This is a genomic window from Mesorhizobium sp. B2-3-10 (assembly GCF_006442275.1).
GTDB lineage: Bacteria > Pseudomonadota > Alphaproteobacteria > Rhizobiales > Rhizobiaceae > Mesorhizobium > Mesorhizobium australicum.
The window spans coordinates 57672-173014 of the sequence record NZ_VFVT01000010.1 but is presented as its reverse complement, the minus strand read 5'-3'; the positions used below and the strand labels follow the sequence as shown (position 1 = coordinate 173014).

At 63.7% G+C, this 115343-nt stretch carries 101 protein-coding genes, 1 other RNA gene and 2 pseudogenes (2 of these 104 cut by a window edge); 32 read left to right on the top strand and 72 right to left on the bottom strand.

What is annotated here, in order from left to right; all coding sequences use genetic code 11:
- Together FJ943_RS25915 and FJ943_RS25910 are read right to left on the bottom strand one after the other, a co-directional pair.
- Window positions 1-1236 carry the 5' portion of a trimethylamine methyltransferase family protein gene (locus FJ943_RS25915; RefSeq protein WP_140726151.1) on the bottom strand. The gene continues 318 nt to the left of window position 1, outside the view, so the window shows 1236 of its 1554 coding nt (coding positions 1-1236); its start codon is at window positions 1234-1236; its stop codon lies off the left edge, out of view.
- A gap of 13 nt (window positions 1237-1249) precedes the next feature.
- Window positions 1250-1421 (bottom strand): annotated as a pseudogene (locus FJ943_RS25910) (glycine cleavage T C-terminal barrel domain-containing protein); the annotation flags it as partial.
- Window positions 1422-1755: 334 nt separating this feature from the next.
- On the opposite strand from FJ943_RS25910, the gene FJ943_RS25905 reads away from it, so the two are divergent.
- Window positions 1756-3225: an esterase-like activity of phytase family protein gene (locus tag FJ943_RS25905; RefSeq protein ID WP_140726148.1), complete on the top strand. Its 1470-nt coding sequence runs from the start codon at window positions 1756-1758 to the stop codon at window positions 3223-3225.
- Window positions 3226-3590: 365 nt separating this feature from the next.
- Window positions 3591-5051 carry an MATE family efflux transporter gene (locus FJ943_RS25895; protein WP_246671939.1) on the top strand — a complete coding sequence of 487 codons (1461 nt, stop codon included), beginning with the start codon at window positions 3591-3593 and terminating at the stop codon, window positions 5049-5051.
- Window positions 5052-5111: 60 nt separating this feature from the next.
- Here FJ943_RS25895 and FJ943_RS25890 read toward each other — a convergent pair whose 3' ends face one another.
- A complete protein-coding gene (locus FJ943_RS25890; protein ID WP_140615665.1) occupies window positions 5112-6320 on the bottom strand; it encodes an MFS transporter in 1209 nt (402 codons plus the stop codon).
- 214 nt (window positions 6321-6534) lie between these two features.
- A complete protein-coding gene (locus FJ943_RS25885; RefSeq protein ID WP_140615663.1) occupies window positions 6535-6942 on the bottom strand; it encodes an SH3 domain-containing protein in 408 nt (135 codons plus the stop codon).
- 238 nt (window positions 6943-7180) lie between these two features.
- Between FJ943_RS25885 and FJ943_RS25880 the strand changes: the two genes are divergently transcribed.
- Window positions 7181-7756, top strand: coding sequence for a TMEM175 family protein (locus tag FJ943_RS25880; protein WP_140615661.1), 576 nt, complete (start codon window positions 7181-7183; stop codon window positions 7754-7756).
- A gap of 57 nt (window positions 7757-7813) precedes the next feature.
- Here the strand turns inward: FJ943_RS25880 and FJ943_RS25875 are convergent, their stop codons facing one another.
- Window positions 7814-8095 (bottom strand): hypothetical protein, encoded by a 282-nt coding sequence (locus FJ943_RS25875; protein WP_140660926.1) that lies wholly within the window; start codon window positions 8093-8095, stop codon window positions 7814-7816.
- A 134-nt stretch (window positions 8096-8229) separates the two neighbouring features.
- Here FJ943_RS25875 and FJ943_RS25870 point away from each other — a divergent pair, with 134 nt between their 5' ends.
- A complete protein-coding gene (locus tag FJ943_RS25870) occupies window positions 8230-9096 on the top strand; it encodes an SDR family NAD(P)-dependent oxidoreductase (protein ID WP_140726142.1) in 867 nt (288 codons plus the stop codon).
- Between the two features lie 76 nt (window positions 9097-9172).
- Here the strand turns inward: FJ943_RS25870 and FJ943_RS25865 are convergent, their stop codons facing one another.
- The 3 genes from FJ943_RS25865 to FJ943_RS25855 form a co-directional block, all read right to left on the bottom strand.
- Window positions 9173-9616: a low affinity iron permease family protein gene (locus tag FJ943_RS25865; RefSeq protein WP_181166289.1), complete on the bottom strand. Its 444-nt coding sequence runs from the start codon at window positions 9614-9616 to the stop codon at window positions 9173-9175.
- 258 nt (window positions 9617-9874) lie between these two features.
- Window positions 9875-10516, bottom strand: coding sequence for a DapH/DapD/GlmU-related protein (locus FJ943_RS25860; protein WP_140726139.1), 642 nt, complete (start codon window positions 10514-10516; stop codon window positions 9875-9877).
- A gap of 83 nt (window positions 10517-10599) precedes the next feature.
- Window positions 10600-11091, bottom strand: a complete 492-nt coding sequence (locus FJ943_RS25855) for a CreA family protein (RefSeq protein ID WP_181174639.1) — start codon at window positions 11089-11091, stop codon at window positions 10600-10602.
- 258 nt (window positions 11092-11349) lie between these two features.
- Here FJ943_RS25855 and FJ943_RS25850 point away from each other — a divergent pair, with 258 nt between their 5' ends.
- The 3 genes from FJ943_RS25850 (at window position 11350) to FJ943_RS25840 (ending at window position 14873) form a co-directional block, all read left to right on the top strand.
- A complete protein-coding gene (locus FJ943_RS25850) occupies window positions 11350-11928 on the top strand; it encodes an SCO family protein (protein WP_015317227.1) in 579 nt (192 codons plus the stop codon).
- An 11-nt stretch (window positions 11929-11939) separates the two neighbouring features.
- Window positions 11940-12812: a 50S ribosomal protein L11 methyltransferase gene (locus FJ943_RS25845; RefSeq protein WP_140726137.1), complete on the top strand. Its 873-nt coding sequence runs from the start codon at window positions 11940-11942 to the stop codon at window positions 12810-12812.
- Window positions 12813-13028: 216 nt separating this feature from the next.
- The gene (locus FJ943_RS25840; protein WP_140726135.1) at window positions 13029-14873 is read left to right on the top strand and encodes an aminopeptidase P family protein; all 1845 of its coding nucleotides are present in this window, start codon (window positions 13029-13031) and stop codon (window positions 14871-14873) included.
- 138 nt (window positions 14874-15011) lie between these two features.
- On the opposite strand, the gene FJ943_RS25835 is transcribed toward FJ943_RS25840, so the two are convergent.
- Window positions 15012-15308 carry an AzlD family protein gene (locus FJ943_RS25835; protein ID WP_023769676.1) on the bottom strand — a complete coding sequence of 99 codons (297 nt, stop codon included), beginning with the start codon at window positions 15306-15308 and terminating at the stop codon, window positions 15012-15014.
- Window positions 15305-16033 carry an AzlC family ABC transporter permease gene (locus FJ943_RS25830; RefSeq protein ID WP_140726132.1) on the bottom strand — a complete coding sequence of 243 codons (729 nt, stop codon included), beginning with the start codon at window positions 16031-16033 and terminating at the stop codon, window positions 15305-15307. Before FJ943_RS25830 ends, FJ943_RS25835 begins: the two co-directional genes overlap by 4 nt.
- 161 nt (window positions 16034-16194) lie before the next feature.
- Between FJ943_RS25830 and FJ943_RS25825 the strand changes: the two genes are divergently transcribed.
- On the top strand, window positions 16195-16953 hold the full coding sequence (locus FJ943_RS25825) for an SDR family oxidoreductase (RefSeq protein ID WP_140615645.1): 759 nt from the start codon (window positions 16195-16197) through the stop codon (window positions 16951-16953).
- 26 nt (window positions 16954-16979) lie between these two features.
- Here the strand turns inward: FJ943_RS25825 and FJ943_RS25820 are convergent, their stop codons facing one another.
- The 21 genes from FJ943_RS25820 to mraZ all read right to left on the bottom strand — a co-directional run bounded on the left by FJ943_RS25820 (window position 16980) and on the right by mraZ (window position 43177).
- Window positions 16980-17672 (bottom strand): TIGR02453 family protein, encoded by a 693-nt coding sequence (locus tag FJ943_RS25820; RefSeq protein WP_140726129.1) that lies wholly within the window; start codon window positions 17670-17672, stop codon window positions 16980-16982.
- Window positions 17669-19873, bottom strand: a complete 2205-nt coding sequence (gene ligA / locus FJ943_RS25815) for an NAD-dependent DNA ligase LigA (protein WP_140726127.1) — start codon at window positions 19871-19873, stop codon at window positions 17669-17671. Before ligA ends, FJ943_RS25820 begins: the two co-directional genes overlap by 4 nt.
- Before the next feature lie 152 nt (window positions 19874-20025).
- Window positions 20026-21699, bottom strand: a complete 1674-nt coding sequence (gene recN, locus FJ943_RS25810) for a DNA repair protein RecN (protein ID WP_140714589.1) — start codon at window positions 21697-21699, stop codon at window positions 20026-20028.
- Between the two features lie 184 nt (window positions 21700-21883).
- Window positions 21884-22753, bottom strand: a complete 870-nt coding sequence (locus tag FJ943_RS25805) for an outer membrane protein assembly factor BamD (protein WP_015317218.1) — start codon at window positions 22751-22753, stop codon at window positions 21884-21886.
- Window positions 22754-23015: 262 nt separating this feature from the next.
- Window positions 23016-23966, bottom strand: a complete 951-nt coding sequence (gene lpxC / locus FJ943_RS25800; RefSeq protein ID WP_140615639.1) for a UDP-3-O-acyl-N-acetylglucosamine deacetylase — start codon at window positions 23964-23966, stop codon at window positions 23016-23018.
- 280 nt (window positions 23967-24246) lie between these two features.
- On the bottom strand, window positions 24247-25932 hold the full coding sequence (gene ftsZ / locus FJ943_RS25795; RefSeq protein ID WP_140726124.1) for a cell division protein FtsZ: 1686 nt from the start codon (window positions 25930-25932) through the stop codon (window positions 24247-24249).
- A gap of 66 nt (window positions 25933-25998) precedes the next feature.
- Window positions 25999-27306, bottom strand: coding sequence for a cell division protein FtsA (ftsA, locus tag FJ943_RS25790; RefSeq protein ID WP_015317215.1), 1308 nt, complete (start codon window positions 27304-27306; stop codon window positions 25999-26001).
- Window positions 27303-28244: a cell division protein FtsQ/DivIB gene (locus FJ943_RS25785; RefSeq protein WP_140726121.1), complete on the bottom strand. Its 942-nt coding sequence runs from the start codon at window positions 28242-28244 to the stop codon at window positions 27303-27305. Before FJ943_RS25785 ends, ftsA begins: the two co-directional genes overlap by 4 nt.
- A complete protein-coding gene (locus FJ943_RS25780; RefSeq protein WP_140726119.1) occupies window positions 28232-29158 on the bottom strand; it encodes a D-alanine--D-alanine ligase in 927 nt (308 codons plus the stop codon). The genes FJ943_RS25785 and FJ943_RS25780 overlap by 13 nt, the downstream gene beginning before the upstream one ends.
- 300 nt (window positions 29159-29458) lie before the next feature.
- A complete protein-coding gene (murB, locus tag FJ943_RS25775) occupies window positions 29459-30424 on the bottom strand; it encodes a UDP-N-acetylmuramate dehydrogenase (RefSeq protein WP_140726116.1) in 966 nt (321 codons plus the stop codon).
- Window positions 30421-31821 (bottom strand): UDP-N-acetylmuramate--L-alanine ligase, encoded by a 1401-nt coding sequence (gene murC / locus FJ943_RS25770; RefSeq protein WP_140726112.1) that lies wholly within the window; start codon window positions 31819-31821, stop codon window positions 30421-30423. Before murC ends, murB begins: the two co-directional genes overlap by 4 nt.
- A complete protein-coding gene (gene murG, locus FJ943_RS25765) occupies window positions 31818-32945 on the bottom strand; it encodes an undecaprenyldiphospho-muramoylpentapeptide beta-N-acetylglucosaminyltransferase (RefSeq protein WP_140660918.1) in 1128 nt (375 codons plus the stop codon). The genes murC and murG overlap by 4 nt, the downstream gene beginning before the upstream one ends.
- A gap of 1 nt (window position 32946) precedes the next feature.
- Window positions 32947-34098 carry a putative lipid II flippase FtsW gene (ftsW, locus tag FJ943_RS25760; protein WP_015317209.1) on the bottom strand — a complete coding sequence of 384 codons (1152 nt, stop codon included), beginning with the start codon at window positions 34096-34098 and terminating at the stop codon, window positions 32947-32949.
- Window positions 34098-35498, bottom strand: coding sequence for a UDP-N-acetylmuramoyl-L-alanine--D-glutamate ligase (gene murD, locus FJ943_RS25755; RefSeq protein WP_140660917.1), 1401 nt, complete (start codon window positions 35496-35498; stop codon window positions 34098-34100). Before murD ends, ftsW begins: the two co-directional genes overlap by 1 nt.
- An 8-nt stretch (window positions 35499-35506) precedes the next feature.
- On the bottom strand, window positions 35507-36589 hold the full coding sequence (gene mraY, locus FJ943_RS25750; protein ID WP_015317207.1) for a phospho-N-acetylmuramoyl-pentapeptide-transferase: 1083 nt from the start codon (window positions 36587-36589) through the stop codon (window positions 35507-35509).
- A gap of 17 nt (window positions 36590-36606) precedes the next feature.
- Window positions 36607-38064, bottom strand: coding sequence for a UDP-N-acetylmuramoylalanyl-D-glutamyl-2,6-diaminopimelate--D-alanyl-D-alanine ligase (locus FJ943_RS25745; protein ID WP_140726110.1), 1458 nt, complete (start codon window positions 38062-38064; stop codon window positions 36607-36609).
- Complete coding sequence (locus FJ943_RS25740; protein ID WP_140726107.1) at window positions 38061-39515, bottom strand: UDP-N-acetylmuramoyl-L-alanyl-D-glutamate--2,6-diaminopimelate ligase; 1455 nt, start codon at window positions 39513-39515, stop codon at window positions 38061-38063. The genes FJ943_RS25745 and FJ943_RS25740 overlap by 4 nt, the downstream gene beginning before the upstream one ends.
- Window positions 39516-39569: 54 nt before the next feature.
- Window positions 39570-41294, bottom strand: coding sequence for a penicillin-binding protein 2 (locus FJ943_RS25735; RefSeq protein ID WP_140726104.1), 1725 nt, complete (start codon window positions 41292-41294; stop codon window positions 39570-39572).
- Window positions 41291-41686: a hypothetical protein gene (locus tag FJ943_RS25730; RefSeq protein ID WP_140726101.1), complete on the bottom strand. Its 396-nt coding sequence runs from the start codon at window positions 41684-41686 to the stop codon at window positions 41291-41293. The genes FJ943_RS25735 and FJ943_RS25730 overlap by 4 nt, the downstream gene beginning before the upstream one ends.
- 4 nt (window positions 41687-41690) lie before the next feature.
- On the bottom strand, window positions 41691-42707 hold the full coding sequence (gene rsmH / locus FJ943_RS25725) for a 16S rRNA (cytosine(1402)-N(4))-methyltransferase RsmH (protein ID WP_140726098.1): 1017 nt from the start codon (window positions 42705-42707) through the stop codon (window positions 41691-41693).
- Window positions 42704-43177 carry a division/cell wall cluster transcriptional repressor MraZ gene (gene mraZ, locus FJ943_RS25720; RefSeq protein ID WP_140615622.1) on the bottom strand — a complete coding sequence of 158 codons (474 nt, stop codon included), beginning with the start codon at window positions 43175-43177 and terminating at the stop codon, window positions 42704-42706. The genes rsmH and mraZ overlap by 4 nt, the downstream gene beginning before the upstream one ends.
- A gap of 406 nt (window positions 43178-43583) precedes the next feature.
- On the opposite strand from mraZ, the gene FJ943_RS25715 reads away from it, so the two are divergent.
- Window positions 43584-44699, top strand: coding sequence for a cystathionine gamma-lyase (locus tag FJ943_RS25715; protein WP_140615620.1), 1116 nt, complete (start codon window positions 43584-43586; stop codon window positions 44697-44699).
- Between the two features lie 110 nt (window positions 44700-44809).
- Here the strand turns inward: FJ943_RS25715 and FJ943_RS25710 are convergent, their stop codons facing one another.
- From FJ943_RS25710 to FJ943_RS25680, 7 genes are all read right to left on the bottom strand, one after another.
- A complete protein-coding gene (locus FJ943_RS25710) occupies window positions 44810-45112 on the bottom strand; it encodes a type II toxin-antitoxin system RelE/ParE family toxin (protein ID WP_140726094.1) in 303 nt (100 codons plus the stop codon).
- Window positions 45109-45384, bottom strand: coding sequence for a type II toxin-antitoxin system ParD family antitoxin (locus FJ943_RS25705; RefSeq protein WP_140615618.1), 276 nt, complete (start codon window positions 45382-45384; stop codon window positions 45109-45111). The genes FJ943_RS25710 and FJ943_RS25705 overlap by 4 nt, the downstream gene beginning before the upstream one ends.
- Window positions 45385-45563: 179 nt before the next feature.
- An RNA gene (gene rnpB / locus FJ943_RS25700) (RNase P RNA component class A) lies at window positions 45564-45963 on the bottom strand.
- 64 nt (window positions 45964-46027) lie between these two features.
- Complete coding sequence (locus FJ943_RS25695) at window positions 46028-46765, bottom strand: transglycosylase SLT domain-containing protein (protein ID WP_140615616.1); 738 nt, start codon at window positions 46763-46765, stop codon at window positions 46028-46030.
- 212 nt (window positions 46766-46977) lie between these two features.
- Entirely contained in the window at window positions 46978-47733 is a 756-nt protein-coding gene (locus tag FJ943_RS25690; RefSeq protein ID WP_140726091.1) for an N-acetylmuramoyl-L-alanine amidase, read from the bottom strand.
- Window positions 47730-48449 carry a DnaJ family molecular chaperone gene (locus FJ943_RS25685; RefSeq protein ID WP_041163805.1) on the bottom strand — a complete coding sequence of 240 codons (720 nt, stop codon included), beginning with the start codon at window positions 48447-48449 and terminating at the stop codon, window positions 47730-47732. Before FJ943_RS25685 ends, FJ943_RS25690 begins: the two co-directional genes overlap by 4 nt.
- Before the next feature lie 160 nt (window positions 48450-48609).
- Entirely contained in the window at window positions 48610-48822 is a 213-nt protein-coding gene (locus FJ943_RS25680; protein WP_015317194.1) for a hypothetical protein, read from the bottom strand.
- 183 nt (window positions 48823-49005) lie between these two features.
- Between FJ943_RS25680 and FJ943_RS25675 the strand changes: the two genes are divergently transcribed.
- From FJ943_RS25675 to FJ943_RS25655, 5 genes are all read left to right on the top strand, one after another.
- Window positions 49006-52656: a hydantoinase B/oxoprolinase family protein gene (locus tag FJ943_RS25675; RefSeq protein WP_140726088.1), complete on the top strand. Its 3651-nt coding sequence runs from the start codon at window positions 49006-49008 to the stop codon at window positions 52654-52656.
- A gap of 32 nt (window positions 52657-52688) precedes the next feature.
- The gene (locus FJ943_RS25670; RefSeq protein ID WP_140726085.1) at window positions 52689-53987 is read left to right on the top strand and encodes a DUF3419 family protein; all 1299 of its coding nucleotides are present in this window, start codon (window positions 52689-52691) and stop codon (window positions 53985-53987) included.
- Window positions 53984-54649 carry a class I SAM-dependent methyltransferase gene (locus tag FJ943_RS25665; RefSeq protein WP_140726082.1) on the top strand — a complete coding sequence of 222 codons (666 nt, stop codon included), beginning with the start codon at window positions 53984-53986 and terminating at the stop codon, window positions 54647-54649. Before FJ943_RS25670 ends, FJ943_RS25665 begins: the two co-directional genes overlap by 4 nt.
- A 163-nt stretch (window positions 54650-54812) precedes the next feature.
- Entirely contained in the window at window positions 54813-55109 is a 297-nt protein-coding gene (locus FJ943_RS25660; protein ID WP_140615608.1) for a type II toxin-antitoxin system RelE/ParE family toxin, read from the top strand.
- A gap of 8 nt (window positions 55110-55117) precedes the next feature.
- Window positions 55118-55426, top strand: coding sequence for a HigA family addiction module antitoxin (locus FJ943_RS25655; protein ID WP_015317189.1), 309 nt, complete (start codon window positions 55118-55120; stop codon window positions 55424-55426).
- A 28-nt stretch (window positions 55427-55454) separates the two neighbouring features.
- On the opposite strand, the gene FJ943_RS25650 is transcribed toward FJ943_RS25655, so the two are convergent.
- Window positions 55455-56834 (bottom strand): serine hydrolase, encoded by a 1380-nt coding sequence (locus FJ943_RS25650; RefSeq protein WP_140726079.1) that lies wholly within the window; start codon window positions 56832-56834, stop codon window positions 55455-55457.
- A 287-nt stretch (window positions 56835-57121) separates the two neighbouring features.
- On the opposite strand from FJ943_RS25650, the gene FJ943_RS25645 reads away from it, so the two are divergent.
- Entirely contained in the window at window positions 57122-57922 is an 801-nt protein-coding gene (locus FJ943_RS25645) for a GH25 family lysozyme (RefSeq protein ID WP_140726076.1), read from the top strand.
- Between the two features lie 345 nt (window positions 57923-58267).
- Window positions 58268-59446, top strand: a complete 1179-nt coding sequence (locus FJ943_RS25640; RefSeq protein WP_140726072.1) for a lytic murein transglycosylase — start codon at window positions 58268-58270, stop codon at window positions 59444-59446.
- 100 nt (window positions 59447-59546) lie between these two features.
- Here the strand turns inward: FJ943_RS25640 and FJ943_RS25635 are convergent, their stop codons facing one another.
- Complete coding sequence (locus tag FJ943_RS25635) at window positions 59547-60767, bottom strand: alanine racemase (protein WP_140615602.1); 1221 nt, start codon at window positions 60765-60767, stop codon at window positions 59547-59549.
- 306 nt (window positions 60768-61073) lie between these two features.
- Here FJ943_RS25635 and FJ943_RS25630 point away from each other — a divergent pair, with 306 nt between their 5' ends.
- The gene (locus FJ943_RS25630; RefSeq protein WP_140726069.1) at window positions 61074-61991 is read left to right on the top strand and encodes a DMT family transporter; all 918 of its coding nucleotides are present in this window, start codon (window positions 61074-61076) and stop codon (window positions 61989-61991) included.
- 433 nt (window positions 61992-62424) lie between these two features.
- Here the strand turns inward: FJ943_RS25630 and metF are convergent, their stop codons facing one another.
- Window positions 62425-63336, bottom strand: coding sequence for a methylenetetrahydrofolate reductase [NAD(P)H] (gene metF / locus FJ943_RS25625; RefSeq protein ID WP_023769638.1), 912 nt, complete (start codon window positions 63334-63336; stop codon window positions 62425-62427).
- Entirely contained in the window at window positions 63336-64358 is a 1023-nt protein-coding gene (locus FJ943_RS25620; protein ID WP_140726066.1) for a metalloregulator ArsR/SmtB family transcription factor, read from the bottom strand. Before FJ943_RS25620 ends, metF begins: the two co-directional genes overlap by 1 nt.
- Before the next feature lie 175 nt (window positions 64359-64533).
- Here FJ943_RS25620 and tsaA point away from each other — a divergent pair, with 175 nt between their 5' ends.
- From tsaA to FJ943_RS25605, 3 genes are all read left to right on the top strand, one after another.
- The gene (gene tsaA, locus FJ943_RS25615) at window positions 64534-65058 is read left to right on the top strand and encodes a tRNA (N6-threonylcarbamoyladenosine(37)-N6)-methyltransferase TrmO (RefSeq protein ID WP_140726063.1); all 525 of its coding nucleotides are present in this window, start codon (window positions 64534-64536) and stop codon (window positions 65056-65058) included.
- A complete protein-coding gene (locus FJ943_RS25610; protein ID WP_140615592.1) occupies window positions 65055-65369 on the top strand; it encodes a DUF2293 domain-containing protein in 315 nt (104 codons plus the stop codon). Before tsaA ends, FJ943_RS25610 begins: the two co-directional genes overlap by 4 nt.
- Before the next feature lie 152 nt (window positions 65370-65521).
- Window positions 65522-66361, top strand: a complete 840-nt coding sequence (locus FJ943_RS25605) for an SDR family oxidoreductase (protein ID WP_015317179.1) — start codon at window positions 65522-65524, stop codon at window positions 66359-66361.
- A 39-nt stretch (window positions 66362-66400) separates the two neighbouring features.
- Here FJ943_RS25605 and FJ943_RS25600 read toward each other — a convergent pair whose 3' ends face one another.
- Window positions 66401-67030: an MOSC domain-containing protein gene (locus tag FJ943_RS25600; RefSeq protein ID WP_140726060.1), complete on the bottom strand. Its 630-nt coding sequence runs from the start codon at window positions 67028-67030 to the stop codon at window positions 66401-66403.
- Between the two features lie 181 nt (window positions 67031-67211).
- Here FJ943_RS25600 and FJ943_RS25595 point away from each other — a divergent pair, with 181 nt between their 5' ends.
- On the top strand, window positions 67212-67778 hold the full coding sequence (locus tag FJ943_RS25595; protein WP_140726058.1) for an isoprenylcysteine carboxylmethyltransferase family protein: 567 nt from the start codon (window positions 67212-67214) through the stop codon (window positions 67776-67778).
- A 12-nt stretch (window positions 67779-67790) separates the two neighbouring features.
- Here the strand turns inward: FJ943_RS25595 and FJ943_RS25590 are convergent, their stop codons facing one another.
- The 3 genes from FJ943_RS25590 to ettA form a co-directional block, all read right to left on the bottom strand.
- Window positions 67791-68912: a beta-ketoacyl-ACP synthase III gene (locus tag FJ943_RS25590; protein ID WP_140726055.1), complete on the bottom strand. Its 1122-nt coding sequence runs from the start codon at window positions 68910-68912 to the stop codon at window positions 67791-67793.
- Window positions 68913-69051: 139 nt separating this feature from the next.
- Window positions 69052-69822: a trans-aconitate 2-methyltransferase gene (gene tam / locus FJ943_RS25585; RefSeq protein WP_140615582.1), complete on the bottom strand. Its 771-nt coding sequence runs from the start codon at window positions 69820-69822 to the stop codon at window positions 69052-69054.
- A 44-nt stretch (window positions 69823-69866) separates the two neighbouring features.
- Window positions 69867-71516, bottom strand: a complete 1650-nt coding sequence (ettA, locus tag FJ943_RS25580) for an energy-dependent translational throttle protein EttA (protein WP_015317172.1) — start codon at window positions 71514-71516, stop codon at window positions 69867-69869.
- A 252-nt stretch (window positions 71517-71768) separates the two neighbouring features.
- On the opposite strand from ettA, the gene FJ943_RS25575 reads away from it, so the two are divergent.
- On the top strand, window positions 71769-73055 hold the full coding sequence (locus FJ943_RS25575) for a GGDEF domain-containing protein (RefSeq protein ID WP_140615580.1): 1287 nt from the start codon (window positions 71769-71771) through the stop codon (window positions 73053-73055).
- 169 nt (window positions 73056-73224) lie between these two features.
- Here the strand turns inward: FJ943_RS25575 and FJ943_RS25570 are convergent, their stop codons facing one another.
- The gene (locus FJ943_RS25570) at window positions 73225-74232 is read right to left on the bottom strand and encodes a ribonuclease (RefSeq protein WP_140726052.1); all 1008 of its coding nucleotides are present in this window, start codon (window positions 74230-74232) and stop codon (window positions 73225-73227) included.
- Window positions 74233-74417: 185 nt separating this feature from the next.
- Between FJ943_RS25570 and FJ943_RS25565 the strand changes: the two genes are divergently transcribed.
- The 3 genes from FJ943_RS25565 (at window position 74418) to FJ943_RS25555 (ending at window position 78271) form a co-directional block, all read left to right on the top strand.
- Complete coding sequence (locus FJ943_RS25565; protein ID WP_140726049.1) at window positions 74418-75350, top strand: alpha/beta hydrolase; 933 nt, start codon at window positions 74418-74420, stop codon at window positions 75348-75350.
- A gap of 99 nt (window positions 75351-75449) precedes the next feature.
- Complete coding sequence (locus tag FJ943_RS25560) at window positions 75450-76625, top strand: CaiB/BaiF CoA-transferase family protein (protein WP_140615574.1); 1176 nt, start codon at window positions 75450-75452, stop codon at window positions 76623-76625.
- Window positions 76622-78271 carry a thiamine pyrophosphate-binding protein gene (locus tag FJ943_RS25555; protein WP_140726046.1) on the top strand — a complete coding sequence of 550 codons (1650 nt, stop codon included), beginning with the start codon at window positions 76622-76624 and terminating at the stop codon, window positions 78269-78271. Before FJ943_RS25560 ends, FJ943_RS25555 begins: the two co-directional genes overlap by 4 nt.
- 63 nt (window positions 78272-78334) lie before the next feature.
- Here FJ943_RS25555 and FJ943_RS25550 read toward each other — a convergent pair whose 3' ends face one another.
- From FJ943_RS25550 to FJ943_RS25530, 5 genes are all read right to left on the bottom strand, one after another.
- The gene (locus tag FJ943_RS25550; RefSeq protein ID WP_015317166.1) at window positions 78335-78778 is read right to left on the bottom strand and encodes a CHRD domain-containing protein; all 444 of its coding nucleotides are present in this window, start codon (window positions 78776-78778) and stop codon (window positions 78335-78337) included.
- Between the two features lie 188 nt (window positions 78779-78966).
- Window positions 78967-79938 (bottom strand): ABC transporter substrate-binding protein, encoded by a 972-nt coding sequence (locus FJ943_RS25545; RefSeq protein ID WP_015317165.1) that lies wholly within the window; start codon window positions 79936-79938, stop codon window positions 78967-78969.
- 39 nt (window positions 79939-79977) lie between these two features.
- Complete coding sequence (locus FJ943_RS25540) at window positions 79978-81132, bottom strand: ABC transporter permease (RefSeq protein WP_140726043.1); 1155 nt, start codon at window positions 81130-81132, stop codon at window positions 79978-79980.
- A complete protein-coding gene (locus tag FJ943_RS25535; RefSeq protein ID WP_140615568.1) occupies window positions 81129-82007 on the bottom strand; it encodes an ABC transporter permease in 879 nt (292 codons plus the stop codon). The genes FJ943_RS25540 and FJ943_RS25535 overlap by 4 nt, the downstream gene beginning before the upstream one ends.
- Window positions 82008-82327: 320 nt before the next feature.
- Entirely contained in the window at window positions 82328-83119 is a 792-nt protein-coding gene (locus FJ943_RS25530) for an ABC transporter ATP-binding protein (protein WP_015317161.1), read from the bottom strand.
- Window positions 83120-83249: 130 nt separating this feature from the next.
- Between FJ943_RS25530 and FJ943_RS25525 the strand changes: the two genes are divergently transcribed.
- Entirely contained in the window at window positions 83250-83654 is a 405-nt protein-coding gene (locus FJ943_RS25525) for a cupin domain-containing protein (RefSeq protein WP_015317160.1), read from the top strand.
- Window positions 83655-83896: 242 nt separating this feature from the next.
- On the opposite strand, the gene FJ943_RS25515 is transcribed toward FJ943_RS25525, so the two are convergent.
- The 4 genes from FJ943_RS25515 to FJ943_RS25500 all read right to left on the bottom strand — a co-directional run bounded on the left by FJ943_RS25515 (window position 83897) and on the right by FJ943_RS25500 (window position 88442).
- Window positions 83897-84283, bottom strand: coding sequence for a hypothetical protein (locus FJ943_RS25515; RefSeq protein WP_015317159.1), 387 nt, complete (start codon window positions 84281-84283; stop codon window positions 83897-83899).
- Window positions 84276-85727: a dihydropyrimidinase gene (hydA, locus tag FJ943_RS25510; RefSeq protein ID WP_140665302.1), complete on the bottom strand. Its 1452-nt coding sequence runs from the start codon at window positions 85725-85727 to the stop codon at window positions 84276-84278. Before hydA ends, FJ943_RS25515 begins: the two co-directional genes overlap by 8 nt.
- A gap of 67 nt (window positions 85728-85794) precedes the next feature.
- A complete protein-coding gene (locus FJ943_RS25505; RefSeq protein ID WP_140726040.1) occupies window positions 85795-87045 on the bottom strand; it encodes a Zn-dependent hydrolase in 1251 nt (416 codons plus the stop codon).
- 68 nt (window positions 87046-87113) lie between these two features.
- Window positions 87114-88442 (bottom strand): aspartate aminotransferase family protein, encoded by a 1329-nt coding sequence (locus tag FJ943_RS25500; RefSeq protein ID WP_015317155.1) that lies wholly within the window; start codon window positions 88440-88442, stop codon window positions 87114-87116.
- A 242-nt stretch (window positions 88443-88684) separates the two neighbouring features.
- Here FJ943_RS25500 and FJ943_RS25495 point away from each other — a divergent pair, with 242 nt between their 5' ends.
- On the top strand, window positions 88685-89320 hold the full coding sequence (locus FJ943_RS25495; protein WP_140726037.1) for a TetR family transcriptional regulator C-terminal domain-containing protein: 636 nt from the start codon (window positions 88685-88687) through the stop codon (window positions 89318-89320).
- Between the two features lie 250 nt (window positions 89321-89570).
- Here the strand turns inward: FJ943_RS25495 and FJ943_RS25490 are convergent, their stop codons facing one another.
- Window positions 89571-90452, bottom strand: a complete 882-nt coding sequence (locus tag FJ943_RS25490) for a helix-turn-helix transcriptional regulator (protein WP_140726034.1) — start codon at window positions 90450-90452, stop codon at window positions 89571-89573.
- Between the two features lie 103 nt (window positions 90453-90555).
- Here FJ943_RS25490 and FJ943_RS25485 point away from each other — a divergent pair, with 103 nt between their 5' ends.
- Window positions 90556-91395 (top strand): SDR family NAD(P)-dependent oxidoreductase, encoded by an 840-nt coding sequence (locus FJ943_RS25485; RefSeq protein ID WP_140726031.1) that lies wholly within the window; start codon window positions 90556-90558, stop codon window positions 91393-91395.
- The gene (locus tag FJ943_RS25480; protein ID WP_140726029.1) at window positions 91392-92114 is read left to right on the top strand and encodes an SDR family oxidoreductase; all 723 of its coding nucleotides are present in this window, start codon (window positions 91392-91394) and stop codon (window positions 92112-92114) included. The genes FJ943_RS25485 and FJ943_RS25480 overlap by 4 nt, the downstream gene beginning before the upstream one ends.
- Window positions 92115-92126: 12 nt before the next feature.
- Here FJ943_RS25480 and FJ943_RS25475 read toward each other — a convergent pair.
- The 7 genes and pseudogenes from FJ943_RS25475 to FJ943_RS25445 form a co-directional block, all read right to left on the bottom strand.
- Window positions 92127-92502: pseudogene (locus FJ943_RS25475) on the bottom strand (DoxX family protein).
- A 70-nt stretch (window positions 92503-92572) separates the two neighbouring features.
- Window positions 92573-93031, bottom strand: a complete 459-nt coding sequence (locus FJ943_RS25470) for a carboxymuconolactone decarboxylase family protein (RefSeq protein WP_015317149.1) — start codon at window positions 93029-93031, stop codon at window positions 92573-92575.
- A 33-nt stretch (window positions 93032-93064) separates the two neighbouring features.
- Entirely contained in the window at window positions 93065-93583 is a 519-nt protein-coding gene (locus FJ943_RS25465; RefSeq protein WP_140726026.1) for an Rrf2 family transcriptional regulator, read from the bottom strand.
- A gap of 105 nt (window positions 93584-93688) precedes the next feature.
- Window positions 93689-95002 carry an NAD-dependent dihydropyrimidine dehydrogenase subunit PreA gene (gene preA, locus FJ943_RS25460; RefSeq protein ID WP_140726022.1) on the bottom strand — a complete coding sequence of 438 codons (1314 nt, stop codon included), beginning with the start codon at window positions 95000-95002 and terminating at the stop codon, window positions 93689-93691.
- Window positions 95003-95014: 12 nt separating this feature from the next.
- Complete coding sequence (locus FJ943_RS25455; RefSeq protein WP_140726019.1) at window positions 95015-95857, bottom strand: methyltransferase domain-containing protein; 843 nt, start codon at window positions 95855-95857, stop codon at window positions 95015-95017.
- Between the two features lie 5 nt (window positions 95858-95862).
- Entirely contained in the window at window positions 95863-97218 is a 1356-nt protein-coding gene (locus tag FJ943_RS25450) for an NAD(P)-dependent oxidoreductase (protein WP_015317145.1), read from the bottom strand.
- 121 nt (window positions 97219-97339) lie between these two features.
- Window positions 97340-98065 carry a gamma-glutamylcyclotransferase gene (locus tag FJ943_RS25445; protein ID WP_015317144.1) on the bottom strand — a complete coding sequence of 242 codons (726 nt, stop codon included), beginning with the start codon at window positions 98063-98065 and terminating at the stop codon, window positions 97340-97342.
- Between the two features lie 178 nt (window positions 98066-98243).
- Between FJ943_RS25445 and FJ943_RS25440 the strand changes: the two genes are divergently transcribed.
- Window positions 98244-99020, top strand: a complete 777-nt coding sequence (locus FJ943_RS25440; protein WP_015317143.1) for a VOC family protein — start codon at window positions 98244-98246, stop codon at window positions 99018-99020.
- 42 nt (window positions 99021-99062) lie between these two features.
- On the opposite strand, the gene FJ943_RS25435 is transcribed toward FJ943_RS25440, so the two are convergent.
- The gene (locus FJ943_RS25435; RefSeq protein ID WP_140726016.1) at window positions 99063-99551 is read right to left on the bottom strand and encodes a hypothetical protein; all 489 of its coding nucleotides are present in this window, start codon (window positions 99549-99551) and stop codon (window positions 99063-99065) included.
- 207 nt (window positions 99552-99758) lie between these two features.
- On the opposite strand from FJ943_RS25435, the gene FJ943_RS25430 reads away from it, so the two are divergent.
- Entirely contained in the window at window positions 99759-100154 is a 396-nt protein-coding gene (locus FJ943_RS25430; protein WP_140665323.1) for a DoxX family protein, read from the top strand.
- A gap of 14 nt (window positions 100155-100168) precedes the next feature.
- Here the strand turns inward: FJ943_RS25430 and FJ943_RS25425 are convergent, their stop codons facing one another.
- Together FJ943_RS25425 and FJ943_RS25420 are read right to left on the bottom strand one after the other, a co-directional pair.
- Complete coding sequence (locus tag FJ943_RS25425; RefSeq protein WP_140665325.1) at window positions 100169-102610, bottom strand: FAD-dependent oxidoreductase; 2442 nt, start codon at window positions 102608-102610, stop codon at window positions 100169-100171.
- A 66-nt stretch (window positions 102611-102676) separates the two neighbouring features.
- A complete protein-coding gene (locus FJ943_RS25420; RefSeq protein WP_140726013.1) occupies window positions 102677-104215 on the bottom strand; it encodes a trimethylamine methyltransferase family protein in 1539 nt (512 codons plus the stop codon).
- A gap of 216 nt (window positions 104216-104431) precedes the next feature.
- On the opposite strand from FJ943_RS25420, the gene FJ943_RS25415 reads away from it, so the two are divergent.
- Entirely contained in the window at window positions 104432-105022 is a 591-nt protein-coding gene (locus FJ943_RS25415; protein WP_140726010.1) for a transglycosylase SLT domain-containing protein, read from the top strand.
- A gap of 13 nt (window positions 105023-105035) precedes the next feature.
- On the opposite strand, the gene FJ943_RS25410 is transcribed toward FJ943_RS25415, so the two are convergent.
- The 5 genes from FJ943_RS25410 to FJ943_RS25390 form a co-directional block, all read right to left on the bottom strand.
- Entirely contained in the window at window positions 105036-107357 is a 2322-nt protein-coding gene (locus tag FJ943_RS25410; RefSeq protein ID WP_015317137.1) for an ABC transporter ATP-binding protein, read from the bottom strand.
- A gap of 50 nt (window positions 107358-107407) precedes the next feature.
- On the bottom strand, window positions 107408-108565 hold the full coding sequence (locus FJ943_RS25405; RefSeq protein WP_015317136.1) for an ABC transporter permease: 1158 nt from the start codon (window positions 108563-108565) through the stop codon (window positions 107408-107410).
- A gap of 11 nt (window positions 108566-108576) precedes the next feature.
- Window positions 108577-109611: an ABC transporter permease gene (locus FJ943_RS25400; RefSeq protein WP_015317135.1), complete on the bottom strand. Its 1035-nt coding sequence runs from the start codon at window positions 109609-109611 to the stop codon at window positions 108577-108579.
- Between the two features lie 148 nt (window positions 109612-109759).
- Entirely contained in the window at window positions 109760-111418 is a 1659-nt protein-coding gene (locus FJ943_RS25395; protein ID WP_015317134.1) for an ABC transporter substrate-binding protein, read from the bottom strand.
- A 252-nt stretch (window positions 111419-111670) separates the two neighbouring features.
- Window positions 111671-115343, bottom strand: the 3' portion of a protein-coding gene (locus tag FJ943_RS25390; RefSeq protein ID WP_140726007.1) for a translocation/assembly module TamB domain-containing protein. 2384 nt of this gene lie beyond the right edge of the window; the window shows 3673 of its 6057 coding nt (coding positions 2385-6057); the start codon falls outside the window, past its right edge; its stop codon occupies window positions 111671-111673.

The window sequence follows — 115343 nt, the reverse complement described above, 5'->3', positions numbered from 1 at the left end:
ACAAAGTTCCGCGACCGTCTGCAGCGCCTCGATGTCGGTGACCAGCTTTTCCAGGGAAACGCTCAAGCCCCCTTCCAGCCAGCCGGCCGCGTGGATGCAGACGGTGGCGCCCGCCAGCACCGAGCCCCACAGCGCGAACTGCGTCTCGTGCGCGGCCTGCGCGTCTGAAATGTTGGCCGCGCTGCCGCCGCCCGAGCGCCAGGGCAGACCGGTGAAGCGCGCCAGCTGGCCTGCGCCCAGCGTGGCTTTGACGTGCTCCGGCGTGCCGAAAGCCGGTGCGCCCGATTTCATGTCGACATTGGAGGAGAAGGAACCATAGACCACCGGCGCGCCCGGCCGCACGATCTGCGCCAGCGTCAGCCCGGCCAGCGCTTCGGCATGCTGCAAGGTCAGCGCACCGGCCACGGTGATCGGCGCCATCGCACCCGCCAGGCAGAACGGCGTGACGATCAGGACCTGGCCCGCCTTGGCGAAATCGATGATGCCTTGCGCCATCGGAATGTCGAGCTGGCGCGGCGAGTTGGTGTTGATGACGGTGTAGCAATGCGCGCCCGAGCGGAACTCGTCCTCGGACAGCCCGCGCGCCAGCCTGATCATCTCGAAACTGTCATCGACCTGCGGCGTGCCACGCGCGAACACGAACGGAAATTTGTCCGACAGAGTCAGCTGCGCCCGGTTGACGGCATAGTGGCGGAAACGATTGTCGATGTCCTGCGGTTCGATGCACGGCCCCAGCATGTGCAAGACGTCGAAATGCTGCACCAGCTTGATCAACTCCTCGAAGGCGACCAGCGTCCCGGGCCGCCGGCCGCGCTCGAGATCGGTGACATTGGGCGCGCCGGAGCCCGCCAGGAATGTCATCGAGCCCAGTTCGAGCGACAGGTCGCGATCGCGCGCTCCGGCATAAGCGTGGATCGATCGCGGCGCCGAGGCTAAGGCTGCCGCCACCATGTCGCGACCGATGCGCACCATATCGGTGTCGGGGTCGACCAGGGCGCCGGCGCGGGCGAGCACCTCGCGCGCCTCGGGCAGCAGCACCTTGATGCCCAATTCTTCCAGCACGCGCAGCGCCGTGCCGTGGATCGACGCCACCTGGTCGTCGGAAAAGATCGGCTGCGGCAGGAATGGGTTCTTCAGCGACCGGTAATTGGGCTTACGGCTTGATTCGCTGCCTGCCTCGCCCATGCGTCCGCGCCGGCGTTCGCGCCTGGTATCCCGTGCAGCGTCATCGACCATCAGAAACTCCTCCTCATTGCCGCATCGCCCTGCCCTGGGGACCGTAGGGCGAAGCCGCGATGACCCGCGCCGTCCGTTCGACGCCGACAATGTGCACGCAAAGCGCCATCCCCTCCCCGGCGAAATCGTCGTCCACCAACGCCAGCGCGACGCTCTTGCCGATCGTGGTAGCCAAATCCACCCGAGGCGCCGACAAAGCCGCCCCCGATAACCACTGCGCGATAGTGCGGCTTCAAGGCCTCCGCTCGGCGGTCAGTTCGAAGCCGGCATCATATCCGTACTAGACATAAGTGTCTATTACGCCAGAGACGCTCCATGGGCGGTCACCAATTCCCGCTCTCCTGGTTTTTATCTGCACATGGAGAGACCGGCGGACCCGTATGGCGCACTGTCACGCAAGCATCATGTTGACGCCTTAGATCGCTTTCGGGGAGGCACGCGCGGCATCATCGATGCGGCACCTCTTTTTCATTTTTCCTTCGGCCGCTCCGGCGTGCTTCGTCATAAAGAGGATTGTCCATGAAACACCTGTACCGAACCGCCTCGCTCGGCGTCGCGCTGGCCTTGTTCACCGCCCTCACCCCGGCGCTTGCCGATGGCGTGGCCTATATCAACAAGGGCCTTGTCGGCGTCGGCCGTATCCCGGCCGACCAGCGCGACAAGTTCGGCGAGACCTTCGGCTCAGGCTCGGGCATGGCGATCGACATTTCGGGCTGGACGCATGATGCCGGCACCTACAAGGGATCGCTCTGGCTACTGCCCGACCGGGGCTACAATGTCGCCGGCACGACCGACTACCGGCCGCGCCTCAACACCATCACCATCGAGTTCACGCCTGTCGCGCCGGGCGCTGCTCCCGCAGCCGGCCAGGAGCAGACGGGCGTCAAGGCGACGCTTGCCGACACCATGCTTCTCACCGACGACAAGGGCGCCGATGCCACCGGCCTCGATCCGCTGTCGGACGTACGCGCCGCGGCCGGCGACATGCCCATGCTGCCCGTCGCCACCAATGGCAAGCTCGCGCTCGACAATGAAGCCATCGTACGGCTGCCGGACGGCTCGATGTTCATCTCCGACGAGTACGGCCCAAACATCTACAGGTTCTCCGCGCAAGGCCGCCTGATGTCGGCGACCCAGCCGCCGGCGGCTCTCGTGCCGATGCGCAAGGGAGCGCCGAACTTCTCCTCCGACAATCCCGGGCCGGGCGCCACCGACCCTGATCCGAAGGATCCCGAAACCGGGCGCCAGAACAACCAGGGCCTCGAAGGCATGGCGATGACGCCGGACGGCAAGTTCCTGATCGCCGTGCTGCAGTCGGCGCCCCGGCAGGATGGCGGCGATTCACCCTCGACACGGCAGAACACGCGGGCGCTGGTCTACGATGCTTCCGACCTCGCCCATCTGAAGCTCGCGCATGAATATGTCGTGCCGCTGCCGGTGTTCAAGGATGCCAAGGGCAAGACCAAAATCGCCGCGCAGAGCGAGATCGTGGCGCTTTCGGACACATCCTTCCTGATGCTGGCGCGCGACAGCGGCAACGGCCAGGGCCTGAAGAAGGGTGACGCTTCGCTCTACCGCCAGATCAACATCGTCGACGTCTCCGGCGCGACCGACATCGCGGGCGGCGCCTTCGATGCGGCCGACAAGCCGGTCGCCCCCAAGGGCGTGCTTGATCCCTCGGTGACGCCGGCCAAGCTGACGCCGTTCATCGACATCAACGACGCCACCGCGCTTGGCCACTTCGGCCTGCACAATGGCGGCGCGAAGGACCACAACGAGCTTTCGGAGAAGTGGGAAGCCATGTCGTTGGCCAGCGTCCTCGATCCGAAGCTGCCCGACGACTATTTCCTGTTCGTCGGCAACGACAATGACTTCCTCGCCCAGGACGGCTTCCAGGTCGGCGCGCCTTACAAGGCCGATGACGGCGCCGATGTCGACACCATGTTCCTGGTCTATCAGGTCACGCTGCCGGGTCCCGGCAAGAAGTAAGGATCACTGCTCAAGCGGGCGCGCCTGGCGCGTCCGCCTGTGCAGGTCGTGAAGGCCTACTTCAGGAATTCCGCGTCCTTCGGCACACCGGCATCGATCGGCTCGGCCGTCCTGCTCGACACGGCGATGATCTTGCCGGCGGCCGACAGGTTGGGCCGCACGAAGACCTGAGCGGGAGGTCGATGACGTCCTGGTTCATAAGCGCACGCAGCCGGACGACGCGTTCTTGCCGATCGAATTCCGTTCCGGCGAGCCTGACCGATCGACGGTCACTGCGCCTCGGCGCAGGGTGCATCTCGGTCCGGCCTGCGGTATCGTCGCGGGCCAGAGTCACATTTGCCAGGTTGGCCGCCATGGACGAAAAAATGCCCGCACGCCGGCGTACCGGCGACCTGACCAGCGGCCCGATCCCGCGCACGCTGCTGCTCTTCGCCTTGCCGGTGCTCGGCTCCAACGTGCTGCAATCGCTGAACGGCTCGGTCAACGCCGTCTGGGTGGGCCGCTTCCTCGGCGAGTCGGCGCTGACCGCGACATCCAACGCCAACCTCGTCCTGTTCCTGATCCTCGGCACGGTGTTCGGCATCGGCATGGCGGCCACAATCCTGGTGGCGCAGTCGGTCGGCGCCCGCGACCTGCCCGAGGCGCGCCGCATCGTCGGCACCAGCGCCACCTTCTTCTTCCTCGTTTCAGTGATGTTCGCGGTCTGCGGCTGGATCTGGGTCGACGCCATCCTGGGCGCGCTCGGCACGCCGGCCGACGCCTTGCCGCTCGCACGCTCCTACCTGCGCATCATCTTCGTCGCCGTGCCGATGATGAACCTTCTGTCCTTCGTCATGACCGTGCTGCGCGGTGCGGGCGATTCACGCACCCCCTTCATCTTCATGGCGCTGGCGGTCGTGCTCGACATCGTGCTCAATCCCCTGCTCATCCGCGGCATCGGCCCGTTTCCTGAACTCGGCATCGCCGGTTCCGCCACCTCGACCCTGATCGGCCAGACCGTGAGCGTCGTCGCCATCCTCGTCGTGCTCTACGTGCGCAAGCATCCGTTGCGGCTGGCCGGCGCCAATCTCGTCCTGCTGCGCCCGGATGCGGCGCTGCTGCGCATCGTCGTCTTCAAGGGCGTGCCGATGGGCCTGCAGATGATCGTCATCTCGGCGGCGGCCCTGACGGTGATGGGCATCGTCAATTCCTACGGTTCGCAGGTCGCCGCCGCCTACGGTATCGCCGCGCAGCTCTGGACCTACATCCAGATGCCGGCGCTCGCCATCGGCGCCGCGGTCTCTTCCATGGCGGCGCAGAATGTCGGCGCCGGTCGCTGGGACCGGATCGGCCGCATCGCCGCCTCCGGCGTCGGTTTCAACCTTGTCCTGACCGGCGCCCTCGTCGCGCTGCTATGGGTCTTCGACCGTTCGATCCTGAGCCTGTTCCTGAGCAGCGACAGCGCGGCGATCGATATCGCCGCCCATATCAACACGGCCGCGTCCTGGTCGTTCATCCTGTTCGGCATCACCATCGTGCTGTTCGCCACGGTGCGCGCCACGGGTGCCGTGATGCCGCCGCTGATCATCCTGGTGATCTCGGTGCTCGTCGTGCGCACCGGCTTTGCCTATTACATGCGTGGCGTGATCGGCGAGGAGGCGCTGTGGTGGAGTTTTCCGGCCGGTTCGATCACGTCTCTGATCCTGGCCGCGATCTACTACCGCTTTGGCGGCTGGCGCAGCTTGCACATGATCGAGAACAGGCCGGCTGCCGGCGAACCGCCCGACACCGGGCTTGGCGTGCCGCGCCAGCGCGCGAACATGGCGCCTGAAACGCCGAACGGCTGATGCCGGCCTGTCTTGCCGGCGTGCCTTGTCGAGGTGCCTTGCCGGGCTGGCGCGGCGGTCTCAGCGCCTCTGTCCGAGCCCGAAGGCGAGCGCCACCAGCGCGAACGCGATGATCATGGCCGCGAAGGCCAGGCTCGCGGCGACAGCACTGGCATAGGTCGACACGACGCCGATGCCGATGACAGGCAAGGCGTTGCCGACAAAGCAGCAGACGAAGAAACTGGACACGACCTCGGCGCGGCGATCTCGCGGCGCGATCTCGTTCACCACTTGCAGGCCGCCGCGATAGCCGAGCGCTGCCGCCACGCCGCAGCAGGCCGTCGCCGCGATCATCAGCGCCATCGAGGCCAGCATCTGCGCCGCCACCACAAGCATGGTGCTTGGGATCATCAAGGCCAGCGCGGCCAGCATCGCCTTGCTGCTCCCCATCCGCGCCAGCGCCACGATGCTGATTGCCGCGACCATCGCCAGTTCGAAGAACAGCGCACCGGCCACGGCGTGGTTGGCCTCATGCAGTTGCTGCGCCAGGATGCTCGGCGCCACCGCCGCATAGAAGCCGACCAGCGCCATCGCGCCAAAGCCGGTCACCGCCGGCGCCACGAAGCGCGAACGGATCTGCGCCGGCACGGAAAGCCGCGGCCGCATGGAGACCTTGCCAAGGCCGCCTGGCTTCATCACCGTTTCGCGCGTGCGCCAGACCATGATCGTCACCACCGCGAGCGTCGCCAGGTAGACAATGAAGACCAGACGCAATGGCCACGGCTCGTATTGGGCCAGCAGCCCCGAAACAAGCGCCCCGAAACCGAGGCCGAGAAAGTTGGTGCTGGTGGCGATGACGCTGGCGCGCGACCTGCCGGCCTCTGGAAGAAGCTCGGCGATCCACGCGGTTCCCGTCCCGGCGCCCACGCCGATGCCAAGTCCGCTCAGGATCCGCGCAACATCGAGCGACGCGACATTGCCGGCAAACAGGAACACAACCGCGCTGATGACGGCGACGATCATGGCTGCAAGCGCCGCCGGCCGGCGCCCGACGACATCCGAAACGCTGCCGAACACCAGCAGGGCGCCGAGATTGCCGACGACATAGACCGCGTAGATCAGCGTCAAGGTGATTTGCGAAAAGCCGAATTGCTGCTTGTAGACGATATAGAGAGGCGTCAGCACCGTGCTGCCGGCAAACAGCACCGCGATCATCGCCGCGACAGTCGGGATCGCGAGGACGTCGCTGCCGGCTTCGTTCTGAGTTTGCGTCAGATCGCGAAAGGCCATGGCCAACCTCGTCACCAGGTTCAGGGGTCGCGACGTTAACGCGTCCTCACCGCCGACGTTCCGGTCGACGGCCATGCTCCTGACACCACGCTGGCGTTGCCCGGCCAGCAAGCCGATGATCGCAAAAAAATGGATCGGGGCCAGCGGCCCCGATCCATCACGGCACCCTTGCCGTACTAGGCGCAATCAGTCCTGTTTGCAGAAAAAACCGGGCCTACTTGCAGGAGAAACCAGGTGCGATCTTGCACTTGCCGGGACGCGGCTTGTGCGGCGGGCGGTGGTGGGGAGGACGGTGATGGGGCCGATGATGCCAGTGCGGCGGCCGATGCGGCGGGCGCACGATGATAACCGGCGGATGCACGACTTGGGTCCGCGAGAGATAGCCGGAACTGGCCCAGCCGCTGACACCGCCGCCATGGATCCTGCACCAGCCCGGCTGACAGCCGGTCACGTCGACCCTGAGACCGGCCGGCAACGTCCCGACCTTCGCGTATCCCGCGCCAGGTCCGGTACGCACGTTGAGGCTCGTCGTCGTGTGGGCGCCGTAGGCGAAGGCCGCGGCGGACGTCCCGAAGACGGCGGCCAGAATGGTCGCTATCGCAAGCAGAAATCGAAATCTCATCAGTCCCTCCATCGAGCGCCGGCCGTTCGACTGCTTCGGCCGGGACTGCGTCGCAAGGGGAGAGGCTGGGCAGGGAAAAGTCAACAAGTTACCAAGGCCAATCACCACGATCACCGATCCGGGTGGAAGTTTCCCCTGATATAGTTGAGGAATTTTGCGTACGCCGTTTATCGGCATGCCAACATCCGCTAACGATTTACTATCTTTCGGCAATTCGTCGCGGACCGAGGTGGTGATCATGGGCAAGGGCAGGGTCGAGGCATTCACCGACGGCGTGGTGGCGATCATCATCACCATCATGGTGCTGGACTTGAAGGTACCGGAAGGCGAGGATTTTTCGGCGCTGCTGCCGCAGTGGCCGGTCTTCCTGTGCTACGTGCTTTCGTTCATCAATGTCGGCATCTACTGGAACAATCTGCACAACATGTTCCATACCGTGCAGCGTGTCGACGGCCGCGTGCTGTGGGCGAACCTGCATCTGCTGTTCTGGTTGTCCCTGATGCCGGTGACGACCGCCTTCATGGGCGAGAACCATTTCGCCGCGGTTCCGGTCGCGGTCTATGGTTTTGACCTTGTAATGTGTGCGACCGCCTACAGCATCCTGGTCATTGCGCTGCATCGGCTGCATGGGCCGGACACCGCATTCGCCAAGGCAATCGGCCGCGATCGCAAGGGAAGGATTTCGCTCGCCGTCTACATAGCGGCCGTTGGGCTGACCTTCCTCGACCGGTGGATCGGCGTGGCGCTCTATGTCGCCGTCGCCCTGATCTGGCTGGTGCCGGACACGCGCTTTGCGCGGGTGATCGAAAAATAGCCATCTGCCTGACGCAATCCGGCAGGGCAAACCGCTTCACACGTTTCGTGGAATTGCCTAACCGCGCATCGCCTTCAGCTTTTCCGCCACGGAAGCGGCCAGATCGGCATAGCGCTCTTCCAGCCGCTCCGCCGCCTTGATGATCGAGAAATCATGGCCGAACTTTTCCAGCGCCATGCGCAGTTTCTCGACGAACTCGGCCTGTTGCTCGAGCGCCGAAAACAGAGTCTTCACCTGGGCTTCGCTGATATCGGGGTTGGCCAGCATCTGCGGCACCTCGCGCCCCATCCGGTCGCCGGTGGCGGTCTGTTCCTTCAGAATTGCAACCCAATCCGTCAATCGGAAATCTCCTTTTTGGCGTCGTAGCATGCGCAGCCCCGACCGGGCCGGTCAACCCGACAAGCCCGACGGAGGCTTGCGCAGGCCCGTTCCGGCGCTAAGTTCGGCGCCATCAAAAAAGGAAACCATCGCCGATGATCGCCGACACCGAGATCCAGACCGCCCTGCCAGCGCTTGCCCCTGGCAACACCGCCGTCATTACCGGCGCCGCCAGCGGCATCGGCCTTGCCGCGGCCAAACGGCTGGCGCTGATGGGCATGAAGATCGTGCTGGCCGACATTGGCGGGCCGCGCCTCGACGATGCCGCGCGGGCCGTCTCCGCGATTGCCGGTGACGACGCCGTGCTTGCCGTCGCATCGGACGTTTCGAAGGCCGATGAGGTCGACCGTCTCGCCGACCGGGCATTCGGCGCCTTCGGCGAGGTCTCGCTGCTGATGAACAATGCCGGCGTCGGCGACAACCCCGGAAAGCCCTGGGAAAACCGCGATGGCTGGAAGCGGCTGCTCGACATCAATTTCTGGGGCGTCGTGCACGGCGTCGAAGCTTTCGCGCCACGCATGCTGGCGTCGGCCAAGCCGGGCCTGATCGTCAACACCGGCTCCAAACAAGGCATCACCACACCGCCCGGCAACCTCGCCTACAACGTTTCCAAGGCAGGCGTGAAGACCTTTACCGAGGGCTTGGCGCATGCGCTGCGCAATGAGCCCGGCGCCCGCCTGTCGGCGCATCTGCTCATCCCCGGCTTCACCTATACCGGCCTGACCGAGGGCGCGACCGAAAAGCCGGCTGGAGCGTGGACGGGCGAACAGGTGATCGATTTCATGCTGGAATCGCTGGTCGAGCGCGACTTCTATATCCTGTGTCCCGACAATGAGGCGGCGCGACCCATGGACGAAAAGCGCATGGCCTGGGCGATCGGCGACATCATCGAAAACCGCCCTGCCTTGTCGCGTTGGCACCCCGATCACAAGGATGCATTCGCGGCGTTCATGAAGCGATGAGCATGTCCCGAACATTGGCTGCGGTGCGGATCACATAACTCGAACACCGGCGGAACACTCGGGATTGACCGCGGGTTCAGCCGCCGGCGCTTCGTGCCACCTCTTTTTTCGGTTTGCGTTTTGCCGCCACGACTTTCTTTGCGGCCATGGTCGCGACTTTGTCGTCATGCCGCTTCGCCGCGACCTCGCATTTGGCGCGGATCTCCTGGACCTCGGCTTCAGTCAGGTGCTCGATGCCGATGAAGGTGTTTTTGGCCTCGCTCACCCGTATCAATTCGTCGAGCTTGGCCTGGATCGCGGCGCCGTCCCGATTCTGGGTGTTTTGGATGAGAAACACCATCAGGAAGGTGATGATCGTGGTTCCGGTGTTGATCACCAACTGCCAGGTGTCGGAAAAATTGAAGAACGGCCCGCTCACCGCCCAGACGATAACGATCAGGCAACACACCGCAAACGTCAGCGGCAGTCCGGTGAGATGGGCGATCTGGTTGGCGAATTTGGTGAAAAGCTTCTCGATCATGAGGTCCCTCAAAACAGCGCCGCGTCATGCGGTCCGCCGGAAGAAACAACCAGCAGCCATTTCGGGTTCCCGCCGGTAAAAAATACGACCCACGCAATCGAATGCACGCAAAGCGCGCATCTGGAACAAAACACACCTTATCGGTTTAAGGTCATTGTAGCCGTGCAGGCAAAGAGCCTGTTCCTTCCGCTTCACAGCGGTTTACCTCCAGCCCCTTCCGCTGCGCCACCCCCGCATGGCGGAAGGGGTTTCATTCCGTCAGACGGCGTCGTTTTCCCAGCGGTCGAGGAAAGCCTCGATCGGCATTGCCTGCATGTCGGGAACCGCCCTGGCGAGTTTCTCGACGGGCCAGTCCCACCAGGCGAGAGCTTCGATGCGTGCCGCTATTTCAGGGGCAAAGCGCTGCTTGAGCGGCTTCGCCGGCACGCCGGCAACGATCGCGTAGGACGGTACGTCCCGCGTCACCACCGCATTGGCGCCGACGACGGCGCCATTGCCAATGGCGATCCCGGGCAAGATGACCGCGCCATGGCCGATCCACACATCATGGCCGATGGTCACGGCCTTCGACCGCCGCCGCTCACGGAACGCGGCATCGACGCCCAGCCAGCGGAAATACTCGTTCGGCCGATAGCTGACCTTGTGCTGGGTCAGCCGCTCGATCGGATGCTCCAGCGCATTGATGCGGCTGTTGGCGGCGATCGAGCAGAATTTGCCGATCGTCGTGTAGATCGCCTCGGCATGGCGTTCGAAATAGGAGAAATCGCCGACGATGACCTCGCGCAGCACGACGCGTTCGCCGATCGCGGCGTAGCGGCCAAGCTTGCAGCCCTTCATCTCAGCGGTTGGATGAATGCGCGGCTCGGGATCTTTCGCAACGAGATCTTCAGAACGGTCCATGCCGGCGGCTTTACGTCAGAGCGATTGGTCCCGCAAGCGGCGCGAATCGTCAGTCGGAACGGACAGGGTAGAGTTCGACCCGCCTATTTCGGCTTGCCGTTACTCCACACCACATTCTGGCCATAGAGCGGCACCGTCGTAACCGACATCTTGGCCGAGCCGTTCTGGACTTGGCGTGAATGCGACAGATAGATCAGGGTCTCGTTGGCCTTGTCGTAGATGCGGTTCACCACCTGCTTCTTCCAGATCAGGCTGATGCCTTGCTTGAAAACCTCCTCGCCGCCTTCGCTCGTATCAATATTCCCGATGGTGATCGGACCGGTCTGACGGCAGGAGATCGAGGAATCGCTGGGATCCTCGAACCAGTTGCCCTTGTGCAAGCGGTCGATGACACTGCGATCGAAATAGGAAACGTGGCAGGTCACGCCCTCCACTTTCGGATCCTTGATCGCCTCGACGATGATGTCGTTGCCGATCCAGTCGACGCCGACCTTGCCAACTTCCTCGGCAATGGCGCTACCGGCGGCAAGCACGACACACGCGGCCAAGGCACCGCCGATCAGTTTTCGCCCAATCAAGCCTCGTCCGATAAATTCTGGCCCAGTCAATCCCGGCAAAGAATCCTCCTGCGGTTCGGGTTGCCGGGGTCTCAGGTGGGGCCAAGGCTGACACATTGCAAGCCGGAAGGTCGGATCAAACCGCAGGCATCCGCCATAGCCGGTTGCGTCAACGCGGCATCTTTGCGTGTACCCCGTCGAACCGCTAAGACTGTGGCCGACAACGGGTGCATGGTTCTGGCCGGCGCACCGTGACATTACGGACGGACTTTTTTGATGATGCGTTCTATCCTGGTCGGCATTCTCGTTCTGATGGCGGCCGGCATCGGCTGGCTGACTTTCGACTGGTATCGCGGTCACTATGGCGGCGAACCGTTCGGCGCGCCCTTTACCCTGGTCGACCAGAAAGGCGCACCGATCACCGAAGCCGCTTTCCGGGGCCAGCCCAGCGTCGTCTTTTTCGGCTTCACCCACTGCCCCGAAGTTTGCCCGACCACGCTGTTCGAACTCTCCGGCTGGCTGAAGACGCTCGGCGACGACGGCAAGAACCTGCATGCCTATTTCGTCTCGGTCGATCCGGAGCGCGATACGCCGCCGGTGATGAACGCCTATGTCAGCAATTTCTCCGACCGCATCACCGGCATTACCGGCGATCCGGACAAGGTCCATGCCATGGCCAAGGCGTTCGGCATCTATTGGAAGAAGGTCGATACCGGCGACGGCGACTACACCATGGACCACACCGCCTCGGTCCTGCTGCTCAACGCCAAGGGCGACTTCGCGGGCACGATCGCCTATGGCGAGAATGCCAGCACCGCCGTGGAGAAGCTGAAGCGCCTCGCCGCGAAGGGCTGACAAGAATTCACATGACCCAGACGCGGCTCCATTTCACCACCGGAAAGATCGAGGCCGAGCGCATCTTCGCGGCGCTCGAAACGGCCTTCGAGGATGAGGGCCTGCCGATCGCCGTGCTGGAGGTCGATGAAGAGGCCGACATCCACGAGGTCTCGCTCTACGCCGATGGCGACGTCGAAGCGGTCGAGGCGCGGCTGAAGGATGTTCTCGCCGGCCTCGCTTTGTCGAGACCGGTCCAGCGCGAAGCGCTGCCCGACGTCGACTGGGTGGCACGGTCCCTGGAAGGGTTGAAGCCGGTGCGCGCCGGCCGTTTCTTCGTCCACGGCGCGCATGACAGCAGGAAGCGCCACAGCGGCGAACTCGCCATCGAGATCGAGGCGGGCCTTGCCTTCGGCACCGGCCATCATGGCACCACTGCGGGCTGCCTCGAAATGCTGGAGAAAGTCGTGCGGCGCGAGCACCCGCGCAACGCGCTCGACCTCGGTACCGGCAGTGCGGTGCTGGCGATCGCCGTCGCCAAGCTGGCACATATTCCGGTGCTGGCCACCGACATCGATCCGGTCGCGGTCAAGGTCGCCGCCGCCAATGCGCGTCTGAATCACGTCAAAGGCCTGATCGAGACGGTGACCGCGCCTGGCTTTCACCACCCGATCTTTGCCAGGCGCGCGCCCTTCGACCTCATCGTCGCCAACATATTGGCGCGGCCGCTGATGCGGCTGGCACCGCAAATGGCAGGGCATGTCACGCTTGGCGGCTCGATCGTGCTGTCAGGCATTCTCGACCGCCAGCGCGACGCTGTGATCTCGGCCTATGTCGGCCAGAATTTCCGCCACGTCAGTACTTTGCACCGCGAAGGCTGGGTGACGATCCATCTCAAGCACTGAGGCCGGCAAGGCGGTTGCCGGCCCTCAACGGTCCCGGTTGCTGGACTTCGATGCGTGTCGGCAAGAGAATGCCGCCGCCGCCCCTTTATCCATGGCTGGACCAGCCTCATTTGGTTGTCACCCGGCGGACGCTGTAGCAATTTGCACCAGCCGGAAAATCGATTCCGCTTTCCAGGCCCATAGGTTACGGTCGAGCGGATACCAAGGAGGCCCATCATGTTCCAGAGCTTCGATTCCGCGGGCGATCCGGCGGTCGGCAAGCCGCGCGTGGCGCTGCTGCGCCAGTGGCTGACCGCGAACGGCCTCGACGGCTTCATCGTTCCGCGCGCCGACGAGCACCAGGGCGAATACGTCGCCGATCGGTCGGCACGGCTGAAATGGCTGACCGGCTTCAGCGGCTCGGCCGGCGTCGCCATCGTGCTGCGCGACCGCGCCTTCGTCTTTGTCGACGGTCGCTACACGCTGCAGGTGCGCAATGAGGTCGATCTCGGCATCTTTTCGATCGAAAGTCTGGTCGACAATCCGCCCGCCGTCTGGCTCAAGGACAACATCGGCAAGGGGGCGCGGCTGGGCTTCGATCCCTGGCTGCACACGATCGGCGAGGTCAAGGCGCTGCAGGCCTCCGCCGACAAGACCGGCGCGGTGCTGGTGCCGCTCGACCGGAACCCGATCGATATCATCTGGAAGGATCAGCCCGCCGCACCCGTGACCCCGGTCGAGTTGCACCCGATCGGCTTTGCCGGCGAACTCGCCAAGGACAAGCTGGCGCGGCTGGCGACGGCGATCGGCAAGGACGGCGCCACCCATGCGGTGCTGACCGACCCATCGTCCATCGCCTGGGCCTTCAACATCCGTGGCGGTGACGTGCCGCACACGCCGCTGGCGCTCGGCTTCGCCATACTCGCCGCCGACGGGTCGCACCAGCTTTTCATGGATCGGCGCAAGTTCTCGCGCCAGGTGGCGGCCTACCTCACCCAGCTCGCCGATCCGCATGAGCCCGGCGAATTCGAAGCGGCGATCGCCGCACTTGCGAAAAGCGGCGCGAAAATCGCGCTCGATCCGGTGCTGGCCGCCGACCGGCTGCGCATGCTGATCGAGGACAATGGCGGCACGGTGATTGCCGCGCCCGACCCTGCCCGCATTCCGCGCGCCACCAAGAACCAGGCCGAGATCAACGGCTCGCGCGCCGCGCATCGCCGCGACGGCGCGGCGGTGGCCAAGCTGTTGTGCTGGCTGGAGCGCCAGAAACCCGGCTCACTCGACGAAATCGCGGTTGTCACCAGGCTCGAAGAAACCCGCCGGCAGACCGGCGAGGAAACGCAGATGCCGCTGCGCGACGTCTCTTTCGACACCATTTCGGGCGCCGGCCCGAACGGCGCCATCATGCATTACCGCGTCTCGCGCGCCACCACCCGCAAGCTCCAGGCCGGTGAGCTGTTCCTGCTCGATTCCGGTGCGCAATACCAGGACGGCACGACAGACATCACCCGCACCGTGCCGATCGGCCAGCCGACCGAAGAGATGCGCGAGCGCTTCACGCTGGTGCTGAAAGGCATGATCGGCATTTCCACGCTGCGCTTCCCCGCCGGCACGCGCGGATCGGAGATCGACGCCGTCGCCCGCATGGCGCTGTGGAGGCATGGCTGCGACTTCGCCCATGGCACCGGCCACGGTGTCGGCTCATACCTGGCCGTCCATGAGGGTCCGCAGCGCATCGCCCGCACCGGCACCGAAAAGCTGCTCGAAGGCATGATGCTGTCGAACGAGCCCGGCTACTACAAGGAAGGCGCCTACGGCATCCGCATCGAGAACCTCATCCTGGTGACGCCGGCCGAACAGATCGAGGGCGGCGACATCGCTATGCACGGTTTCGAGACGCTGACGCTGGCCCCGATCGACGTCAGGCTGGTGCGATCGGATCTGCTGACGCGCGACGAATTGCACTGGCTCGACGCCTACCACGCCCGCGTGCTGGCCGAGATCGGTCCGATGCTCGACGGCGAAACGCTGGCCTGGCTGGAAAAGGCGACGGCGCCGCTGCCGCACGACGCGAAGATTTGATTTTCTGAAGCGCTGAAGGGCGTGTCGAGGTTCAGGCCAGGCCGGTTCGAAAACGGTTGATACGGAGAACCGGATTGGAGCACCGAAGCGCAGCTATCAGCCGTCTGCGGGCCGGAATCACCTGGATATCGATACGCCCTACCCGACGAACTGCCGCGCTACAATCAACACCGCCGCGCCCGCCAGAAACATCGCCATCAGCCCGCCACGCAGCGCCACCAGCGCGGAGACGACCAGCGCTGCCCACTCCGCCGGGCCCGCGCCGAGCGCCGCCGGCGCCACCAGCGTCGTCAGCACCGCCGCAGGCACGGCGTTGAGCCCGGCCTCGACGCGCGGATGAATGTGGTCGAAGCGCGAGATGACCAGATGCCCGCCGATACGGGTGAGATAGGTGGCGATGGCGCCGGCGATGATGATCCAGAAGGTCGTGCTCATGGCCTTGTCTCCACACCGCTGTGATGCGGCGGCAGGACGACGGCGAGCAACACACCGGCGATGGCGCCGATCGAAACGTGCCAGGGCGAACCCACTGTCTTGTAGGCGATGATCGAGGCGCAGGCACTGGCGACGACCACCGGCAGCCACAGCGGCCGCTTGCGGAAGCCCATCACGAGGCCAAGGAAATAGATCGGCAGCAGGAAATCGATGCCCAGGGCATGGGGATCGGGAATGAGCTTTCCAAACAGCGCGCCGAGCGCGCTTTCGATGGTCCAGAATACATAGACCGGCAGCCCAAGTCCCAGATACCAGGCAAAGCCGACGGTCTGGCCCGACTGGGCCCTGGCCTCGGCGACGGCGAATTGCGGATCGGTGAGGATGAAGAAACCGAGCGCCTGCTGCACCCCGGACCAGTGCGCGATGCGCCGGCCAATGCCGGCGGAATAGAGCACGTGGCGGAAATTGACGGCGAAGATCGACAGCACGATCAGCCACGGCGCGACATGCTGGCCGAACAGTTCTATGCCGACCATCTGGCTGGCGCCGCCGAAGATCAGCGCGCTCATCAGGAAGGCTTCGAAAACGGAAAAGCCGTTGTCGACGGCGATCGCGCCGAACAGCAGCCCGAACGGCGCCGCCGCCACCACGACCGGCATGGAGAGCCGTACGCCTTGCCAGAAATCGCTTTTCGCGCCGTTCTCGGAAATTGCTTGCGCCGACATGTCTCTCCCCGATCAGAGGGCTGATGTAGGAAGCACTGCCCGGCTTGTCACACGAATTCGCTTGAGCCAAACGATCAGCGGAAATGATCCCTGTTAGGATTCACGCGATATCCTATTGTCGCCCGGCAGGCATTTGGCAGAAATACACGAGGGGGATTCTAATGATTGCTTATGATTTCACCGGCAGGCACGCAGTCGTCACCGGGGCCGGTGGCGGCATGGGCGAGGCGATCACGCTGGCGCTGCTCGATGCCGGCGCGTCGGTCACCGCCATCGACGTCAAGCCACGCCCGACAGCGCTCGCCGCCTATGACGACCGGCTGACCTTCGCCCAGGGCGACCTCACCGACGCCGGCTTTGTTGAACGGACCATCGGCGCTGCGGGCCGCGAACGCGGCGGTATCGACTATCTCGCCAATGTCGCAGGCGTGCTCTGGTTCGGCCGCGACAAGTCGGCCCTCGAGATGGACCTCGACGTCTGGGACCAGGTCTTCAACATCAACCTGAAATCCTTCGTGCACACGGCGCGCGCGGTTGTTCCGCAAATGCGCGCCGGCGGGCGTGGCGGCGCCATGGTGCATTTCTCGACCATCCAGTGGTATCGCGGCGATCCGAAGCCACAGGATGCCTACCAGGCGTCGAAGGCCGGCGTCTGCGCGCTGTCGAAGTCGCTGGCCATGCAGTTGGCCGGCGAGCGCATCCGCTCCAACGCCATCTGCCCGGGCATGGCGCTGACGCCGCTGCAGGCGCGCTGGGACACCGAGGAGAAGCGCGCCGCCGTTGCCGACTACACACCGCTCGGCCGCATCGGCACGCCGCAGGACATGGCCAATGCGGCGCTCTTCCTGCTTTCCGACGCGGCAAGCTACATCACCGGAATAGAGTTGGCCGTCGATGGGGGTCTCCTGATGCGGATGTAGCCCGCCCTGTCCAACGGATCGGAAAACTAACCGGTCACCTTGCCCTGGATCGCCCTGCCCCAGTCGAGCAGCGGCTTGGCGCGCAATGTAAAATCGACAAGCTCGTCGACCAGCGCCGGCGCGTGAATTTCGGCCGGATCGATGACACGCTGGACGACGAAATGCCGGTTGCGCACGGCCTCCGCGAGATCGGCGTCCGCGATCTGCTCAAAACCGCGCGGCGCCCGCTTCATGCGGCCTTCGGTTTCGAATTCAAGGCCGTTTTTCTTCAACGTTGAAAGCAGCTTGCGGAATTCGCCGGGCCGATCGGTGATCGCCCTGCGCATCGCCAGCAAGAGCGGCGGCTCAGGGTTCCACCAGGCCACGTCGGCAAAGCAGCGCTCGAGCCCGATATGCACGTAGAAGACGCCCAGGCCTGTCTTGCTGCCGTCTGGTGACAGAATGGCCGAAACATGCCTGTTATAGGGACGTTTGTCCTTGGCAAAGCGGACGTCGCGATTGATGCGGAACAGCGATTTCTTGCGGTCGCCGCGCAGACCAAGCCCCGCCGTTGCGAACCGCTCCGTAAGGACCTCGACCAGATCGCCGATCGGCCCATGCAGATCGCTGTCGAAAAGCGCGCGGTTCTCCGCAAACCATTCGCGGCTCTGGTGGAAATCCAGCGCCTTGAAGAACGGAATGGCTTTCGGACCAAACCCTTTGAACGTCCCGTCCGTCACGACTTGCCGACCCGCTGCAGCCAGGTGTCCTCGTCTATGACCTCGACGCCGAGTTCGCTGGCAAGCTTGAGCTTTGAGCCCGCACCCGGTCCCGCCACCAAAAGATCGGTCTTGGCCGAAACCGAACCGGCCACCTTGGCGCCGAGACGTTCGGCCATCGCCTTGGCTTCGGAACGGGTCATCTTTTCCAGCGAACCGGTAAAGACAATCGTCTTGCCGGCGACTTCGCTGTCGGCCGAGACGGTGACGATATAGGGCTTCGGCTTGACCTGTTGCAGCAACTTCTCGAGCACCTCGTCATTGCGCTCGTTGCCGAAGAAATCGCGCAGCGCATCGATCACCGTATCGCCAATGCCGTTGATCGACGGGAAGACCGAATGCGGATCCTTCGCCGCCGCCGTCTCCTTGCCGACGCGGATAAGCTCCTCGATGGTCGAGAATGTTCGCGCAAGCACGGCGGCCGTTGTCTCGCCTATATGGCGGATGCCGAGCGCGAAGATGAAGCGGTCGAGCTCCGGCTCGCGGCGCGAATCGATGGCCGCGAACAATTTGTCGAGGCCTTCGTAATTGCGGTCCTCGACGCTGCGCACATTCTTGCGGGTCTTGCCGGATGCGGCCTCCCGTTGCCTGGCCTGCTCCTCGCGGCGCTCGGCCAGCGCCTTGGTCACGGCGGGGCGGCGCTCCCTGAGCGTGAAGATGTCGGCGGCTGTCTTGATCAAACCCGCATTGAAAAACGTGTCGATGTTCTCCGCGCCCAGGCCTTCGATATCCAGGGCGCCGCGCGACACGAAGTGGCGCAGCCCTTCCACGGCTTGCGCCGGGCAGATCAGTTCGCCCGTGCAGCGGCGGCGCGAATCCTCCTTGCCGGTCTTCTCGTTGATCTCGCGCGTCGCCGGCGAGCCGCAGATCGGGCAAGAGTGCGGGAATTCGTACGGCACGGCATCGGGCGGACGCTTGTCGATGACGACGCTGACGATCTGCGGGATGACGTCCCCTGCCCGCTGGATCACCACCGTGTCGCCGATGCGCACGTCGATGCCGTCGCGGATCGGCTGGCCGGTGCTGTCCAGGCCCTTGATATAATCTTCATTGTGCAGCGTGACGTTCTCCACCACCACGCCGCCGACCGTCACCGGCGCAAGCCGCGCGACCGGCGCCAGCGTGCCGGTTCGGCCGACCTGGATGTCGATCCTCTGCACGGTCGTCATCGCCTGTTCGGCCGGGAATTTGTGCGCGACGGCCCAGCGTGGCTCACCGGTGACGAAACCCCAGCGGCGCTGCAGCTCCAGCTGGTCGACCTTGTAGACGACCCCGTCTATGTCATAGCCGAGCGACGAGCGTTGCTCCTCGATCAGGTGATAATGCGCGACCAGTTCCTCGACCGATTTCGCCCGCACCATCAGCGGACTGATCTTGAAGCCCCAATCGGCGAATTTCTGCACCGCTTCGTACTGCGTTGGTGCCGGATCCGCCGTCGTGTAACCCCACGCGTAGGCAAAGAATTTGAGGTTGCGGCTGGCGGTGACGGATGGATCCTTCTGGCGCAGCGACCCGGCCGCCGTGTTGCGCGGATTGACGTAATCCTGGCCCCCCACAGCCGCCGAGCGCGCCTTGAGCGCCTCGAATTCGGCATAGGTCATATAGACCTCGCCGCGGATCTCGATGGTCTCGGGCCAGCCTGACCCCTTCAGCTTGGCGGGAATGTCGGCGATGGTCCTGAGGTTGGCGGTGATGTCCTCGCCGACAGCGCCGTCGCCGCGCGTCGCGCCCTGCACGAACACGCCCTTTTCGTAACGCAGCGAAGCCGACAGCCCGTCGATCTTCGGTTCGGCGGTGAAGGCAATTTCGAGGTCCTTGTCGCGGTCGAAGAAGCGCCGGCCGCGCTCGATGAAATCGGTGACGTCGGCGTCGGTATAGGCCTTGGCGAGACTGAGCATCGGCACGGCATGGCGCACCTTGGTGAAGCCTTCCGCCGGGGCGGCACCCACCCTGAGCGAGGGCGAATCCCCGCGCACCAGCCCGGGAAAGCGCTCCTCGATGGCAAGATTGCGCCGCCGCAGCGCGTCATACTCGGCGTCCGTGATCGTGGGCGCGTCCTCGGCATGGTAGCGCCGGTCATGACCGGCGATCTCCTCGGCAAGGCGCTGGAGTTCGGCTTCAGCCTCGCTTTCGCTGAGCGAATCGACAGGTTTTTCGGCCATGCTTTTTGTCCCTAAACGGTGGCGCGCCACAATAGAGCATGATCTTGAAAGGTGGGAACCGGTTTTCGGAAAAGATCATTCCTGAACAGCAGGATGGAGCCATATCCTGACTCGCCCCATGACGCCTGATCGTCTCATGACGCCGGATCGTCTCATGCCGCGTTTGTATTCTCGCGCAGCAGCCGCTCGGCGGCGGCGCGCGCCTCGTCGGTGATCGTGGCGCCGGCCAGCATGCGGGCGATCTCCTCCTGCCGCGCAGTCCTGTCCATCTCGGCAATTCCGGTCGCGACACGGTCGGTGCTGCCCGATTTGGAGATCAGGAAATGTGTTGCCGCGCGCGCCGCCACTTGCGGCGCATGGGTGACGGAAAGCACCTGGACGCGCTTCGACAGCCGCGCCAGCCGCTGGCCGATGGCGTCGGCGACAGCGCCGCCCACCCCGGTGTCGATTTCGTCGAAAACCAATGTCGGCGCCGAGCCACGGTCGGCCAGCGCCACCTTTAACGCCAGGAGAAAGCGCGAAAGCTCGCCGCCGGAGGCAACCTTCATCATCGGCCCGGGCCGCGTGCCAGGATTGGTGCGCACCCAGAACTCGATCTGGTCGATGCCCTCTTCCATGCGCGCCTCGGCCTCGCTCTTCATCTCGACGATAAAGGCCGCGCGTTCGAGCTTCAGCGCCGGCAGTTCGGCCATCACCGCCTTGGTCAGACCGACCGCCGCGGCATGACGAAGCGAGGACAGCTGTGCGGCGGCGATGTCATAGGCTTCGCGCGCGGCGGCCGCCTGCTTTTCCAGCCCGTGCAGGCGTTCTTCGCCGGCATCGAGATCGGCGAGATCGGCAACCATCGTGTCGCGCAGCTGCGCCAGGTCATCGACGGCGACGCTGTGCTTGCGTGACGCCGCGCGCAGCGAAAACAGACGTTCCTCGGCTTTCTCCAGCCGCTGCGGATCATACTCCGTGGCACGAAGCGCGGCCTCGACGCCCGACTGCGCCGCGTCGAGCGACAGCATGGCTTCATCCAGCGACTTCACCACGTCCTCGAGCAGGCCGGGCGCTTCCGTCGCCTTGCGCTGCAGCCGTCTCAGCAGGCTGGCCAGTTGCGGCAAGGGCGAGGACGGGCCCGACAGCACATCCTGCGCGTCGTGGATTTCGGAAGCGATCTTCTCGGCGCGCATCATGTGGGCACGCAGCTCGGCAAGTTCGGTTTCCTCGCCCGGCTGCGGATCGAGCTTGGTCAGTTCGGCAACCGCGGCGCGCAGATAGTCGGCTTCGCGCGCGGCGGCTTCCACCTTGGCGCGATGGCGCGTCAGCTCCTGCTGGGCGGCGCGCCAGTGCCGCCATGCCTCGCCGGTCGAGCGGACGGCGCCGAGATGGCCGCCGAAAGCATCGAGCACATCGCGATGCGCGCCGGGATCGACCAAGGCGCGCTCGTCATGCTGGCCGTGAATCTCGACCAGGGCGCGGCCGACATCGCGCATCAGCGTCACGGAGGACGGCTGGTCGTTGACGAACACACGGGTCCGGCCATCCGCCGTCTGCACGCGCCGCAGGATGACGTCGCCATCATCCTCGATGGCGTTTTCGGCGAGCAGCGCGCGCACCGGATGGTTGCGCGGAACATCGAACACGGCAATGACCTGGCCCTGGGACGCGCCGTGGCGCACCAGCGAGGCATCGCCGCGCGCGCCGAGCGCCAGCGACAGGGCATCGAGCAGGATGGACTTGCCGGCGCCGGTTTCGCCGGTCAGCACGGAAAGGCCCGGCTGGAAGTCGATGTCCAGCTTTTCGATCAGGACGATATCGCGGATCGACAGTCTGGAAAGCATGAGAAACCGGACCTATTGCATGCCGCCCAAAAGTGGACCCGGTTTCGGGATAACGACAGGCACGAAAAACAAAAGTATAAAGCGGCACCCGACAGTTGGAGTCGCAGCGCCGCACTATCTTTTTGTTTGAGCTTCGGATCAATCCGAAAAAGCGCGCTGCGCGCTTCGCTCGGAGGCTCCGCGGTCAGGCGCCGGTGATCAGCTTCCCGGCCTTGGATATCCACGACCCGGCATTTTCACGCGGCGCCAGCCCGTTGCTCTGCAGCAGCTTGTAGGAATCCTTGTACCACGAACTGTCGGGATAGTTGGTACCGAGCACCGCGGCCGCCGTCTGGGCCTCCGAGGTCAAGCCCAACGCGTAATAGCTTTCGGTGAGGCGCGCGAGCGCTTCCTCGACATGGCGGGTGTTGGAATAGTTTTCGACCACGGTGCGGAAGCGTTTGACGGCGGCGATGTACTCGCGGCGCTCCAGATAATAGCGGCCGATCTGCATTTCCTTGCCCGCGAGCTGGTCGTTGGCGAAGCGGATCTTTTCCTTGGCATCGTCGACATATTCCGACGTCGGCCAGCGCGTCACCAGGTCCTGCATCGTCTGCAGGGTCTGGCGTGCTTCCTTCTGGTCCTGCGTCACATCCTTGATCTGGCGATAGTAGCTCAGACCAATGATATACTGGGCATAGGCCGCGTCATCCGTGGACGGATAGAGAGCCAGGTACCGCTTCGCCGACTGGATCGCATCGTCGTAGCTGCCCTTTCGATAGTCGGCGAACGCGCCCATCACCATCGATTTGCGGGCCCATTCCGAATAGGGGTGCTGGCGGTCGACCGCGTCGAATTTCTTGCTTGCCTCGTCCAGGCGGCCGGCGTTCAGATTGGCCAGGCCCTGATTGTAGAGAACGTCGGCCGGTTCGGTCTGGTCGACATAGGTCGACAGGTCGATGTCTTTTTCCGACGACATGCAAGCCGCCAGAAAGAGCGATGGAACAACCACCGAAAGCGCTAGGAAAACAGACCGCTGCGGCGCTTTCGATTGACCGACTCGCTTGAAGAACATGATTGGATTGCGCCCTTTCGGCGTTATTTTAATGCTCGTTGCATGCAGTTGTCCCAAAACTGGTCCCCACCTTTGAGCGACATGCACTAATCGACGGCAGCAGCCATAAACCATAACCGCCTTGCCCGGCAACGCTATGTCCAGCCAATCGCGCATTTTTGTGGCGGCGGACCGTGGCGTGAAAATCTACGCAATTTCGCCGATGGATGATGCATTCATGCAACACCCATACCGCCATGGAATCCGAAAAAGATTAAGAAAATCAGATCATCCAGGGCGCATAGAGAGGCGCATTGACGGCGTTCATCTCGGCGGCGCGACCACGCTCACGGCGTGTCGTCTCGACGATCTCGAAGGCGGTGCGGTCCGACAGCAGGCGCCGCAGTGCGGCGGCGTTCAGCCGATGGCCGCCGCGATAGGAGCGGAAACAACCGATGAAGCGCGCGCCGGCCAGCGCCAGGTCGCCCATGGCGTCGAGCGTCTTGTGGCGCACGAACTCATTGGGATAGCGCAGGCCGCCCATATTGATGACGCGGTTGTCGTCACCGATCACCAGGGAATTTTCCAGCGAGGATCCCAGAGCATAGCCGGCGGCCCACAGCCGCTCGACGTCCTTCATGAAGCCGAAGGTGCGGGCCCGCGCGATGTCGCGGCGGAAAATATCGGCGTTGATATCGGATGCGAAGAGCTGACGGCCGATCGCCGGGCTTTCGAAATCGATCTCGACCTCGAAACGGGTGCCGTCATAGGGCCTGAACTCCGCCCAGGAGGCGCCGTTCTCGATGCGGACCGGCTTGACCACCCTGATATAGCGCCGCTTGACGGCCAGCATCTCGATGCCGGCCTGGTCGATGGCTTCGACGAACGCCATGGCGCTGCCGTCGAGGATTGGGACCTCGTGGCCGTTGATCTCGATGATGACATTGTCGATGCCGAGCCCGAACAGGGCGGCCATGATGTGCTCGACCGTGGCGATGTGCTCGCCCGAAGGATCGCCAAGCATGGTGCAAAGGTCGGTGGCGCCGATCTCGGAAAACAGGGCGCGGAACTCACGGCCCTGCCCGTCTCCATTGAGGAGCGCGAACACGATGCCGGTATCGGCATCCGCGGGCAGGAAACTGATGGAAACTTCTTTGCCGCTGTGAACGCCGGTGCCTGTAAGCGACGCGCGCGTCTTCACTGTCGTCTGGTGGTCGTGCAAGACAATCCCCATGAGCCCGTAATGCCTAGGTCCGCTTCTCCAGCCCGAGGGCGCGGCTCTTGTTAAATCGGCAGGCAGGGCGACTTCCCCCGAAATCCCGGCAAACCGACTATGGTAGGCAGCGAAGATAATGTCCCGGCAGGGAGACTCCAAATCACGGTTTCTTACTCTTTGTAACCGCGAACTGGAACATGTACGACGTCATAACCCGTTGATTACGCTGTCTTTTAAACGTTAACAGGCAAGCAATTTCTTGCCTGCCTGTTAACAATTGTTACAGTCCGTTAACCGCTCAGTTGGCCTGGCGGCGCAGGAACGCCGGAATCTCCAGCTGATCGTCCTCCTGAGTCGCCCTGGTCTGCGGCGTCAGGCGGCCCTGATCGTCCAGCTGGCCGCGCCGCGGCGCGTAAAGCTGGGCGTCCTGGCTGGCGAGGCGGCGCACTTCCGGTGCCGCCTGGCGCAGCTTGGGCTCGCGCGGTTGCGCCGGCTGCAGCCGTGCGGGCTCCTCCTCGCGGCGGGTCAGGCCATTGGTCAGGCGCTTCAGGAGGCCCATCGGGCCGCTGTTCTCGTGGTCGGCCGGGCGGCTCTTGGCGTCGACCTCGGCCTTGACGACCGGCGGAAAGTCCTCGACGCGCGGCATGCGCTGCGGCGCCATCGCCACCGGCTGCTGGACCTCACGCAGCATTTCGCGCGGCTGCGGAGCCGGCTGCATCATCTGCTGCACCACCGGCTGCACCATCGGCTGCGGTTGTGCGGGCGGCGCCTGGAAGATCTTGCTCTGCGGGCGGAAATCGTCCGCATGGGCGACAGGAGCCGGACGAGCCTGCGCCACGGCCGCGGCATTGGCTTCGGCCAACTGGATGGCTTCGGCGACCGGATCGGCGGCGCGCGGCTCATACACCGTCTGCTGGACCGGCGTCGGGCGGCTTTCCACAGGGGCGACGGCCGGCCGGGCAGCCTGCTTCGGCGGGGAGGTCCGGATCGAGATCGGCGCCGCGGCGATTTCAGCCGCCGACTTGTCGATGCCGGTGGCTACCACCGAGACGCGGATGACGCCTTCGAGTTCCTCGTCGAACGTGGCGCCCAGGATGATGTTGGCGTCCTGGTCGACTTCCTCGCGGATGCGGGTCGCCGCTTCGTCGACTTCGAACAGGGTCAGGTCGCGGCCGCCGGTGATCGAGATCAGCAAGCCCTTGGCGCCCTTCATCGAGGTCTCGTCGAGCAGCGGGTTGGCGATCGCGGCTTCCGCCGCCGCCATCGCGCGGCCCTCGCCCGAAGCCTCGCCGGTGCCCATCATCGCCTTGCCCATCTCGCGCATCACCGAACGCACGTCGGCGAAGTCGAGGTTGATCAGGCCTTCCTTGACCATCAGGTCGGTGATGCAGGCCACACCGGAGTAGAGCACCTGGTCCGCCATCGCGAAGGCGTCGGCGAAGGTGGTCTTGTCATTGGCCAGCCGGAACAGGTTCTGGTTGGGGATGACGATCAAGGTGTCGACGCATTTCTGCAGCTCCTCGATGCCGAAGTCGGCCGTCTTCATGCGGCGCTGGCCTTCGAAGTGGAACGGCTTGGTGACGACGCCGACAGTGAGAATGCCCTTCTCGCGCGCTGCGCGGGCAACAACCGGAGCAGCACCCGTACCGGTGCCGCCGCCCATGCCGGCGGTGACGAAGCACATATGGGTGTTGGTGAGATGGTCGAGAATCTCGTCGATGCACTCTTCCGCCGCCGCGCGGCCGACTTCCGGCTGCGATCCGGCACCGAGCCCCTCGGTGACATGCGCGCCAAGCTGGATCAGCCGAGAGGCCTTCGACATGGTCAGCGCCTGCGCGTCGGTGTTGGCCACGACGAACTCGACACCGCGCAGTCCGGCGGTGATCATGTTGTTCACGGCATTGCCGCCGCCGCCGCCCACACCGAACACGGTGATGCGCGGCTTAAGCTCGGTGATGTCCGGCTTCTGCAGATTGATAGTCATTGTCTCCGTCCTTTGCCTTTCACGCCGCTTCGCCGCCGCGGCCGCCTATGGGGCTGTCCCCGTCAATTAGAAACTGTCTCTCAACCACTGACTCATGCGATGCAGTTTTCCACCCGTTCCGGTCATTCTGAGACCGGAAATGCCTTTCGCCGGATGGCTCTCGAAGCTCGCCATCTGCGGATAGATCAGAAGCCCGACCGCGGCCGAGAAAGCCGGGCCTTTCGCCGCTTCGGGCAGGCCCGCCACGCCGAGCGGGCGACCGATGCGTACATTGCGCCCCAGGATGCGGCGCGCCGCTTCCGGCAGGCCGGCCAGCTGGCTGGCGCCGCCGGTGAGCACGACGCGCTTGCCGACCGCATTGCCGTAACCGGACTTGTTCAACCGGTCACGCAGGAGTTCGAGCGTCTCGTCGATGCGGGCGCGCACGATGCGCGTCATCACCGAACGCGGGATCTGCAGCGGCACGTCGCCATCGTCGCCGATCGGCTGGATCGAGACCAGATCGCGGTCGTCGGCGCTGCCCGGCAGCGCCGAGCCGTGCATCACCTTCAGCCGTTCGGCGGCGTCGAGCGAGGTCGAAAGTCCCTTGGCCATGTCGAGCGTCACATGGTTACCGCCGATGGCGATGGCGTCGCCATGGACGAACTTGCCTTCCGAAAACACCGAGATCGTCGTCGTGCCGCCGCCCATGTCGATGCAGGCGGCTCCGAGTTCCAGCTCGTCGTCGACCAGTGCCGCCAGCCCGCTGGCATAGGGCGTCGCCACCATGCGCTCGACCGACAAATGCGAGCGGTTGATGGAGAGCTCCAGATTGCGCATCGGCGCCGCATCGCCCGTCAGCACGTGCATGTCGACGCCAAGCGTGTCGCCCACCATGCCACGCGGATCGCGCACGCCACGCTCGGCATCGAGCGAGAAGCCGACGGGCAGCGAATGGACCACCTCGCGCTCGGCCTTCAGCGCCTGCTTGGCACCGGCGCCGAGCACGCGCTTGATGTCGGCTTCGTCGGCCTCGTGGCCGCCAAGATTGATGGTCGCCGAGAAGCTTTCGCTCTTCAGCCGGCCGGCGGTCATGTTGACGATCAGCGAATCGACCGTCAGCCCGGCCATGCGTTCGGCGGCATCGACGGAGAGGCGAATGGCATGCTCGGCCCGGTCGAGATCGACGATGACGCCGGACTTCACGCCTTGCGATTTCTGGTGGCCGATGCCGATGACCTGGATGCGATGCGAGCGGCCGCGCAGGAGCTTGCCGTCATCGTTCGGCTTCAGCTTGGCCACCATGCAGCAGACCTTGTTCGAGCCGACATCCAGCACCGTCAGGGTGCCCGACCGGCGCGACGAGGCATCGCCAGAACCGCCAAGCCAGCTCATATCTTCGTCTCCGGCTTGCGCTTGAGGGTTTTCGGCTTCTCGTTGAGCGCGGCTTCGCGCTGCGTCGCCGCCTGCGGCGTCAGCTCCACGACCAGCCGGTCTGTCAGGCGCATGTCGACGGCGGCGATGTCGCGCGACAACAGCCCCTTGTCATGGTCCATCTTGACGAGTTCGGCGAGCGCCTGGTCCTCGTCATCCTCGGGCAACTTGATGGTGATGCCGTTGTCCAGCTTCAGGTCCCAGCGCCGTTCGCCAACACGGACATAGCCTTTGATGCGGCTGGCGAGGTCGGGATAATGTTCGATCCTGGCCAGGAAATCAGGCGCCTTGGCGGGCGCGCCGGTGCCGATCAGCAGCGGCAGGAGCACCTGCTTGCCGCCCGAGAACGGCGCGATGACGGCGCCATCCTTCTCGATGACGGAGAGGTCGTTGCCCTGCTGCCAGAGCGCGAAAGCCGCACGCTCCTCGACGCGCACTTCCAGCGTGTGCGGATAGACCTTGCGCACCGCGGCAACCTGGATCCAGGGCAAGGTGGCGATACGCTCCCGCGCGGCCTCGGCGTCGAAGCCGATCAGCGACGTCCAGCCATCGAGTTCCAGCCTGTCGAGAATGTCGATCTCCGAAGTCTGACGGTTGCCGACCACCTTGACCTGGTCGACCGCGAAGCCGGTGCGGGCGGTGATGCTTTGAATGATCCCGTCGGCGTGACCGCCGAGGTAGGCGCCATAGGCGCCACTCGACACCAGCAGTACCGACGACATGATCGCGGCGGAGAAGCGCGGCGCCTGGAATTCACCATCGCCCAGGCGCGTCAGGATGCGTACCGGGCGGCGAAGCACGCGCGGCAGAACGAAATGGTCCAACGACAATGGCAGGCCGAACAGCGACGGCCCGGCCGCGCCCCTCACCTTACCCTGTCCCCATTTCAACGCAGACACGAAGCGTCCTCCACCATCCAACTCAACAATTCACCAAACGAATGCCCGGCATGGGCGGCAATTTCAGGCACCAGAGACGTCGGCGTCATACCCGGCTGAGTGTTGACCTCGAGCCATACAACCTCGCCATTTTCGGAGTGACGATCGTCATAACGGAAGTCCGACCGGGAAACGCCCCGACAGCCGACAGCTTGGTGAGCCTTGAGCGCCAGTGTCTGTATTTTTTGGTAAATATTCGGTGAAACTTTTGCGGGGCATTCGTGTTTTGATCCGCCCGCGACATATTTTGAATCATAGTCGTAGAAGGAATGGCCCGTCGGGATGATCTCGCAGACGCCAAGCGCCACATCGCCCATGACGGCGCAGGTCAGCTCGCGCCCATGGATGTAGCGCTCGACCATGACGGTATCGCCATATTTCCATTCGGACGACCCGATCACCTGCGGCGGATGCGATTGCCCCTCCGACACGATGACGACGCCAAAGCTCGACCCCTCGCTGACCGGCTTGACCACATAGGGCGGCTTCATCGGGTGCTTGTTCTGGATGGAGAACCGATTGGCGACCTTCGATTCGGCAACGGGGACGCCGACCGATTTAACGATCTTCTTCGCCTGCTCCTTGTTCATGGCAAGCGCCGAGGCGAGCACGCCGGAATGGCTGTAGGGAATGCCGAGATATTCAAGGATGCCCTGGATGGTACCGTCCTCGCCAAAAGGCCCATGCAGCGCATTGAAGGCGACGTCAGGCTTGAGCTCGGCAAGCACCGAGCCGACATCGCGCCCGACATCGACGCGGGTGACCTGGTAACCCTCCTGCTCCAGCGCATCGGCACAGGCCTTTCCGGAAGACAGAGACACGGGCCGCTCGGACGAGAAACCTCCCAGCAATACGGCCACATGCTTGCTTTTCATTCCCCGTCATCCCCTCTCACCGCGGACCAAAAACGCAAGATTTCCGCAACATTGAGTCCGAGTCTCCCGGCAGGTTGCCCCCCAGACGGAAAACGCTGAAACGCGTCGAACGACTCAAATCAGGAAACGCTTTAGGGCAGAGAATCAGAGAGTTGATTCACTGGCAAGCACTTATGATTCCGAGAGATTCACTTTCTGAGAAAACAGATGCGAAAACCGTGTCGCTGAGTCTTTGCAGCAACGATTTCACGGCATTTCGATCCCCTTGAAGTTCACGCATCACATGAACTTCAAGAGGCGCTAGAGAAGCTGGCCGAGGAACTCCTGGACGGCGTATCCGGAACGGAAATTGCCGATGCGCTTGATCTCCCACTGCAACCGGATGCCGGAATGCTCGAGCACCCGGGCGCGCACCGTCTCGCCGAGATATTCGAGCTCGTAGCCGGTCGCGGTTCCGGTGTTGATCATGAAGTTGCAGTGCATCGGCGACATCTGCGCACCGCCGATCATCAGCCCGCGGCAACCCGCCTTGTCGATCTCCTTCCAGGCCGACGTGCCTTCCGGATTCTTGAAGGTCGAGCCGCCCGTCTTCTCGCGGATCGGCTGCACGGTCTCGCGATGGTTCTGCACCGCATCCCTCGCCGCCTTGATCACTGCCCTGTCCTCGGCAAAGCCTTCGAAAACGGCCGAAGTGAAGATCAGCCCGGCGGGCGCCGCCGAATGGCGGTAGGCATAGCCCATCTCGGCATTGCTCAGCGTTTGGGCGTTGCCCGCGCGGTCGAGCGCCCGCACCTCGACGACGCGCTCGCGCGTCTCGACGCCGTTGGCGCCGGCATTCATCCTGAGCGCGCCGCCGATAGCGCCTGGAATGCCGTGATAGAAATGGAAGCCGCCAATGCCGGCCTCGAGCGCCACCGCCGCCATGCGCTTGTCTGGCGTGGCGGCACCTGCCTTGATCCTGATCGGGGAAACGACTTCGGCCTCGCCGAAGCCCTTGGCCGAAAGCCTGATGACGAAACCCGGAATGCCGCCGTCGCGCACCAGAAGGTTCGAGCCGACGCCAACGATGGTCAGGGGTATCTCTTCGGGAACGGCTCTGAGGAAGGCCGACAGATCCTCCTCGTCCGCAGGCTGGAACAGCGCCTCGGCAAGGCCGCCAGCCCGGAACCAGGTGATCTTGTCCATCTCGGCATTCGGCGTGATGCGGCCGCGCAGACCGGCTAGCCGGTCGCCAAGTCTGTCGATCAGGGCCTGGCCGTTCATCATGGCGCGGCAAGCTCCTTCGGCAGCGCGTACGCCCATTGGGTGATATTGCCGGCCCCGAGGAAGACGACGAAGTCGCCGGGCTTGGCGATGTCGCGGATGACGGGCGCGATGTCGGCCGGCCCCTCGATGTAGCGGGCGTCCCGATGGCCGCCGGCGCGGATACGCGACACCAGCGCGTCCGATGTCACGCCGTCCATCGGCTCTTCGCCGGCGGCGTAGACCGGGGCGACCATCACCGTGTCGGCGTCGTTGAAGCAGGCGGAGAACTCGTTGAACAGATCATGCAAGCGGGTGAAGCGGTGCGGTTGGGCAATGGCGATGACACGCCCGTTGGTGGCGCTGCGCGCCGCCTTCAGCACCGCCGAGATTTCGACCGGGTGGTGGCCGTAATCGTCGAACACGTCGACACCGTTCCAGGAACCGGTGTGGGTAAAGCGGCGCTTGACGCCGGCGAAAGACGACAGGCCTTTCTTGATCGCCTCGGCCGACAGGCCGAGTTCATGCGCGACCGCGATCGCGGCGGTCGCGTTGGAAACATTGTGGCGGCCGGGCATCGGCAGGCGCAGGCCCGAAATTGCCGTCTGGCCGCGCCCCTTGCGGTCGCGGATGATCACGTCGAACTCCGAGGTCGCCCCCGCCATGCGATGGTTGGTGAAGCGCACATCGGCCTGTGCGTTCTCGCCATAGGTGATGACGCGCCGGTCCTCGATGCGCCCGACTAGCGCCTGCACTTCCGGGTGATCGGTGCACATCACTCCGAAGCCATAGAAAGGCACGTTCTCGACGAACTGGCGGAACGCTTCGCGCACATTGTCGAAATTGCCATAATGATCGAGATGCTCGGGATCGATGTTGGTGACGACGGCGATGTCGGCCGGCAGCTTGAGGAAGGTGCCGTCGCTCTCGTCGGCTTCGACCACCATCCACTCGCCATCGCCCATGCGGGCATTGGTGCCGTACGCATTGATGATGCCGCCATTGATGACGGTCGGGTCGAGCCCGCCGGCCTCGAGCAGCGTCGCCACCATCGAGGTCGTCGTGGTCTTGCCATGCGTGCCGCCGATCGCCACCGCCTGGCGAAAACGCATCAGCTCGGCCAGCATCTCCGCGCGGCGCACGATCGGCAACAGCTTTTCACGCGCCGCCTTCAGCTCCGGATTCGACTTCTTGATCGCCGTCGAGACGACGATGACCTCGGCGTCACCGAGATTCTCCGGCTTGTGGCCGACGAAGCATTCGATGCCCTTGTCGCGCAGCCGCTGCACATTGGCGCTGTCGGCCTGGTCGGACCCCTGCACCTTGTAGCCGAGATTGTGCAGCACCTCCGCGATGCCGCTCATGCCGATGCCGCCAATGCCGATGAAATGCACGAGGCCGATGGTCTGCGGCATCTTCATGGGTGCGTCCCCTTCCTGAAATCCGATACTGTTTTGCGGGACGCAATAGCCTCTGTGAGGTCGGCGAGCAACCGCGCCGCGTCGGGCCTGCCGACCGACTTGGCCGCGGCAGCCATCGTCGCCAGCCGCTCCGGTTGGTCTATCAGGGCGCCGAGCAGTGCCGCGATGCGCTCGGGCGAAAGCGAGGATTGCACATGCACTTCGCCACCGCCGGCGGCCGCAAGGGCGGCTGCATTGGCCGCCTGGTCGTGGTCGAGCGCGAAGGGATAGGGCACCAGCAGCGCCGGCCGGCCGATGACGGCGATTTCCGACACGGTCGAGGCGCCGGAACGAGAGATTACAAGATGCGCCGCCGCTATGCGCGCCGCCATGTCGGTGAAGAACGGCGAGACCTCGACGGCGACGCCGAGCGCGGCATAGGCCGCCTTCACCCGCGCCACGTCGTCCGCGCGAGCTTGTTGGGTCACGACAAGGCGCTTGCGCTGTGCGTCGGAAAGCAGCGCGATGGCCCCTGGCATGGCATCGGAAAAGAATTGTGCGCCCTGGCTGCCGCCGAACACCAGCAGGCGGAAGGGCTCATCCCCGGTCGAAGCCGCGTAAGGCGTCCTGGCCGCTTCGAGCACAGCCGGCCGGACCGGATTGCCGGTCGTCACCGTTTTGGCGCCGGCCGCGCTTTCATCCTGCGGCAGGAAGCCGCCGGCGATCGCGTCGACACGGCCGGCCAGCGCCCGGTTGGCGCGGCCCATCACCGCGTTCTGCTCGTGGATCAGCGTCGGCACCTTGCGCCGCGTCGCCGCGTAGAGCGGCGGCAAGGTCGGATAGCCGCCAAAGCCGACCACGGCCTCCGGCTTGACCCTGCCGATGATGGCGGAGGCCTGACGCACGCCGCTCCAGATTTTCCAGAAGGCGCCGAGCAGGGCGAAGGGATTTTTCGAGCCTAACGTCGCCGACTGGATCGGATGGACGGCCGCTGCAGGAAAATGGGCGGCAAACCGTTCGGCCCGGGTGTCGGTCGCCAGATGCACCGCCCAGCCGCGATCGAGGAGTTCATGCGCCAGCGCTTCGGCTGGAAACAGATGTCCGCCGGTTCCGCCCGCCGCGAGAAGGATAACGCCTCTGGCCATGTCACTCCGCCGGCATGGCGCGCTGCGGCAGGGTAAAGCCCATCTGCTTGCGCTTTTCCGGCCGCTTGCGCGTCAGCGCCAGCACCATCCCCATCGAGATGGCGATGGCGATCTGCGAGGAGCCGCCATAGGAGATGAAGGGCAGCGTCATGCCCTTTGCCGGCACCAGCTGCAGGTTGACGCACATGTTGATGACGGCCTGCAGGCCGAACACGGTGACCAGACCGCCGACCGCATAACGGGTGAAGTCGTCATGCTCCTTGAGCGCCGTGTTGAGACCGCGCAGCACGATGAAGGCGAAGATCGACATGATGAAGAAGCACATGATCAGCCCGAACTCCTCGCCCGCGACCGAGAAGACGAAGTCGGCATGGCTGTCGGGGATGACCCGCTTGACCGTGCCCTCGCCCGGCCCGACGCCGAACCAGCCGCCATTGATCAGCGCATCGCGGCCCATGTCGACCTGGAACGTGTCGCCTTCGCCGGTGAGGAACTTGTCGATGCGCAGCGCGACGTGCGGAAACACCGTATAGGCGGCGAAGACGCCGCCGACGCCGGCAGCGCCCAGCACGATGATCCAAAGCCATGGCAGCCCCGCCATGAAGAACATGATGCCCCAGGTGCCGGTGGTCAGCATGGTCTGACCGAGGTCCGGCTGCGCCACCAGCAGCGACACGACCAGCACCAGGAGCAGCATGGCGAACAGATTACCCGGAATGTCGGGCTGGCGCTTGTGCTCGGCGAACAGCCACGCGCACATGATGACGAAGGCCGGCTTGAGGAACTCGGACGGCTGGATGGACAGGCCGGCAAGCGACACCCAGCGGCGCGCGCCCTTCACCTCGACGCCGACATAGAGCACCGCCACCATCAGCACCAGCATCAGGCACAGCATAATCAGCGACATGCGCCGGATCTGCCTGGAATCCAGGAACGAGACCGCCAGCATCACGCCGAGCGCAGGCACGGTGAAGATGATCTGCCGGGTGGCGAAATGGAAACTGTCGAGGCCGATGCGTTCGGCCACCGCGGGACTTGCGGCGAAGGACAACACGATGCCGAGCCCCATCAGCGACAGAAACGCCGCCAGGAACCAGCGATCGATGGTCCACCACCAGGTTGCGACCGGACTTTTGTCGAGACGGCTCTGCATTATCGTGCCCCTCCGATGGGTTTGACGCCATCCATAGCGCTCGCAGCTTGCCTGAAGGCTTCGCCGCGGACCTCGAAATTCTTGAACTGGTCGAAACTGGCGCAGGCCGGCGACAACAGCACCACCGCCTCGCCACTGTCGTCCTTGGCCGCGTCATGCGCGGCATGCTCCACCGCTGCCGCCAGCGTGCCCGAGATCTCGTAGGGCACGGCCTCGCCGAGCGTCGCCGAAAAGGCGGGCGCCGCCTCGCCGATCAGATAAGCCTTGGCGATGCGCGGGAAGAAACCGCGTAGCGGCTCGATGCCGCCTTCCTTGGGCAGGCCGCCGGCGATCCAGTAGATGCGATTGAAGCTGGACAGCGCGGGTGCGGCGGCATCGGCATTGGTCGCCTTGGAATCGTTGACGAACAGCACATGGTCCTTGCGGCCAACCTGCTCCATGCGGTGCGCCAGACCCGGGAAGCTTTCCAGCCCAGACTGGATCTCGCCAAGGTTGAGCCCGACCTTGAGGCAAGCGGCGACGGCGGCCAACGCGTTTTGCGCATTGTGCTGACCACGCAGCGAGCCAATGCCTTCGAGGAAGGCTACCCGGCTGTAGCGGCCGTGCACGGCTTCCATCAGATTGGTGCCGTCGGCGAAATAGCCGTCGGTCAGCGGCAGGCGCTTGGAAATGCGGACGACCTGCCGCCCTGCCCGCTCCAACCGATCGGCGATCTGCGCGCACCAGGAATCGTCGATGCCGATGATCGCCGTCTCGCTGCCCGCCACCAGCCGCTCCTTGATCGAAGCGTAGTGCTGCATGGTGCCGTGGCGGTCGAGATGGTCGGGCGTCAGATTGAGCAGGATGCCGGCCGTCGGATTGATCGAGGGCGCAAGGTCGATCTGGTAGGACGAGCATTCGACTACATAATGCCGGCCAGGCTTCGGCGGATCGAGCGTCATCACCGCACGGCCGATATTGCCACCCATCTGCGTGTCGCGCCCGGAGGCTTGAAGGATATGCGCCGTCAGCGCCGTCGTCGTCGACTTGCCGTTGGTGCCGGTGATGGCGATGAAGGGAGCATCCGGCGCACGCTGCGTCCGTTCCCTGCAGAACAGCTCGATATCGCCAATGACCTCGACGCCGGCCCCGCGCGCCAATTCCACGGTCCAGTGCGGCTTGGGATGGGTGAGCGGCACGCCGGGCGACAGCACGAAGGCGGAAAAACCGGCCCAGTCGGCGCCACGCAGATCGCCGGTGGCGATGCCGGTGGCGGCCGCCTTGGCGACGCTGCCGGGATTGTCGTCCCAGGCCAGCACCTCGGCGCCGCCCTCGATCAGCGCGCGCGCCGTGGCGATCCCCGAGCCGCCGAGCCCGAAGAGCGATACACGCTTGCCTGCGAATGATGCGGCGGGGATCAAGTGGCGGCCTATCTGAGCTTGAGGGTGGAAAGACCGACCAGCGCCAGGATGACGGCGATGATCCAGAAGCGGATCACCACCTGGCTTTCGGTCCAGCCGAGCTTTTCGAAATGATGGTGGATCGGCGCCATCAGGAACACGCGCTTGCCGGTCATCTTGAAGTAGCCGACCTGGATGATGACCGAGAGAATCTCGACCACGAACAGGCCGCCGACGATGACGAGCACGATCTCGTGCTTGGTGGCGACCGCGACCGTGCCGATCAGGCCGCCCATGGCCAGCGATCCGGTGTCGCCCATGAAGATCGCCGCGGGCGGCGCGTTGAACCAGAGAAAGCCGAGGCCGGCGCCGATGACCGCGCCAAGCACGACCGCCAGTTCACCAGTGCCAGGCACGAAATGGATCTGCAGATATTCGGCGAAAACCGCGTTGCCCGAGAGATAGGCGATGACGCCGAAGGACGCCGCCGCGATCATGATCGGCACGATCGCAAGGCCATCGAGGCCATCGGTCAGGTTCACCGCATTGCCGGCGCCGACGATGACGAAGCAGGAGAACGGAATGAAGAACCAGCCGAGGTTGATAATGAATTCCTTGGCGAAGGGGAATGTCAGCGACGACGAGAACGGCGCCTGGCCATTGTGCATGATCGCCCAGGCGGCGATGCCGGCGATAACGAATTCCAACGCAAGCCGCGCCTTGCCGGAGAAGCCGAGATGCGACTGCTTCGTCACCTTCAGATAGTCGTCGTAAAAGCCGATCGAGCCGAAGCCGAGTGTTACCAAAAGCACCACCCAGACATAGATGCTGGACAGGTTCGCCCATAAAAGCGACGAGCCGATGATGCCGGACAGGATCATCAGGCCGCCCATGGTCGGCGTGCCTGCCTTCTTGAAATGGGTCTGCGGCCCGTCGGCGCGGATCGGTTGGCCCTTGCCTTGCCTGAGCCGCAGCGAATTGATGATGGTCGGCCCGAAGATGAAGACGATCAGCGCCGAGGTGATCAGCGCCCCGCCGGTGCGGAACGTGATGTAGCGGAAGACATTGAAGACAGAGACCTTGTCCGCGAAATCGACCAGCAGTGTGAACATGCGCTTTCGTCCCCCGACTAGGTCTGGTTGCTTGTTGTCGTTTCAGCCGGAAATTTGCCCAGCAGCGCATCGACCAGTTTTGCAAAACCGATGCCCTTCGACGATTTGATCATCACCACGTCGCCCGGCTTCAGCGCGGCGAGCAGCACCGGCTTCAACTCCTCGACGCCGGCGCGGTATTCCGTCCTGATATCGTCCGGGAGCACTTCCGCCAGCGACCGCATTTCCGGGCCGCCGAGAAAGACCGTCCGCGTGCCCGTGCCGACGATGAGATCGGCAAGAGCGGCGTGCAGCTTGGCCGAGTGATCGCCGAGTTCGAGCATGTCGCCAAGCACGGCGATGCGCCTGCCCTCGCCCGTCACCGGTGTCGCGTTGAGCAGCGCCATCGCGGCCGCCATCGAGGCCGGATTCGCGTTGTAGCTCTCGTCGATCAGCGTGATCGAGCCACCGGCCCCGCCCGAAATCGGGCTCCCGGGATGCCGCAGCACGTGGCGCTTGCCGCGCCCGCGCTCGGCCGAGAGATCGGTCAGCGCCAATGCAACCTTGTCGAGATCGGCGCCAACGAGATGCGCGGCGCCAAGGACCGCCAGCACATTCTGCACCATGTGCCGGCCGGGCGCGCCGATACGGGCGATCATATCGTGGCCGCTGATCCGGGCGGCGATGTCGGAATGGTCGGCATGCAACTCGCACTTGACCAGCTTGAAGGTCGAGCGCGCATTCTCGCCGAAGCCATGGATATGCTCGACGCCGGCAGCCTGTGCCATCTTGTACAGCAGCTTGAAACGCGCATCGTCGCGGTTGAGGACGGCGGCACCATCGGGCTCCAAGCCCTCGAAAATCTCGGCCTTGGCCTTGGCGATCTCGTCCAGGTTGCGGAAGAAGCCAAGATGCGCGGCCGCGATCATGGTGACGATGGCGACATGCGGCCGCACCATCTTCACCAGCGGCCGGATCTCGTCGGGATGGTTCATGCCGATCTCGAACACGGCATAATCGCAATCGGCGGGCATGCGCGCCAAGGTCAGCGGCACGCCCCAATGGTTGTTGAAGGACTGCGCCGAGGCATGCACCTTGCCGACAGCCGAAAGCACGTGGCGCAGCGCCTCCTTGGTCGTGGTCTTGCCCGCCGAGCCGGTCACCGCGATGATCTTGGCTTGCGAGCGGGCGCGCGCCGCGACACCGAGCTTTTCCAGCGCAACCAGGACGTCGTCGACGACGATGATCGGCGCGGTCAACCGGCCAAGTGAGGGCAGCTTGCCTTCGGCCACCACCAGCACGCCGGCGCCGGCCTTGATGGCCGCGGTGACGAAGTCATGGCCGTCCATCGCCTCGCCCTTGATGGCAAAGAAAGCATCGCCCGGCTGCAGGCTGCGGCTGTCGATCGAAATGCCCGATATGCCTTCGGGCATGGGGCCGAGCGGCCGCCCGTCCGTGGCGGCAACCAGCGCTTCCGACGTCCACAGCAAGCTCATGCGGCATGCTCCCGGAGCGCGGCGCGCACTTCCTCGTGGTCGGAGAAATGCAGCGTTTCCGAGCCGATCGTCTGGCCTTCCTCATGACCCTTGCCGGCCACGATCAGCGTATCGCCGGCATGCAGCATGCCGACAGCCTCGTGGATAGCCTTGCGGCGGTCGCCGATCTCCATGGCGCCGGGCGCGGCCCCAAGAATGGCGGCGCGGATGGTTTCGGGCACTTCCGAGCGCGGATTGTCGTCGGTGACGATGACGACATCTGCAAGCCGTGTCGCGATCTCGCCCATGATCGGTCGTTTGCCACGGTCGCGGTCGCCACCACAGCCGAAGACGACCATGACACGGCCGGTGGTGAACGGACGCACCGAGGCCAGCACGTTCTCCAGCGCATCGGGCTTGTGCGCGTAATCGACATAGACCGGCGCGCCGCTCGCCGTGGTGCCGACGAGATCGAGCCGGCCCGGCGCCCCTTTCAATTTCTCCAATGCCGCCAAGGCTTTGGCGACAGGCGTTCCAGTGGAAATGGCCAGCCCCGCCGAAACCAGCGCATTCGCGATCTGGAAATCGCCGGCGAGCGGCAGGTCGATCTCCTGGATCACACCGTCGGCCTCGACCTCGGCACGCTGGCGATGACGCTCATGCTCGACCCGCTTCAGCCTGAGGAAATCGCCATGGCGGCCAACCGTCAGCACGTCGAGCCCGGCGGCCCGCGCCGCCTTTATCGTCGGCTCGGACCACGGATCGTCGGCGAAGACGACGGCGGGGGCGCCCTTCGGCAGCAACGTGTCGAACAGGCGCAATTTGGCGCGATGATAATCCTCGATCGTCGGATGGTAATCCATGTGGTCGCGGCCGAGATTGGTGAAGCCCCCGGCCGAGAGCTTCACCCCATCGAGGCGGCGCTGGTCGAGCCCGTGGCTGGAGGCCTCCATCGAAGCGTGGGTAACGCCGGCATCGGCCAATTCCCTGAGCAACCTGTGCAGGGCGACCGGATCGGGTGTCGTCAGCGAACCATATTCGTTGCGGCCGGGCGCGACCACGCCAGTGGTGCCGATCGAGGCGGCGGCGTATCCCGCCTGCTCCCAAATCTGCCTGGTGAAGGCGGCAACCGATGTCTTGCCGCTGGTGCCGGTAACCGCGACCATGGTTTGCGGCTGTTTGCCGAAGTAGCGGGCGGCACTCAACGCCAGTGCCAGGCGCGGATCATCGACCGCCAGCACCGGAACCGGCAAATCGGCAAGGGCGCTGCCTTTGCCCAGGACGATCATGGCGGCGCCACGCCGGGCCGCATCAGCGGCGTAGCTCGCGCCATCGGCCTTGGTTCCGGCAAGCGCGAAAAAGACGACGCCCGGTTTTACCTGGCGGGAATCGGACGAGATGCCGGTGACCTCCAGATCGGCGGAAGCTGTTCCTTCGACTGGCAGGATACCGGCTAGATCTTTGAGCTTCATCGAGTCCCGTTCACCGCAACAAAATAGCGCGCAGTTGCCGGCGCGCCCTAAGAATCACTGATAGGAAACCAGCGTTGCACCATTTTCATGGCTGAAATCTGGCTTCACGCCAAGCATGGCCGCTGAACGCCTGATGATATTGCCGGCCATAACCCCAGCATTGTTGGCGGCGACGTCGGTCATCCCAGGCTTTTCCGGATGCGGGGCGTCGGCGATCGTGAACACCAGATATTGCGGATCGTCCATCGGGAAGGCGGCGACGAAGGTGTTGAAATTCAACTCCTTCGAGTAACGGCCGTTGATGACCTTCTCGGCCGTTCCGGTCTTGCCGCCGACGCGGTAGCCGGGAACGCGGGCGTTTCTGGCCGAACCCTTCTCGGCGTTGAGCGTGTAGAGGTAGCGCATGCCCTCGACGGTTTTGTCGGCGACCACTTTCTTGGCTGCCGCCATCGCGTCCTCTTGGCTGCGGACCAGGAATGTCGGCTCCATCAGATATCCGCCATTGACCAGCGCCGCGCAGCCGACAGCCGCTTGCAGCGGCGTCGTCGACACGCCATGGCCGAAGGCGATGGTGAACGAGTTGACCTGCTTCCAGACTTTCGGCTCGGTCGGGCGGGCGACTTCGGGCAGTTCGGTCTGCATCTTCTCCAGAATGCCGAGGCGATGCAGGAATTCGCGGTGCGCCTCGATGCCGACCAGCTCTGCCTCCCTGGCCGATCCGATGTTGGACGAATAGAGGAACACCTCCGGCAACGACAGCACACGGTTCTTGCCGTGGAAATCGTGAATGGCCTGGTGGCCGACGCGGATTGGATGCGAAGCGTCGAAGCGGCTCGACATCGTCGCCTTGCCGGAATCGAGCGCCATGGCCGAGGTGAAGCTCTTGAACGTCGAGCCCATCTCATAGAGCCCCGCCGACATCCGGTTGAGCCGGTCTTTGTCCTGCGCATTGTAGGGATTGTTCGGATCGAAATCCGGCACCGAGGCCATGGCCACCACTTCGCCGGTCTTGACGTTGAGCACGACCGCGCCAGCGCCCATGGCGCGATAGCGTTCCAGGCCGGCGGCAATCTCGTCGCGCACCACATGCTGGACGCGCAGGTCGATCGAAAGCTTCACCGGCCTGAGATCCTTCGCCACCGCCAGGCCCGACGCCTGCAGGTCGCTCAGGCCCTGCTCATCGATATATTTCTCCATGCCGGAGATGCCCTGGTTGTCGATGTTGGTCAGGCCGACAACGTAGGACGAGGTTTCACCGCTCGGATAGAAACGGCGCTTTTCGGTGCGGAAGCCAAAGCCGGGAATGCCGAGCTGCATGATGTCGGCCTGCTGCTTGGGCGTCAGCTGCCGCTGCAGCCAGACGAAGCCGGCGCCGCTCTTCAGCTTGTGATAGGTCTGCTCGTAGTCGATTTCGGGCAGCACCGTCGACAGCTTCTCGATCGCCTCGTCGGCATCGACGATGCGGCGCGGCTCGGCGAACAGCGACGCCGTCTTGATGTCGGTGGCCAGCACTTCGCCGTTGCGGTCGACAATGTCAGGCCGCGAGGCGGTCACCCGGCTCTGCGGCCCGCCCGACAGGTCGGGTGTCTGGAAACCGAGATAGACCAGCCGCCCCGATATGGTCGAGAAGATGCCGAAGAACACCGCCATCGTCATCACGATGCGCGCCTTGCCCTTGCCGCCTGTCGCCTTGCGGGCGCCTTCGACCACGATCGATCTGTCCTCGCCCGTCCTGGCGCGCCTTACCGACGCGAAGCGCCTCAGCAGTTTGCCGATCATTGGGCGATGTCTCCGGTCACGACGGGATCCTTGTCGCCTGAAGGCACCTTGTCGGAATTGTCGGCCATGGCGCCCTGGCGCCCGTTCAGGATGTCCTGGATATCGAGGGCCTTGGCCGGCAGGTCGCCCAGGCCCACGATCTGGCGGGCACTGACCGGCTCCAGCGCGAGCTGCGATTTATAGAGTTCGGCCAGCTTCTGCAGGCGCGACGGCTGGGTGAGCAGGCTCCAGTCGGCCTTGAGCAGGTCGATCGTATCCTCCTCGTAGCGAATCTCGGCATGGATCTTCTGCACGGCTGCCAACTGGTCCTCGGCCTCGCGCTTGGCCTTGTAGGTCAGGGCCGCCGCCGAAACCATGACGGCGATCAGGACAATGTCGCTGGTACGAAACACGTGCTTACCTCTCCCCCGGCCGGTCGATGCCGGGAAGCTTTGGAAGGCCGAAAATCGAAAAATCGTCGCCGCGCGCCGGAGCCTCGGTGCGGATCGCGGCACGCAACCTGGCCGAGCGGGCGCGTGGGTTGGCCGCAACCTCGGCATCGCCTGCGGTCACCCCGCCACCAGCCTTGCGGAATGTCGCGGTGCGCGCCTGCGCCTCCGGCATGTGGCGCGAGCCGGTCATGGCGTCGGCGCGGTCGGCGATGAAGCGCTTGACGATGCGGTCTTCCAGCGAATGGAACGTCACCACGGCGAGCCGTCCACCGGGCTTCAGCGCGCGTTCGGCCGCGAACAGCGCCCTGGCCAGTTCGCCGAGCTCGTCATTGACGAAGATGCGCAGCGCCTGGAAGACGCGGGTCGCCGGATGGATCTTGTCCTTCGGCGCGCGTCCAATATGGGTTTCGATCGCATCGGCGAGTTCGAGCGTGCGCTCGAATGGGCGTTTTTCCCTGCGCGCCTCGATCATGCGCGCGATGCGGCCGGCGTGACGCTCTTCGCCGAGGAAGCCGAAGATGCGGGCAAGGTCGCCCGGCTTGAAACTGTTGACGACATCGGCAGCACTCAGGCCCGCCTGCGCCATGCGCATGTCGAGCGGTCCGTCGTTGCGGAAGGAAAAGCCGCGCTCGGCCTGGTCGAGCTGCATGGAGGAAACGCCGATGTCGAGCACGACGCCATCGACGCTTTCGACGTGCTCGTCGAGCGTCGAGAACGGCGCCTGCACCAGCTTCAGCCGGCCGCCGGATTGCGCCTCGAGGTCGCGGCCGGCCGCGATGGCATCCGGATCGCGGTCGATGGCAATCACGGACGCGCCTGCCGCCAGGATGGCCTTGGTGTAGCCGCCGGCGCCGAACGTGCCGTCGATGACGATGTCGCCCTCCGCCGGCGCCAGCGCTTCCAGCACTTCGCCAAGGAGGACCGGAATGTGGCGGACCGATCCGCCAACGGCGTTGATATCATCGCCGTGGCCCACCGTCATTCCGGTCGCTCCCCAGCCTTGGCCTCGCGAGCCTTCGTCCCCTGCCGAAGCTGCAAAAGCCTGGCACGCGCCTGCGCGCCGTAGGTCGCAAGCCGTCCCGGCTCCCAGATCTGAAAGAAATTGCCGCGCCCGACAAAGGCCACCTCCGCGGAAATGCCGGCATGTTCGCGAATGAAATCGGTCATGGTGATGCGGCCGTCCTGGTCGAGTTTCAGGAACGCTCCGTCGCCATGGCAGAAGAACGACATGTCGTCCGCAGCCTGCAGGAACGGGTCTTCCCGCGCGATGCGTTGTTCGTAGCGATCGAGCAGATCGAGCCCGCCGACATCCATCGCCGGCAGATCCAGGCACCGCAGCGCATAGAGTTCCGAATAGCCGCGCTTCTGCACCACGGCACGGAAATGCGCCGGAACGGACACCCGTCCCTTCGCATCGATCCTGCTCACCGTGTTCGACAGAAACCGGTCCATCACACGTTGCAGCCGCCTGCGCGGCCGCACCCCTCTTCATCGTGTCGCACGCGCCACCGCAGCGCTGCGTCTGCCCCGCACCAACCTCGTCCACACGGGCAAAAAACGGCAAACGCGCAGCCGCCGCGGCTGCCCGATTGGCGTACGCTTTACCCTGACGCGGAACGAAGGCTTTGATGTCGAAATGGGATACCATGGGGCACTATGGGCGTCAACGGGAATAGGCTTCACAAACATGCGCATCACGGCGACGAGAAGGCTTTGACGGCACGTCTCGTCTTTATGGTCTATTAAGCCTAACGAACCGTTTAGAGCCTCGCTGGTCTAACTGGAGACGCCTTGCCGCGAGCCGCGGCCGGGCATAGCGTCTCCCCATATCACCGATCGCCAAGGGATTTGAAACTCGATGTCTGAAACTGCCAAATCGCGCGCCGCGGCCCTTCCCCATTTGCGTCGCAGCGGGTTTGCCATGGGCGATTCCATTCCCCTGCCACTGACCATGGCCGCCATCTTCCATGCACCGGGCGATGCCACCGGCTTCAACCAGTACGGCCGTTTCAGCAACCCGACCTGGGATGCCGTCGAACACATGTTGTCCCATTTGGAAGACGCGCCCTGCGTCGGCTTTCCCTCGGGAATGGCAGCGATCTCGGCGGCATTCTTTGCCATGCTCAAGGCCGGCGACCATGTCCTGCTGCCTTCGGACGGTTATCACACCACCAGGGCGCTGGCTGATCGCTTCCTGCAACCGCTCGGTGTCTCCTACGATGTCCGGCCGACATCGACTTTCCTTGACGGCGGTTTTGCGGGCTATCGCCTGGCCTTCGTCGAAACGCCGGCCAATCCGGGGCTGGACATCTGCGATATCGCCGCTGTCGCCGAAGCCGTCCACAAGGCCGGCGCGCTGCTGGTGGTCGACAACACGACGATGACGCCCTTCGGCCAGCGCCCTCTCGATCACGGCGCCGATATCGTTGTCGCCGCCGACACCAAGGCACCCAATGGCCATTCCGACGTGCTGTTCGGACATGTTGCCAGCCGCAATGCGGATATCATCGCCGCCGTGACCGGCTGGCGCGAGGTCTCGGGCAGCATCCCCGGGCCGTTCGAAGCCTGGCTGGTGCATCGCGGCCTGGAAACATTGGATGTGCGCTTCGACCGCATGTGTTCGTCGGCGGAAGTGATCGCGCGGCGCCTGCAAGGCCACCGGGCGATCAACGGCCTGCGCTATCCCGGCCTCGAAGGCGATCCCTCGCACAATCTTGCCCGCGCCCAGATGGAGCGCTTCGGCTTCCTCATCTCCTTCGAACTCGCTTCCGAGCAGAAAGCCGAGGATTTCATCAACAATTGCGACCTGATGCAGGCCGCAACCTCCTTCGGCGGCGTCCACACCTCGGCCGAGCGGCGCTTGAAGCGAGGCGACGCGGTTCCGGCTGGCTTCGTTCGCCTGTCGGTCGGTTGTGAGCCCGTGGAAGAACTCTGGAAGGCGATCGAGGCCTCGCTGGACAGGATCAGCGACTGACAAATCGACCACGAGCGGGTCAGCGTTTGATGGGATCGCTGAACCGCCCTAACTCCTTGTTTTACGCAATTACGCGATTCCGCAAAGCACTAGCGCTTCTCCTGGATTGCTTAGGAGCCGAGGTCATTGGCTTCGATGTTACGACGACCATGCAGCACGCGAAGAACTTCGATCGCATCACCGCCGACCCGGTACAAGGTGAGATATTCGCCGACAATCAGATGGCGGATACCCGGCGCAATGTCGTCGCGTGGCGCACCTGAGAAGGGATAAGTCGACAATTGCTGCCATCTTGCCGCTAAACGATCAAGCAACCGGTCCGCTGCTGCCTCGTTGTTGCCCGCAATATGAAGCCAGATCGCAACCAAATCCTCTTCCGCACGAGCGCTGCGGTCGATTGGCAGCAACTTCATGCCGCGTCGTCAGATCGCAGACGCCTGCGGGCCTCCGCCTTGATTTCGTCCATCGAGGCAAACCGACCAGGCCCGCTGTCGATCCCCTCCTGCACCAGCTTGCGCAGTTCCTCAACCGTGTAGCCCATCAGGTCGCGGCGGTCCTTCCATTGCCTCAACGCATCGCGGATCACCTCGCTCGCCGAAGCGTATTCTCCAGCCGCGACCACATCGTCGACGGCCTGAGCCAACTCCGGCGAAAGCGTGATGCTGCGTTTGTCGACCTGACCCACGATAGGCTCCTGATGATGAGCCGTGATGGTACGATTTAATCGCACCAGTTTCAAGAAAAGTCGGCGGATATCTCTGTCTTGCGGCGGGGCAAATGAGCGCCATGCGTTGAATCAGAAGCTGCGCCCATGGGCGTAACCTTCTGGCACCAAAGGCTTTATCCCAGATGTCGTGGAGAGGAACTGCCAGCTGGCCTGTAAGCCGGGTTTTGTATGGCCCTCGCCCCTTGCGAGGCGAGAACGTGGCGGCCATTCATCTTGGGCGCATGTTGCCATGCGCCTCACGCAACCTACCCGGACGGTGGGCCGGAAACAGCCCTCGAGGGTTCCCCCTCGCACCGCCCCTATTCGGTCTTGCTCCCGGTGGGGTTTACCGTGCCGCTCCTGTTGCCAGTCGCGCGGTGGGCTCTTACCCCACCCTTTCACCCTTACCCCGACAAAGTCGTGGCGGTTTGCTTTCTGTGGCACTTTCCCTGGGGTCGCCCCCGCCGGCCATTAACCGGCACCGTGTTTCCATGGAGCCCGGACTTTCCTCACCCGCGGCCTTTCGGCGTTTGCGGGTGCGGCCGCCCGGCCAGCTGGCAGGGCGTATAAAGGGGTTCACACCGCAAAACGCAACCGAAAAAGCCGTCGTGCCCGGTTCTTGTCAAGCCGGTGCGCCGACAGCCGCCAACTGGACCTTGACCTTGCTGCAATAGGCCGCCGAAACCGGGTTCATGCGGGTGGCGCCATGGCCGGCATTGTATTTCAGGATGGTGCCGCAGGTCGTGCCGCCGCCGAGGTCGCGCGCCATGGCGAGGTACTTCATGCCGTATTTGATGTTGGTGTCGGGATCGAACAGGCCCTTGGCCGACCCGCTGTAACCCATCATGCGCGCGGTTGCCGGCTTGATCTGCATCAATCCGATCTCGCCGGCGCCGCCGACCATGTTCGGCCGGTAGTTGCTTTCGATCTTGATCACGGCCTGGGCCAGCGACACCGGAACCCCGTAGGTAGCCGCGTAGCGGCCGACAATCGCGGAATACTGGCCACCGCTCGTCACCGCTGCGGTCGCCGCAGCGACGTTGCCGAGACCGATCGATGCCGTCGTCGTCATGTCCACGGTTTTGCGGCCGCGCTTTGTCTGCCTCTTGGCGGAGGATTTCCCTGCCCCGGTCTTACTTGCCTTGGTCCCACTTGCCTTGGCCCAGCTTGCCTTTTCCACTTTCGCGGAAACCTGCTTCGTCGTCTTGTTGCTTTTGGCCGAAATGGCCTTGCCTTTGGCGGATGCCGCGACGAGGCCCTGGTCGGCCCGTGGGCTTAACGGCGCGGCGTCGGCCGCACTGAAGGCAAAACTCATTACCCCGGCAGCAAGAGCTGCCGTTAAAACGGTCAATTTCTGCATGTGATCCTGTTCTGTTGGGGCCGCGCGAAGATCTTCGCGGGGCATCGCTTGATCAATATCGGAACACCCGGGGGGATGGACGTCCGACAAACTGTACGGAACGCCCTTTGAAGTCCGATTTGGAGTCAATGAAGGCGAGGCAAGTCACTTTCAGTGACAGTTTGTAACTTTATGACCAGGGAGGATTACTTGGACCGGCTCTTGACCTGAGGTCAATTCCTCACGGAAGCAAGCAGTTTCTGCAGCGTGCGCATCGTCGAGCCGTCGGCGATTCCGTCGATCCGGCGCGGTCGAAAATGCCGTTGAAAGGCCTCAACGACAATTCGTGTCCGGTCGTCGAAAATGCCCGATATCTCGACGCCATAGCCATAAAGCGACAGCATCGACTGCAGCGTCTCCACATCGGCACCGCGGTCACCGGACTTCAGCGCGGCTCCGCGCCTGACGGGAGCGGCCGGCACGAGATGACCGACACCGGCCTTAAACAGCGCGGCCCATGGGAACTTCTCGCCGGGATCGATCTTGCGCCCCGGCGCCACGTCGGAGTGCGCCAGCACCCGCTGGGGGGTAATCGCGTGCCGCGCGACAATCCCTCTGCACAGCTCGATGACCGCCGTGATCTGACGTTGCGGAAAGCCGGGATAGCCCAGTGAATGGCCGGGATTGACGATTTCGATGCCGATCGAGCAGGAATTGATGTCGGTGCGTCCGAACCAGGAACTCTGGCCGGCATGCCAGGCGCGATCGCTTTCCCGCACCATCTGCACGACGTGACCATTCTCATGGACGAGATAATGCGACGAGACTTCACTCGCCGGATCGCACAGCCAGGCTTCGGCCGCGGCCCCGGTGGCCATGCCCGTGTAGTGCAGCACAATCATGTCGGGCTTCTGCGCGTCGCGCCTTGGCCCGAAATTCGGCGATACCCTGACCTCGGCGCTTGGCTCGTCGGGCAGGAAGCCGCTCATGCGTGCCGCAGACCCCGCTCGATCATCTCGTAGGCGGCGTTGATCGCCGCGACCCTGGTCGTCGCGATCTTGATGAATTCCTGCGGCAGCCCGCGCGCGATCAGGCGATCCGGGTGGTTGTCCGACACCAGCTTGCGATAGCGTTTCCTGACCTCCTCGAACGGCTTGCCCCGCTCGATGCCGAGGACGACATAGGGGTCGCCGGCACCAAGATTGACGTGCCGCGCCATGATCGATTCGTAATGCGTCTCGTCAATACGGAAGATCTCGGCGATACGGTGCAGGAAGATGCCTTCGCGCTCATGCACCAACCCATCGGCCTTGGCGATGTGGAACAGGCCATCGAGTATGTCTTCCAACATCACGCAATTGGAGTGCCCGGAGCCGCAGAGCTGCGCCATGCGCTCGGCATAGGTCTCGAAACCGGCCACATCCCGCTGGGCCAGATCGAACAGCCGCGCGACGTTGCGCGTCTCCTTCGGCGGCACTTCGAAAATTTCCTGGAAGGCGCGCACCTCATCCTGGGTGACGATACCGTCGGCCTTGGCCATCTTGGCCGACAGCGCGATCATCGCCACCGAGAAGGCGACGCGGCGGCGCAGGTCGGCATCGCCGGAGAAAACCGTGCGCACAGCTTCAACCACGTCGGCGACGCCTGACGTGGTTGAAGACGAAACCCGCGTGATGAAGTCGCCGAGGCGGTCCCAAATCGACATGGCCAGCTTCATAGAGCCAACCGGTCCCCGCTATCAAGCCAATAACGGCCACTCTCTATCGGGTCCGTGGCCACCGACGATCCACGGTCCCGAGCGCGGTCTCCACGAGAAAGGCCGGCATGAAGCCGGCCTTCCTCCCAAGACACCTACTGCTTACAAACTACTGCGCGGGCGCAGGAGCGGGCGTTGCCGGAGCCGGCTCGGCAGGCTTGGTCGAATTATCGGCCGGGGCCGCAGGCTTCATCGGCTGCTCGGCAGCCGGCGGATTGGTGCTCTGCGTGGTGGTGTTGTCAGTGCCTGTGCCACTGTCGCTGCAGGCGGCAACGCCCAGCAGGGCCAGGGCGGACACCGAAGCAAGAATGAGCTTTTTCATTACGTCTCTCCTTCAACACACGTTCACGTTGCGGTGAACGGTCGAAGGAGAAATGCCCCGGCCGGCCATGGGTTTCATAACGTTGCGTTTCCGCCTGTAACATCAATGGCATGCAGGCGACATTGCTGCCGGCGCTTGGGCGCTTTAACAACGATAACGAAAACGAATACCGGAGACAGCCGCATGACCGCGAAATGGGATTTCTGGATCGATCGCGGCGGCACCTTCACCGATATTATCGGCCGTGACCCGCAAGGCGGGCTGCATCCGCGCAAATTGCTGTCGGAGAATCCTGAGGCCTATGCCGATGCGGCCATTCAGGGCATCCGCGACCTGCTCGACCTTGAACCGGCCGCCGCGATCCCGTCCAGCCTGATCGGCGACATCAAGATGGGCACGACCGTGGCCACCAACGCCCTCCTGGAGCGCAAGGGCGACCGCGTGTTGTTGCTCATCACCAAGGGGTTTCGCGATGCGTTAGGGATTGCGTACCAGGCGCGACCGGACATCTTCGCCAAGGAGATCATCCTTCCCGAACAGCTCTATGAGCGCGTCATCGAGGTCGACGAGCGTGTGCTCGCCGACGGCCGCGTCGAACGGCTGCTCGACATATCAGCCTGCCGGCCGGCCATAGAACAAGCGAAAGCCGATGGCATCGATGCGGTGGCGATCGTCTTCATGCATGCCTGGAAATATCCCGATCACGAGAAGGCGGTGGCCAAGGTCTGCCGCAAGCTTGGTTTCGGACAGGTCTCGGTCAGCCACGAGGTCTCGCCGCTGATCAAGCTGGTCGGCCGCGGCGACACCGCGGTGGTCGACGCCTATCTGTCGCCGATCCTGTCGCGCTATGTGCAAAGGGTGGCGGGAGAACTGGGGGTGGCGGGAGAACCGGGTGCGGCGGGAAAAAACGACGAATCCCCTCGCCTGATGTTCATGATGTCTTCTGGCGGGCTCACCGCCGCCGACATGTTCCAGGGCAAGGACGCATTGCTGTCGGGCCCGGCCGGCGGCGTGGTCGGCATGGTCGAGACGGCGAAGCTCGCCGGTTTCGACAAGGTCATCGGCTTCGACATGGGCGGCACGTCCACCGACGTCGCCCACTATGACGGCGAGTATGAACGGGCCTTCGACACGGAAGTCGCCGGTGTGCGCGTCCGCGCGCCGATGATGCGCATCCACACGGTCGCCGCCGGCGGCGGCTCGATCCTGCACTACGAGGCCGGGCGTTTCCGCGTCGGACCGGACTCCGCGGGCGCCAATCCCGGCCCCGCCGCCTACCGGCGCGGCGGCCCGTTGGCGGTGACCGATGCCAATGTGATGCTCGGCAAGCTGCAGCCCGACTTCTTCCCGTCGATCTTCGGTTCCAGCCAGGACGCGCCGCTCGACGCGGAAACCGTGCATGCGAAATTCGCGGCACTTGCCGCTGAGATCGGCGATGGCCGGCCGCCCGAATCGGTCGCCGAGGGCTTCGTCACCATCGCGGTCGAGAACATGGCCAACGCGATCAAGAAGATTTCCGTGCAGCGCGGCTACGACGTCACCGAATACCTCCTGAACTGCTTCGGCGGCGCCGGCGGACAGCACGCGTGCCTGGTCGCGGACGCGCTTGGCATGGAGGCCGTGCTGATCCATCCCTTCTCCGGCCTGCTTTCGGCCTATGGCATCGGCTTGGCCTCGGTGTTCGCCTCGCGCCAGCAGGCGCTGCTCAAGCCGCTCGCCGAAGAGTCCAGAACGGAGATTGGCGGCCTCGTCGCCACCTTGAAAAAGGCCGTTATCGCGGAGCTGGCGGCGCAAGGCATCGCCGAGGACGTGGTTGCCACCAGGCCGGTGCTGCACATTCGCTATGACGGCACCGATACGACGCTGCCGGTAAATTTTGAGAACGACTCGATTTTCCAAGCAAAGCGCGATTTCGAAATCGCCCACAAAGCGCAATTCGGTTTCGTCTATGACGACAAGCCGATGATGGTCGAGACCGTCGGCGTCGAGGGCACCGAAACCGGCCAGACCAACGCCGAAGCCCATGCGCCTGCCGGACCGGCAAGGGTCCATCCAGCCGCTTCCGAGACCCGGCTAATCTACACGGAAGGCCAGTGGCATGAAGCTGGCGTCTACCGTCGCGAGACCCTCGGACCGTCCTATCTGGTCGCCGGCCCCGCCTTGATCATCGAGCCAAACCAGACCATCGTCGTCGAGCCGGGCTGGCGGGCCGAAATCACCAACCTCAATCACGTCGTTATACGCCGCACGGAAAAGAAAGCGCGCGCCGCTGCCCTGGGCACGCAAGCCGATCCGGTGATGCTCGAAGTCTTCAACAATCTCTTCATGTCGATCGCCGAGCAGATGGGCGTGACGCTGCAGAACACCGCCTATTCCGTCAACATCAAGGAAAGGCTGGATTTTTCCTGCGCCGTCTTCGACCACACCGGGGCGCTGGTCGCCAATGCGCCGCACATGCCGGTGCATCTCGGCTCCATGGACCGTTCGGTCGAAACCATCATCCGGCTGAACTCCGGCGACATCCACCCCGGCGACGTCTTTGCCTTGAATGCCCCCTATAATGGCGGCACGCATCTGCCCGACATCACCGTGGTGACGCCGGTGTTCGACGACATCAGGAAAAACATCCTCTTCTGGGCGGCCTCGCGCGGCCACCATGCCGACATTGGCGGCACCGCCCCGGGCTCGATGACGCCGCTCGCCACCACGGTCGACGAGGAAGGCGTTCTGTTCGACAATTTCCGCATCGTTGACCGCGGAAAATTCCGCGAGACGGAGCTGCATACGCTGCTCACCGACCATCGCTACCCCGCCCGCAATCCGCACCAGAACATCGCCGATCTCAAGGCACAGATTGCCGCCAACGAGAAGGGTGTCGCCGAACTGCGCAAGATGGTCTCCCATTTCGGGCTTGATGTCGTCGAGGCCTATATGGGCCATGTCCAGGACAATGCCGCCGAGAGCGTGCGCCGGGTGCTGGAGCGGCTGCCGGACACGTCGGAATATGAATATCCGACCGATACCGGCCAGGTCATCAAGGTGAAGATCACGGTCGATCGCCAAAGGCGCGAGGCGACCGTCGACTTCACCGGCACGTCGCCTGTCATGAAGAACAATTTCAACGCCCCTGAGCCGGTGGCGCGCGCGGCCGTGCTCTACGCCTTCCGCGTCATGGTCGAGGACATGATCCCGATGAATGCCGGCTGCCTCAGGCCGATCAACATCGTCATTCCCGACGGCTGCATGCTGAAGCCCGCCTATCCTGCCGCCGTCGTCGCCGGCAATGTCGAGACCTCGCAGCACGTAACCAATGCGCTGTTCGGCGCCATGGGCGCGATGGCCAATGCGCAGGGCACGATGAACAACCTGACTTTCGGCAACAAGAAGTACCAATATTACGAGACCATCTGTTCCGGCTCGCCGGCCGGCCATATGAACTCCGGCCGCGGCTTTGCCGGCACCTCCGGCGTGCACACCCATATGACCAATTCGCGCCTAACCGATCCGGAGGTGCTTGAACTGCGCTTTCCCGTGGTGCTGGAGGATTTTCACATCCGCGAAGGCTCGGGCGGCAAGGGCAAATGGAACGCTGGCGACGGCACCAAACGCACCATCCGCTTCCTCGAGAAAATGGAATGCGCCATCCTGTCCTCGCACCGCAACCGCCCGCCACGGGGGCTGGATGGCGGCGACGACGGCGAAGTCGGCTCGACCAAGGTCCGCCGCAACGACGGCACGGTCGAGGTGCTGAAGGCCTGCGACCAGACCGTGCTCGACGCTGGCGAGGCGGTGATCGTGACGACGCCGACGCCGGGCGGGTTTGGAAAGCTGTAAGGGAGACGTCAACAGGCTGTCACCGGCCTGTCATGACCCTGGGTTACCCGCTTGCGGCAAAGCAAATGGGGAATCACTTTGCCATGACGGACGTCTCCTCGGACCTGGTTTTTCGCCGCGGCAAGGAAGTTGGAAAAGCGGTCTACCAGAACCGCGCGCTTTCGAAAGCCGGCATTTCCGAGCGGCTGTTCGCCTTCCTGTTTTCCGGCCTTGTCTATCCGCAGATCTGGGAAGACCCTGACGTCGACATGGACGCGATGCAACTTGGCCAGGGTCATCGCGTCGTCACCATCGCTTCCGGCGGCTGCAACATCCTGGCCTACCTTACCCGTTCGCCGGCACGGATCGACGCTGTCGACCTCAACGCCGCTCACATCGCGCTGAACCGCATGAAGCTTGAGGCAGTCCGCCATCTGCCTTCGCAGGGCGACCTGTTCCGCTTCTTCGGCGCCGCCGACACCAGCCACAATTCGGAAGCCTACGACCGTTTCATCGCGCCGCATCTCGACCCGGTCAGCCGCCACTATTGGGAACACCGCAACTGGCGCGGCCGCCGGCGTATTGGTGTCTTCGACCGCAATTTTTACCAGACCGGCCTGCTCGGCCTGTTCATCGCCATGGGCCACCGCACGGCGAAATTGTTCGGCGTCAACCCGGCCCGCATGATGGAAGCCAGGAATATCGGCGAACAGCGCCGCTTCTTCAACGAGGAGCTGGCGCCGGTCTTCGACAGGAAGCTGCTGAAATGGGCGACCTCGCGAAAAGCCTCGCTGTTCGGTCTCGGCATTCCGCCGGCGCAGTATGATTCGCTGATCACCTCCGGCGACGGCACCATGGCCAGCGTGCTTAAGGCCCGCTTGGAAAAGCTTGCCTGCGACTTCCCCTTGGAAAACAATTACTTCGCCTGGCAGGCCTTTGCTCGCCGCTACCCGGAACCAGGCGAGGCCGCCCTGCCCGCCTATCTGGAAAAGCACAATTACGAGACCATCCGCGGCAATGTCGACCGCGTCGCCATCCATCACGCCAACCTGATCGAATTCCTCGCCGGCAAGGATGCCGGCGCCGTCGACCGCTTCATCCTGCTCGACGCGCAGGACTGGATGACCGATGACCAGCTCAATGCACTGTGGTCGGAAATCACCCGCTCCGCCTCCACTGGGGCCCGCGTCATCTTCCGCACCGCCGCCGAGCCCAGTCTGTTGCCTGGCCGTGTCTCGACCTCTTTGCTCGACCAGTGGACCTATGAGAGCGATGCCTCGCGCGAATTCTCGGCCCGCGACCGCTCGGCCATCTATGGCGGTTTTCACCTCTATGTGAAGCGCGCAGCATGAGCACGACGGAGCTGCCGGCCAGCCACGCCGAACTGATGGACGGCGTCTACCGCTGGCAGCGCCATGTCTACGACCTGACCCGCAAATACTACCTGCTCGGCCGCGACAAGCTGATATCGGGACTGGACGTGCCATCGGGCGGCACCGTACTGGAACTCGGCTGCGGCACCGGCCGCAACATCATCCTCGCCGCCCGCGCCTATCCAGACGCGCGCTTCTTCGGCCTCGATATTTCGGCCGAAATGCTGGAGACGGCAGGCGCCGCGGTTGCCCGCGAAGGCCTCTCTGATCGCGTCATGCTGGCAAGGGGCGATGCCACGGATTTCAACGCGAAGGCGCTGTTTGGCCAAGGCAGCTTCGACCGCGTCTTCGTATCCTATTCGCTGTCGATGATCCCGGGCTGGGAGAAGACGGTATCGGCAGCACTTGCCGCGCTGGCCCCGATGGGCTCGCTGCACGTCGTCGATTTCGGCCAGCAGGAAGGTCTGCCAGGCTGGTTCCGCACCTTGCTGCGCGGCTGGCTGAAAAAATTCCACGTCACGCCGCGTGAATCCCTGCGCGACGTTCTGGAATCGGAAGCCGAGCGAACCGGCGCAACCTTCCGTTTCCGCACGCTTTATCACGGTTATTCCTGGCTGGCTGTGATCAAGCTCGGCACCTGACATCGCAGACAAAACAGCCGTAGAACCCGGCGCGCTTTCGCCATCGGCGGCCCAACGCTCCAATTCCAAGGTCAATCCGGTGAACGCGATCAGCAGGGTTCGCCCTTCGCGATTGCAGAATGACCCAAAGGGTGGTACATTATCTCCATGCTGGAGATAGAAAGTGATCGTCGGGTTTCGGGACGGATGGCTGCGAGCCTTTTTCGTGGAAGACATCCATTCCCGCAACATTCCGTCCGATCTTGAAGGCCGGTTGTTCCGCAAGCTCCAGATGATCGATGACGCGACGACCGATCAGGATTTGCGCGTACCGCCGAGCAATCATTTCGAAAAGTTGCGTGGTAGTCTCGATGGCTTCCACTCAATCCGCGTCAACAACCAATGGCGGCTGATCTTTCGGTGGAATGGCGGCCGTGGTGAAGCGTCGGATATCCATCTCGACGATCATAGCTACAGATGAGACGACACATGTTGATGACCACACGCAAGCCGGCAACGGTGGGTGAAATCCTCACGGAAGAATTTATGCAACCACTTGGCCTGACACAGGCTGCTTTGGCGGAAGCGATGGGGGTTCAGCGCAAGCATGTCAACGAATTGTGCAACGACCGCCGCAACGTGACGGCCGCGACCGCGCTCATTCTGGCGCGGGTCTTTGGCAACAGCCCGGATTTCTGGCTCAACGTGCAGCGCCGCAGCGATCTTTGGCAGGTCATGAATTCACCCGAGGAGCGGGCGCGGATTGATCGCGCCAAGCCTTTGGCGACCGCGGCCTAGAAGAAACTCTACAGCAACCGACTGCCGCTTAATGCAGCGCCTTCACGAGCGCCCCCACCATTGCTTGCGGGCGGTAGTTGAACGTGGCCGGCGTAAGCCCGAGCCGCACCACCACCAATTGCTCAGACGGAATGATGGCGACGGTCTGTCCGTCATGGCCCTCCATCCAGTAAGTGTCCTTCGGCAGCCCGGCCGCGACGCCGGCGCCGGGGTTTTCCTCGTCGCCCGGCGCTTCGATCCATAACTGGCCCTTGCCGTAGACCTTCGAGGCGGATGCCGGCTCGCGCATCCATTCGACGAAGCCGGCCGGCAGGATTTGGTTGCCGTTCCATACACCGCCCTGCAGCAGGAACTGGCCGAAGCGGGCCCAGTCATGCGCTGTGGCGTAGAGATAGGACGAGCCGACGAAAGTGCCCTGCTCGTCGGTCTCGAGCACCGCGCTACGCATGCCGAGCGGCTCGAACAGCGCCATGCGCGGCCACGTCAATGCCTTGGCCTTGTCGCCGATCGCGTCCTGCCAGAGGCGCGACAGCATCACCGCCGTGCCACTCGAATAGGAAAACGTCTTGCCGACCTCACCGGTGAGGGGTTTGGTTGCGGCAAAGCCCGCCATGTCAGGTTCGAGATAGAGCATGCGCGTGACGTCGGCGACGTCGCCATAATCCTCGTTGAACTCCAGCCCGCTCGACATCGCCATCATGTCGGCAAGGCTGATCGCGGCGCGGCCGTCGGCCTTCCACGACGTGAACAGGCCCTTGTTGTCGACCGTCATCTTCCCATCCTTGACCAGCGTGCCGACGATAGCGGCATTCACTGTCTTGGTCATCGACCAGCCGAGCAGCGGCGTCTTGGCCGAAAAACCGTCGCCGTAGCGTTCGGCGACGACCCGTCCGTTCTTGACCACCACGATCGCGCGCATGCCGGTGCCGGCCAGCGCGTCATCCGCGACGATATTGGTGACCCCGGGATTTTGCGAGGCTTCGACCCGTTCGCCCTCGGGCCACAGCGCATCCTGACTGGTCGGCGATGGCGAGGCGTGGGTTGCCGTGCGCCGCGCCTTGCCGACATCGCCGTCGGGGACGGAGGCGCAGCCCAGCCCGTCGCGGGCAACCGCCTCGCTCTTGCCGAGGAAGCCGAGCAGGCCGGCCGAAACCGTCCCCCGGTTCTTGTCGACCGAAACCCGCATCAAGCGCAGCAGCGGGTGGCCCGGCGCCTGCACATCGACGGCCAGCACCTCGTTGGCGTCGCGGCCGGCGATGAAGACGTTGGAGCAGACGATCTTGGCCGAATAGCCCGAGCCGACGCGGATCAGCTCCGGCGGCGCGATATAGAGCCAGGCAAACAGCGCGGCGATAGCCAGCACGATCAGGCCAAGCAGCCATTTGACGATCTTGACGACGAACCGCATCCATTGCCTCCCAGGCATTCGCCTGACGTTTATGTCATCGAATTGCCGCCATTGCTTCCGCAAAATCGGGCCTCTTGTCGACCGCCATAAACCAGATATCAACCATGATCGGCGATCACAGGGATGCATGTCGCCTAAAAGCGCTCAGCGGTTTTGGGACACGACATGCATGAAAAACGAATATGCCAGGCGATGCGTGGGGCGATCGCCTGGAGAGGGCCAGACCAGCTTCGGCCATCAGTGCACAGACCCATCAGCGACCGGCTGATTCCGGCTTGGAAGTTGCGATGCGCCGTCTTGCGGCCCTTTTCATGCTGACGCTGCTCGGCGCCTGCTCGACCGTGGACGATCTCTCGCCGCTGTCGCCGTCCGCGTCGAGCAGTCCGACGGTGGCCGTGCGCGCGCCGCGCTTTGCCGATTCAAAGCCGCATGAGTGGGACAGCGGTGCGCCGTGGAATTATGCCGTCCATGGTACCGACGTCTCCAAATACCAGACCTCGGTCGATTGGCCGGCGGCCAAGGCCAGCGGCATCTCCTTCGCCTTCATCAAGGCAACGGAAGGCGGCGATCGTTTCGATGAGTATTTCAGCGAGCACTGGGCGCGCACGAAAGCCAACGGGATTCCACGCGCGGCCTATCACTTCTTCTATTTCTGCACGCCGGCAGCCACCCAGGCGCGCTGGTTCATCCAGAATGTCCCCGCCGACCGCTCCGCCATGCCGCCGGTTCTCGACATGGAATGGAACCCGAACTCGCCGACCTGCCGGCTGCGCCCCGACGCCGCCACGGTGCGCGCGGAGATGACGACCTTCCTCGAAATCGTCGAGCGGCATTACGGCAAGAAGCCGATCATCTACACCTCGGTCGACTTCTTCGACGACAATGAACTGTCGACCTTCCGCGGCTATCCCTACTGGCTGCGCTCGGTCGCCGGACACCCGCGCGAGAAATATGGCAGCCACCCTTTCACCTTCTGGCAGTACACCGGAACCGGCATCGTTCCCGGCATGACCGGCAAGTCCGACATCAACGTCTTCAACGGCTCCGAATCCGCCTGGAACAAGTGGCTGCGGCAGAACACGCGCTGACGCCGTGGCAACGGCAGCAAGCCGCGGGAAAGGTGGTTGCGGCAGATCACCCGTTGACGCCGTGGCAACGGCAGCGAAGCCGCGGGAAAGGTGGTTGCGGCAGAAGACCCGTTGACACCGTGACAACGGCAGCAAGCCGCGGGAATAGTGATTGCGACAGATCAGCCGTTGACACCGTGGCAACGGCAGCGAGGCCGCGGGAATGGTGGTTGCGGCAGAAGACCCGTTGACACCGGGCCTGCCGCCTGCTTTCGACACAGCCAGCGCTAAAGGGTGCAACCGCTGGTAATTCAGGGCGTTGCGCTTTCAGGCACGACAATGCCCTCTCGTTTCGAAAGGAAGCTGATGCGACTGCGTTCCCAAGCCCTCGCGGCGCTGTTCTTGTGCGCCACGGCCTTGCCGGCGATGGCGCAGGAATGCGGCGGCGATTTTGAAACCTGGAAGCAGGGTGTGGCGGCGGAAGCCAAGGCTGCCGGTGTCGGCGCGGTCGGTCTTGATGCGCTGGAGGACGCCAGGATCGACGAGAGGGCTCTGGCGCGCGACCGTGCGCAGGGCGTCTTCACGCAAACCTTCGTCCAGTTTTCCAACCGCATGATCTCGGCCTACCGGCTGAAGCAAGGTGCGGCGAACATGAAGAAATACGCCGACATCTTCGCCCGCGCCGACCAGCAGTTCGGCGTCCAGGCCCCGGTCATCACCGCCTTCTGGGCGCTTGAAACGGATTTCGGCGCCGTGCAGGGCGATTTCCATACGCTGAGCGCATTGGTGACGCTGTCGCATGACTGCCGCCGCCCGCAGCTTTTCCGCCAGCAACTGGTGCCGCTCCTGGAACTGATCGATCGCGGCGTGCTGCCGACCGACGTCACCGGCGCCTGGGCCGGCGAGATCGGCCAGACGCAGATCCTGCCATCCGACTATCTCGCGCGGGGCGTCGATGGCGACGGCGACGGCAAAATCGATCTGCGCGGCTCCGTGCCCGACGTGATCATGACCACGGGCAACAAGGTGCTGTCGCGCGGCTGGAAGCGGGACGAACCCTGGATCCAGGAAGTGCGTGTGCCCGAGGAGATGCCGTGGGACCAGACCGGGCGCACCAACAAATTGCCGCTGACACAGTGGGCGCAGTGGGGCGTCACCAACCCCGACGGCTCGCCGCTGGCCGACAAGGGGCTGAAGGCCGGCCTGGCGCTGCCCATGGGCCGCAAGGGCCCGGCCTTCCTCACCTACGAGAATTTCGACGTCTATCTCGAATGGAACCAGTCCTTCACCTACGCGCTGACCGCGGCCAATCTCGCCGCGCGGCTGGCGGGCGCGCCGCCGCTTGACCCGCGCAATCCCGAGCCCGGCCTCAACAATGAGCAGATGAAAGAACTGCAGACCAAGCTCGAAGCCAGGGGCTACGACGTCGGCACCGTCGACGGCATTTTGGGCACCAACACCCGTGAAGCCATCCGCAAGGAGCAGATGCGCCTCGGCATGCCGGTCGATGGCTGGCCGACGCCGGAGCTGTTGGGAAAATTGTGAAGAGAGCGAGTAGTGGGTAGTGGGTAGTGGGTAGTGAGATATAGAGATTCCCTGCTGACTACTGACTACTCATGACTACTGACTACTCACCCCTTTTTTCCTAATCCGCCATCGTCTCCAAACTCGCGAACCCCACCGGCGCGTCGCCCTCGTCGAAGGGCGTCGTGACCTCGACGAAGGTATCGGGATAGAAGCCGTTGAAGCGGGTCCTCAGCGACAGCGAATAGGCGCCGATATGGCCGATCTCGATCCAGTCGCCGGTGTCGACGGTCTCTGGCAGCCAGAACGGCCGTGACAGGATATCGACGGAATCGCAGGTCGCGCCGCAGACCTTGAACGGCACGATGTTCTTCTCATCGCCATTGCGCGTACGGATCGCCGGATCGGGGATAAACCGCGCCGGCAGCGTGATCTTGCCGGTCCAGGAATCCGACAGCGAGGCCCAGATGCCGTCATTGATGTAGAGCCGCTTGCCCTTGCGCAACAGCACGCGCACGATCAGCGACAGGCAGCGCGCCACGATCACCCGGCCCGGCTCCGCCACCAGCGGCATCTGGTCGAACTGATATTCCTTCAGGTCGCCGGAGAGCCGCGACATGATCTGGCCGAGCGACGGCATCTCGATCTGCTTGCGGTTGGGATCATGTCCGTATTCGGCCGGAAAGCCGCCGCCGACGTCGAGCCCGGCAATGTCAAAGGTCAGCCGGTTGCGCACCCAGTCGGCCGAGGCCAGCGCCCGCTCATAGGTGTCGGGATCCTCGATCTGGCTGCCGACATGGAAACACAGGCCGACCTTGTAGCCGGTGCGGTTCAGCCGCTCGGCGAGTTCGACCGCATAGGCAGGCCCGGCGCCGAATTTCTTGGACAGCTCGTAGGCGGCATGGCCCTTTGTCTGCACACGAACGAAGACGCTGACCGCGCCCGGGTCGATATCGAGCGCCCGCACCACGCGGGTCAGCTTGGTGATCTCGTCCTCATGGTCGAGCGAGATGACGCGGATGCCGTATTTCTCCAAAGCCAGCTTGATGTCCGACTGCGCCTTGACCGGATGCATGTAGAGCATCTCCGCATCGGGCGAGACGGCGCGCACGGCGGCGAACTCGCCTGGTGAAGCGACGTCGAAGGCGGTGACGCCGGCCTCGACCAGCGTCTTCAGCACGATCTGCTCGCCATTGGTCTTGACCGCGTAGGCGGTCTTGCCGGGGAACATGCCCATGAACTGCTTCGCATCCGCCTTCAAGACCTGCGGGCGGAAGCAGTAGACCGGGTCGTCCGGGCGAAGCGCCAGTGCAGCCTCGCTTGCATTCTCGAATCGCTGCATGGACGAATCCTCGACTTCAGCTCGCACAATTAATCCAAGCTAGCGGCTAGCGCATGACCCCGAAAGTTATTTCGACTTCGGAAGGGATCATGCGCCAGGGATGAGCCTTGCAAGCGTCCTTTGCGCATCTCTGGAGGCGCGCGGTGCTGCAACGAAAACAATTCTGTGTCTCGTGCTCCTGCGGCACGGCACTGGCTTTTGCCGAAAGGCTTGGCTGCCGGTCGGGTTTCGGGTGGCCCTTGCCGCCGAACCAGATATGGCTTCCGCCTGTCGGCTGGCATTCCGGCTGTCTGGGGGAGGATTTATATGGCAGTGACCGCTGCATCTGCGCCACGCGGACCGATGACGCTCAGGGACTGGGGGCAGTTGCTGTTGCTCGGCGCCATCTGGGGCGGCTCGTTCTTCTTCGCCCGCATCGCGGTGGCGGAGCTTCAACCGCTGGTGCTGGTGCTGTTTCGCGTCGCCATCGCGGCGATAGCCCTGCAGCTCTATCTCGGCTTGCGCGGACCGTCCTTCCGCGCCGCTCTGCCGCATGCCGGCCTGTTCTTCCTGCTGGCCTTCACCAACAATGTCGTCCCGTTCTCGCTGATCTTTGCCGGTCAAACCCAATTGGGGGCCGGCGTCGCTTCCGTCCTCAATGCCACGACGCCGTTCTGGACGCTGCTCCTGGCCAATGCGTTGACATCAGATGAAAAGCTGTCCTGGAACAAGCTCGCCGGCATTGGGCTCGGTGTCGCCGGCACCGCTGTGATGATCGGTCCCGGCCTGCTGGCGGGGCTCGGCGGCCCTGTCTGGGCCAAATTCGCGCTGATCGGCGCCTCGCTGTCCTACGGTATCGCGCTGATGGTCGCCCGCCGTTTCAAGGGCGTGCCCTCGCCAGTCGTCGCCACCGGGCAGTTGACGGCTTCGACCATCATCATGACCCCGATCGTGCTCTTCGCCCATGGCCCGGCCGGCCTGTTCTCCGCCTCGCCGCCGGTGTGGGCGGCGGTGCTGGCGCTGGCGCTTCTTTCGACGGCCTTCGCCTACATCCTCTACTTCAACCTCGTCGCCTCGGCCGGGGCAACCAACGCCTCGCTGGTCACGCTGATCGTGCCGGCCAGTGCCATGCTGCTCGGCTTTCTTTTCCTTGGCGAGCGGCTGGAATCGTTTGAGATCGGCGGTGTGGTGCTGATCGGACTTGGTCTTCTGACAATCGACGGGCGAGTGTTCGGACGGCGTTAGAGCTCGGCATGTGCAATCGCGAAAGTCGAAGGCGACTTTTGCGGGGTAGCGCTGCCATGACACAGCATCGACACGCCACCGCCATAATTTATTCACAGGCAGGAAGCGGGTTTTTGCCAAGGAGTTTCAACGGCTAAGGGCGAAACCGAAGTCGCAAAATCCACAATCACGTCGCAATGCAGCACATTTTCCGCTTGCCTGTGGCACAAATGAACCTAGACTCCAGGGCATAGCTCTTTAAGAGGAGGCTATGTCATGGGACTTACGAGGCCAATCAACGCATTGATGATTTGTGCTGCGTTTGCTTTCATCGGCGCCCTCATTATGGGCGTCCTTCCCTGAACCCGCCAAGACGGGGAAGACCAGCAGCAAATAGTCCAACCGATTCGAAAGGCCGGGTTTTTACCCGGCCTTTTGCTTACCTGACTGACCCTCAGGCAGCAGCGGAGCCCGCCACCTCATGCGAGCGGATGCCGATCATATGGCAGACCGCGAAGACGAGGTCGGCCCGGTTCATTGTGTAGAAGTGGAAATCGCCCACGCCGCGCTCGACCAGGTCCAGAACCTGCTCGGCGGCCACGGCGGATGCCACCAGCGCATGCGTCTGAGGGTCGTTCTGCAGGCCGTCGAAACGCTCGGCCAGCCATGCCGGCACCAGCGCGCCGCAGCGCGCCGAGAAATTGGCGACCTGGGTGAAATTGTGCACCGGCAGGATGCCCGGAACGATCGGGATGTAGATGCCGGCGCGGCGCGCGCGCTCGACGTAACGTTCGTAGAGATCGTTGTCGAAGAAGAACTGGGTGATCGCCCGCGTCGCGCCGTTGTCGACCTTGCGCTTCAGCATGTCGATGTCGGTGGCGAAGTCAGGGCTTTCCGGATGCTTTTCCGGATAGGCCGAAACCGAGATGTCGAAATCGCCGGCGTCCTTCAGCGCCCCGACCAGCTCGGCGCCGTTGGCGTAGCCGTCCGGATGCGGCCGGTAGGCGGCGCCGACGCCTTCCGCCGGATCGCCGCGCAAGGCGACGAAGCGCTTCACGCCCATGTCGGTGAATTCCTGGATCACGGCGTCGACCTGATGGCGAGCGGCGTCGACGCAAGTCATGTGCGCGGCCGGCGTCAGGCTGGTCTCCTTCAGGATACGGCCGATGGTGCGCGCCGTGCGCTCACGCGTCGAACCGCCGGCGCCATAGGTCACCGAGACGAATTTCGGCTGCAGCGGCTCGAGCCTTGTGACCGTATCCCACAGTCTTGCCTCCATCTCGTCGTTCTTCGGCGGGAAGAACTCGAACGAAACCCTGACCTTGTCGCCGATATCGGGCCGGCGGGAAAAACGAAACTGGTTCATCAGGCGATTTCCCCTATCGAGCTCACTCTGGTCTGCTGGCTGGCATTGGCAGGATCGGCGATCAACAGGCGCCGGTCGCGGCCAAGCCAAAGCTTGACGGTGAGCCTGGCCTCGTTGCCGCCGCGCGGTTCGAACTCCTGGGCATCCTCGAGATCGAGGCCGGCTTCGGAGAACCATTCTCCGATCTGCCGGTCGGAAAAGCCCAGCCGCATATGCGCATGCTCGTCGCGCAGGAATTCCAGTGTGTGCGGCGCGAAATCGACGATGACGAGACGGCCGGCCGGGCGAAGCAGCCGCGCCGCCTCATGGATGGCGCGGGCTGGATCGTCGAGATAGTGCAGCACCTGGTGGATGGTGACGAGATCGAAGGCATCGCGCTCGACCGGCGGCGAAAAGATATCGCCCTGCCGCACCTGCGCGTTCGAAACGCCGGCCTTGTCGAGATTGGCGCGCGCCACGGTCAGCATCTCTCGCGACATGTCGATGCCGATCCCCCGCCGGTAGAGCGGCGAGAAGATTTCGAGCAGCCGCCCGGTGCCGGTGCCAAGGTCGAGCATGGACTGGAACGGCCGCTTGCCGACCAGCTTCAGCATCGCGGCCTCCACCGCACGGTCGGGCACATGCAGCGAGCGGATATGATCCCAGCTTGCGGCGTTCTGCGAAAAGTACGCGGTGGCGCGATCCTGGCGCTTGCGCTTGACCGAGGTCAGTCGCTCCAGATCGCGCTCGATCTGCGGATCGGCGCCGCGAATGCCGGCAACCAGCCTCATCACGAAGTCTCGCGCCGAATCGGCGTCCGACAGGCGGAAGAACGCCCACGACCCTTCCTGGTAGCGGCCGATCAGCCCCGCCTCGAGCAGCAGCTTCAGGTGGCGCGAGACACGCGGCTGCGACTGGCCGAGAATTTCGGTAAGGTCGGAAACGGTGAGGTCGCCACGCGACAACAATGCCAATATGCGCAGGCGGCTGGATTCGGCCGCCGCCTTCAGCGTATCCACCATGGTGTCGAGCGAGACATGCATCAGCGTATTCTCTTTGAAAAGATATAAACATATGTTTATGTCGAATTCGGCGACCTTGCAAGCGCTATGTCGCTTCCGGACCAGAAAATGCCGCATGCGTGATTTCCCGGTCCGGATCAGCCCGAAACGTCTAGCGGTTTTGAGACAATGGCATGCACCAGCACAGAGACAGGCAATGACCGAACCGCGTGAGATGTTCGAGGCTCGCGAAGGCGAGCAGAGACTGGACCAGGATCCGGCCTTGATGCCGCCGGACGCCGGCATCGTCTTCATCGGCCGTATTGCCTCGCCGTGGATCACCCGGGATAGCTGCCCGAAGAACATGCGCGCGGCGCGCGAGGCGGGACAGCCCGCGGTGCTGGCCATCAATGCGCCCTATCGTGCGGGCCTGCGCGGGCTGGAGCGGGCCAGCCACGTCGTCATCCTGTCCTGGCTGCACCACGCGCCGCGGAATTTGATTGTGCAGAAACCCCGCCATGCGGCTGAAGCGAAAGGCGTCTTCGGCCTGCGCTCCCCTGCCCGGCCGAACCCAATCGGCCTGCATATAGCCAAGCTCGTCGGATTGGACATCGGCACCGGGCGCGTCGACCTCGACGCCATCGACGTGCTCGACGGCACGCCGGTCATCGACATCAAACCGTATTTCACCTCGACCGATGCCTTTGCCGAGGCGACCGTTGAGGGGCGCGGGGAGCAATGACCGCGCCCACCGGCCGCCGCCGCGCCATCGCCAAGGCTTTGACAGCACTTCTGCCGCTGGCGCCTTATGCCGACATGGAGAAGATCCGCACCGACGCCGGCTCGGTCCATATGAAAACCTTGCCGCCGACGATCGCGGTATGGCTGGCGACGATCGCCCACATCCGCCACATGCACACCGATTACGAAAAGCTGCTGGCCGAGGGCTATGACCGCGACTCCGCCCGTTTCTTCGTCATCGACCAAACCAACACCATGCTCACGCGCTGGCGCGCCACGCGCCTGCTCGACGCCGACGACGAGGAGGAATGAGGCCACTGCCGGCAGATGGCGCTCTGCGTCTTGTTCAAAAAGATTCCCCCTCGCCTCTGGAAAATCACGGAACAGGCCGTATATGCCCGAAAGCGGAGAAGCCTCCGCTTCCATCCAGAAATTGCGCCCCGCAGGGGCAAGGATTCCACATCATGACATCAAAGGTTTGGTTCATCACCGGATCGTCGAAGGGCTTTGGCCGCGTCTGGGCCGAGGCCGCACTGGCGCGTGGCGACCGCGTTGCAGCGACCGCCCGCGACACCGGCACGCTCGCCGATCTCGTCGATAGATACGGCGACAACATCGCCGCCATAAAGCTCGACGTCACCGACAAGAAAGCCGTCGATGCCGCTGTCGCCGAGGCGCACAAGCGCTTTGGCCGGCTCGACGTCGTCATCAACAATGCCGGCTACGGCCATTTCGGCGCCATCGAGGAAGTCAGCGAACAGGAAGCCCGCGACCAGATCGAGACCAATGTGTTCGGCGCGCTGTGGGTTACCCAGGCTGTCCTGCCGATCATGCGGGCGCAGCGCTCCGGCCACATCATCCAGATCTCGTCGATCGGCGGCGTCAATGCCTTTGCCTCGCTCGGCCTCTACCATGCCTCGAAATGGGCGCTGGAAGCCTTCAGCCAGTCGCTCAGCATCGAGGTCGCGGAATTCGGCATCCATGTCACGCTGGTCGAGCCGGGCGGCTTCTCCACCGACTGGTCGGGAGCATCGGCCAAGGTCTCCAAGCCGATCGAGGCCTATGCGCCCGCCCGCGCCAAGATGGCCGAGCGCCGCGCCAACTCGGTTGCTGGCGATCCCGAGGCGACCGGGCCGGCGATGCTGGCCATCGTCGATGCGGCAGAGCCGCCGCTGAGGGTGTTCTTCGGCGATGGCGGCCTGCCGATGATACGCCAGGAATACGCCAACCGCCTCGCCACCTGGGACAAGTGGGACCACGTCTCCGTCATGGCGCAAGGCGTCAACAAGAACCGCAAGGGCTGACGCCCAACGTAGTAGCTGCGCCGCCTACGGGCGGCGTAGCTATGCCTTGTAAATCCATTGCTCCGGCACACGCACCGAAATCTCTTCGCCGACCCTGACCACGCCGGGTTTTTCAACCCACGCGACAAGGCCACGCAGCCGCTTCGCCGTCTGCGGGAAGAGCAGTGCGGCTGCATCGCGATCCGATGCATGGACATGCGTGGCGATGGATTGCCCGGCGACCCGGCACGGCTTGTTCTGCGCGTCGATTTTGATCGTCACGCCCCCTTCGAAGAACATCAGTGAGCCGGCCGGCAGCATCGACAGATGTGGCACACCCCCGATCAGCATATTGGCGCCGATCCATTCCGGCTTGATCTCCTTCAGGCCCATGCGCTCGGCAACGATCGAAAGCTCGTCGGCGGCGACCAGCGACAATTGCCGCTCGTTGCGCATCTCCGTGCCGCGCGGATACCAAGGCTCGCGCCCACCGGAACGCCGCGTCATTCCGGAATGGAAGTCATTCGCGATTCCGTCGAAGCCAAGATGCAATTCCTCGACGGCTTTCGTCTCGAAATGATCGGACGGAGCGGCATAGAGCGCCACTGCCTTTGCCGTCAGCTTGCGGCCCGGGACGATGTCGATCGTGGGCTCAGCAGTTGGAAAAAGTTCTAGGTTTGTTTCCTGCATGCTGCTGGTCTAGAGGCCTCGGACAATGCGGTCCAGTCGAAAGCGCTGATGATCCGATCACTGCGTTTGATGCCGATCACGACGTTATTACCGGAAATGCCGTCATGTTGCAGCGAGCGCATCCCATTGCCGCCGCGCCGCCTATATATATTCGGCGCCAGTCGGGAGGAGGAGGTTCGGCATGCAGGTTGGACACGCCATCGCAGCGCTCTGGCTGTTCTGGGTGGTATCCTGGATCGTCGCTGCATCCTGGGCCGATCCAGCCCAAAAGCGCGCCACCATCGGGGCGGAGGCCCGCTATCGCGTCTTCTGGCTGGCCGGCACCGTCCTGCTGTTCGTTCCAGCGCACGGCTATGAAGGCAGGCTGAGATTGTGGACGCCGACCCTTGCCGAAGCCTGGGTCTGCGTTGCCCTGATCGCGGTCGGCATCGGCTTCGCATGGTGGGCACGCATCCATCTCGGGCGGTTGTGGTCCGCCACGGTCACAGCCAAGGCGGATCATCGCGTGGTCGACACCGGCCCCTATCGCCTGGTCCGGCATCCGATCTACACCGGGCTGCTGCTGGCTGTGGTTGCCACCATGGCGGCAAAGGGCACGGTCTGGGGCATTGCAGGTACGGCCCTGCTCATCATCGGCGTCGTCATCAAGGCGAGGCTGGAGGAGCGTTTCCTGCGCGACGAACTCGGACCCGCCTATGACGATTACGCCAGGCGGGTGCCGATGCTGGTTCCCTTCACGCCGGCCTAGCGCGGCATCACCTCAGAGCATTCTCAGCAGCGCGCCACCGATCGAATATCCCGCACCGAAGGCGCAGATCAGGCCGTGATCGCCCGGTTTCATGTCGGCATGGTTCTCCGACAGCGCGATGATGGCTCCCGCGCCGGCGGTGTTGCCCAGTCGTTCCAGCACCATCGGCGCGCGGTCATGGCCGACATCGTGGCCGAACGCCAGTTTCAGGATCATCGCATTCATGCGCGCATTGGCCTGGTGCAGCCAGAAGCGCCGCACCGCTTGCGGCGTCAGCCCGTGTTCGGCGAGGAATTCGACGATGAATTTGTGCCCGGCGACGGTGACTTCCTTGAACACCTTGTTGCCGACCTGCTTGATGAGGTTGCCTTCCAGGTCGATCCTGTAGGGATCGTCCTGGGCGGTGCGGGTATGATAGCCGAGATTGGTGCGGATGTTGTTCGACATCTGCGTCCATATGCGCGTGTCCAGCACCTCGAAGCGGCCCGGCCGCCTCTCACCCTGGGCCAGCCCCTCCACCACCATCGACACCGAAGCGTCCCCGAAGATGAAATGCGTCTGCCGGTCGCGGAAATTGAGATGGCCGGTGATGATTTCCGGCGTCGTCACCAGGATGCGCTTGTGCGCGCCCGAGCGCACCAGATTGACCGCCATGTGCAGCGCAGCCGCGGCCGACGAACAGCCAAGCCCCATGTCGAAGCCCGCGCCCCTCGTGCCCAGCGCCTCCTGCATTTCGATGGCGATCGCCGGATATGGCCTCTGCTGATGCGAGGACGAGCAGATCACCAGATCGACATCCGACGCATCGACCTCAGCGTGCTCGATCGCCTTCCGAGCCGAAGCGATGCCGAATTCCGCCTGCAGCGAGAGCGCGTCGTCCGGACGCGCCGGAATGCGCGGCGCCATGCGGGTGGGGTCGAGAATGCCTTCACGCTCGACCACGTGGCGGGACTTCACACCTGAAGCATGAACGATGAAGTCGGCATCCGATTTCTGCAGCAGCGTCTCGCCGGTATCCTGGCGCCGCGCGTTCTCCGTGTCGACCCAGGCATTGAAGCTGGCGACCAGTTCCTCATTCGTGATGACAGGCTTGGGAATTTCAGCGCCGATGCCGCTGATGATGACGCGATGCATGTTTAAGTCCGTCCATCCGCGGGCGTTGCGGCTTGATGTGGGCGCCGAAACGTTCCGGCGCAACATTTTTCTCACTCGGCCGGTTTACGCCGGCTTAAACCAAGGTTTAGGCCGGCTTAAACCAAGGTTTTTCGCCAGCCTATCCCGCCCCCTTGGCGACGATGAAAATGCGGGGGAAACGCAGCAGCACCTTGCCATCGGCGGTCTTCGGATAGGCCTTGGCGATCTTGGCCGTGTAGCTGTCGAGGAACAGCTTGCGCTCATCCGCGTCCAGCGGATCGAGGAAGGGCTTCAGCCCTGTCGACTTCACCCACTCGACGATCGCCTCGGCATCGGCCAGCGGATGGTTGTAGATGGTGTGCCAGATGTCGAGCCGAGCCGAGAGCGGCGACAGCAGGTCGTAGTAGAACGACACCGGCGGCAGCGGCGCACGGGCCGCATCCCTGATCTTTGCCGCGAAAGGCGCTTCGGCGGCGGTCTCCCGCATCAGGCGATGCGAATCCTCGGCCATATTGTCGGGCATCTGGACGGCTAGCGCGCCGCCGGGGGCCAGAAAACCCATCAGGCGCTGGAACACCGCCGGATGCTCCGGCAGCCACTGGAAGACGGCGTTGGCGAAGATCACGTTGACCGGCTCGACCGGCTGCCATGTCGACGCATCGGCGAGGTCGAAGCTGACATTGGGCAGCCGCGCCCTCGCCTTCTCGATCATGTCGGGAGACGTGTCGAAGCCGCTCACTTGCGCATCCGGCCAGCGCTCGACCAGCAGTTCGGTCGAATTGCCCGGCCCGCAGCCGATATCGACAACCCGGCGCGGGAAGTCGACCGGAATCAGTGCCGCCAAGTCGCGCGCGGGCCGCGTGCGCTCGTCCTCGAATTTCAGATATTGGGCGGCGGACCAGTCAGCCATCCGGGCTCCTCATGTCAGCTTGAGAATTCGCCGCCCGGTGCCCCTTACCGCGTCAGCCTCTTGTAGGTCATGCGGTGCGGGTTGACGGCTTCGGGCCCGAGCCGGCGGATCTTGTCCTGCTCGTAATCCTCGAAATTGCCCTCGAACCATTCGACGTGGCTGTCGCCCTCGAAGGCGAGGATGTGCGTCGCCAGGCGGTCGAGGAACATGCGATCGTGCGAGATGATGACCGCGCAGCCGCCGAAATTTTCCAGCGCGTCTTCGAGTGCCGCCAGCGTTTCCGTATCGAGATCGTTGGTCGGTTCGTCGAGCAGCAGAACATTGCCGCCGGTCTTCAGCATCTTGGCCAGGTGCACGCGGTTGCGCTGACCGCCGGAGAGGTTGCCGACCTTCTGCTGCTGGTCGCCGCCGCGGAAGTTGAAGGACGCGCAATAAGCGCGGGTGTTGGCCTCGAACTTGCCGAGCTTGACCACTTCGGCGCCGCCCGAGATTTCTTCCCACACGGTCTTCGACGGATCGAGCGCGTCGCGGCTTTGGTCGACATAGCCGAGCTTGACCGTCTCGCCGACGCGGACAGAACCCGCATCCGGCTTTTCCTGGCCGGTGATCATGCGGAACAATGTCGTCTTGCCGGCGCCGTTCGGGCCGATGACGCCGACAATGCCACCCGGCGGCAGCTTGAATTCGAGGCCTTCGATCAACAGCGTGTCGCCGAAGCCTTTCGACAGGCCCTCGACCTCGATGACCACGTTGCCGAGCCGCTCGCCATGCGGGATGACGATCTGTGTATCCGTCGGCCGCCGCTTGTCGGCTGCATCGAGCAGATCCTGGAACGCCTGGATACGCGCCTTGGACTTGGTCTGGCGAGCCTTCGGGCTCGACTGGATCCACTCGCGCTCGCGGCCGATGGCGCGCTGGCGGGCGTCGTCCTCGCGGCCTTCCTGCTTGAGGCGCTTGGCCTTGGCTTCGAGGTACTTGGTGTAGTTGCCCTCATAAGGAATGCCGCGTCCGCGATCGAGTTCGAGAATCCAGCCGGTGACATTGTCGAGGAAGTAGCGGTCGTGGGTGATGATCATCACGGCGCCCGGATAGGCGCGCAGATGCTTTTCCAGCCACGCCGTCGTCTCGGCATCGAGATGGTTGGTCGGCTCGTCGAGCAGCAGAAGATCAGGCTGGCGCAGCAGCAGCTGGCAGAGCGCGACGCGGCGGCGCTCGCCACCCGACAGCTTGGTGACGTTGGCATCCTTTGGCGGGCAGCCCAGCGCTTCCATTGCCATCTCGACCTGCTGTTCGAGATCCCACAGGTTCAGCCGGTCCATCTCGTCCTGGAGCTTGGCCGACTCGTCGGCCGTCTCGTCGGAATAGTTCATCATCAATTCGTTGTAACGCTCGATGATGGCGGTCTTGGCCGCGACACCTTCCATGATGTTCTCGAACACGGTCTTGTCGGGATCGAGCGCCGGCTCCTGCGCCAGGTAGCCGACAGTGGCGCCTTCGGCGAGCCATGCCTCACCGCTCCAGTCCTTGTCGATGCCGGCCATGATCTTGAGGATCGTCGACTTGCCGGCCCCGTTTGGGCCCAGGATGCCGATCTTGGCGTCCGGGTAGAAGGACAGATGAACGTTCTCGAGCACCTTCTTGGTGCCATAGGCCTTGTTGAGGCCGGCCATGTGATAGATGAACTGGCGTGCCACGCGCGCTTTCCCTGAAAAATGACTGGATTTGTCGAATTGAATGGAGGTTGGCCGCTATGTAGGCGATGCGGCGCCGAACGGCAATCGCTTTTGCCATATCAGGCAACCACACGGACAAGTGTGCACCGACAGCCAGGTTTTCAACCGGTCGATGGTACGCGGAAATCTCCGGTTAACCCTTCCACGTCAAAACAGGACCGAAGTGGAATCGCTGGCTGGCCGCGATTTCGAAAAGAGAGCGGATCGACGGCATTGCTGAACAGTTTCCTGCTCCTTGCCGAAGCGATTGTCTACTTCAGCGTCATGGTGACGCTTTTCCGCTTCCGCAAGCGCATCGGCCTGGGCGTCTTCATCTGCGCACTCGGCGTCATGCATTTCCTGGAAACCTATCTCGCCAGCGTCTTCTACGTCGCGCTGCCGTTTGGCATGGTGTCGCCGGGCTCGGCGGTGCTGTTTTCGGGCAAGCTAGTGATGCTCCTTCTGCTCTACATGAAGGAGGATGCCGCCACCGTGCGCCAGCCGATCTATGGCCTGCTGCTCGGCAATGCGCTGATGATCGGTCTGGTTCTGCTCCTGCGCCTGCACGCCATCGCTCCGCTTCCCGATGGCCGGCTCCCCGATATCGGCTTCATCGACGAGATGGGCTGGCTGATGGTTTGGGGCACGACGCTGCTGTTCGTCGATGCCATCCTGATCATCCTTCTCTATGAGAAACTTGGACGCGTCCTGCGCAAGGCGCGGTTCGCACGCATCCTGATTTGCGTCGCCTGCGTGCTGACTTTCGATCAGGCGGGGTTCTTCACCGCGCTGCATTTCGTTGCCGGCGCGCCGATCGCGGTCTTCTTCGGCGGCTGGTTCGCCAAGATGGCGGCAGCACTGACCTTCAGCGCCATGCTGGTCGCCTATCTCAAATGGTTCGAGGTCCGGGATGTCCAGATGCCGCGTGGGCTGACCGACATCTTCGAGACCTTGACCTATCGCGAACGCTACGAGGCGCTGGTCGAACATGTCGGCCGCGATGGCCTGACCGGACTGCTGCACAGGGGACGCTTCGATGCCGATGGCGAGGCCGCCGTCCAGTCCAGCCTGCGCACGGCGAGGCCGCTCAGCCTGCTCATCGTCGACGTCGACCACTTCAAGTCGATCAACGATCGTTTCGGCCATGCCGAAGGCGACAAGGTGCTGAAGGCGGTCGCAACCGTACTTTGCGAGGCGGCAGGCGTCGAGGACCAGGTGTTCCGGATCGGCGGCGAGGAATTCGCGATCCTGAGTTCGCGTCCGCATTCCGTCGCCAGGCTCTTCGGCGAAAGCGTCCGCACCGCGCTCAAGGCATCGGCCGCCACCAGCCGGTTCGATTTGACCGTCAGCGCCGGCGTTTCCACCGTCAGCGAAACGACGCAGTGCCTGGCCGACCTGTTCGCGCTCGCCGACCAACGCCTTTACAAGGCGAAATCGACCGGACGCGACCGCGTCGTCGGCGAACCCGGCGGGCATGAAGCCGACGCCGATATCGCCTGGACCAGGTCCGCGCAGATCTAGCCAAAGTCAGTCCAGACCCAACCTTGTCGCTACGATTTCCCCTGCCGTGCCGGCGCGCTGCTCGTCATGCCACTCATGCAACCCCCGCTGAATGAACACCGCCATGCCAACATAACAGCAGGCACGGCAAGCGAAAGCCCGGCTGGCTGCCTAAATCCGTGCCCGTGCGTTACTGGAACCCGATCGCGTCGACCGTGCCGGTCGGGCAACCGGCCTTGTTGGTCGGCACGGAGGCCAGCAGCAGATCCTTGAGCGAGCTGTTCGGACCGATCGGGCCGGCAAGGCCAAGCGTCAGTTCGCCGATCAGCCGCCGGCCGCTCGACGGATCGATAAGGCAGGACACACGCACCCGGTCCCCTGCTCCCGCGCCGAAGGACTGGTCGAAGGCGCTGCGGATCTGGTCCGCGGTCAGCTTGCCGCCGATATTTTTGGCGAAGAGGTCGCGCACGGGCGAGCTGTTGACCTCACGCATCAAATGAAGGGCGTCGGAAAAATACTCCTGCTGGCTTTTGCCATAGCAGGTGCCGTGCTTGATCCATTCATGCCGTTCCAGCTTCGAGGCGGTGCCCGGCATCACCTTGTCGAGCTCGGCGCGGGTCTCGGCATCGAGGTTGACCGGTGGCAGGTCCTGCCAGTGAGCCGGATTGTCATTGGCCTTGTCGCTGGCCGAAGCCTGGCAATAGAAATTGCCGTTCGGCTGCGGCCACAGGCCGTGCAGCGTGAAATTGGTGGCGTCGAATTCGCCAGGGCTTTGCGCCTTGCATTCGGTCTTGTTCGACTTGGTCTCGCAGAAGGCCGGCTGCCAGCTCAGCGCGAAAACATATTCGGGTTTTCCCGAGGCCGCCGGCTTGCCTTGCCCGCCCGGTGCCGCCGGCGCGGTCACCGCACTGCTGCCCGACAGATGGCCGCAGCTGACCTTCACCCAACGGCGCTCGGGATCGGCGCCCGGCACCAGGATGAGGTAGTGGGTCGGAGCGTCCTTGTTGCCGGCCAGCAATTGATAGGTCTTGCCCGCATCGGTCGAGACATTGCCGGGGTTCTTGGCGTTCTTGATCGCCTGCGTCGCGGGACAGGCAGCGTCGGCCACGAAGGTGCCGCTCATCTTGACGTCGGCATGCGCCGCGCCTGCCAGCGACCCCGCCAGCAAGGCCAATCCGAAAACAACAGCAATACGCATGGAGATTCCCCTGCTGGAAAGTGGGCGACAGACTGAAACTGTCTCCATGTCAGAATTGCGATATTTTGCGGGCTCGTGGCAAGAAAGATCGTCGCGGAAAAGCCGGCAGGCCCGATTGACGCAAATCAGGCGCCGGCGCACACGTTGGACATTGCAAGGGCGGAACCAGGGGGAGGCCAGCCGGCATGCCATTCAGCCAGCAGCGCGTGGTCCGCTCGCCGACCGGCGCCGACCTCAATCTGTTCGTCCGGCAGGCCGACAGCTCTCCGCGTGCGGTGGTCCAGATCAATCATGGCCTGGCCGAGCATGCCGGGCGCTACGACCGCTTCGCCGGTTTCCTGTCCGCTCGGGGTTTCCATGTCTATGTCCATGATCACCGTGGCCATGGGACGACCAGGGCGCCCGACGCGCCGCTCGGCAGATTCGCCGACAAGGACGGCCCGGCCAAGGTGATCGCCGATGTCGACGCCATCCGCGATCTTATCGCCCGCGAGCAGCCTGACCTGCCGGTGATCCTTTTCGGCCACTCGATGGGCGCGTCCGTGGCGCTGAACTACTTGTTACGGCACTCGAATCGGATCCATGCCGCAGCCATCTGGAACGGCAATTTCTCGCAAGGCTTGCTCGGCCAGGTGGCGCTCGGCATCCTGGCCTGGGAACGGATGCGGCTGGGCTCCGATGTCCCGTCGCGCCTGCTGCCGAAACTCACCTTCCAGGCCTGGGGCAAGGCGGTCCCCGACCATCGCACCTTGTTCGACTGGCTTTCGCGCGACGAGGCGGAGGTCGCGAAATACATCGCCGATCCGCTCTGCGGCTGGGATGCCTCCATATCGATGTGGCGCGATGTGGTCGCGATGGCGCTGAACGGTGGCAAGGATGCAGGCTTTGCCGGCATCCGGCGCGACCTTCCCGTCGCCATCGTTGGCGGCGAGAAAGACCCTGCCTCGGACTACGGCAAGGGCATCACCCATCTCGCGAACCGCATGCACAAGATGGGCTTTTCTAATCTGGTTTCGAAGGTTTACGCCGACACCCGCCACGAGAGCCTGAACGAGGTGAACCGGGACATCGTCATGGACGATTTCGCCAACTGGGCGGACGCTGTCCTGAAAGCCTGACGGTTTGGCCCATCGCAAGAACCGTGACAGCCGCCGCCGGGCTTGATAGAGGCTCTGCTTTCGCAGCGATCAGGATGATTGCAGCAACCACGGTGATTTATGGCCGAACCCCCGCTGAAAGGCGTCCGCGTCGTCGAACTCGCCCGCATTCTTGCCGGGCCCTGGGCCGGGCAGTTGCTTGCCGATCTCGGCGCCGATGTCATCAAGGTCGAGAGCCCGGACGGCGGCGACGACACCCGCAAATGGGGTCCGCCCTTCGTCATGAGCCACGACGGCGAGAACCTGTCGGCCGCCTATTACCATTCCTGCAATCGCGGCAAGCGCTCCATCGCCATCGACTTCTCGACGCCCAAAGGCGCCGAGACGGTGCGCCGGCTGGTCGCGACGGCGGATGTGCTGATCGAGAACTTCAAGCTCGGCGGCCTGAAGAAATACGGGCTCGACCATGGCAGCCTGAAGGAAATCAACCCTCGCCTCGTCTACTGCTCGATCACCGGTTTCGGTCAGGATGGGCCTTATGCGCCTCGCGCGGGCTACGATTTCATTATCCAGGCCATGGCCGGCATGATGTCGATTACCGGCGAGCCCGGCCGCGAGCCGCAGAAAGCCGGCGTCGCCATCTCGGATATCTTCACCGGCCTCTATTCGGTCATCGCCATCCAGGCAGCACTTCGCCATGCCGAACAGACCGGCGAAGGCCAGCACATCGACATGGCGCTGTTCGACACCCAGATCTCGGCGCTCGGCAACCAGAACCTCAATTATCTCGTTTCCGGCAAGTCGCCGGTGCAGATGGGCAATGCCCATATGAACATTGCCCCCTACGAAGTGCTTCCGGTCAGGGACGGCCACATCATCCTGGCTGTCGGCAATGACGGCCAGTTCGCCAAATTCTGCGCCGCGGTCGGGCTGGGCGATTTGCCGGCCAATCCCGATTTCACCACCAATCCGGCCCGCGTCGCCAATCGCGTGGAACTTCGCGCACGCATCATCGAGGCGCTGAAGATTTTTGATCGCGATCCGCTGCTGGCGAAGCTCGAAGCCGCCAGCGTGCCGGCAAGCCCGATCAACACGATCGGCCAGATGTTCGACGACCCGCAGACCATTGCGCGCGGCATGCGGCTCGACCTCGACGACGGCCATGGCAACCGACTGCCATCGGTGCGCGCGCCGATGGTGATGTCGGGCACACCGCTTACTTATGAACGCCCCTCGCCGCGCCTTGGCGAGCACACTGACGAAATCCTTGCCGAACTGGAGAAGTCTGGGAAATGAAGACCGGTGGACAACTGATCGTCGACGCCCTCGAAGCCAATGGCACCGACCGTATGTTCTGCGTGCCGGGCGAATCCTACCTTGCGGTGCTTGACGCGCTGCATGATTCCTCGATCCGCACCATCGTCTGCCGCCAGGAAGGCGGTGCTGCCATGATGGCCGACTGCCAGGGCCGGCTGACCGGCAAGCCCGGCATCTGCTTCGTCACCCGCGGACCCGGCGCCACCAACGCTTCGGCCGGCATCCACATCGCCATGCAGGATTCGGTTCCTCTCATCCTGTTCATCGGCCAGGTCGCCAGCCACGCCAAGGAGCGCGAGGCGTTCCAGGAAGTGGACTATGTCAGGTTCTTCGGCGACATCGCCAAATGGGTGGTCGAGATCGACGACGCCTCGCGCATCCCCGAATTCGTCACGCGCGCCTTTGCCGTGGCGACGTCGGGCCGCCCCGGCCCGGTCGTCATATCGCTGCCTGAGGATATGCTGACCAGCGTCGTCGACGCGCCGGAAGCACTTCCGCACACGCCGGTCGAAACCTATCCCGGCGAGGCCGAACTCGACGCACTGGAAATGCTGCTTGCCGGCGCGAAGCGTCCCTTCGTCATTCTTGGCGGCACACGCTGGAACGGGGACGCGGTGGCGCGGATGCATGAGATCGCCGAGGCCTGGTCGCTTCCTGTCGGCTGTTCCTTCCGCCGCCAGATGCTGTTCGACCATCTTCATCCAAACTATGCCGGCGATGTCGGCATCGGCATCAATCCGAAGCTGGCAACGGCTATCAAGCAGGCCGACGTCGTTCTCTTGATCGGCGGGCGCATGGGCGAGATGCCCTCTTCCGACTACACGCTGCTGAAGAGCCCCTATCCCGACCAATCTCTGGTGCATGTCCATGCCGATGCCGGCGAACTCGGCCGCGTCTACCGTCCGACCCTGGCGATCAATGCTTCGCCAGCGGCTTTCGTCGAGGCTTTCACCAAGCGCATGCCGGCCGGAACGCCATCATGGGCGGCCGAAACAGCCAAGCTGCATGCCGCCTATCTCGACTGGTCGACTCCGCCTGAAAACGGTCCCGGCCCGGTCCAGATGGGACCTATCATGAACTACCTGGAAAACGTGCTGCCGGACGATGCCATCCTCACCAATGGCGCCGGAAATTACGCAACCTGGGTACACCGCTTCCATCGCTTCCGCCGCTTCGCCACGCAAGGAGCGCCGACGTCGGGCTCGATGGGCTACGGCACGCCGGCGGCGGTCGCCGCCAAGGCGCTGTATCCGGAGCGCACCGTGGTCGCCTTCGCCGGCGACGGCTGCTTCCTGATGAACGGCCAGGAATTCGCCACCGCCGTGCAGTACGACCTGCCGATCGTCGTCATTCTCGTCAACAACGGTATTTACGGCACCATCCGCATGCACCAGGAACGCGAATATCCCGGCCGCGTCGTCGGCACCGATCTGAAGAACCCTGATTTTGCAGCACTTGCCCGCGCCTATGGCGGCCATGGCGAGACGGTGGAGAAGACAGCTGATTTCGCGCCTGCCTTCGAGCGCGCGCGAACCAGCGGCAAGCCGGCGATCGTCGAGATCAGGCTCGATCCCGAAGCGATCACCCCGACCCGGACGATGACACAGATACGCGACAGGGCTTAAGGACCGGCAGGACAAAGGGCGGGCTGTCCCGCCGGCCTTCAAGCGTTAGCCGCGCTTCCGGCTCTACATCGCCTTTTCGATCTGGCCGCGAATCTCGCCGTCCTTGTTGGCCGCCGTGTGCACATTGACGTAATACTTGCCGGCCTCCAGGTCAGCGGCCTGCGCATCGGTCAGCGTCGCCGACCCCTTGATCGGGCTCTTGAGCTTGCCTTTGAACGGGATCACCGGAGGCGCATTCTCGCCCGCCGCCGCTGGGCCGTGAATGTGCGCCGCTGTCGCCGGGCCGCTGAGGCCGGAATACTTCACGTTCCAGCTGAGCTTCTTCTTGGTGGTGTCGAAGGTGAGAGTGGCCGTCCCCTTGCCCTTCGTGGTGACGGCTGGGCTCTGCTGGCCGCCATCGAGGGTCGCCTTGTATTTTACCATCTCGGCCATGGCCGGTGATGCGAACAGGAAAGCGGTGGAAATGGCGAGCGCCGATAGCGCTGGCAGGAAGGAGTGAGCGCGCATGAAGGACCTCCGATTGACAAAGCGTGCGTCGCGGCTCCCCGACGCGCGCATGCTTCAATGCAACGGCTGGACGGCGCAATGTATCCCCGCACACGGTTTTGTGATTGGAGCGCATGGAAAAGGGGCGGTCGCCCGCCCCTTTGATCGTCAGACCCGGTCTCAGGCGCTGTTGATCGCGCCTGCGAGGCCTACTTGACCGCCTTGTCGGTGATGGCGGTGGTATAGGCGCCTTTCGGCTCCTTGGTGATGATCTTCTGGTCGAGCAGCGCCTTGGCGGTGCGTTCGTAGGTCGCCGGGTCGAGCTTGCCGTCGGCATTGTCGATCAGCTTGGCGACTTCGCTCATCATCCGCTTCTGGTGGTTCTCGTCCTGGCCGCCGCCGTCCATGACGATGCTTGCGGCTTCGTCATTGTTGTCGACCGCGTATTTCCAGCCCTTCATCGAGGCGCGCACGAACCGCACCATCTTGTCCTCGAAGGCCGGATCCTTGAGCTTGTCTTCCGAGGCATAGAGGCCGTCCTCGAGCAGGTCGTTGCCCATGGCCGAGTAGTTGAACACGGTCAGCTGTTCGGGTTTGTAGCCGGCGTCGATCAGCTGCCAGTACTCATTGTAGGTCATGACCGAGATGCAATCGGCCTGCTTCTGGATCAGCGGCTGCACGTCAAAGCTCTGCTTCAGCACGGTGACGCCATCGGGGCCGCCCTCCGTCTTGAGGCCAAGCTTGTTCATCCACGCGTAGAACGGATATTCGTTGCCGAAGAACCAGACGCCGAGCGTATGACCCTTGAAGTCGGCTTCGGTCTTGATCGGGCCGTCCTTCGGGCAGACCAGCTCCATGCCGGCCTTCTTGAACGGCTGGGCGATGTTGACCAGCGGCACGCCCTTCTCGCGCGCGGCGAGCGCGCCGCCCATCCAGTCGACGATGACGTCGGCACCGCCGCCCGCGATCACTTGCTCGGGGGCGATGTCGGGACCGCCTGGCTTGATGTCGACGTCGAGGCCTTCGGCCTCATAAAAACCCTTGGCCTTGGCGACATAGTAGCCGGCAAACTGCGCCTGCGTGACCCATTTAAGCTGCAAGGTCACCTTGTCGGCGGCCATCGCCTGGAACGCGGCCAGCGACATCGCGCCGGCCAGAACTGGAATAATAAGTCTTTTCATTTTTTTACCCTCTGAAGTTAGTGCCCAAACCCACCGCCCCTATCCACCACGGACAGAGGGATGCCAAAACGTGACGGCCCTTTCGACAAGGGCGACCACGCCATAAAAGACCGAACCCGCAAGTGCTGCAACTGCGATTTCGGCCCAGACCATGTCGATGTTCATCCGCCCGACCTCGGTCGAAATGCGGAAGCCCATGCCGACGACGGGCGTGCCGAAGAACTCCGCGACGATGGCGCCAATCAGCGCCAGCGTCGAATTGATCTTCAGCGCGTTGAAGATGAAGGGAGCGGCGGCCGGCAGCCTGAGCTTGACGAGCGTCGGCCAGTAGCCCGACGCATAGGTGCGCATCAGGTCGCGCTCCATATGGCCGGACGCGGCGAGCCCGGCGACCGTATTCACCAGCATCGGGAAGAAGGTCATGATGATGACCACCGCCGCCTTGGATTGCCAGTCGAAGCCGAACCACATGACCATGATCGGCGCCACGCCGATGATCGGCAGCGCCGAGACAATATTGCCGATCGGCAGAAGTCCACGCCGCAGAAACGGTACGCGGTCGGCGAGAACAGCGGTGATGAAGCCAGCGCCGCTGCCCACCACATAACCGAAGAGCACCGCCTTGAAGATGGTTTGCCGGACATCGGCGCCGAGCACCGGCAGCGAGCTGACGATGCGCGCGCCGATGGCGCTCGGCGGCGGCAGCAGGATGAAAGGAATGCCGGCGCCGCGTGTGACGGCTTCCCAGATGATCAGGATCCAGGCGCCGAAGATAGCGGGGATGACCAGACGCAGTGCGGTCCGGACCCATCCTGCCGTCGGCCGCAACCCCGAAAGCACCGCCACACAACGCCAGCCAAGCAGCCAGGCAGCCGCGAGCAGAAGGAAATACGGCGCCAGCGCCGTCCCTTCGAAACCTGAAATGCCCGATATCAGCAGCCAGGCGACGAGATGGGCGCCTATGAAGAGCATCACGGCCTCCGCCAGGGGCGGAATCCTGACCATGGAGATCAGCGCCGCCAGCACGGCCACGCCAAGCATCAAGCCCTTCATTCCGAGATAGGGGTAGCCGATACTGGCCGTCGGATCGGCAAGCGCTGCCGCTTCCGGCTTCGACATGGCGCCGAGCGCAATCGCGATCAGGCACAGCACGATCGCCAGCACGGCCTGCCAGGAAGGTTTCAGCCAGTTCATGCTGGCCTCCCGCCCATGGCGCGGTCGACGACGCGGCCGGCGATGCCAACCACCATCACCAGCAGCGCCGCCACGATGGAGCCGGCGACCAGCGCTGACCAGATGTCGATCGACTGGCTGTAATAGGCGCCCGCCAACAGCTTGGCGCCGATGCCGGCGACCGCGCCGGTCGGCAGTTCGCCGACGATTGCGCCCACCAGGCTTGCCGCCACCGCGACCTTCATCGAGGTGAACAGGAATGGCACCGAGGCTGGCACACGCAGTTTCCAGAAGGTCTGCGCGCGGCTGGCATTGTAGGTGTGCATCAGGTCGAGATGCATGATCTCGGGCGAGCGCAGGCCCTTCACCATGCCGACCGTCACCGGGAAGAACGACAGATAGGTCGAAATCATCGCCTTCGGGATCAGTCCGGTAATGCCGATCGCCGCCAGAACGACGATGATCATCGGCGCCACCGCCAGGATCGGAATCGTCTGCGAGGCGATGATCCATGGCATCAGGCTGCGGTCGAGCGTCGCGACATGGACGATGCCGACGGCGATGACGATGCCGAGTGCGGTGCCGAAGGCGAAGCCGAGCAGCGTCGAGGACAGCGTAACCCAGGCGTTGTAGACGAGACTGCGGTTTGAGGTGATGGGCCGCAGAAAAGTGTTCTCGAAGAAATTCACCGCCACCTGATGCGGCGCCGGCAGCGTCGGCTTGGGCTGCGACAGCGTCTTGCCGATGAGTTCGCCGAACGTGGAGGTTTCGTTGGCACGCCGGTCGAGATCGCGCTGGAACGGCGCGTTGAGGATGACGGCGAAGACGTACCAGAGCACGACCACGCCCAGAAGGATGGAGGTTACGGGGATGATCTTGGAGCGGAAGCTATCCATGGGCGAAGTCTCCTCCTCTCCCCCACGGGGAGAGGGTGGCCGGAGCGAAGCGAAGGCCGACCACCTTCGCCTTCGTCATCCTAGGGCGGAGCAACGCGAAGCGTCGCGCAGACCCTAGGATCCATTCCGTGACGTTGGCCGGGGGGTATAAGCGGTCGAGAGTGTTCGCCTTCGAACGCACAGCGTAAGGTGCATCGGTCTGCACCGCTGCGGAACGTTGAGGTAACGGCATGGATCCTAGGGTCTGCGCCGCGTCGCTTCGCTCCCTGCTCCGCCCTAGGATGACGAAGTCGCGATGGACCGCGCGCTTGTCGCTCCCCTCAATCATCATAACTATGCCCTGCCCTCAACCCATCGCGCACCCGCGCGGCGATCGCCAGAAACTCCGGCGTCTCGCGGATGTCGAGCGGCCGCTCTTTCGGCAGCGTCGATTCGATGATGTCGCTGACCCGGCCCGGGCGCGGCGACATAACGACGATGCGCGTCGACAGGTAGACGGCTTCCGGAATGGAGTGGGTGACGAAGCAGATGGTCTTGTTCGTCCGTCCCCACAGTTGCAGCAATTGCTCGTTGAGGTGGTCGCGCACGATCTCATCCAGCGCGCCGAACGGCTCGTCCATCAGCAACAGGTCGGCATCGAAGGCCAGCGCACGCGCGATCGAGGCGCGCTGCTGCATGCCGCCGGAAAGCTGCCAGGGGTATTTCTTCTCGAAGCCACTGAGGTTGACGAGGTCGAGCGTGCGCTTGATCCGCTCCGCTTGCTCGGTCTTGGACAGGCCCATGATTTCCAGCGGCAGCCCGACATTGCGCTCGATGGTGCGCCAGGGAAACAGGGCGGCGGCCTGGAAGACATAGCCGTAGGCACGCCTCTCGCGCGCCTGTTCCGGCGTCATGCCATTGACCGAGATCGTCCCCGAAGTGGGCTTTTCCAGATCGGCGATGACGCGCAGCAAAGTAGTCTTGCCGCAACCTGAAGGCCCGATGAAGGAGACGAACTCACCCTTGCCGATGGTCAGGTCGACATTGGACAGCGCCTGTACCGGCCCGTCATTGGTCTGGAAGGTGAGGCCCAGTTTGCTTGCCGAAACGACAGCTGGCGAAGGTCCCGTCATCGGTTGCTGCCTGCCTTCCGCCGCACGAAACCGATTGCTTTTATCGTGATGTTGTTTTCCACTCGACCCGTCCCATTGGCCCCAGTCCTGCTGAGTTTGTCCCGCTCGGTCGACGCCCGGAGTTTCCCCGATGTCGCCTAAACCGACTTGTCATCTTATCCGCCCTGAAAGCACTTATGAAGGCAAGCAGGGCCTGACCTATTTCGCCGGCATAGCCACCGAGTCGGTCGGCTCCTCCGGCATCTGCATGCATGTGCTCACCATGCCGCCCGGTGCCCGCGCCAAGGCGCATCTGCACGAGAACCATGAAACGGCGATCTACGTGCTCTCCGGCGAGGTCCATACCTGGTATGGCGACCGGCTGGAGCATCACATCGTCGTCAAGGCCGGCGACCTTTTCTACATTCCCGCAGGCGTGCCACATTTGCCGGCCAATCTGAGCAATGCGCCGTCCTCGGCCGTCATCGCCCGCACCGATCCCAACGAACAGGAAAGCGTCGTCCTGCTGCCGGAACTGGACGCGCTCGTCGCCTGAGGGCGGTATTGGCGGGTTCGCCGGCCGAGGCTCAATAGCTCCAGGTCCCCGCTGCCCCTCATCGCCCTGCCCGGCACTTCTCCCCGTATAGAGGCGGGGAGAAGGACGCCGTCGCGAAGGATTCCGCCAATCGCCTGCGTTGCCAGAAAGGGCACCGAGATCGCACTCGGCCCCCTTCTCCCCGTCACTATACGGGGAGAAGATGCCGACAGGCAGATGAGGGGCGGCGCCGACCTCGGCAATCATCTGCACCGAGACACTTCCCCGTATACGCTGCCGTCCTCGTCGGCGATCACCAACTTCTTGGCATTCTTGGCGCTGTGCTTGATCGTGAAGGTGGCGGGCGACTTTCCCTCCTCGCCTTCGGCTTCGCACTCTGCCTTGACCGTCAGCGAACCATCGGCCTCACCGTGTTTGCCGGTGAAGGCGCAGGCACTGGTCGCGGTGATAAAATCGGTGTCGGTCAGCAGCAGCATGTCTTCGGCATAGACCTTCTGGCCGTTCTTGTTGATGCAGCCGGACTTATTGCCATAGGGCTTGGACAGGTCGATGCCGGCCGCCGAGGCGGAGCCGGCTGCCAGAACAACAACGGCGGTGAGATAGAGCCCCGCACACCTCACCTCAAACACCCGTCGCCGGAATGCCTGTCCGCTCGACCTTGCGCGGCGCGGTGATCTCCTTCCAGGTCGACAGCGCCCGGTTGACGGCCGCGTTCGGTTCGCGGCCGACGAACTCACCATGGCCAGGCTTCGCCTTGACCTCGGCCTCCTCGACCGACAGCTCGCCGCGCGAGAACACGAAGCGCGGCAGGCCGGTCACTTCGACCCCTTCGAAGACGTTGTAGTCGATGACGGATTGCTGCTTCTTGGCGGAAATCTTCTTCTTGCGCTGGGGGTCCCAGACGATGATGTCGGCATCCGCGCCTTCGACGATCGCGCCCTTCTTCGGATACATGTTGAGGATCTTGGCGATGTTGGTCGAGGTCACGGCGACAAACTCGTTCATCGTCAGCCGGCCGGTATTGACGCCTTTGGTCCACAGCACCGGCAACCGGTCCTCGAGGCCACCCGTGCCGTTGGGGATCTTGGTGAAATTGCCGACGCCGAAGCGCTTCTGGTCGGTGGTGAAGGCGCAATGGTCGGTCGCCACCACTTGCAGCGAACCGGCCTGCAGGCCGGCCCATAGCGAATCCTGGTGCAGTTTGTTGCGGAAGGGTGGGCTCATCACGCGGCGCGCCGCATGGTCCCAGTCCTTGTCGAAATACTCGCTCTCGTCCAGCGTCAGGTGCTGGATCAGCGGCTCGCCGAACACTCGCATGCCTTTCTGGCGTGCCCGGCGGATCGCCTCGTGGCTCTGTTCGCACGAGACATGCACGACATAGAGCGGCACGCCCGCCATGTCGGCGATCATGATGGCGCGGTTGGTCGCCTCGCCCTCCACTTCCGGCGGGCGCGAATAGGCATGTCCCTCGGGGCCGTTATTGCCGGCGGCAAGCAACTTCTGCGACAGGGCCGCGACCACGTCGCCATTCTCGGCATGCACCAGCGGCAGCGCGCCGAGGTCGGCGCAGCGCTGGAACGACGCGTACATCTCGTCGTCGTCGACCATCAGCGCGCCCTTGTACGCCATGAAGTGCTTGAACGAGGTGATGCCCTTGTCGACCACGGTGGCCATCTCGTCGAACACCTGCTTGCCCCACCAGGTGATCGCCATGTGGAACGAATAATCGCAGGACGCCCTCGAGGTCTTGTTGTCCCACATCTGCAGGGCTTCGAGCAGCGATTGCTGCGGCGCCGGCAGGCAGAAATCGACCACCATCGTGGTGCCGCCGGCCAAGGCCGCACGCGTGCCGGATTCGAAATCATCGGCCGAATAGGTGCCCATGAACGGCATTTCGAGATGGGTGTGCGGGTCGATGCCGCCCGGCATCACATAGCAGCCGGTGGCGTCGTACTCATGGTCGCCATGCAGGTCCGAGCCGATGGCGACGATCCTGCCATGCTGCATCAGCACGTCGGCCTTCCAGGTTCGGTCGGCGGTTACGACGGTGCCGTTCTTGATGACTTTGGTCATTTTGCTGTTCCCTTGTTCTTCTCTTCCCGCTTCTTGGTGAGCGGCGTTTGAAGGTAAATCTCTAAGTTCACTCCACTATAACGGCCGTCTCCACCACGGCATGGAACAGAACGTCGGCGCCGGCCGCTGCCCATTCCTTGGTGATCTCTTCCGCCTCATTGTGGCTCAACCCATCCACGCAAGGGCACATCACCATGGCGGTCGGCGCGACGCGGTTGATCCAGCAGGCGTCGTGGCCGGCACCCGAGACGATGTTGCGATGCGTATAGCCAAGCCGCTCGGCCGCGTCGCGGATCGCCTTGACGCAGCCCTTGTCGAAGGTGACCGGATCGAAAGCGCCGACCTGCTCGATCTTGTACTGGATGTCGAGCGCGTCGCAGATCGTGTCGATGCCTTCGCGGATGCGGCCATCCATGGCGTCAAGCACCTCCTTTTCCGGCGAGCGTATGTCGACGGTGAAGACGGTGCGCCCGGCGATGATGTTGCGCGAGTTGGGATAGACCTCCATGTGGCCGACCGCGCCGACGGCGTCGGGCTGGTAGTCCATGGCGACCTCGTGGACCAATTCGATCACCCGTGCCATGCCGAGCCCGGCATTGCGGCGCTTGGGCATCGGCGTCGACCCGGTATGCGCCTCCTTGCCGGTCAGCGTCACCTGCAGCCATTTCAGGCCCTGGCCATGGGTGACGACACCGATGTTGATGTCCTCGTCCTCGAGGATCGGGCCCTGTTCGATATGCAGTTCGAAGAAGGCGTGGATCTTGCGATCACCGACCTTCTCGGTGCCCTTCCAGCCGATGCGCTCCAGTTCCTCGCCGAATTTCTTGCCGTTCTTGTCCGTGTGCTCGTAGACGTCGGCCTGGTCGAGCACGCCGGCAAACACACCGGATGCCATCATCGCCGGCGCGAAGCGCGCGCCCTCCTCGTTGGTCCAGTTGGTGACGACGATCGGATGTTTCGTCTTGATGTCGAGATCGTTGAGCGAGCGCACGATCTCCAGGCCGCCAAGAACGCCGAGAACGCCGTCATATCTGCCGCCGGTCGGCTGCGTATCGAGATGGCTGCCGACATAGACCGGCGGCAGGCTGGGGTCGGTGCCTTCGCGGCGGGCAAACATGGTGCCCATCTCGTCGACGCCCATTTCGAGCCCCGCGGCATCGCACCAGCGCTTGAACAGATGCCGGCCCTCGCCATCCTCGTCGGTCACGGTCTGGCGATTGTTGCCGCCGGCAATGCCGGGGCCGATCTTCGCCATCTCCATCAGCGAATCCCACAAACGGTCTGAATTGATTCGCAAATTCTCGCCGGGTGCGGCCATTCAAAACCTCATCAATTGCGGGGCGGCCACCCTCCCCTCGAGGGGGAGGGATATCGGCGCCCAGTTCTTCAATCGATCATCCTAAGCACTTCACGCACATGGTCGATCAGTTCGTTGATCTGGCCCTTGGTGATGATCAGCGGCGGCGACAGTGCGATGATGTCGCCGGTGGTGCGGATCAGCGCGCCGCGCTCGAACGCCTTGACGAACGCCGAGAAGGCCCGCTTTGTCGGACTGCCGGCGATCGGCGCCAGTTCGATCGCACCGATCAGGCCGATGTTCCTGATGTCGATGACATGCGGTTCGCCCTTCAGCGAATGCAGTGCATCTTCCCAGTAAGGCGCCAGTTCGTCGCCGCGCGTCAGCAGGCCCTCTTCCTTGTAGGTGTCGAGCGTACCGAGTGCGGCCGCACAGGCGATCGGGTTGCCCGAATAGGTGTAGCCGTGGAAGAACTCGATCATGTGCTCGGGGCCGGTCATGAAGGCGTCGTGGATTTCCTTCTTCACGAACACCGCGCCCATCGGGATGACGCCGTTGGAGACGCCCTTGGCGGTGGTCATGATGTCGGGCGTGACGCCGAAATAGTCGGCCGCGAACGGCGCGCCGAGACGGCCGAAGCCGGTGATGACCTCGTCGAAGATCAACAGGATGCCGTGCTTGGTGCAGATTTCGCGCAGCTTCTCGAGATAGCCCTTCGGCGGCAGGATGACGCCCGTGGAACCCGCGACCGGCTCGACGATGACGGCGGCGATGGTCGAGGCGTCATGCAGGGCGACGATACGCTCGAGCTCGTTGGCGAGCTCCGCGCCATACTCCGGCACGCCTTTGGAGAAGGCGTTCTTCTCCGGCAGATGCGTGTGCGGCATGTGGTCGACGCCGCCCAGCAACGTGCCGAACATCTTGCGGTTGGTGACGATGCCGCCGACCGAGATGCCGCCGAAATTGACGCCGTGATAACCGCGCTCGCGGCCGATGAGGCGGGTGCGCGACCCTTCGCCCTTCACGCGATGATAGGCGATCGCCATCTTCAGTGCCGTTTCCACCGATTCCGAACCGGAATTGGTGAAGAAGACATGGTCCATGCCCTTGGGCGCGAGGTCGACCAGGCGGTTCGCGAGCTCGAACACGATCGGATGGCCCATCTGGAAGGCGGGTGCATAATCCAGCTCGGCGGCCTGGTGCTGGATCGCCTCGGTGATCTTGGGACGGCAATGGCCGGCGTTGACGCACCACAGGCCGGCGGTGCCGTCCAATACCTTGCGGCCATCGCTGGTCGTGTAATGCATGTCCTTGGCGGACACGAACATGCGCGGCGCCTGCTTGAACTGCCGGTTTGCCGTGAACGGCATCCAGAATGCGCTGAGATCGTTCGGCGTGACTTTCAGCCGGTTGGACATGACCAAGACTTCCCCTTGTAACCTGTTTCGCTGCGTCCAACGCTTGGTCTTTGCCGCGCTTTCATGCTACGCAAATTTTGACCGATTGGACAAACGTTTAGCACCGCCATGTCGGCGGTCAATGGATTACTAGCGGAAATGCGGCTCCTGAAGTGCGTTCCACAGCCTGGGGAAAAACTGGTCCAGAGAATTGGTCCAGATGACCTTGAATGCGAGATATGGCAATAGGAAGGTCCGCAACGGTGACCACGAGCACGCAAGCCCCTCGCCGCACCCGCATCCAGCAGGAAAAGCGCGAACTGATCCTGGAGGCCGCGCTCGAAGTGTTCTCCACCAACGGCTTCCGCGGTTCGACCATCGACCAGATCGCCGAAGCCGCCGGCATGTCGAAGCCGAACCTGCTCTACTATTTCCGCCGCAAGGAAGACATCCACGAGACATTGATGGAACGGCTGCTCGAAACCTGGCTGGCGCCACTGCGGGAACTTGACGACATCGGCGATCCGATGACCGAACTCAGGAGCTACATCAGGCGCAAGCTGGAAATGGCGCGCGACTTTCCGCGCGAGAGCCGGCTGTTCGCCAACGAGATCCTGCAAGGCGCGCCGCGCATCATGCCGCTGCTTGCGGGCGAGTTGAAGACGCTGGTCGACGAGAAAGCCGCCGTCATCAAGGGCTGGATGCGCGCCGGCAAGATCGCCCGGACCGATCCCTGGCACCTGATCTTCTCGATCTGGGCGACGACGCAGCACTACGCCGATTTCGATGTCCAGGTCCGCGCCGTGCTGGGGCCGAACCGTGGCGGCGACGGCCGCTTCGAGGACGCTGCCCGCTTCCTGGAGCAATTGTTCCTCGATGGGCTGAAGCCGAAAGGGTAACAGGCGAAGTCATGTCTAGATTGGCCGAAGCGCACATTGGCTTCGTCATTCTAGGGCGAAGCAAGGAGCGAAGCGACGCGGCGCAGACCCTAGAATCCATGCCGCGACACATGAGCGCCGCTACGGTCCAGAATTCTGCTCGGCTGCACTATACTGTCAAGGTAACGGCATGGATCCTCGGGTCTGCGCGTCCGCTTCGCTTCCGCTCCGCCCGTGGATGACGAAGTTGAGAGCGCGCCGGCAGATAACTTCACGCGCTGCGCCGTTCGGCCGGCATCGCCTCCAGCAATCTTTGAAGTTTGGAGATCGAGTTCTGCTCGGCGAGCGGCGTGTAGACGATCAGCCGCATGTCCGAGCCGTCGTCGATCGACAGGCTCATATGCTCGAAGGCCATCAAGCCCACCATGGGATGCCGGACATGCTTCACGCCGGTTAGCCTGCGCGCCACGTCGCGCCGGGGCCACCAGTCACGGAACTCGGGACTTGAACTCATCATCAGCGCGATCAGCCGTTCGAAATCCAGATCGCCGACATATTTGGCGCTTTCGGCACGAAACGAAGCAAGCACCACGCGGGCGAGTTCTTCCCAGTCGACCAGCAGGCGGCGATGGTGCGGGTTGGTGAACACCATGTGGACGATGTTTCTGCTATCGCCCTCGAGCAAGCCATAGTCGCCGAACACCGCCACGGCCGCGTCGTTCCAGGCAAGAACGTCCCAACGACGGCCGACGACATAGGCGGGCTGCAGCACCAGGCTTTGCAGCATGTGCAACAGCGTAGCGTCGACCTTTTCAGGTGCCGCCACACGACGCTCCGGCTGCTGGCGGCCGGCCAGGATGAACAGATGCCGCTTCTCGACGGCGTCGAGGCGCAAAGCCTCGCAGAGCGCCGCCAGCACTTCCACCGAGGGCCGCACGTCCCTGCCCTGCTCGAGCCAGGTGTACCAGGTGGTGCCGACACCGGCGATCAACGCCACTTCCTCCCGCCGCAGACCCGGCGTGCGCCGTCGCGGACCTGTCGCGATGCCGGTGGCCGATGGCGCCAGCCTTTCCCGGCGCGACCGCAGGAAGGCGCCGAGTTCGCGCCGGCGGCTCTCGTCGGCTGATCGGGTGGAGGCAACGGGAGCGTTCATACCGGCTATTATAGCAGTATTGATACCAGGATAAAGTTTGAACTGTTTGACATAGGCGAAGCGCTCCATCTTGCGTTCAGAGCAACAACAGGAGGCTCTGAACATGGAATTGAAAGACAAGACCATCCTCATCACCGGCTCGACCGACGGCGTCGGCCGCGTGGTGGCGCAAAGGCTGGGTGCCGCCGGCGCACGGGTGCTGGTGCATGGCCGCGATGCCACACGCGGCGACGCCACTATCGCCGCCATCGAAGCCGCCGGCGGCAAGGCCGAGTTTTTCGCGGCCGATCTCGCTTCGCTGGCGCAGGTACGACGCCTCGCCGAAGCCGTGCGCGCCAGCACGAGCCAACTCGACATCCTCATCAACAACGCCGGCGTCGGCACCGCTGGCGACAAACGACAGACAAGCGCCGATGGCTACGAGTTGCGCTTTGCCGTCAATTATCTCGCCGGCTTCCTGCTGACCTCGGAGCTTCTGCCGCTGCTGAAGGCGAGCGCCCCGGCACGCATCGTCAATGTCGCGTCCGCCGGCCAGCAGGCGATCGATTTCGACGACGTCATGCTGACCCGCGGCTACAGCGGCGTGCGCGCCTATTGCCAGAGCAAGCTGGCGCAGATCCTGTTCACCGTCGATCTGGCCGGGCAGTTGGAAGGCAGCGGCGTCACCGTCAACGCGCTGCATCCGGCGAGTTACATGAACACCACCATGGTCCGCCAGGCGGGCGTCACGCCATGGAGTTCGGTCGAGACCGGCGCCGAGGCTATCTTGAATCTCGCCACCTCGCCCACGCTGGAAGGGCGCAGCGGCCTCTATTTCGACGGCCTGCAGGAGTCCTGCGCCGACGCCCAGGCCTATGACATCAAGGCAAGACAACAATTGCGAAGCCTGAGCCTCGAGCTTGTCGGGCTGGCTTTCCCTGTAACGAAGGAACAGCATTCATGACCAACAGAACCGAACACACGGTGATCATCGGCGGCTCATCCGGCATTGGCCTGGCGACGGCGCGCAAACTGCTCGGTCCCGGCATGGAGGTCACGATCACCGGGCGCAACCAGGACAAGCTCATCAGCGCCTGGAAAAGCCTTGGCGGAGCCGCCGACAAGGCGGCCTTCGACGCTTCGAAACCGGATGAGGTGCGCCAATTCTTCGAGCGCCTCGGTCCGTTCGACCATCTCGTTCTGGCGGCGAGCGGTGGCAAGGGCCTCGGCCCGTTCCAGACCCTCGATCTCACCGATATCGCCGGAGGCGTCGACGAGAAAGTGCGGCCTCAACTCTCCTGCCTGCAGGCCGCCTTGCCGACGCTGAACAAATCGGGGTCGGTCACCTTCATCTCGGCGGTATCGGCCCAGCTCGCCACGCCGGGCGTCGCCGGCATCGGCGCCATCAATGGCATGCTCCTGACCGTGGCGCCGATCCTGGCCATCGAGCTGAAGCCGCTGCGCGTCAACGTCGTGGCGCCGGGTGTCATCGACACGCCATGGTGGGACTTTTTGCCCGCAGAGCAGCGGCAGGCGGTCTTTGCCGACTATGCGGGGAAAACGCCGGTCGGCCGCATCGGCCGCGCCGAGGACGTCGCCTCGGCGATAGCCTTCCTCGTCTCCAACGGCTTCATGACCGGCCAGGTGCTGACCTGCGACGGCGGCCTACGGTTCGCGGCGTAAAACGTTGGAGAGTTAAAGCGACTGCGCGATCAGCGACAAAAACCTCCGCTCAGTGCGACATTGCCGACGAAGCCATTGATGCGGGATGCACGCTCCGGACCTGATGATCCCAGAAATTGTGGAACATCGGCGTCGCCACGATCAGGAACAGCACCAGCACCACGCAGGCAATCGCGGTCCAGAGGCCGACCATCACCAGCACTCCCGCGATGATCTGCGCGACAATGCCAGCCCACAACGCCAGCCGGGCCTGGGGCACGCCACGCGCGGCCACCAACCTGGTCAGGAAATCCGCGTTCTGGATGTTGCGCAGGCCGGCGAAGACAAAGGCACCGCCGAGCAGCAGGCGACCGAGAAACAGCAAGGTCGAAGGCAAATCGACAGGCATTGAACTCCCCCTTTGAAACAGTAGGGGCGCCGCCTTTCCCCGGCGGCGCCCCCAACAGATGTCCGGACTGTCAGGCCGCCTTGGCGGCCGGCATCGGATGGATGGCGTGGAACGGAATGCAAAGTCGGTTCCATGTGTTGATCATGCCGATCGCGACGGAGAGCTTGACCAGTTCCTCTTCCGAGAAATGCTCCAGCGTGCGCGCATAGAGTTCGTCCGGCACGCCATCGTTGGCGATCAGCGTCACCGCCTCGGTCCAGGCCAGTCCGGCGCGTTCGCGCTCGGAGAACAGCGGCGATTCCTTCCAGGCGGCGACGAGATAGAGCCGCTGCTCGGTCTCGCCGTCGCGCCTGGCCTCGCGGCTGTGCATCTCGACGCAGAACGAGCAGCCATTGATCTGCGAGGCCCTGAGCTTGACCAGGTGCAGCAGGCTCACCTCCAGTCCACATTCGTCGACCGCCTTGTTGAGTGCCGACACGGCCTTCATGATCTCGGGCGCCTTGGCGAAGAACTGCAGCCTCTGTTTCATCGTCTTTCCTTTCACATCCTTGGGGAGGTTAATTTAGGCTTGGTTGCTTGAACTGGGTTTCTGCCGCCGTTGATGGCGCTCGACAAAGGCGCAGCTCGCGGCAAACGATCTGGGGTCGCCTTCCGCAGCGTAATCCGCCACGATATCGGACAACTTCACCTCGGCGAGCGCTGCCCGGTAGGCGCGCTCCGCCTTGAGCATCGCGGCATTGATGCCGCAAGGTTTCACATAGGCGGAGGCGTCGATCTTGACCGGACCGTTGCGGCGGATCTCGCCGCAGCGAAAAGCCGGCTCGCGCCCTTCGATGGCCAGCACGATGTCGAGCAGCGTGATGCGTTCGGCAGCCCGCGCCAGCCGGTAGCCGCCGGCGGGACCCGGCACCGATTCCAGAATGCCGGACGCCGTCAGCATGTTGAGATGCTTCAGCAAATAGCTCGGCGACAGGCCGAAGGATTCCGCCAGCGCCGCGCCCGGCATGGTGCTGTTGCCGTCGACGCTCGCCAGTGTCGCCGCGCAGTGGATGGCCGCCTCAACACCCTCGCCCAGCTTCATAATGTTAGTCTCCAATTCATAGATACTGCATATCCTGGATAAGATTTATCTGCAATAGGAAAATGAAAAAGCGACGCCCGGAGACGCCGCTTTTGAAAGGTTGCCCTACTCCGCCGCCACCTTGGCCATCGGGTTGTTCGGGTGCGTGGTCCAGTTGGCATAGACCGGCGACACAGGTCTGCCGGTGCGCTGGTCCAACGCGCCGGCGGCCAGCGGTTCCATGGTGATGCAATTGTCGACAGGGCAGACATTGACGCACAGATTGCAGCCGACGCATTCGGCCTCGATCACCTCGAAATGCCTGACGCCGTTGACCATGCTGGTGATCGCCTGGTGCGAGGTGTCCTCGCAGGCGATGTGGCAGCGGCCGCATTTGATGCAGGCATCCTGGTCGATATGCGCCTTGGCGACATAGTTGAGGTTGAGATACTGCCAGTCGGTGACGTTGGGCGTGGCGCGGCCGATAATGTCGTCGAGCGAGCGGTGGCCCTTCTCGTCCATCCAGTTTTCGAGGCCGGCGATCATCTCCTGCACGATCTTGAAGCCGTAGGTCATCGCCGCCGTGCAGACCTGCACATTGCCGGCGCCTAGCGCCATGAATTCGGCGGCGTCCCGCCACGTGGTGATGCCGCCAATGCCGGAGATCGGCAGGCCGCGGGTTTCGGGATCGCGGGCGATCTCGGCCACCATGTTCATGGCGATCGGCTTCACCGCCGGGCCGCAATAGCCGCCATGCGAACCCTTGCCATCGATGGTCGGCATCGGCGCGAAACTGTCGAGGTCGACGCCGGTGATCGAATTGATGGTGTTGATCAGCGACACCGCGTCGGTGCCGCCGGCATGCGCTGCCCGCGCCGGCTTGCGGATATCGGCGATGTTGGGCGTCAGCTTGGTGATGACGGGCATGCGCGTATATTGCTTGCACCAGCGCACCACCATTTCGATATATTCCGGCACCTGGCCGACGGCCGCGCCCATGCCGCGTTCCGACATGCCGTGCGGACAACCGAAATTGAGCTCGATGCCGTCGGCGCCGGTCTCCTCGACCAGCGGCAGGATCGATTTCCAGCTCTCCTCGACGCAGGGCACCATGATCGAGGCGATCAGCGCACGGTCGGGCCAATCCGTCTTGACCTGCTTCATCTCGCGCAGATTGGTCTGCAAATCGCGGTCGGTGATCAGTTCGATGTTGTTGAGGCCGAGCAGGCGCCGGTCGGCACCCCAGATCGCACCATAGCGCGGGCCGTTGACGTTGACCACCGGCGGCCCCTCTTCGCCCAATGTCTTCCAGACCACACCGCCCCAACCTGCCTTGAAAGCGCGGATGACGTTGTAGGCCTTGTCGGTCGGCGGTGCCGAGGCCAGCCAGAACGGATTGGGCGATTTGATGCCGACGAAATTGTTTCTGATGTCAGCCATGACAGGTCCCTTTCAACGGAGACGAAGGAGCATTTCCACGGGTGCAAGACTGCCGCCTTCAAGCGCGGCGGTGAGATTAGCGATCTTGGTGCGGGCATCCTCGCCCATGATCAGGCCGACGCCGGGCGGCGGCTTTTTGCCCTCGGCCTGCGCGGCGGCCATGCGGGCACGCATGGTGGCGAAGAATTCGATGGCGAAAGCGCCGCGCGGGCGCTCGGCGATTACTGAAAAGCCGCAGACGGTGGCGGCGGCTCGATAATCAGCAAGCGTGGCGACGAACGACATGGTCGCGTCGGAGGCCCATGGCAGCGGATAGGTCAGTGCTCCATCCTTGAGCCGCATCACGTCATAGACGGCAAAGACACCGCCGGGCTTCAGCACGCGGGCGGCCTCGCTCATCAGCTTGGCCTTGTCGGGAAGGTTCATGCCGACATGCAGGATCATTGCCGCATCGAAGCTGGCCTTGGCGAACGGCATGTCCAACGCGCTGCCTTCCACGAAGCGCGTCTTGCCGGCCATCCCCACCCGTTTCGACAGGCTGGTCGCGATATCGACATAGCTTTGGGTCAGGTCGATGCCGGTGACATCGGCGCCGGCATTGTTCGCGGCAAAACGGGCCGGGCCGCCGATGCCTGAACCGATGTCGAGAAGCCGGGCTCCAGGCTTCAGCCCCATCTGGTCGATGAGTTCCCTGGTGGCGGCCACGCCGCCAATGTGGAATTCGTCGACCGCTGCGAGATCGTCAGCGCTCAGATGGTCAATTTCCACGCCGGTGTCGGCAAGCGCGGCAAGAATCCGCTCCTCCAGGCCTGAAATCTCGTAGTGACGGGCAATGCCCGGTTCCACCGTGGCCATGGTCCTTATCCCTGGGTCAGGCTCCTGTGGATGCTTTCCGCCGCGTCGCGGCCTTGCGCCACAGCCGAAACGGTCAGGTCGTCGCCACCAAAAATGCAGTCGCCGCCGGCCCAGACCTTGGCCAGCGATGTGCGCCCTTCCGCGTCGACCTTGATACGGCCGGCTTCGAGATCGATCGACGCCCCGCTGCCGTTGAGTGCAGCCGGCACGAAACTCTGGCCGATGGCCTTGAACACCTGGTCGGCAACCAGCGTCAGCGTCTCGCCGGTGCCGGCAAGCCGGTCGCCGTCGAGTGCCGTGTATTCGAGTTCGATGGCACTGACCTTGCCGCCTTCGGCAATCACCCGCTTCGGCTGCAGCCAGTGACGGATGGTGACGCCATTGGCGGCGGCCAGGTCCTGTTCGAATTCGGAGGCGTTCATATGCTCCTGGCCGCGCCGGTAGCAGATCGTCACCTCCTCGGCGCCAAGCAGCTTCGACTGCACGGCGGCGTCGATCGCCGTCATGCCGCCGCCGATGACGACGACGCGGCGGCCGACCGGCAATCCGGAGAGGTCGCTGGCCTGGCGCAGTTCGGCAATGAATTCGACCGCGTTGGTGACGCCGGCGGCATCCTCGCCATCGGCGCGCAGCGCGTTGACACCGCCAAGCCCCATGCCAAGGAAAACGGCGTCGTAATTGCGGATCAGGTCGGAGAGCTGGTAATCGCGGCCGAGCGCCTTGCCATTCTGGATGTCGATGCCGCCGATCGCGGTGACATAGTCGACCTCGGCCTGGGCAAAGTTGTCGACGCTCTTATATGCGGCGATGCCATATTCGTTGAGGCCGCCCGCCTTCGGGCGCGCCTCCAGGATGGTCACGTCATGGCCATGGCGGGCGAGCCGGTGCGCCGCGGCAAGACCAGCCGGGCCGGCGCCGACGACGGCTACGGTTTTTCCTGTCGGCTCGGCGCGCGGATAAAATTGCCTGCTCTCGCTCATCGCGACATCGGTGGCGTAGCGCTGCAGACGACCGATCTGGACCGGCTTGCCTTCCGCAACCTCGCGCACGCAAACCTCCTCGCACAGCGTCTCGGTGGGGCAGACGCGGGCGCACATGCCGCCCAAAATGTTCTGGTCGAAGATGGTCTTGGCCGAGCCGATCGGGTTACCGGTCGAGATCTGGCGGATGAACAGCGGAATGTCGATCGAGGTCGGGCATGCGTTCATGCACGGCGCGTCGTAGCAGAAATAGCAGCGGTCGGATTCGACCAGCGCCTCGTGATGATCGAGCGGGGGATGCAGGTCGGAAAAATTATCCGCGTATTGGTCGGGCAGAAGCCGGCCGCCGACAATACCCTCTTTGAACTGGCCTTCTGGCATTCTCAGTTCCCCATGTTTTCGTTTTGGGGAAGGCTAGCACGTTTTATTTTTTTATCAATTGGTCAATTTTTGGCACAAACCGTTGAAAAGACTGGAAGAAAACATGATAGTGGTATTCATGTTATGATGACGGTGACACTGGGATAAGGCCGCCACCCCTGCCATTGCCATGGATAGACCTGATTTCGTCGGCGACCAATTGCTGCAGGCGCCACAGATTGCGGTCGCGAATGCCGAATTCCTCGAGGTGGCTGACGGTGTTGTAGAGATATTCGGCGCCCGATCCGACATGGCCACAGGCCCGCGCCAGCACCCGCGCCACCCGGTCCAGCGGCTGCCCGAGCGAAGTGCCCCTGCCCGTCACCCCGACCCAGAAACCCAGCGCCCGAAGATGCCCTTGCGCCGTACGCACCGAGACCCACCTGACCGAAGCGACGCTCTCATGATCGTCGATCTCGCGCCGCAACAGCCTTTCGATCTGAGCAGTCTTCTCCCCTTCCGGCAAACGGTAGATCACACCATCGCACCGCCCGCCGCGTTCGAGGGCCATCATCAGCCCAGGCTGCGCGACGCTGCCGCGCCAGCGAACCATGTCGATGCAGAACGAGCGGTGCCAGCCATGGGCGGTGGCACGCTGGCGTTCGACGGACTCGAAAGCCGGCTTCCAGATCAGCGAGCCATAGGCGAACACCCATAGCGGCCCCGCATCTGCTTCATCGGCGAGCCGCGCGGAAAGGACCCGGAAATCCTCGTCGCTCAGTTGCGTCCAGCCGCCGCTGGGCCCGGGATCGGCCTCGTCGCGATGGCACAGTGCGACAAGCTCGGCTGTAAGTGACATCTGCCGCATGGAACGACGACCTCCTCCTCGAGGCCAAGCAAAGGCGAAAATCGCAAGACACGCAAGATTGCCAAGAGGGTGCGCCTTGCCGTTCCCGATTTCCAGCCCAGATGTCGGATTTCCGTCGTCAAGATCGTCCTAGGATGGATCGAACGACGATCGGCGCACAAAGGTGAGGAGACCGACCATGCCACAATCCCCGATGCCCTTCTTCTGGTACGAACTGATGACATCAGACCTCGACGCCGCCGAGGCTTTCTACCCCGCCGTGGTGGGCTGGAAGGCCGAGCCCTTCGATAAGGCTCCAGGCATGCCGCGCTATGTCGTCATGAATGCCGGCGAGCGTGGCGTCGGCGGCCTGATGACGATGCCTCAGGATGCCGCCAAGATGGGCATGCCGCCCGCCTGGCTGGGCTACATCCACGCCAGGGATGTCGACGCGGCAACAGCGTCGCTGGAAAAGGCGGGGGGCGCCGTTCACCGCCAGCCCGACGACATTCCAGGCGTCGGCCGCTTTGCCGTCGTGGCCGATCCGCAAGGCGCGACCTTCATGCTCCTGCAGCCGAACGGCCCCGACCAGCCCGTCGTGCCGGCCAGCACGCCGGGCCATATCGGCTGGCATGAGCTTTATACGAGCGACTGGAAGGCCGCGTTTGACTTCTATTCCAGCCAGTTCGGCTGGGCCAATGCCGGCGAATTCGACATGGGGCCGATGGGCACTTACCAGACCTTTACCGCCGGCCCCGAATCCGGCGGTGGCATCATGAACAAGCCCGAGCAGATTCCGGTGCCGGTCTGGCAGTTCTATTTTAACGTCACCGGCATCGACGCGGCCGCAAAACGCGTCACCGACAATGGCGGCAAGATCCTGATGGGACCGATGGAGGTCCCCGGAGGCAGCTGGGTCGTGCAATGCCAGGATCCGCAAGGCGCGCACTTCGCTTTGATGGCGCCGGTGCGATAAGCGCCCGCGTCAACCGCTGATATCACGCTTGCTGGCGTCGACTTATTCCGGTGCCAGCACCGCGACCTTGAGGGTCTCTTTCCTGGCACCGCTGAACTGGACGGTGGCCTGGCCGGCCGCGAGTTTGAAGCGCACGCTTTTGCGGATGCCGGGACACGTCTTGACGCCGCTATAGCCGGACGATTTCACGGCTTTGCCGTCCTGGATAACATCGACCCAGGCCTCGCCCGACAGGCTGATCTGGATGGTCCCCTCCGGCGGCACCGCCACACTGGCGACAGCGCCGAATGTGCCTTCCGCAGGTGCGCGTTCGGGCGGCACCGCAAAGCCGGCCTTCTCGGCCGGCACCAGCGCCAGATCCGCGGCCGCCCCTACTGCCAGTGTCGCTCCGGACGGCGTTGAGGGTGCCGTTGCAAACAGCGCCTGTTCGCGCGTCACCGGCCATCTGAAGGCTTCGCAGCCGGCGTCCTCGGCCATGGCTAAACTGGTACTCACAAGGATTGCGAACAGGCTGATGGCGACTTTTTTCATGGCAAGGGGACCCACATGTGAAGAGCATCCAAATCGACGCCTACAACCAATACAACCAAACAGGCAAAAATGCAATCTTTACGAGAACAATATGAAAGGCGGGGAACATTTCCAATCACCAATTGTTGATGGCTGGCCATGGGATGTGAATGGTCCACTGCCGGGCAATAACCTATGGCCGGTCCGAGAAGCCAAACGGAGTTTTGGATGAAGCTTTTCGATGGCCTTGCCAGATACCAGCCGCAGGCGCTTGGCGTTCTGCGCATCATGACCGCGCTGCAGTTCATCGAGCACGGCACGCAGAAACTGTTCAATTTCCCCGCCAGCGACCACGCAGCCACCGCGTTGAGCGGACTGCCGTTAGCAGCCGGCATCCTCGAATTCGCCGGTGGCATTCTGCTGGCGCTGGGCCTTTTCACCCGCCCGGTCGCATTCCTTCTGGCCGGCGAAATGGCGATCGCCTATTTCATGGCGCACATGCCGCGCGACTTCTTCCCCGTCAACAACAGCGGCGATTCGGCGATCTCGTTCTGCTTCATCTTCCTCTATCTGGTCTTTGCCGGCGCCGGCGCCTTCGCGCTCGACAACCGCCGCGGCGCATGATCCCATGCGGGGGGTCACCCCCGCATCCGTTCGAAATTCGCATCGAACAGCGGCGCCGCCTGAATGCGCGCCGCATGCCGTTTGCCCAGCAATTCGATTTCGAAGCCGTCGCTCTCCTCTGCGATCTCCTTCGGCACATAGCCGACAGCGACCGACTTCTTCGAATGATGGGCATAGCCGCCCGACGTCACCCAGCCGCGCACCGCGCCACCGAACCAGATCGGTTCGTCGCCGATGACATCGGCATCGTCGGCATCGACGATGAAGGCGCGCAGCCGCAACTTGCCGCCCTGTTTGCGCTCGGCCAGAGCCGCCGCCTTGCCGATGAAATCTGCGTCCTTGCCGTAGGCGACGAAACGATCGATGCCGGCTTCCAGCGGCCCATAGATCGGCCGGTATTCGCGCCCCCATGAGCCGTAGTTCTTCTCCAGCCGCAGCGCGTTGAGCGCGCGCGAGCCGAACAGACCGATGCCGAATTCCGCCCCCGCCGCCATCAGCGCCTGATAGGCGGCACGCTGATATTCCGGCACCACCCAGATCTCGTAGCCGAGATCGCCGGTGTAGCTGACGCGGCCGACCAGGCATGGCGCCATGCCGACATCCATCTTGCCGACGGCCATGAAGGGAAATGCCGCGTTCGAGATGTCGGAGCGCGTGGCTTTCGCCAGCACGTCCCTGGCCTTGGGGCCGGCAATCGACAGGCCGGTAAGCTTTTGTCCCAGCGCTTCGATATGGACCGAGCCATCGTCGGGCAGATGCTGCTCGAACCAGCGCATGTGATATTGCTCGGCAATGCCGGAGCCGGCCAGGAACCAGCCCGCTTCTTCCCGACCTTGCGGGCTGAGATTGGCCAGCGTGAAATCGCCGATCAGCCTGCCGTCGTCCTTCAGCATCGGGGCGAGCGTCATCCGGCCGGGCTTCGGCAGCTTGCAGGCGAGCATCCGGTCGAGCCAGGCCGCGGCCCCCTCGCCCGTCACCTTGTATTTGGCGAAGCTCGATATCTCCGACAAGCCGACGCCTGCGCGAACCGTCGCGACTTCGGCGGCGACATGGCTGAAGTCGCTCGAGCGCCGCCATGAGAACTCGTCCTTGACGCCTTCCGGCGCGTACCAGAGCGGCACTTCCAGCCCGTAGGCGACGCCCCACTGCGCACCCTTGGCCGACAACAGGTCATAGACGGGCGTCGTCTTTAGCGGCCGCCCGGCCGGCAGTTCCTCGTTGGGGAAGCGGATCGAAAAACGCCGGGAATAGTTTTCGCGCACCTTGGCGTTGGTGTAGGCCATCGTCGCCCAGTCGCCGTAGCGCGCAACATCCATCGCCCAGATATCGGCGCCGGGATCGCCCTCGATCATCCAGTTGGATAGCGCCAGACCAACGCCACCGCCCTGGCTGAAGCCGGCCATGACGCCGCAGGCGACCCAGAAGCCCGGCAGGCCGCGCACCGGCCCGACCAGCGGGTTGCCGTCGGGCGCGAAAGTGAAGGGCCCATTGATGATCTGCTTGATGCCGGTGTTCTGGAAAGCCGGGAAATGCCGGAAACCGACCTCGAGCGACGGCGCGATGCGGTCGATATCCGGCGCCAGCAATTCATGGCCGAAATTCCACGGCGTCTGGTATTCTGACCATGGTTTGTTGGCTTTCTCATAGGTGCCCATCAGCATGCCGCCGCGTTCCTGGCGCAGATAGAGTTCGCCGTCGAAATCGACCGCATGGATGATTTCGGTGCCGGTTTTCTGGTTCCAGGCGGCAACCTCCGGCATGTCCTCGGTGATCAGGTACATGTGCTCCATCGCCAGTACTGGCAGTTCGAGCCCAACCATGCGGCCGACCTCGCGCGCCCACAGGCCGCCGGCATTGACGACATGCTCGGCCACCACCTCGCCCTTGTTGGTGATGACGCGCCACAGCCCGTCGGGACGGCGCACGATATCCTCGACCTTGGTGAAGCGCTCCACCTCGGCGCCGAGTTTTCGTGCCGCCTTGGCATAGGCGTGGGTGACACCGGAGGGATCGAGGTGGCCGTCCTCCTTGTTGCGGACGGCGCCGACGAACTGCTTGGGATCGAGCAGCGGCATCAGTTCGGCCGCCTCTTTCGGGGAGATTTCCTCCAGCTCGATGCCGAGATAACGGCCCTTGGCGACCACCCCGCGCAGCCAGTCGAGCCGCGCCTCGGTGGCCGCCAGAAGCACGCCGCCGGTCAGGTGGACGCCGGTTGCCTGGCCCGACAGCTCCTCGATCTCCTTGTAGAGGTTGATGGTGTATTTCTGCAGCTTGGCGACGTTGGGATCGCCATTGATCGTGTGCATGCCGCCGGCCGCGTGCCAGGTCGAGCCCGAGGTCAGCTCGTCGCGCTCCAGCAGCACGACGTCGGTCCAGCCATGACGGGCGAGATGGAACAGCACCGAACATCCGACGACGCCACCGCCGATGACCACGACCTTTGCATGCGATTTCATGGTTTCTTCTCTGATATCAGTTAGTTGGATGGGTGGGATGATTCAAAACGGGACGTTCGTGGCGCATCACGGCTCGCCCTGTCCGATCGCTTCCTTGCGCTTGGCCACGTAGGCCTCGAGCGCTTCGCGTACGGCGATGTCCATCACCGGCTCGACATAATCCTCCAGCGCCTTCTTCCACAGCCGCGTCGCGCGCGCGGTCGCGTCGAGGCCGCCGGCCTCCTGCCAGGCTTCGTAATTCTGCCAGTTGGAGAGCATCGGCTGGTAGAAGGCGGTGGCGTAGCGCTCCAGCGTGTGCGGCTCGCCGAAGAAATGGCCGCCGGTCGGCACCGCGCCCAGCGCCTCGACGGCAAGTTCGGCCTCATCGACCACGATCGGGCGCAAAAACTCCATCATGTGCTGGATCATCTCGACGTCGATGATGAATTTCTCGAACGAAGCCGTCAGCCCGCCCTCCTGCCAGCCGGCGGCGTGGTAGACGAGATTGCCATGGCCAAGCACCGCGCCCCACAACGCCATCAGCGTCTCATAGGCGCCTTGCGCGTCGGCGGCGTTGGAAGCCGAACCGGGCGTCGTCCGGTATGGCAGGCCATAGCGGCGCGCCAATTGACCCGAAACGATGTTGGCCTTGGTGTTTTCAGGCGTGCCGAAGGCCGGCGCGCCCGACTTCATGTCGACATTGGAGGTGAAGGCGCCGTACATCACGGGCGCGCCTGGCCGCACCAGCTGCGTCAGCACGACGCCGAACAGCGCCTCGGCATTCTGCTGCGCCAGCGCCCCGGCCAGCGTCACCGGGCTCATCGCTCCCATCAACGTGAACGGTGTCACCGCCACCGACTGGCCGTACTCGGCCGTGGTCATCAGCCCCTCGGCCATCATCTCGTCGAAGCGACGCGGCGAGTTGACCGAGATGATGGTGGCAATGCCGGGATCATCAGCCATCTGGGCCAGCGTCATCCCACGCGCGATCGCCATCATCTCGATGCCGTCCAGCGCCCTGCCCCGGCCGATCGCCGAGACATGAAAACTCTTGTCGGTCAGCGTCAGATTGGTGAAGTACGTATCGAGATGGCGTGAGTTGGCCGGCAGTTCGACCGGTGCGCAGACCTGGTTGCCAAGCATGTGGACGCAGTTGAAATGCTGCGCCAGCCTGGTCAGATCAGCATAGTCGCGCAGATTGCCGGCACGGCGGCCCCGCTCCATGTCATGCACATTGGGAGGACCCGCAACCAGCGTGAAATTGATGGTGTTGCCGCCGAGATGGATTGTGTTGGCCGGATTGCGTGGGGTCAGCGTATAGCCGGACCGCGTTGTCTTCAGCGCCTCGTCGATCATGCCGCGATCGACGCGCACATTGGCCGAGGCGTGATCGACCTTGGCGCCGGCCTTCTCGAACAGCGACAGCGCACGCGGGCTCATCACCTCGATGCCGAAATTCTCCAATATGTGCATCGACGCCTGATGGATCGCCTCGATCTGGTCTGGTGACAGCAAGGCCATCGGCGGATAGGGATTGATCACCCGCCTGGGCCGCAGCTGTGCGATGGGCGCTGGCCCCCGGTTGCTGGTACGCTCGGCGCCGCGCTTGCGTCTTGGTTCGGTCATGCCGGCATCAAAGCTTCGGTAAACCGCGCAAGCTGTCAGAAATGCGCCGTTTACGGGCGTGATTTTAGCCAAGGCGGCATATGCTCAGCACGACTTTATAAAAGGCGACAATTGGCGTCGGAATACAGCTATGGCATTTTCTCACCTGACCGTGCCGACGAGGCGTTAACAGCGGCAGCAAGATTCCCTTTATGATTTCGGCCTATTGCTCATCCAATGCGTAGGTCGAGTTTTAGTAAAATTGTAGCGGTTGGCGTGCTGCTGGCATTTTCGGCCTGCGCGACGGCACCCAGTCACATCAACAATGTCTGCGCCGTCTTCGACCAGAACGATGGCTGGTTCGACAATTGGCAGTCGGGTGCCGAGCGCGCTTCACAGAAATACGGCGTGCCGGTGCCGGTGCTGATGGCAACGGTGCGCAAGGAATCCGGCTTCAAGAGCAACGCCCGGCCGCCGCGCACCAAACTGCTCGGCTTCATTCCGTGGAAACATGTCTCCTCGGCCACCGGCTTCTCGCAGGCGCTGGACGGCACCTGGTCGCAATATCAGCGCGAAACCGGCAACTGGGCGGCGCGGCGCACGAGATTCGCCGACGCCGTCGACTTCGTCGGCTGGTATCATTCCAAGACAGCCGACACATACGGCGTCGCGCGCAACGACACCTACAACCTCTACCTCGCCTATTACCTAGGCTGGACCGCCTATGGCCGCGGCAATCGTGGCGATGCGGGCGTCCAGGGCTACGCACGGGCCACCGACAAGATGGCCCGCGACTATGCTGTTCAGCTGCAGCAATGCGGGAGCTGATGTCCTGTCCGCGCTAGTGCGGCTTTGTCGTGTCCTTCGGTTTTGAATCACCGGTTTCCGACACCTCGTCGCGGACTTCGTGGCGACGGGCCCGCGAAACGGCGTCCGCCTCCTCGGCGGCCTCCCCGATCGCGTCGGCCTCAGCACCCGCTACCTTGCCATGTGGCCGCTTCGGCGGTTCGCCGGCAAAGCCCGGACCTTCGCCATGCGGCGCGTCGTCAGGCACGCCTTCATGGGCAGCATGTTCCCTGTCGAACTTGATCACCGGCTCCATGGTCTTGAGCACGTCGTCGGAGAGCCAGCACAGGCTCATATGGCCATCGCCGAGATTCTTGACCGGCGGCACCTTGGTCTCGCACAGATTGTCAGGCACCAGCTTCTTGTAGCCACAACGTGTCTGGAACGGACAGCCGGACGGCGGGTTCATCGCCGAGGGGATGTCACCTTCCAGCACGATGTGCTTCTTGACCACGCTGGTGTCTGCAATCGGGATCGCCGAGAGCAGCGCCTCGGTATAGGGATGATAGGGCGGCGCGAAGATCTGGTCTGTCGTGCCTTGCTCGACGATATAGCCGAGATACATGACGACGACGCGGTCGGCGATGTAGCGCACGACAGACAGATCGTGGCTGATGAACAGCATCGTCGTCTTGTTCTTGCGCTGGATATCCATCAGCAGTTCCGTCACCGCCGCCTGCACCGAGACGTCGAGCGCCGAAACCGGCTCGTCGGCCACCACGACCTTGGCGTCGCCGGCGAAGGCTCGCGCCACGCCGATACGCTGCTTCTGGCCGCCGGAAAGCTGGCGCGGCTTGCGGGTTTCGAACGCCCGCGGCAGTTTCACCAGGTCGAGCAGTTCCAGCATGCGCTTGCGCCGGTCGGCAACGGTCTTGCCGACGTTGAATTTTTCCAGCGTCCGGATGATCTGCGACCCGACCGAATGGCTGGGGTTCAGCGTGTCGAACGGGTTCTGGAACACCATCTGGATCGACGACACGGTGTCGACGCTGCGCTTCTCGATGCCGGTCGACTGGATTTCCTTGTTGCCGAGCGTGACGCTGCCGGAGCTGGCGGTTTCCAGCCCGAGCAATACCTTGGCAAGCGTCGACTTTCCGCAGCCGGATTCGCCGACGATGGCCACGGTCTCGGATTCGCGTGCCATGAACGAGATCGTCTCGTTGGCCTTGACGACGCGGCCTTCGCTCGAGCCGAACACCTCGCTGCCGCCGACCTTGTAGTATTTCCGCAGGTCCTCGATCTTGAGTACTGGCGCACCGGGCACGACGCGCTCATTCACCTTCTTGGCGCCGGGCGGCAATGCCTCCCAATCGATCTCGTTGAAGCGCACGCAGCGCGAGAAATGGCCCTCGTGTCCGGCGACTTCGATCATCGGGATTTCGGCGGCGTTGCAGACGCCCTCGACGAAATGGTGGCAGCGCGGGCCGAAATTGCAGCCTTTGGGCCGTTCGTGCGGCAGTGGCAATTGCCCCGGGATCGAGATCAGCGGCCGCGAGTTCTTGTCGGCGCCAGGCAGCGGGATCGAACGGAACAGCCCCTGCGTATAGGGGTGGCGCATCCGGTCGAAGACGTCCTTGATCTTGCCGGTCTCGACTGCCTCGCCCGAATACATCACCGTGATGCGGTCGCAGGTTTCCAGGATGAGGCCGAGATTGTGCGACACGAAGATCATCGAGGTGCCGAACTTCTCGCCCAACCCCTTGACCAGATCGACAATGCCCGCTTCCACGGTTACGTCGAGCGCCGTCGTCGGCTCGTCGAGCAGAAGCAGCGCCGGCTTCGACAGCAGCGCCATGGCGATAACGATGCGCTGCTGCTGGCCGCCGGAAAGCTGGTGCGGATAGGAGCGCATCATGCGCTCGGGATCGGGCAGCTTGACCGAGCGCACCATTTCGAGCGCCCTGGAGTAGGCCTCTTTCGTCGACACCTTGTCGTGGATCAACGGCACTTCCATCAGCTGCTGGCCGATCTTCATCGCCGGATTGAGGCTGGCCATCGGCTCCTGGTAGATCATGGCGATCTTGTTGCCGCGGATGGCGCGCAGCTCCTCGTCGGAGAGCTCGCCCATGTCCTTGCCCTGGAACTTGATCTTGCCGCCAACGATCTTTCCGATGTTGGAGAGGTCGCGCATGATGCCGAGCGACACGGTCGACTTGCCGCAACCGGATTCGCCGACGATGCCCATCGCCTCACCCGGCATGACCGTGCAGGAAAAGTCCATGACGGCCGGTATCTCGCCCTTGCGGGTGAAGAAGGAGATCGAAAGGTTCTCGATCTCGATGATCGGCTGTGCCGGATTTCGAACTGCCTCGTTCATGGGTCGCTCCAATCCTTATTCTTGGCCAAGTGGGATCTGAGACCCCGCCGTCAATCCTTCATCGATTGCTCACGCAGTGAGTCGGCGAGCAGGTTGAGACCCAGCACGAACGACATCAACGCGATCGTCGGCGGCAGCGCCGGGTGAATAAAGGACCGCAGCAATCGGCTGGCATCCTTGATCGCCGTACCCCAGTCCGGGCTCTCGGGCGCGAGGCCCAGGCCGAAGTAACCCAGCGTGCCGAGCAGTATGGTGGTGTAGCCGATGCGCAGGCAGGCATCGACAATCAGCGGCCCGCGCGCATTGGGCAGGATCTCCCACAGCATGATGTACCAAGGCGATTCACCGCGCGTCTGCGCCGCCGCCACATAGTCGCGCGTCTTGATGTCCATCACCAGGCCGCGCACGATGCGGAACACGCCCGGGCTGGAGGCGAACACCACCGCCACGAAGATATTGAGCTGGTTGGGATCGATGTGGACGATGTGCAGCGGATCCCTGTCGAAGACAAGGCCGAGATAGATCCAGCCGCCGATGATCAGTGTCAGGCCGAGCAGGATATAAATCCGGTCGGGCCGGTTCTTGTAGCGTGTCCAGAACAGCACGCTGAAGAAAATGATCGGAAACAGGAAGAAGACGCCGGCCAGCGCATAGGGGATCGGCGTGTCCATGATGCCGGGCGTCACCAGCAGGTAGAACAAGAGGATCACCGGGAAGGCCAGCACGAGGTTGGCCAGGAACGACAGGATGGAATCGATCTTGCCGCCGTAGTAGCCGGCCGGCAGGCCAAGCGTGATGCCGACCATCAGCGCGAAACCGGTCGCGGCGGGTGCGATGATCAACACGATCTGGCTGCCATAGACCATGCGCGAGAACACGTCGCGGGCGAGCTTGTCGCCGCCGAAGAGGTAGACGAGCCCCGATTGCGGTTCGATGGCGCCCGGCAGCGTGTCCTTCATGATCGGGATCTGGCCGAGCGGATCGAAAGGCGAGATGGTCGAGGCGAAAATCGCCGTGAACAGCCAGAACAGGCAGATGAACACGCCCGCTATGCCGACGCCGCTGTCGAACAACTGGCCGTAGAGCGCCAGCTTCTTCTTGTAGAGAAAGCTCGCACCCATGACGATGGCGAGCGCGGCCCAGACCGGCCAGAAGCGCCAGAGCACTTCGAGGATGATGGTGGAGGCGCCGATATATTGAGCTTGCATGCGCCTTCTCCCTACTGAACGCGGATGCGCGGATTGAGGAATGCATAGCCGACGTCGGAAATGAGCTGGGTGATCAGCACGATGAACACCGAGACCAGCGAACAGCCGAGCAGAAGATCGATGTCGTTGTTGCCGGCGGCCTCGACCAGCGTGTAGCCGAAGCCCTGGTAGCGGAACATCACCTCGACGATGACGACGCCGGTGAGCAGCCAGGGGAACTGCAGCATGATGACGGTGAACGGTGCGATCAAGGCGTTGCGCAGCGCGTGCTTGACCACGACGCTTTTGAAAGAAAGCCCCTTCAGGCGTGCCGTGCGGATATATTGCTGCGTCATCACCTCGACCATCGAGGCGCGTGTCATGCGTGCGATATAGCCGATGCCGTAGATCGCCAGCGTGATCACCGGCAGGGTGAAATTGTAAAAGGTGATGCCCTGGCTCGCGGACGCGGCCGACCCGTTCAGCCAGCCGAGCCACGAAGCGAAGATGACGGTGAAGATGACACCCGACACATATTCAGGCGTCGCCGTCGAGGCGATCGAGGCAATCGACAGCACGCGATCGGTGCGCGACCCCTCCCGCATGCCGGCAAGGATGCCAACCAGCAGCGACACCGGCACCATTACGCCCAGCACGCAGAGCATCAGAATGCCGGTAGCGCCCAGCGCAGGGAACAGCTTGGCCGCGACCGTGGTCTTGAACTTGGTCGAGCAACCGAAATCGCCCTCGATCACGCCGGAGAATGTCGGCACGGCCGGGTCATTGCAGAAGGAGAAGCGCTGCGTGGTCTTTCCGGTCGCCGGATCCGTGATCGGCTGCTTGGGCACGACGCCGAGCCACTGGCCATAGCGAACGAAGAAATTCTGGCGATAGCCGTGATTGACCAGCCAGCTTTCGAGTTGCTCCGCCGATGTGTGCATTTCGGTCTGGCTGATCGCCAGCTTTTTCAGATTGGGTTCGAGATTGACGAGGAAGAAGACGACCAGCGTCAGGCACAGCATCGTGAGCAGTATCGTGCCGATGCGTCTGATGATGAATGAGAACATTGTGCCCCCCTGCCGGCCGGGTTGGGGTCAGATATGGTCAACCCTGTGACGAAAACCTTGTAGCGTCCCGCCGCCGCTGCATCCAATGCAACGGCGACGATCCTGCGAATATGAGGGGCAGGCGCCCCTCATATTCATCAAGCAGCGGTCACGCCTGATCGAGCCAGACCTTGCCGAAATCGTGCTCGTAGGTGGGGTGCATCGAGTGGTTCTTCACCTCGGGCTTGATGTTGATGTAGAGCTTGCGCCAGTAAGGCTGGATGATGATGCCGGAATCCTGCAGCATCTGCTCGATGTCCTTCATCACCACCTTGCGCTTCTCCGCATCGGCGATGCCGAGCGCCTCGTTGACCTTCTTGTCGAAGTCCGGATTGGCATAGGCCGTCTCGTTCCAGGCTTCGCCCGAGCGGTAGGCGATGGCGATGACCTGGATGCCAAGCGGACGCATGTTCCAGTTGGTCTCCGAGAATGGATACTTCGTCCAGTCGTTCCAGAAGGTCGAGCTCGGCAGCACGGTGCGCTTCACCTTGATGCCGGCCTCGCGCAGCTGGGCCGCGATCGCGTCCGTGGTGTTCTTGTGGTAGTCCTCGTCGTTGCTGATCAGCTCGTGTTCGAAATCGATCACGCCGGCTTCCGTCAGCATCTGCTTGGCCTTGGCGACGTCGCGCTTGATCTTCGGCAGTTCGACATATTCCGGATGGATCGGCGCGACATGGTGGTTTTCGGCCGGCGTGCCGGCATTGCCGTAGCCGAGCTGCAGGACCACCGAATTGTCGACGGCCAGGCACATCGCCTGACGCACCTTCTGGTCGCCATAAGGCTTGGCGTTGACGTTGAAGCGCGACACCACGGTAGCCGCGGTCACCACTTCCGAAGGCGGCGCACCGACGTCCGCGATGATCTTGACGTAGTCGGCGGTCGTTTCGTGGTTGGTCTGCACTTCGCCCGATTCGAAGGCCGAAACGGTCGCGGCCGGATCGGTGCCGTAGTCGATGAACTCGACGCCGTCGAGGAAGGCTTCCCCCTGCCACCACTTGCCGGTCGTGCGGCGCTTGTAGACCACCTTCTGGCCGACATCATAGGAGACGAGCTCGAACGGACCAGTGCCGATCGGGCAGTTCTTGAAGTTGGCGCCCTTCTCGTCGAAGCTCTTGTGGACGACGAGGCCGGGATAGTCGCACAGGTTCGGGATGATGGCGATGTCGGGCTTCGACAGCTTCAGTTTGACGGTCATGTCGTCGACCTTAACGATCGACCCTTCGCGCAACTTCTTGGTCTTTTCGTCGACGAGGCTGCCGAGACGTCCAGGCATCGAGTTGCCTTCGGCTGATTTGTCGGCCCAGCGGGTGAAATTGTAGATCACGTCATCGGCGGTGAACTTGTCGCCATTGTTCCATTCGACGCCAGGCCGCACATGCAGCGTGTACTCGGTGGCGTCGTCGTTGATGTCCCAGCTTGCCAGCAGATATGGAGCGAATGTGTACTCCTTGGTGTATTTCACCAGCGGCTCGAGCGCCTGGCGCTCGGCGTTGGAAATCTCAGACCAGTCGGCGGTACGCGGATCCTTGGGATCCTTGACCGACATCGCCACTTTCAGCACGCCGCCCTTCTTGCCCTGGACGTCCTCGGCCTTGGCCGGAGTCGGAGCGGCAAGGCCGAGCAGGCCGTAGGCCATAGCGGTCGAGGCACCGAAGACGCTGGCGAGCGCGAGGAATTCGCGGCGATCGACTTTGCCCGACTTGGCTTCTTCGGCCATCGCCAGGATGTGATCCGGAACGCTGTCGCCGTTGCTCTTATAGATTGTCATGACTAACTCCCATTGTTGGCTTTCCGCCGATTAACATTCCGCATCCGGGCCATGATGTCAAAGACGGCATGGATTGGGAACATGTTAGCGAATGTGCAACTTTGGAAGGGGGGCAGTTCGCGTGATAGCGACAGTCTTGGCGCAAAATTGCTAGTGCGCCCAGATTTCGCCAAAATCTCTTCGGGCAATTAAATTGAGACATTCGCACTGGTTACGACAGCGCCAGTTGCGGCCAGGATGAAGGCCAGGCCCTCAATATTCCTTCTCGTAGAAGATGCCGCCCTTGGCTTCGCCGGCGTCCGTCGCCTCGCCGCGCAATTTGACGCCGCGCCCGACATTGAGATCGATGGTCGCCTTGCCGGAACCCGGCTTGTCGCCTTTCTGGATGGTCACATAGGTGCGGTCGTTCAGGTACTTGCCGGCCGAGACCGCCGTGCCGCCCTTATCATCGGTGGTCACGTCGAGGTCGTCGACGCCGATGGCGCTGCGCAGGTTTTCCAGAAGCGACGTCGAACCGCCGACGCCGGCCAATTGTCCGGCGGCCTCGGCCAGCTGCGCGATCTGCAGCGGCGACAGGTTCGACATCGACCGCCCGAAGATCAACTGCGCCAGCACCTCGTCCTCCGGCAGCGCAGGCACCGAACTGAAGGTGAATTTGGGATTGGTCGCCTCGCCCGACACCACGATGGTGACGGTCGCGCCGGTCGTCGTCGTCGTCGCCGTCAGATTGAGGTAAGGCACCAGCGAACCCGAGAACCCGACCGTGCCTTCGGTGAAGGTCAGCCGCTTGCCAAGGATCGACAGCCGGCCGCGCTGCAAGGTGAAGGTGCCGACGGCTTGCGGCGACGAGGCCGGGCCGGTTAGCTTGAGCGAGCCACCGAATTCGGCGTCGACACCCCGGCCCTGGATGAAGATCTGGTTCGGCGCGTTGACCGTGACGTCGAGTGCAAGGCCGCTGCCACCGCTCTTGCCGCTGGTCGTGGCCGGGCGCAGCGCCTTGTCCTGCGCCCTGACCGGACCCGGCGCATTCTTGTGCTTGACGTCGAGCGCCGAGAGTGAGCCCGGCAATTTGTCCGGGACCGTGATGACGGTCTTGGCCAGGTTGACGGTGCCGGCAATCGCCGGTGCCGAAGTCAGCGGCCCCTTGATCGTCAGGTCGCCGCCAAGGTTGGCGGTCACCACGCGACCGTCCGTATAACGACCGTCCGTGAGCTTGATCGACAGGTCGGCCGGGAATCCTTGCGCCGGATTGATGCCGACCGTGCCACTGGCCGACAGGCTGCCGCGCGTCGACAGGGTTCCGGTCAACCGATTGACCCTGGCAACGCCATTGCCGATCGAGACATCGGCCGCGATATCGTTGATGGCAAGGCCCGAGCGTGCATCGACCAGCCGCGCGCCGGAGGTTTTGACGCTGCCGCCGATCACCGGAGATGTCGCCGGACCACGCACCTGGACATTGACGTTGGCGTTGCCGGTCAGCGACAAGCCCTGCGCGGCAAGTTTCTCGCTGAGAAGGCCGAATGGCACCGCACCGTTGAAGTCGAGCGCCAGCGCCGGAGTGCCCACCGTCGTCACCGTGCCGCCGCCCTTGAGCCCAAGGCCGGCCCCGTCGCTGATATTGGCGTTGAAGGCCAGCTTGTTGCCGGCAAAGGTGCCGGACGAAGAAACGCTCACCGCGCCGACGCCCGCGCCACGGGTCTGCGATGTCTGCACGCCGGCCGCGTCTATGTTGAAGGCAACCGCGGGGCTCGCCGGTGCGCCCGTCACCTTCACCGTGCCGGAAATGGAACCCGCGGCATCGAGCCCGGGCGAAAAACTGTTGGCGAGCGACATCGGCACGCGTGCCAGCACCGCATTGATGTCGAGCGCCTGCCCGACCTTGCCGGTCACCGTCGCGGTGCCGCCGCCAAGGTTGAGCACCAGCCTGTCCAACGTCGTCGTGCCATTGGCGATGCTGACGGTCGAGGCCTGGGCGATGGCCGCCTTGATGCCCTGGACGGTCGCCTGGCCTGAAGCAAGCTCGATGGTGGTCGTCCCGTTGGCTACCTTCACCCGGCCTGCCGCCTGCGCCGGAATGCCCTTGACCGTCGCTCCACCGGAAAAGCCGGTCCAGTCGCCATCGCGCTTCAAATCGACATTGATGCCGCTGATCACCGTACCGCCCGAGGTGACGGTGTCGGCGCGGATCTTGCCTGAAATCACGGGAGCGGCGAGATAATTGGCGATCAGCGCATTGACCGAGACGGCCTTCGCCTGCAGGTCGCCGCGTATGATCGAGTCGGTCGTCGCCTTGATGGCGACCTGCGGCGCCGCGCCATTCCCGGAGAAGGCGATCGTGCCGCGAACGTCGCCTTCGGCCTTTTCCAGTGCCAGCGCGGCAAGCGGCCCGATGTCGGGAAGGTCGAGCGAAATGGTGCCTTCAGGCACGAACTTGTCGTCCAGCGCCAGATCGCCCGAGATCCGGTTCTTGCCCAGCGACAGCAGCAGGCCATTGACGGCGCTCCTGCCGTTCGCCGTTGCCAGCACGGCACTCCCCTGCAGCGCCTGCCCGGCGACATTGCCGGTGAGTTGGACATTGGCCGCCGGATTGGCGGCATCGGCCTTGCCGGTAGCCGTGAGCTTCAATCCGGTGATCTCGCGCGATGCAACCGAGAGCCTGTCGCTGTTGACGGTAAGCGACAGGTCGGGCGCCATGGCCGGCCCTTGCGCGCTCAGCGCGAAGGCGATGGCGCCCGTGGCATCCTTCGACAATGGCGAGATGTCGCTCAGCGTCCCCCTGATATCGGCGGTTATCTTGTTGTCGGCAAGGCTTGCCTGTCCGTCGGCGCTTAGCGCGCCGGAAGCCAGCTTCAATCCACCGATGTGGAGATTGCCGTTGGGTTCGCGCTTCAGCGTGGCGCTTATGTGGGCGCGGTCGCCAAGCATGCCGCGCGCCGCCGCCGGCAAGGCCGACGATGGCGCATCCGCCTTCAGGTTGAGATCGATGGCACCGTCACGCAGCGATACCTGACCGGCCACCTGGCTGCTCAGCGCATCGCTTTTCAGCGAGCCGCTGTCGATAGCCACAGTGTCGGCGCTCAGCCGGGCGCTGAGCGCGGCCGTGACCTTGCCGGCGATAAGCGGCGCGATCGTTGGATTGTCGAGCCCAACCTTGTCCACCGATACCGTTCCGGAAACCGGCCCGGCGCGATTCCGGAGATCGAATGCGTCCGAGTGCAGTGCGAGGGTCAGTCCGTCCACCCTCGCCGGGCTGGTGACGACCGAGGGCAGGATCACGGAAAGGTCCAGTCGGGCATGCGTGCTTTCGCCCGCGATTTTAGCCGATACTGATCGGACCTCGATCTTGACGGGGCTCTCGGCGCTGCCGACCGTCAGCGGCAGGCTGGGGCCCGACGAGGTCAGATCGATGGCAAAATCGCTCGCCCCGTTCGGATTGATGGTGCCTGTCGCCTGCCCGGAGACCTTGTCGCCGGACAGGGTTGCATGGTCGAGGGCGACGCCGCCGGCGATCGTGTAGCTGCCGGCCGCATCGACGGCGAGCGGTCCGAGCCCTGCCTGGCGGGTCTGGCTGGTCTCGGCACCGGCCAGTTTCGCGTTGAACCGGATATCGGGAGTTGCCGGCGCTCCGCTCACTTCAGCGATACCGTCAAGCGTTCCCGTGGCATCCAGGCCAGGCGAAAACGCATTGGCAAGGGCGGCGGGCAAGGCGGAGACCTGCGCCGCCAGATCGAGCGTCTCGCCGGCGCTGCCCGACAGCGCCACCTTGCCGCCGCCAATATCGAGCGCCAGCTTCTCGATCTTGGCCGCACCGTCGGCGATGGTCAGAGCCGAAGGTTCGGCGACCGCCGCCTTGATGCCGCGAACGGTGGCCTCGCCCGAGGCGATCTCGACGCTGGTCGTGCCCTCGGCGATCTTCACCCGG

Coding starts and splice junctions, on each gene's coding strand:
- FJ943_RS25905 (WP_140726148.1), top strand. CDS start 1,756: ATGAAACACCTGTACCGAACCGCCTCGCTCGGCGTCGCGCTGGCCTTG.
- FJ943_RS25895 (WP_246671939.1), top strand. CDS start 3,591: ATGCCCGCACGCCGGCGTACCGGCGACCTGACCAGCGGCCCGATCCCG.
- FJ943_RS25890 (WP_140615665.1), bottom strand. CDS start 6,320: ATGGCCTTTCGCGATCTGACGCAAACTCAGAACGAAGCCGGCAGCGAC.
- FJ943_RS25885 (WP_140615663.1), bottom strand. CDS start 6,942: ATGAGATTTCGATTTCTGCTTGCGATAGCGACCATTCTGGCCGCCGTC.
- FJ943_RS25880 (WP_140615661.1), top strand. CDS start 7,181: ATGGGCAAGGGCAGGGTCGAGGCATTCACCGACGGCGTGGTGGCGATC.
- FJ943_RS25870 (WP_140726142.1), top strand. CDS start 8,230: ATGATCGCCGACACCGAGATCCAGACCGCCCTGCCAGCGCTTGCCCCT.
- FJ943_RS25865 (WP_181166289.1), bottom strand. CDS start 9,616: ATGATCGAGAAGCTTTTCACCAAATTCGCCAACCAGATCGCCCATCTC.
- FJ943_RS25860 (WP_140726139.1), bottom strand. CDS start 10,516: ATGGACCGTTCTGAAGATCTCGTTGCGAAAGATCCCGAGCCGCGCATT.
- FJ943_RS25850 (WP_015317227.1), top strand. CDS start 11,350: ATGATGCGTTCTATCCTGGTCGGCATTCTCGTTCTGATGGCGGCCGGC.
- FJ943_RS25845 (WP_140726137.1), top strand. CDS start 11,940: ATGACCCAGACGCGGCTCCATTTCACCACCGGAAAGATCGAGGCCGAG.
- FJ943_RS25840 (WP_140726135.1), top strand. CDS start 13,029: ATGTTCCAGAGCTTCGATTCCGCGGGCGATCCGGCGGTCGGCAAGCCG.
- FJ943_RS25835 (WP_023769676.1), bottom strand. CDS start 15,308: ATGAGCACGACCTTCTGGATCATCATCGCCGGCGCCATCGCCACCTAT.
- FJ943_RS25830 (WP_140726132.1), bottom strand. CDS start 16,033: ATGTCGGCGCAAGCAATTTCCGAGAACGGCGCGAAAAGCGATTTCTGG.
- FJ943_RS25825 (WP_140615645.1), top strand. CDS start 16,195: ATGATTGCTTATGATTTCACCGGCAGGCACGCAGTCGTCACCGGGGCC.
- ligA (WP_140726127.1), bottom strand. CDS start 19,873: ATGGCCGAAAAACCTGTCGATTCGCTCAGCGAAAGCGAGGCTGAAGCC.
- recN (WP_140714589.1), bottom strand. CDS start 21,699: ATGCTTTCCAGACTGTCGATCCGCGATATCGTCCTGATCGAAAAGCTG.
- FJ943_RS25805 (WP_015317218.1), bottom strand. CDS start 22,753: ATGTTCTTCAAGCGAGTCGGTCAATCGAAAGCGCCGCAGCGGTCTGTT.
- lpxC (WP_140615639.1), bottom strand. CDS start 23,966: ATGGGGATTGTCTTGCACGACCACCAGACGACAGTGAAGACGCGCGCG.
- ftsZ (WP_140726124.1), bottom strand. CDS start 25,932: ATGACTATCAATCTGCAGAAGCCGGACATCACCGAGCTTAAGCCGCGC.
- ftsA (WP_015317215.1), bottom strand. CDS start 27,306: ATGAGCTGGCTTGGCGGTTCTGGCGATGCCTCGTCGCGCCGGTCGGGC.
- FJ943_RS25780 (WP_140726119.1), bottom strand. CDS start 29,158: ATGAAAAGCAAGCATGTGGCCGTATTGCTGGGAGGTTTCTCGTCCGAG.
- murB (WP_140726116.1), bottom strand. CDS start 30,424: ATGATGAACGGCCAGGCCCTGATCGACAGACTTGGCGACCGGCTAGCC.
- murC (WP_140726112.1), bottom strand. CDS start 31,821: ATGAAGATGCCGCAGACCATCGGCCTCGTGCATTTCATCGGCATTGGC.
- murG (WP_140660918.1), bottom strand. CDS start 32,945: ATGGCCAGAGGCGTTATCCTTCTCGCGGCGGGCGGAACCGGCGGACAT.
- ftsW (WP_015317209.1), bottom strand. CDS start 34,098: ATGCAGAGCCGTCTCGACAAAAGTCCGGTCGCAACCTGGTGGTGGACC.
- mraY (WP_015317207.1), bottom strand. CDS start 36,589: ATGTTCACACTGCTGGTCGATTTCGCGGACAAGGTCTCTGTCTTCAAT.
- FJ943_RS25745 (WP_140726110.1), bottom strand. CDS start 38,064: ATGAGCTTGCTGTGGACGTCGGAAGCGCTGGTTGCCGCCACGGACGGG.
- FJ943_RS25740 (WP_140726107.1), bottom strand. CDS start 39,515: ATGAAGCTCAAAGATCTAGCCGGTATCCTGCCAGTCGAAGGAACAGCT.
- FJ943_RS25735 (WP_140726104.1), bottom strand. CDS start 41,294: ATGATCGGCAAACTGCTGAGGCGCTTCGCGTCGGTAAGGCGCGCCAGG.
- rsmH (WP_140726098.1), bottom strand. CDS start 42,707: ATGACGGTGGGCCACGGCGATGATATCAACGCCGTTGGCGGATCGGTC.
- mraZ (WP_140615622.1), bottom strand. CDS start 43,177: ATGGACCGGTTTCTGTCGAACACGGTGAGCAGGATCGATGCGAAGGGA.
- FJ943_RS25715 (WP_140615620.1), top strand. CDS start 43,584: ATGTCTGAAACTGCCAAATCGCGCGCCGCGGCCCTTCCCCATTTGCGT.
- FJ943_RS25710 (WP_140726094.1), bottom strand. CDS start 45,112: ATGAAGTTGCTGCCAATCGACCGCAGCGCTCGTGCGGAAGAGGATTTG.
- FJ943_RS25695 (WP_140615616.1), bottom strand. CDS start 46,765: ATGCAGAAATTGACCGTTTTAACGGCAGCTCTTGCTGCCGGGGTAATG.
- FJ943_RS25690 (WP_140726091.1), bottom strand. CDS start 47,733: ATGAGCGGCTTCCTGCCCGACGAGCCAAGCGCCGAGGTCAGGGTATCG.
- FJ943_RS25685 (WP_041163805.1), bottom strand. CDS start 48,449: ATGTCGATTTGGGACCGCCTCGGCGACTTCATCACGCGGGTTTCGTCT.
- FJ943_RS25680 (WP_015317194.1), bottom strand. CDS start 48,822: ATGAAAAAGCTCATTCTTGCTTCGGTGTCCGCCCTGGCCCTGCTGGGC.
- FJ943_RS25675 (WP_140726088.1), top strand. CDS start 49,006: ATGACCGCGAAATGGGATTTCTGGATCGATCGCGGCGGCACCTTCACC.
- FJ943_RS25670 (WP_140726085.1), top strand. CDS start 52,689: ATGACCCTGGGTTACCCGCTTGCGGCAAAGCAAATGGGGAATCACTTT.
- FJ943_RS25665 (WP_140726082.1), top strand. CDS start 53,984: ATGAGCACGACGGAGCTGCCGGCCAGCCACGCCGAACTGATGGACGGC.
- FJ943_RS25655 (WP_015317189.1), top strand. CDS start 55,118: ATGTTGATGACCACACGCAAGCCGGCAACGGTGGGTGAAATCCTCACG.
- FJ943_RS25650 (WP_140726079.1), bottom strand. CDS start 56,834: ATGCGGTTCGTCGTCAAGATCGTCAAATGGCTGCTTGGCCTGATCGTG.
- FJ943_RS25645 (WP_140726076.1), top strand. CDS start 57,122: ATGCGCCGTCTTGCGGCCCTTTTCATGCTGACGCTGCTCGGCGCCTGC.
- FJ943_RS25640 (WP_140726072.1), top strand. CDS start 58,268: ATGCGACTGCGTTCCCAAGCCCTCGCGGCGCTGTTCTTGTGCGCCACG.
- FJ943_RS25635 (WP_140615602.1), bottom strand. CDS start 60,767: ATGCAGCGATTCGAGAATGCAAGCGAGGCTGCACTGGCGCTTCGCCCG.
- FJ943_RS25630 (WP_140726069.1), top strand. CDS start 61,074: ATGGCAGTGACCGCTGCATCTGCGCCACGCGGACCGATGACGCTCAGG.
- metF (WP_023769638.1), bottom strand. CDS start 63,336: ATGAACCAGTTTCGTTTTTCCCGCCGGCCCGATATCGGCGACAAGGTC.
- FJ943_RS25620 (WP_140726066.1), bottom strand. CDS start 64,358: ATGCATGTCTCGCTCGACACCATGGTGGATACGCTGAAGGCGGCGGCC.
- tsaA (WP_140726063.1), top strand. CDS start 64,534: ATGACCGAACCGCGTGAGATGTTCGAGGCTCGCGAAGGCGAGCAGAGA.
- FJ943_RS25610 (WP_140615592.1), top strand. CDS start 65,055: ATGACCGCGCCCACCGGCCGCCGCCGCGCCATCGCCAAGGCTTTGACA.
- FJ943_RS25605 (WP_015317179.1), top strand. CDS start 65,522: ATGACATCAAAGGTTTGGTTCATCACCGGATCGTCGAAGGGCTTTGGC.
- FJ943_RS25600 (WP_140726060.1), bottom strand. CDS start 67,030: ATGCAGGAAACAAACCTAGAACTTTTTCCAACTGCTGAGCCCACGATC.
- FJ943_RS25595 (WP_140726058.1), top strand. CDS start 67,212: ATGCAGGTTGGACACGCCATCGCAGCGCTCTGGCTGTTCTGGGTGGTA.
- FJ943_RS25590 (WP_140726055.1), bottom strand. CDS start 68,912: ATGCATCGCGTCATCATCAGCGGCATCGGCGCTGAAATTCCCAAGCCT.
- tam (WP_140615582.1), bottom strand. CDS start 69,822: ATGGCTGACTGGTCCGCCGCCCAATATCTGAAATTCGAGGACGAGCGC.
- FJ943_RS25570 (WP_140726052.1), bottom strand. CDS start 74,232: ATGCGTATTGCTGTTGTTTTCGGATTGGCCTTGCTGGCGGGGTCGCTG.
- FJ943_RS25565 (WP_140726049.1), top strand. CDS start 74,418: ATGCCATTCAGCCAGCAGCGCGTGGTCCGCTCGCCGACCGGCGCCGAC.
- FJ943_RS25560 (WP_140615574.1), top strand. CDS start 75,450: ATGGCCGAACCCCCGCTGAAAGGCGTCCGCGTCGTCGAACTCGCCCGC.
- FJ943_RS25555 (WP_140726046.1), top strand. CDS start 76,622: ATGAAGACCGGTGGACAACTGATCGTCGACGCCCTCGAAGCCAATGGC.
- FJ943_RS25550 (WP_015317166.1), bottom strand. CDS start 78,778: ATGCGCGCTCACTCCTTCCTGCCAGCGCTATCGGCGCTCGCCATTTCC.
- FJ943_RS25545 (WP_015317165.1), bottom strand. CDS start 79,938: ATGAAAAGACTTATTATTCCAGTTCTGGCCGGCGCGATGTCGCTGGCC.
- FJ943_RS25540 (WP_140726043.1), bottom strand. CDS start 81,132: ATGAACTGGCTGAAACCTTCCTGGCAGGCCGTGCTGGCGATCGTGCTG.
- FJ943_RS25535 (WP_140615568.1), bottom strand. CDS start 82,007: ATGGATAGCTTCCGCTCCAAGATCATCCCCGTAACCTCCATCCTTCTG.
- FJ943_RS25530 (WP_015317161.1), bottom strand. CDS start 83,119: ATGACGGGACCTTCGCCAGCTGTCGTTTCGGCAAGCAAACTGGGCCTC.
- FJ943_RS25525 (WP_015317160.1), top strand. CDS start 83,250: ATGTCGCCTAAACCGACTTGTCATCTTATCCGCCCTGAAAGCACTTAT.
- hydA (WP_140665302.1), bottom strand. CDS start 85,727: ATGACCAAAGTCATCAAGAACGGCACCGTCGTAACCGCCGACCGAACC.
- FJ943_RS25505 (WP_140726040.1), bottom strand. CDS start 87,045: ATGGCCGCACCCGGCGAGAATTTGCGAATCAATTCAGACCGTTTGTGG.
- FJ943_RS25500 (WP_015317155.1), bottom strand. CDS start 88,442: ATGTCCAACCGGCTGAAAGTCACGCCGAACGATCTCAGCGCATTCTGG.
- FJ943_RS25490 (WP_140726034.1), bottom strand. CDS start 90,452: ATGAACGCTCCCGTTGCCTCCACCCGATCAGCCGACGAGAGCCGCCGG.
- FJ943_RS25485 (WP_140726031.1), top strand. CDS start 90,556: ATGGAATTGAAAGACAAGACCATCCTCATCACCGGCTCGACCGACGGC.
- FJ943_RS25480 (WP_140726029.1), top strand. CDS start 91,392: ATGACCAACAGAACCGAACACACGGTGATCATCGGCGGCTCATCCGGC.
- FJ943_RS25470 (WP_015317149.1), bottom strand. CDS start 93,031: ATGAAACAGAGGCTGCAGTTCTTCGCCAAGGCGCCCGAGATCATGAAG.
- FJ943_RS25465 (WP_140726026.1), bottom strand. CDS start 93,583: ATGAAGCTGGGCGAGGGTGTTGAGGCGGCCATCCACTGCGCGGCGACA.
- preA (WP_140726022.1), bottom strand. CDS start 95,002: ATGGCTGACATCAGAAACAATTTCGTCGGCATCAAATCGCCCAATCCG.
- FJ943_RS25455 (WP_140726019.1), bottom strand. CDS start 95,857: ATGGCCACGGTGGAACCGGGCATTGCCCGTCACTACGAGATTTCAGGC.
- FJ943_RS25450 (WP_015317145.1), bottom strand. CDS start 97,218: ATGCCAGAAGGCCAGTTCAAAGAGGGTATTGTCGGCGGCCGGCTTCTG.
- FJ943_RS25445 (WP_015317144.1), bottom strand. CDS start 98,065: ATGCGGCAGATGTCACTTACAGCCGAGCTTGTCGCACTGTGCCATCGC.
- FJ943_RS25440 (WP_015317143.1), top strand. CDS start 98,244: ATGCCACAATCCCCGATGCCCTTCTTCTGGTACGAACTGATGACATCA.
- FJ943_RS25435 (WP_140726016.1), bottom strand. CDS start 99,551: ATGAAAAAAGTCGCCATCAGCCTGTTCGCAATCCTTGTGAGTACCAGT.
- FJ943_RS25430 (WP_140665323.1), top strand. CDS start 99,759: ATGAAGCTTTTCGATGGCCTTGCCAGATACCAGCCGCAGGCGCTTGGC.
- FJ943_RS25425 (WP_140665325.1), bottom strand. CDS start 102,610: ATGAAATCGCATGCAAAGGTCGTGGTCATCGGCGGTGGCGTCGTCGGA.
- FJ943_RS25420 (WP_140726013.1), bottom strand. CDS start 104,215: ATGACCGAACCAAGACGCAAGCGCGGCGCCGAGCGTACCAGCAACCGG.
- FJ943_RS25415 (WP_140726010.1), top strand. CDS start 104,432: ATGCGTAGGTCGAGTTTTAGTAAAATTGTAGCGGTTGGCGTGCTGCTG.
- FJ943_RS25410 (WP_015317137.1), bottom strand. CDS start 107,357: ATGAACGAGGCAGTTCGAAATCCGGCACAGCCGATCATCGAGATCGAG.
- FJ943_RS25405 (WP_015317136.1), bottom strand. CDS start 108,565: ATGCAAGCTCAATATATCGGCGCCTCCACCATCATCCTCGAAGTGCTC.
- FJ943_RS25400 (WP_015317135.1), bottom strand. CDS start 109,611: ATGTTCTCATTCATCATCAGACGCATCGGCACGATACTGCTCACGATG.
- FJ943_RS25395 (WP_015317134.1), bottom strand. CDS start 111,418: ATGACAATCTATAAGAGCAACGGCGACAGCGTTCCGGATCACATCCTG.